109 protein-coding genes, 3 tRNA genes and 1 other RNA gene (1 of these 113 running past the window's edge) are annotated in these 114,170 nt (G+C 60.2%); 64 read left to right on the top strand and 49 right to left on the bottom strand.

Features of this window, described 5'->3' with window-relative positions; genetic code table 11:
- Positions 1-70 precede the first annotated feature (70 nt).
- Genes LB453_RS13535 through cobA form a run of 6 tightly spaced genes read left to right on the top strand, consistent with a single transcriptional unit; the run spans position 71 to position 10,475 of the window.
- Positions 71-1,321, top strand: coding sequence for a CmpA/NrtA family ABC transporter substrate-binding protein (locus tag LB453_RS13535; protein WP_103797533.1), 1,251 nt, complete (start codon positions 71-73; stop codon positions 1,319-1,321).
- A gap of 11 nt (positions 1,322-1,332) precedes the next feature.
- Positions 1,333-2,199: a nitrate ABC transporter permease gene (gene ntrB, locus LB453_RS13530; protein ID WP_103797534.1), complete on the top strand. Its 867-nt coding sequence runs from the start codon at positions 1,333-1,335 to the stop codon at positions 2,197-2,199.
- 9 nt (positions 2,200-2,208) lie between these two features.
- Entirely contained in the window at positions 2,209-2,994 is a 786-nt protein-coding gene (locus LB453_RS13525) for an ABC transporter ATP-binding protein (RefSeq protein ID WP_103797535.1), read from the top strand.
- A gap of 10 nt (positions 2,995-3,004) precedes the next feature.
- On the top strand, positions 3,005-7,069 hold the full coding sequence (nirB, locus tag LB453_RS13520) for a nitrite reductase large subunit NirB (RefSeq protein WP_103797536.1): 4,065 nt from the start codon (positions 3,005-3,007) through the stop codon (positions 7,067-7,069).
- Positions 7,066-9,666, top strand: coding sequence for a nitrate reductase (locus LB453_RS13515; RefSeq protein ID WP_224481438.1), 2,601 nt, complete (start codon positions 7,066-7,068; stop codon positions 9,664-9,666). The genes nirB and LB453_RS13515 overlap by 4 nt, the downstream gene beginning before the upstream one ends.
- An 11-nt stretch (positions 9,667-9,677) precedes the next feature.
- Positions 9,678-10,475 (top strand): uroporphyrinogen-III C-methyltransferase, encoded by a 798-nt coding sequence (cobA, locus tag LB453_RS13510; protein ID WP_103797538.1) that lies wholly within the window; start codon positions 9,678-9,680, stop codon positions 10,473-10,475.
- Here cobA and LB453_RS13505 read toward each other — a convergent pair.
- Complete coding sequence (locus LB453_RS13505) at positions 10,472-11,290, bottom strand: DeoR/GlpR family DNA-binding transcription regulator (protein WP_103797539.1); 819 nt, start codon at positions 11,288-11,290, stop codon at positions 10,472-10,474. The two genes, cobA and LB453_RS13505, sit on opposite strands and share 4 nt — an antisense overlap.
- Before the next feature lie 381 nt (positions 11,291-11,671).
- Here LB453_RS13505 and LB453_RS13500 point away from each other — a divergent pair, with 381 nt between their 5' ends.
- The 8 genes from LB453_RS13500 to LB453_RS13465 all read left to right on the top strand — a co-directional run bounded on the left by LB453_RS13500 (position 11,672) and on the right by LB453_RS13465 (position 20,214).
- Complete coding sequence (locus LB453_RS13500) at positions 11,672-12,469, top strand: GolD/DthD family dehydrogenase (protein ID WP_103797540.1); 798 nt, start codon at positions 11,672-11,674, stop codon at positions 12,467-12,469.
- Positions 12,470-12,523: 54 nt separating this feature from the next.
- On the top strand, positions 12,524-13,459 hold the full coding sequence (locus LB453_RS13495) for a D-ribose ABC transporter substrate-binding protein (RefSeq protein ID WP_103797541.1): 936 nt from the start codon (positions 12,524-12,526) through the stop codon (positions 13,457-13,459).
- 45 nt (positions 13,460-13,504) lie between these two features.
- Positions 13,505-14,116, top strand: coding sequence for a DUF2291 family protein (locus tag LB453_RS13490; protein ID WP_103797542.1), 612 nt, complete (start codon positions 13,505-13,507; stop codon positions 14,114-14,116).
- 9 nt (positions 14,117-14,125) lie between these two features.
- Positions 14,126-15,658: a sugar ABC transporter ATP-binding protein gene (locus LB453_RS13485; protein ID WP_103797543.1), complete on the top strand. Its 1,533-nt coding sequence runs from the start codon at positions 14,126-14,128 to the stop codon at positions 15,656-15,658.
- Between the two features lie 53 nt (positions 15,659-15,711).
- On the top strand, positions 15,712-16,779 hold the full coding sequence (locus LB453_RS13480) for an ABC transporter permease (protein ID WP_103797544.1): 1,068 nt from the start codon (positions 15,712-15,714) through the stop codon (positions 16,777-16,779).
- 12 nt (positions 16,780-16,791) lie between these two features.
- Positions 16,792-17,589 (top strand): glucose 1-dehydrogenase, encoded by a 798-nt coding sequence (locus LB453_RS13475; protein ID WP_103797545.1) that lies wholly within the window; start codon positions 16,792-16,794, stop codon positions 17,587-17,589.
- Positions 17,590-17,752: 163 nt separating this feature from the next.
- The gene (locus LB453_RS13470; protein ID WP_103797546.1) at positions 17,753-19,195 is read left to right on the top strand and encodes a YchO/YchP family invasin; all 1,443 of its coding nucleotides are present in this window, start codon (positions 17,753-17,755) and stop codon (positions 19,193-19,195) included.
- A 110-nt stretch (positions 19,196-19,305) separates the two neighbouring features.
- Entirely contained in the window at positions 19,306-20,214 is a 909-nt protein-coding gene (locus LB453_RS13465; protein WP_224481437.1) for a bestrophin family protein, read from the top strand.
- A 105-nt stretch (positions 20,215-20,319) separates the two neighbouring features.
- Here the strand turns inward: LB453_RS13465 and LB453_RS13460 are convergent, their stop codons facing one another.
- On the bottom strand, positions 20,320-21,393 hold the full coding sequence (locus LB453_RS13460) for a porin (protein ID WP_103795582.1): 1,074 nt from the start codon (positions 21,391-21,393) through the stop codon (positions 20,320-20,322).
- 924 nt (positions 21,394-22,317) lie between these two features.
- Here LB453_RS13460 and LB453_RS13455 point away from each other — a divergent pair.
- From LB453_RS13455 to spy, 6 genes are all read left to right on the top strand, one after another.
- Positions 22,318-23,538 carry an aspartate aminotransferase family protein gene (locus LB453_RS13455; protein WP_103795583.1) on the top strand — a complete coding sequence of 407 codons (1,221 nt, stop codon included), beginning with the start codon at positions 22,318-22,320 and terminating at the stop codon, positions 23,536-23,538.
- The gene (gene astA / locus LB453_RS13450; RefSeq protein ID WP_103795584.1) at positions 23,535-24,566 is read left to right on the top strand and encodes an arginine N-succinyltransferase; all 1,032 of its coding nucleotides are present in this window, start codon (positions 23,535-23,537) and stop codon (positions 24,564-24,566) included. The genes LB453_RS13455 and astA overlap by 4 nt, the downstream gene beginning before the upstream one ends.
- Positions 24,563-26,032 (top strand): succinylglutamate-semialdehyde dehydrogenase, encoded by a 1,470-nt coding sequence (gene astD / locus LB453_RS13445; RefSeq protein WP_103795585.1) that lies wholly within the window; start codon positions 24,563-24,565, stop codon positions 26,030-26,032. Before astA ends, astD begins: the two co-directional genes overlap by 4 nt.
- A complete protein-coding gene (gene astB, locus LB453_RS13440) occupies positions 26,029-27,354 on the top strand; it encodes an N-succinylarginine dihydrolase (RefSeq protein WP_103795586.1) in 1,326 nt (441 codons plus the stop codon). Before astD ends, astB begins: the two co-directional genes overlap by 4 nt.
- A 35-nt stretch (positions 27,355-27,389) precedes the next feature.
- Complete coding sequence (astE, locus tag LB453_RS13435) at positions 27,390-28,373, top strand: succinylglutamate desuccinylase (RefSeq protein WP_103795587.1); 984 nt, start codon at positions 27,390-27,392, stop codon at positions 28,371-28,373.
- Positions 28,374-28,650: 277 nt separating this feature from the next.
- On the top strand, positions 28,651-29,220 hold the full coding sequence (gene spy / locus LB453_RS13430) for an ATP-independent periplasmic protein-refolding chaperone Spy (protein WP_224481436.1): 570 nt from the start codon (positions 28,651-28,653) through the stop codon (positions 29,218-29,220).
- Positions 29,221-29,295: 75 nt separating this feature from the next.
- On the opposite strand, the gene cho is transcribed toward spy, so the two are convergent.
- The 4 genes from cho to LB453_RS13410 all read right to left on the bottom strand — a co-directional run bounded on the left by cho (position 29,296) and on the right by LB453_RS13410 (position 33,009).
- On the bottom strand, positions 29,296-30,156 hold the full coding sequence (cho, locus tag LB453_RS13425) for an excinuclease Cho (protein WP_103795589.1): 861 nt from the start codon (positions 30,154-30,156) through the stop codon (positions 29,296-29,298).
- Positions 30,157-30,280: 124 nt separating this feature from the next.
- Entirely contained in the window at positions 30,281-31,105 is an 825-nt protein-coding gene (gene nadE / locus LB453_RS13420) for an ammonia-dependent NAD(+) synthetase (RefSeq protein ID WP_103795590.1), read from the bottom strand.
- Between the two features lie 126 nt (positions 31,106-31,231).
- Positions 31,232-32,425: a multidrug effflux MFS transporter gene (locus LB453_RS13415; RefSeq protein ID WP_103795591.1), complete on the bottom strand. Its 1,194-nt coding sequence runs from the start codon at positions 32,423-32,425 to the stop codon at positions 31,232-31,234.
- Positions 32,422-33,009: a TetR/AcrR family transcriptional regulator gene (locus LB453_RS13410; RefSeq protein ID WP_103795592.1), complete on the bottom strand. Its 588-nt coding sequence runs from the start codon at positions 33,007-33,009 to the stop codon at positions 32,422-32,424. Before LB453_RS13410 ends, LB453_RS13415 begins: the two co-directional genes overlap by 4 nt.
- Positions 33,010-33,201: 192 nt before the next feature.
- Here LB453_RS13410 and osmE point away from each other — a divergent pair, with 192 nt between their 5' ends.
- Complete coding sequence (osmE, locus tag LB453_RS13405) at positions 33,202-33,537, top strand: osmotically-inducible lipoprotein OsmE (protein WP_103795593.1); 336 nt, start codon at positions 33,202-33,204, stop codon at positions 33,535-33,537.
- 66 nt (positions 33,538-33,603) lie between these two features.
- Here the strand turns inward: osmE and LB453_RS13400 are convergent, their stop codons facing one another.
- The 6 genes from LB453_RS13400 to hxpB all read right to left on the bottom strand — a co-directional run bounded on the left by LB453_RS13400 (position 33,604) and on the right by hxpB (position 38,988).
- Complete coding sequence (locus LB453_RS13400) at positions 33,604-33,981, bottom strand: DUF6515 family protein (RefSeq protein ID WP_103795594.1); 378 nt, start codon at positions 33,979-33,981, stop codon at positions 33,604-33,606.
- 195 nt (positions 33,982-34,176) lie between these two features.
- Entirely contained in the window at positions 34,177-35,568 is a 1,392-nt protein-coding gene (locus LB453_RS13395) for an L-cystine transporter (protein WP_103795595.1), read from the bottom strand.
- A gap of 154 nt (positions 35,569-35,722) precedes the next feature.
- A complete protein-coding gene (locus LB453_RS13390) occupies positions 35,723-36,313 on the bottom strand; it encodes a metal-dependent hydrolase (protein ID WP_103795596.1) in 591 nt (196 codons plus the stop codon).
- Positions 36,314-36,499: 186 nt separating this feature from the next.
- Complete coding sequence (gene kduD / locus LB453_RS13385) at positions 36,500-37,261, bottom strand: 2-dehydro-3-deoxy-D-gluconate 5-dehydrogenase KduD (RefSeq protein ID WP_103795597.1); 762 nt, start codon at positions 37,259-37,261, stop codon at positions 36,500-36,502.
- Between the two features lie 16 nt (positions 37,262-37,277).
- Positions 37,278-38,114, bottom strand: a complete 837-nt coding sequence (kduI, locus tag LB453_RS13380; RefSeq protein ID WP_103795598.1) for a 5-dehydro-4-deoxy-D-glucuronate isomerase — start codon at positions 38,112-38,114, stop codon at positions 37,278-37,280.
- A gap of 193 nt (positions 38,115-38,307) precedes the next feature.
- Positions 38,308-38,988, bottom strand: a complete 681-nt coding sequence (hxpB, locus tag LB453_RS13375) for a hexitol phosphatase HxpB (RefSeq protein WP_103795599.1) — start codon at positions 38,986-38,988, stop codon at positions 38,308-38,310.
- A 143-nt stretch (positions 38,989-39,131) separates the two neighbouring features.
- Here hxpB and LB453_RS13370 point away from each other — a divergent pair, with 143 nt between their 5' ends.
- A complete protein-coding gene (locus LB453_RS13370; RefSeq protein ID WP_103795600.1) occupies positions 39,132-39,668 on the top strand; it encodes a YniB family protein in 537 nt (178 codons plus the stop codon).
- Between the two features lie 4 nt (positions 39,669-39,672).
- On the opposite strand, the gene LB453_RS13365 is transcribed toward LB453_RS13370, so the two are convergent.
- Together LB453_RS13365 and ghoS are read right to left on the bottom strand one after the other, a co-directional pair.
- Positions 39,673-40,566 (bottom strand): fructosamine kinase family protein, encoded by an 894-nt coding sequence (locus LB453_RS13365; RefSeq protein WP_103795601.1) that lies wholly within the window; start codon positions 40,564-40,566, stop codon positions 39,673-39,675.
- A gap of 135 nt (positions 40,567-40,701) precedes the next feature.
- Complete coding sequence (ghoS, locus tag LB453_RS13360; protein WP_103795602.1) at positions 40,702-40,992, bottom strand: type V toxin-antitoxin system endoribonuclease antitoxin GhoS; 291 nt, start codon at positions 40,990-40,992, stop codon at positions 40,702-40,704.
- 354 nt (positions 40,993-41,346) lie between these two features.
- On the opposite strand from ghoS, the gene LB453_RS13355 reads away from it, so the two are divergent.
- From LB453_RS13355 to LB453_RS13280, 16 genes are all read left to right on the top strand, one after another.
- Positions 41,347-42,108 carry a YdiY family protein gene (locus LB453_RS13355; RefSeq protein WP_103795603.1) on the top strand — a complete coding sequence of 254 codons (762 nt, stop codon included), beginning with the start codon at positions 41,347-41,349 and terminating at the stop codon, positions 42,106-42,108.
- Between the two features lie 238 nt (positions 42,109-42,346).
- Positions 42,347-44,275 carry a threonine--tRNA ligase gene (thrS, locus tag LB453_RS13350; RefSeq protein ID WP_103795604.1) on the top strand — a complete coding sequence of 643 codons (1,929 nt, stop codon included), beginning with the start codon at positions 42,347-42,349 and terminating at the stop codon, positions 44,273-44,275.
- 4 nt (positions 44,276-44,279) lie between these two features.
- On the top strand, positions 44,280-44,822 hold the full coding sequence (gene infC, locus LB453_RS13345) for a translation initiation factor IF-3 (protein WP_033747527.1): 543 nt from the start codon (positions 44,280-44,282) through the stop codon (positions 44,820-44,822).
- A 99-nt stretch (positions 44,823-44,921) separates the two neighbouring features.
- Positions 44,922-45,119 carry a 50S ribosomal protein L35 gene (gene rpmI / locus LB453_RS13340; RefSeq protein ID WP_006118955.1) on the top strand — a complete coding sequence of 66 codons (198 nt, stop codon included), beginning with the start codon at positions 44,922-44,924 and terminating at the stop codon, positions 45,117-45,119.
- A gap of 98 nt (positions 45,120-45,217) precedes the next feature.
- A complete protein-coding gene (rplT, locus tag LB453_RS13335; protein WP_010616241.1) occupies positions 45,218-45,574 on the top strand; it encodes a 50S ribosomal protein L20 in 357 nt (118 codons plus the stop codon).
- 120 nt (positions 45,575-45,694) lie between these two features.
- Entirely contained in the window at positions 45,695-45,739 is a 45-nt protein-coding gene (gene pheM / locus LB453_RS13330; protein ID WP_001386830.1) for a pheST operon leader peptide PheM, read from the top strand.
- A 141-nt stretch (positions 45,740-45,880) separates the two neighbouring features.
- Positions 45,881-46,864: a phenylalanine--tRNA ligase subunit alpha gene (gene pheS / locus LB453_RS13325; protein WP_103795605.1), complete on the top strand. Its 984-nt coding sequence runs from the start codon at positions 45,881-45,883 to the stop codon at positions 46,862-46,864.
- Between the two features lie 14 nt (positions 46,865-46,878).
- Positions 46,879-49,266 carry a phenylalanine--tRNA ligase subunit beta gene (pheT, locus tag LB453_RS13320; RefSeq protein WP_103795606.1) on the top strand — a complete coding sequence of 796 codons (2,388 nt, stop codon included), beginning with the start codon at positions 46,879-46,881 and terminating at the stop codon, positions 49,264-49,266.
- A gap of 4 nt (positions 49,267-49,270) precedes the next feature.
- On the top strand, positions 49,271-49,573 hold the full coding sequence (ihfA, locus tag LB453_RS13315; RefSeq protein WP_033747517.1) for an integration host factor subunit alpha: 303 nt from the start codon (positions 49,271-49,273) through the stop codon (positions 49,571-49,573).
- 214 nt (positions 49,574-49,787) lie between these two features.
- Positions 49,788-50,132 (top strand): DUF2502 domain-containing protein, encoded by a 345-nt coding sequence (locus LB453_RS13310; protein WP_103795607.1) that lies wholly within the window; start codon positions 49,788-49,790, stop codon positions 50,130-50,132.
- Between the two features lie 100 nt (positions 50,133-50,232).
- A complete protein-coding gene (btuC, locus tag LB453_RS13305) occupies positions 50,233-51,216 on the top strand; it encodes a vitamin B12 ABC transporter permease BtuC (RefSeq protein WP_103795608.1) in 984 nt (327 codons plus the stop codon).
- 38 nt (positions 51,217-51,254) lie between these two features.
- The gene (locus tag LB453_RS13300; protein ID WP_103795609.1) at positions 51,255-51,800 is read left to right on the top strand and encodes a glutathione peroxidase; all 546 of its coding nucleotides are present in this window, start codon (positions 51,255-51,257) and stop codon (positions 51,798-51,800) included.
- The gene (gene btuD, locus LB453_RS13295; RefSeq protein WP_103795610.1) at positions 51,801-52,541 is read left to right on the top strand and encodes a vitamin B12 ABC transporter ATP-binding protein BtuD; all 741 of its coding nucleotides are present in this window, start codon (positions 51,801-51,803) and stop codon (positions 52,539-52,541) included.
- Between the two features lie 71 nt (positions 52,542-52,612).
- The gene (locus tag LB453_RS13290) at positions 52,613-53,074 is read left to right on the top strand and encodes a C40 family peptidase (protein ID WP_103795611.1); all 462 of its coding nucleotides are present in this window, start codon (positions 52,613-52,615) and stop codon (positions 53,072-53,074) included.
- Positions 53,075-53,388: 314 nt separating this feature from the next.
- Positions 53,389-54,120 carry an EAL domain-containing protein gene (locus LB453_RS13285; RefSeq protein ID WP_103795612.1) on the top strand — a complete coding sequence of 244 codons (732 nt, stop codon included), beginning with the start codon at positions 53,389-53,391 and terminating at the stop codon, positions 54,118-54,120.
- A gap of 139 nt (positions 54,121-54,259) precedes the next feature.
- Positions 54,260-55,696, top strand: a complete 1,437-nt coding sequence (locus LB453_RS13280) for a protein adenylyltransferase SelO (RefSeq protein ID WP_103795613.1) — start codon at positions 54,260-54,262, stop codon at positions 55,694-55,696.
- A 4-nt stretch (positions 55,697-55,700) separates the two neighbouring features.
- On the opposite strand, the gene LB453_RS13275 is transcribed toward LB453_RS13280, so the two are convergent.
- Complete coding sequence (locus LB453_RS13275) at positions 55,701-56,744, bottom strand: 3-deoxy-7-phosphoheptulonate synthase (RefSeq protein ID WP_103795614.1); 1,044 nt, start codon at positions 56,742-56,744, stop codon at positions 55,701-55,703.
- A gap of 152 nt (positions 56,745-56,896) precedes the next feature.
- Complete coding sequence (locus LB453_RS13270) at positions 56,897-57,724, bottom strand: pyruvate, water dikinase regulatory protein (protein ID WP_033747499.1); 828 nt, start codon at positions 57,722-57,724, stop codon at positions 56,897-56,899.
- A 454-nt stretch (positions 57,725-58,178) separates the two neighbouring features.
- Here LB453_RS13270 and ppsA point away from each other — a divergent pair, with 454 nt between their 5' ends.
- On the top strand, positions 58,179-60,563 hold the full coding sequence (gene ppsA, locus LB453_RS13265) for a phosphoenolpyruvate synthase (protein WP_103795615.1): 2,385 nt from the start codon (positions 58,179-58,181) through the stop codon (positions 60,561-60,563).
- Between the two features lie 60 nt (positions 60,564-60,623).
- Here ppsA and rprA read toward each other — a convergent pair.
- Positions 60,624-60,732: antisense sRNA RprA (rprA, locus tag LB453_RS13260), an RNA gene on the bottom strand.
- Between the two features lie 244 nt (positions 60,733-60,976).
- Positions 60,977-62,098 (bottom strand): AI-2E family transporter YdiK, encoded by a 1,122-nt coding sequence (gene ydiK / locus LB453_RS13255; RefSeq protein WP_103795616.1) that lies wholly within the window; start codon positions 62,096-62,098, stop codon positions 60,977-60,979.
- A gap of 205 nt (positions 62,099-62,303) precedes the next feature.
- On the opposite strand from ydiK, the gene LB453_RS13250 reads away from it, so the two are divergent.
- Complete coding sequence (locus tag LB453_RS13250) at positions 62,304-65,357, top strand: FAD-binding and (Fe-S)-binding domain-containing protein (protein ID WP_103795617.1); 3,054 nt, start codon at positions 62,304-62,306, stop codon at positions 65,355-65,357.
- A 33-nt stretch (positions 65,358-65,390) separates the two neighbouring features.
- Here the strand turns inward: LB453_RS13250 and LB453_RS13245 are convergent, their stop codons facing one another.
- Entirely contained in the window at positions 65,391-65,795 is a 405-nt protein-coding gene (locus LB453_RS13245; protein WP_103795618.1) for a hypothetical protein, read from the bottom strand.
- 390 nt (positions 65,796-66,185) lie between these two features.
- Between LB453_RS13245 and sufA the strand changes: the two genes are divergently transcribed.
- The 7 genes from sufA to LB453_RS13210 are packed head-to-tail and all read left to right on the top strand — an operon-like array spanning position 66,186 to position 72,802.
- Positions 66,186-66,560, top strand: coding sequence for a Fe-S cluster assembly scaffold SufA (gene sufA, locus LB453_RS13240; RefSeq protein ID WP_033789823.1), 375 nt, complete (start codon positions 66,186-66,188; stop codon positions 66,558-66,560).
- A gap of 7 nt (positions 66,561-66,567) precedes the next feature.
- Positions 66,568-68,061, top strand: a complete 1,494-nt coding sequence (gene sufB / locus LB453_RS13235) for a Fe-S cluster assembly protein SufB (RefSeq protein WP_081137338.1) — start codon at positions 66,568-66,570, stop codon at positions 68,059-68,061.
- 42 nt (positions 68,062-68,103) lie between these two features.
- Positions 68,104-68,850 carry a Fe-S cluster assembly ATPase SufC gene (sufC, locus tag LB453_RS13230; protein WP_033789824.1) on the top strand — a complete coding sequence of 249 codons (747 nt, stop codon included), beginning with the start codon at positions 68,104-68,106 and terminating at the stop codon, positions 68,848-68,850.
- Positions 68,825-70,102 (top strand): Fe-S cluster assembly protein SufD, encoded by a 1,278-nt coding sequence (gene sufD / locus LB453_RS13225; protein WP_103795620.1) that lies wholly within the window; start codon positions 68,825-68,827, stop codon positions 70,100-70,102. Before sufC ends, sufD begins: the two co-directional genes overlap by 26 nt.
- The gene (sufS, locus tag LB453_RS13220) at positions 70,102-71,325 is read left to right on the top strand and encodes a cysteine desulfurase SufS (protein ID WP_103795892.1); all 1,224 of its coding nucleotides are present in this window, start codon (positions 70,102-70,104) and stop codon (positions 71,323-71,325) included. Before sufD ends, sufS begins: the two co-directional genes overlap by 1 nt.
- A 20-nt stretch (positions 71,326-71,345) precedes the next feature.
- A complete protein-coding gene (sufE, locus tag LB453_RS13215; RefSeq protein ID WP_103795621.1) occupies positions 71,346-71,762 on the top strand; it encodes a cysteine desulfuration protein SufE in 417 nt (138 codons plus the stop codon).
- A 56-nt stretch (positions 71,763-71,818) separates the two neighbouring features.
- Positions 71,819-72,802, top strand: coding sequence for a L,D-transpeptidase family protein (locus LB453_RS13210; protein WP_103795622.1), 984 nt, complete (start codon positions 71,819-71,821; stop codon positions 72,800-72,802).
- Positions 72,803-72,888: 86 nt separating this feature from the next.
- Here LB453_RS13210 and LB453_RS13205 read toward each other — a convergent pair whose 3' ends face one another.
- The 6 genes from LB453_RS13205 to LB453_RS13180 form a co-directional block, all read right to left on the bottom strand.
- Positions 72,889-73,125, bottom strand: a complete 237-nt coding sequence (locus LB453_RS13205; RefSeq protein WP_007374746.1) for a major outer membrane lipoprotein — start codon at positions 73,123-73,125, stop codon at positions 72,889-72,891.
- 301 nt (positions 73,126-73,426) lie between these two features.
- Positions 73,427-74,839: a pyruvate kinase PykF gene (gene pykF, locus LB453_RS13200; protein ID WP_103795623.1), complete on the bottom strand. Its 1,413-nt coding sequence runs from the start codon at positions 74,837-74,839 to the stop codon at positions 73,427-73,429.
- Between the two features lie 344 nt (positions 74,840-75,183).
- A tRNA-Val gene (locus LB453_RS13195) sits at positions 75,184-75,260 on the bottom strand.
- Positions 75,261-75,272: 12 nt separating this feature from the next.
- Positions 75,273-75,349 (bottom strand) — tRNA-Val (locus LB453_RS13190).
- A gap of 3 nt (positions 75,350-75,352) precedes the next feature.
- Positions 75,353-75,429: transfer RNA gene (locus LB453_RS13185), tRNA-Val, on the bottom strand.
- A 212-nt stretch (positions 75,430-75,641) separates the two neighbouring features.
- Positions 75,642-77,015 (bottom strand): MATE family efflux transporter, encoded by a 1,374-nt coding sequence (locus tag LB453_RS13180; RefSeq protein WP_103795624.1) that lies wholly within the window; start codon positions 77,013-77,015, stop codon positions 75,642-75,644.
- Between the two features lie 193 nt (positions 77,016-77,208).
- On the opposite strand from LB453_RS13180, the gene LB453_RS13175 reads away from it, so the two are divergent.
- On the top strand, positions 77,209-77,847 hold the full coding sequence (locus tag LB453_RS13175) for a riboflavin synthase subunit alpha (RefSeq protein ID WP_103795625.1): 639 nt from the start codon (positions 77,209-77,211) through the stop codon (positions 77,845-77,847).
- A 42-nt stretch (positions 77,848-77,889) separates the two neighbouring features.
- On the opposite strand, the gene cfa is transcribed toward LB453_RS13175, so the two are convergent.
- Positions 77,890-79,038 (bottom strand): cyclopropane fatty acyl phospholipid synthase, encoded by a 1,149-nt coding sequence (gene cfa / locus LB453_RS13170; RefSeq protein ID WP_103795626.1) that lies wholly within the window; start codon positions 79,036-79,038, stop codon positions 77,890-77,892.
- A gap of 308 nt (positions 79,039-79,346) precedes the next feature.
- The gene (punC, locus tag LB453_RS13165; protein ID WP_103795893.1) at positions 79,347-80,549 is read right to left on the bottom strand and encodes a purine nucleoside transporter PunC; all 1,203 of its coding nucleotides are present in this window, start codon (positions 80,547-80,549) and stop codon (positions 79,347-79,349) included.
- A 119-nt stretch (positions 80,550-80,668) separates the two neighbouring features.
- On the opposite strand from punC, the gene punR reads away from it, so the two are divergent.
- Complete coding sequence (punR, locus tag LB453_RS13160) at positions 80,669-81,574, top strand: DNA-binding transcriptional activator PunR (protein WP_103795627.1); 906 nt, start codon at positions 80,669-80,671, stop codon at positions 81,572-81,574.
- Here punR and purR read toward each other — a convergent pair.
- Complete coding sequence (gene purR, locus LB453_RS13155) at positions 81,571-82,596, bottom strand: HTH-type transcriptional repressor PurR (protein ID WP_103795628.1); 1,026 nt, start codon at positions 82,594-82,596, stop codon at positions 81,571-81,573. The genes punR and purR overlap by 4 nt on opposite strands.
- A 284-nt stretch (positions 82,597-82,880) precedes the next feature.
- Between purR and LB453_RS13150 the strand changes: the two genes are divergently transcribed.
- Positions 82,881-82,970 carry a YnhF family membrane protein gene (locus LB453_RS13150; protein ID WP_103795629.1) on the top strand — a complete coding sequence of 30 codons (90 nt, stop codon included), beginning with the start codon at positions 82,881-82,883 and terminating at the stop codon, positions 82,968-82,970.
- 46 nt (positions 82,971-83,016) lie between these two features.
- Here LB453_RS13150 and LB453_RS13145 read toward each other — a convergent pair whose 3' ends face one another.
- On the bottom strand, positions 83,017-83,820 hold the full coding sequence (locus LB453_RS13145; RefSeq protein WP_103795630.1) for a C40 family peptidase: 804 nt from the start codon (positions 83,818-83,820) through the stop codon (positions 83,017-83,019).
- A 362-nt stretch (positions 83,821-84,182) separates the two neighbouring features.
- Between LB453_RS13145 and LB453_RS13140 the strand changes: the two genes are divergently transcribed.
- Entirely contained in the window at positions 84,183-84,518 is a 336-nt protein-coding gene (locus LB453_RS13140; protein WP_179256429.1) for a Grx4 family monothiol glutaredoxin, read from the top strand.
- A 42-nt stretch (positions 84,519-84,560) separates the two neighbouring features.
- On the opposite strand, the gene rnt is transcribed toward LB453_RS13140, so the two are convergent.
- From rnt to eptA, 5 genes are all read right to left on the bottom strand, one after another.
- Positions 84,561-85,235 (bottom strand): ribonuclease T, encoded by a 675-nt coding sequence (gene rnt / locus LB453_RS13135; RefSeq protein ID WP_103795894.1) that lies wholly within the window; start codon positions 85,233-85,235, stop codon positions 84,561-84,563.
- Positions 85,236-85,346: 111 nt separating this feature from the next.
- Positions 85,347-85,754: a lactoylglutathione lyase gene (gene gloA, locus LB453_RS13130; RefSeq protein ID WP_103795631.1), complete on the bottom strand. Its 408-nt coding sequence runs from the start codon at positions 85,752-85,754 to the stop codon at positions 85,347-85,349.
- A gap of 111 nt (positions 85,755-85,865) precedes the next feature.
- Positions 85,866-86,963 (bottom strand): alkene reductase, encoded by a 1,098-nt coding sequence (locus LB453_RS13125; RefSeq protein WP_103795632.1) that lies wholly within the window; start codon positions 86,961-86,963, stop codon positions 85,866-85,868.
- 48 nt (positions 86,964-87,011) lie between these two features.
- Positions 87,012-87,608, bottom strand: coding sequence for a TetR/AcrR family transcriptional regulator (locus tag LB453_RS13120; RefSeq protein WP_103795633.1), 597 nt, complete (start codon positions 87,606-87,608; stop codon positions 87,012-87,014).
- 39 nt (positions 87,609-87,647) lie between these two features.
- Positions 87,648-89,276 (bottom strand): phosphoethanolamine transferase EptA, encoded by a 1,629-nt coding sequence (gene eptA, locus LB453_RS13115; RefSeq protein WP_411970173.1) that lies wholly within the window; start codon positions 89,274-89,276, stop codon positions 87,648-87,650.
- Positions 89,277-89,490: 214 nt separating this feature from the next.
- On the opposite strand from eptA, the gene LB453_RS13110 reads away from it, so the two are divergent.
- From LB453_RS13110 to LB453_RS13095, 4 genes are all read left to right on the top strand, one after another.
- Positions 89,491-89,730 (top strand): DUF1289 domain-containing protein, encoded by a 240-nt coding sequence (locus LB453_RS13110; protein WP_103795635.1) that lies wholly within the window; start codon positions 89,491-89,493, stop codon positions 89,728-89,730.
- A 56-nt stretch (positions 89,731-89,786) separates the two neighbouring features.
- Positions 89,787-90,683, top strand: a complete 897-nt coding sequence (locus tag LB453_RS13105; protein ID WP_103795636.1) for an aldo/keto reductase family oxidoreductase — start codon at positions 89,787-89,789, stop codon at positions 90,681-90,683.
- 86 nt (positions 90,684-90,769) lie between these two features.
- A complete protein-coding gene (gene sodC, locus LB453_RS13100) occupies positions 90,770-91,291 on the top strand; it encodes a superoxide dismutase family protein (protein WP_103795637.1) in 522 nt (173 codons plus the stop codon).
- 140 nt (positions 91,292-91,431) lie between these two features.
- Complete coding sequence (locus LB453_RS13095; RefSeq protein ID WP_103795638.1) at positions 91,432-91,899, top strand: hypothetical protein; 468 nt, start codon at positions 91,432-91,434, stop codon at positions 91,897-91,899.
- Here LB453_RS13095 and LB453_RS13090 read toward each other — a convergent pair whose 3' ends face one another.
- The 3 genes from LB453_RS13090 to LB453_RS13080 are packed head-to-tail and all read right to left on the bottom strand — an operon-like array spanning position 91,900 to position 95,006.
- The gene (locus tag LB453_RS13090) at positions 91,900-93,900 is read right to left on the bottom strand and encodes an FUSC family protein (RefSeq protein WP_224481435.1); all 2,001 of its coding nucleotides are present in this window, start codon (positions 93,898-93,900) and stop codon (positions 91,900-91,902) included.
- Positions 93,901-93,907: 7 nt separating this feature from the next.
- A complete protein-coding gene (locus tag LB453_RS13085) occupies positions 93,908-94,765 on the bottom strand; it encodes an HlyD family secretion protein (protein WP_103795640.1) in 858 nt (285 codons plus the stop codon).
- 4 nt (positions 94,766-94,769) lie between these two features.
- A complete protein-coding gene (locus tag LB453_RS13080; protein ID WP_103795641.1) occupies positions 94,770-95,006 on the bottom strand; it encodes a DUF1656 domain-containing protein in 237 nt (78 codons plus the stop codon).
- 152 nt (positions 95,007-95,158) lie between these two features.
- Between LB453_RS13080 and slyA the strand changes: the two genes are divergently transcribed.
- Positions 95,159-95,596: a transcriptional regulator SlyA gene (slyA, locus tag LB453_RS13075; RefSeq protein WP_103795642.1), complete on the top strand. Its 438-nt coding sequence runs from the start codon at positions 95,159-95,161 to the stop codon at positions 95,594-95,596.
- A gap of 42 nt (positions 95,597-95,638) precedes the next feature.
- On the opposite strand, the gene slyB is transcribed toward slyA, so the two are convergent.
- The gene (gene slyB, locus LB453_RS13070) at positions 95,639-96,106 is read right to left on the bottom strand and encodes an outer membrane lipoprotein SlyB (RefSeq protein ID WP_103795643.1); all 468 of its coding nucleotides are present in this window, start codon (positions 96,104-96,106) and stop codon (positions 95,639-95,641) included.
- Between the two features lie 280 nt (positions 96,107-96,386).
- Between slyB and anmK the strand changes: the two genes are divergently transcribed.
- The 5 genes from anmK (at position 96,387) to pdxY (ending at position 100,851) form a co-directional block, all read left to right on the top strand.
- Entirely contained in the window at positions 96,387-97,502 is a 1,116-nt protein-coding gene (anmK, locus tag LB453_RS13065) for an anhydro-N-acetylmuramic acid kinase (protein WP_103795644.1), read from the top strand.
- A 17-nt stretch (positions 97,503-97,519) separates the two neighbouring features.
- Entirely contained in the window at positions 97,520-97,852 is a 333-nt protein-coding gene (locus tag LB453_RS13060; protein WP_103795645.1) for an MliC family protein, read from the top strand.
- 5 nt (positions 97,853-97,857) lie between these two features.
- Positions 97,858-98,514, top strand: coding sequence for a pyridoxamine 5'-phosphate oxidase (pdxH, locus tag LB453_RS13055; RefSeq protein WP_103795646.1), 657 nt, complete (start codon positions 97,858-97,860; stop codon positions 98,512-98,514).
- 137 nt (positions 98,515-98,651) lie between these two features.
- Positions 98,652-99,926, top strand: coding sequence for a tyrosine--tRNA ligase (gene tyrS, locus LB453_RS13050; protein WP_103795647.1), 1,275 nt, complete (start codon positions 98,652-98,654; stop codon positions 99,924-99,926).
- Between the two features lie 64 nt (positions 99,927-99,990).
- The gene (gene pdxY / locus LB453_RS13045) at positions 99,991-100,851 is read left to right on the top strand and encodes a pyridoxal kinase PdxY (RefSeq protein ID WP_103795648.1); all 861 of its coding nucleotides are present in this window, start codon (positions 99,991-99,993) and stop codon (positions 100,849-100,851) included.
- Positions 100,852-100,885: 34 nt separating this feature from the next.
- Here pdxY and gstA read toward each other — a convergent pair whose 3' ends face one another.
- Together gstA and dtpA are read right to left on the bottom strand one after the other, a co-directional pair.
- Positions 100,886-101,491: a glutathione transferase GstA gene (gene gstA, locus LB453_RS13040; RefSeq protein WP_103795649.1), complete on the bottom strand. Its 606-nt coding sequence runs from the start codon at positions 101,489-101,491 to the stop codon at positions 100,886-100,888.
- Positions 101,492-101,636: 145 nt separating this feature from the next.
- Positions 101,637-103,133, bottom strand: a complete 1,497-nt coding sequence (gene dtpA / locus LB453_RS13035; RefSeq protein ID WP_103795650.1) for a dipeptide/tripeptide permease DtpA — start codon at positions 103,131-103,133, stop codon at positions 101,637-101,639.
- 580 nt (positions 103,134-103,713) lie between these two features.
- Between dtpA and LB453_RS13030 the strand changes: the two genes are divergently transcribed.
- Entirely contained in the window at positions 103,714-104,412 is a 699-nt protein-coding gene (locus tag LB453_RS13030; RefSeq protein WP_103795651.1) for a CTP synthase, read from the top strand.
- Positions 104,413-104,552: 140 nt separating this feature from the next.
- Here the strand turns inward: LB453_RS13030 and nth are convergent, their stop codons facing one another.
- The 9 genes from nth to ydgT all read right to left on the bottom strand — a co-directional run bounded on the left by nth (position 104,553) and on the right by ydgT (position 112,093).
- Positions 104,553-105,188 carry an endonuclease III gene (gene nth / locus LB453_RS13025; protein ID WP_103795652.1) on the bottom strand — a complete coding sequence of 212 codons (636 nt, stop codon included), beginning with the start codon at positions 105,186-105,188 and terminating at the stop codon, positions 104,553-104,555.
- Complete coding sequence (locus tag LB453_RS13020; RefSeq protein ID WP_103795653.1) at positions 105,185-105,889, bottom strand: electron transport complex subunit E; 705 nt, start codon at positions 105,887-105,889, stop codon at positions 105,185-105,187. Before LB453_RS13020 ends, nth begins: the two co-directional genes overlap by 4 nt.
- Entirely contained in the window at positions 105,882-106,514 is a 633-nt protein-coding gene (rsxG, locus tag LB453_RS13015) for an electron transport complex subunit RsxG (RefSeq protein ID WP_103795654.1), read from the bottom strand. The genes LB453_RS13020 and rsxG overlap by 8 nt, the downstream gene beginning before the upstream one ends.
- Positions 106,515-106,517: 3 nt before the next feature.
- Positions 106,518-107,576, bottom strand: coding sequence for an electron transport complex subunit RsxD (rsxD, locus tag LB453_RS13010; protein ID WP_103795655.1), 1,059 nt, complete (start codon positions 107,574-107,576; stop codon positions 106,518-106,520).
- Complete coding sequence (gene rsxC / locus LB453_RS13005; protein ID WP_224481434.1) at positions 107,577-110,054, bottom strand: electron transport complex subunit RsxC; 2,478 nt, start codon at positions 110,052-110,054, stop codon at positions 107,577-107,579. It abuts the gene before it with no gap.
- Positions 110,047-110,625, bottom strand: a complete 579-nt coding sequence (gene rsxB, locus LB453_RS13000) for an electron transport complex subunit RsxB (RefSeq protein ID WP_103795657.1) — start codon at positions 110,623-110,625, stop codon at positions 110,047-110,049. Before rsxB ends, rsxC begins: the two co-directional genes overlap by 8 nt.
- Positions 110,625-111,206 (bottom strand): electron transport complex subunit RsxA, encoded by a 582-nt coding sequence (gene rsxA / locus LB453_RS12995; protein ID WP_033747388.1) that lies wholly within the window; start codon positions 111,204-111,206, stop codon positions 110,625-110,627. The genes rsxB and rsxA overlap by 1 nt, the downstream gene beginning before the upstream one ends.
- A 123-nt stretch (positions 111,207-111,329) precedes the next feature.
- Positions 111,330-111,773: a DUF2569 domain-containing protein gene (locus LB453_RS12990; RefSeq protein WP_103795658.1), complete on the bottom strand. Its 444-nt coding sequence runs from the start codon at positions 111,771-111,773 to the stop codon at positions 111,330-111,332.
- Between the two features lie 104 nt (positions 111,774-111,877).
- The gene (gene ydgT, locus LB453_RS12985; protein WP_103795659.1) at positions 111,878-112,093 is read right to left on the bottom strand and encodes a transcription modulator YdgT; all 216 of its coding nucleotides are present in this window, start codon (positions 112,091-112,093) and stop codon (positions 111,878-111,880) included.
- A 714-nt stretch (positions 112,094-112,807) separates the two neighbouring features.
- Between ydgT and ytfQ the strand changes: the two genes are divergently transcribed.
- Together ytfQ and ytfR are read left to right on the top strand one after the other, a co-directional pair.
- On the top strand, positions 112,808-113,764 hold the full coding sequence (ytfQ, locus tag LB453_RS12980) for a galactofuranose ABC transporter, galactofuranose-binding protein YtfQ (protein ID WP_103795660.1): 957 nt from the start codon (positions 112,808-112,810) through the stop codon (positions 113,762-113,764).
- Between the two features lie 54 nt (positions 113,765-113,818).
- Positions 113,819-114,170, top strand: partial view of a galactofuranose ABC transporter, ATP-binding protein YtfR gene (gene ytfR / locus LB453_RS12975; RefSeq protein WP_103795661.1) — the 5' end (the start) only. Its footprint extends 1,169 nt past the window's final position; 352 of the gene's 1,521 nt are visible here — the first part of the coding sequence; it begins with the start codon at positions 113,819-113,821; the stop codon falls past the right edge of the window.

Here is a 114,170-nt window from a genome sequence, read left to right as displayed (position 1 = left end):
GCGTCCATCCGCATGCGCAGGCATGTCGGTCGGACGCCTTTTTTTATTCCCTTTTTTCAGGAAGCGAGCGATGAGCCACTCCTCTTTTTCCGCCTCACGGCGCAAGTTGTTACTCGCCGGCGCCGCTGTCGGCGGCGCATATCTGCTGCCGGGGCTGCGTAACGCCGTCTGGGCCGCCGGTTCCGACGCGCCGGAGAAGGCGAGCCTGCGCGTCGGGTTTATTCCGCTGACCGACTGCGCGCCGGTGGTGATGGCGGCGGTCAAGGGCTTCGATAAAAAGTACGGCCTGACGCTGCAGCCGAGCAAAGAGGCGAGCTGGGCGGCAGTACGCGACAAGCTCACCGCCGGGGAGCTGGACGCCGCCCATGCGCTCTACGGCATGATCTACGGCCTGCAGCTGGGCGTGGCGGGGCCGCAGCACGACATGGCCAACCTGATGACCCTTAACAACAACGGCCAGGCGATTACGCTCTCCAGCCAGCTGAAAGCGCAGGGCGTCACCGACGCCGCCAGCCTGAAGCAGGCGGTCGCGGCGCAGCCAAAAGGCACCTTTAGCTTCGCCCACACCTTTCCAACCAGCACCCACGCGATGTGGCTCTACTACTGGCTCGCCGAGGCGGGCATTCATCCGTTTAACGACGTTCGCACCCTTGTCGTGCCGCCGCCGCAGATGGTGATGAATATGAAGATCGGCAATATGAGCGGCTTCTGCGTCGGCGAGCCGTGGAACCAGCGCGCCATCAGCGACAACATCGGCTTTACCGCCGCGACCTCGCAGCAGATCTGGCCCGATCACCCGGAGAAGATCCTCGCCACCCGCGCCGAGTGGGTGAAAAGCAATCCCAACAGCGCCCGCGCGCTTACCGCCGCGGTGCTGGAGGCGGCGCGCTGGATCGACGCCTCTGACGATAACCGCCGTGAAACCGCGGCGGTGCTGGCGCAGCGCGCCTGGATTAATACCAGAGTCGAGACGCTGGAAGGGCGCATGCTCGGTCAGTACCAGAACGGCCTCGGCAAAAGCTGGCAGGACGCGCATCCGATGCGCTTTTTCCGCGACGGCGCGGTGAGCTTTCCCTGGCTCTCCGACGGCATGTGGTTCCTGACGCAGCTGAAGCGCTGGGGCATGCTCAGCGCCGATCCCGACTATCTGGCGGTGGCGCGCCAGGTTAACCGCATCGATATCTACAAACAGGCGGCCAGCGCCGTCGGCAACGTTGCGCTGCCGCAAAGCGAGCTGCGCAGCAGCACCCTGATGGACGGCAAGGTATGGGACGGCACGCATCCCGCCGCTTACGCCGCCAGCTTCGCCCTGAAACGTTAAGAGAGGCAGAAATGAAAAAAGTCGCGCAGATCAGCGCCCCGGCGGCGGTCGAACCCGGCACCGTTATCACCCTGAATCTGAAACCGAAAAGCGCGGCCCGCCCGGCGCGCCTGCGTCCGCTGATGCAGCGCCTTATTCCGGCGCTGTGCGGCCTGCTGCTGATGCTGCTGGTGTGGCAGATCGCCGCGCTGTGGAGCAGCGGCTTTCCCACGCCCTACGCCACCTGGCAGGCGGCGCTGACGCTGTTCGCCGATCCCTTCTATAACGCCGGACCAAACGATCAGGGCATCGGCTGGAACGTGCTCGCCTCGCTGCAGCGCGTCGCCGTCGGCTTCGGCCTGGCGGCGCTGGTGGGCATTCCCGCTGGCTTTCTGATCGGGCGCTTTACCTTTGTGTCGCGCATGTTCAGCCCGATTATCGCGCTGCTGCGCCCGGTCAGCCCGCTCGCCTGGCTGCCTATCGGCCTGCTGCTGTTTCAGCGCGCCGAACCCGCCTCCAGCTGGACCATTTTTATCTGCTCTGTCTGGCCGATGGTAATCAACACCGCCGAAGGGGTGCAGCGCATCCCACAGGACTACCTCAACGTGGCGCGCGTGCTGCAGCTTTCCGAGTGGACGATCCTGCGCCGCATCCTGTTTCCCGCCGTGCTGCCGGCGGTGCTTACCGGCGTGCGGCTCTCTATCGGCATCGCCTGGCTGGTGATTGTCGCCGCCGAAATGCTTACCGGCGGGCTCGGCATCGGCTTCTGGATCTGGAACGAGTGGAACAACCTTAACGTCGAGAACATCCTCATCGCCATTCTGCTTATCGGCGTGGTGGGCCTGCTGCTGGAGCAGGGGCTGATGCTGCTGGCGCGCCGTTTTAGCTGGGATAAATAAGGAGTCGCTATGTCACCGATTATTCGCGTTCAGCAGGTCAGCCAGCGTTTCACCACGGCGGGCGGCGACTTTCTCGCCCTGGACAACGTCTCGTTCGATATTCACGAAGGGGAAACCCTTAGCCTGATTGGCCACTCCGGCTGCGGCAAATCGACGCTGCTCAACCTGATCGCCGGGCTGAGCGCGCCGAGCAGCGGCGTGCTGCTGTGCGACAACCGCGAAATCGCCGGGCCAGGCCCGGAACGCGCGGTGGTGTTTCAGAACCACTCGCTGCTGCCCTGGCTGACCGCCTGGCAGAACGTCGAGCTGGCGGTGCGCCAGGTCTTTAAGGGACGCATGAGCAAGGCGGAGATGGGCGAGTGGGTGGAGCACAACCTCAATCGCGTGCAGATGAGCCATGCGATGCACAAGCGTCCCGGCGAGATATCGGGCGGCATGAAGCAGCGCGTCGGCATTGCGCGCGCGCTGGCGATGAAGCCGCGCGTGCTGCTGCTCGACGAGCCGTTCGGCGCGCTCGATGCGCTGACGCGCGCCCACTTGCAGGATAGCGTGATGCGCATCCAGCAGGAGCTGAACACCACCATCGTGCTGATCACCCACGACGTCGACGAGGCGGTGCTGCTCTCCGACCGGGTGCTGATGATGACCAACGGCCCGGCGGCGAAAGTGGGCGAGATCCTCGCCGTCGATCTCCCCAGGCCGCGATCGCGGGTGGCGCTGGCGGACGACGCGCGCTATCACCAGCTACGCCAGCAGATCCTGCACTTTCTGTATGAAAAACAGACCGCAGCCTGAGGAGCGGCATATGAAGCAACGGCTGCTGGTGGTGGGCAACGGTATGGCGGGGATGCGCATGGTTGAGTGCCTGCTGCGGCTCGCCCCGGATCGCTACGCCATTACGGTGATCGGGCGTGAGCCGCACGGCAATTATAACCGCGTGCTGCTGTCGCCGGTGCTGGCGGGCGAGACATCCTTTGAAGAAACGCTGATCCACACGCCGGCGTGGTATCAGCAACAGGGCGTCACGCTGCTGGCGGGCGAAACGGTGCAGCGCGTCGACCTTGCGGCGCGGCGGCTGGAAACCGACCGCCGCGTGCTGCAGTGGGATCGGCTGGTGTTCGCCACCGGATCGCGCCCGCGGCTGCCCGCTATACCCGGCGTTGACCGGCCGCAGGTCTGTGGCTTTCGCACCAGGGCGGACGTCGACGCGCTGCTGGCCGGGAAGGGGCCGGTGGTGGTGCTGGGCGGCGGCTTCCTCGGCATTGAGGCCGCCGCCGCGCTGTGCGCCAGGGGGCGCGAGGTCACGCTGCTGCACCCTAAGCGCTGGCTGCTGGATCGCCAGCTGGATGCCCAGGCGGGCGCGCTGCTGGAGGCGCAGCTGCGTTCACGCGGGCTACGGGTAGCGCTTAACAGCGGGCTGGCGGCAGTGACGGAAAGCGGCGTACTGCTCGCCGACGGCCGTGCGCTGCCGGCCGCGCAGGTGGTGATCGCCATCGGTATTGAGCCGGAGATCGCCGTTGCGGCGGCGGCGGGCGTCCCCTGTGGGCGCGGCATCCTGGTGAATCGCCAGCTGCGTAGCGCAGTGCCCGGCGTCTACGCGCTCGGCGAGTGCTGCGAAATCGACGGCGAAACCTTCGGCCTGGCGGCGCCAGGTCAGGCGCAGGCGGCGGTGCTGGCGGCGCAGCTGGCCGGGCAGCCGGCTGCGGATTTTCACCATCAGGAAAGCGGCACCCGCCTCAAGGTCAGCGGCATTTCGCTGTTCAGCTGCGGGGATATTCGCGAGGCGGAGAGCTGCATCAGCTTCGACCCGCTCTCTGGCGACTACCGCCGTCTGTTTTTGCGCGACGGCCGCCTGACAGGGGTGCTGCTCTACGGCGACTGTCGGCAGGCCGCGCCGCTACTGGCAAAGCTGCAGGCGGGCGAACCCGCCGCGCTGCACACCCTTTTTGACACTCCACCCGAATCGCAGCCGCAGGCTGCAGGAAGCCCGATGATGAGTAAACCGGTATTAGCCGTGGTCGGTCACGGCATGGTTAGCCACTATTTCCTCGAACAGCTGGTGGCGCGCGCGCTGCACCAGCGCTATCACATCGTGGTCTACGGCGAAGAGCGGCTGCCCGCCTATGATCGCGTCCATCTCTCATCCTGGTTCGAGGGCAAAAGCGCCGCCGATCTGTCGCTGGTCGGCGAGGATTTCTTTGCGGCGCACGGCATCGAGCTGCGCAGCAGCTGTCGGGTGGTCGCCATCGATCGCCAGCAGCGCAGCCTGCGCGACAGCCGCGGCGACGAGCTGGCGTGGGATAAGCTGGTGCTCGCCACCGGCTCGCGTCCTTTTGTGCCGCCCATTCCCGGCCATGACGACGCCCGCTGCTTCGTCTACCGCACGCTGGACGATCTCGACGCCATCGCCGCCTGCGCGCGCCGCAGCCAGCGCGGGGTGGTGATCGGCGGCGGCCTGCTGGGGCTGGAGGCGGCCAATGCGCTGCGTCAGCTCGGGCTGGAGACCCATGTGGTTGAGTTCGCGCCGCGCCTGATGGGGGTACAGCTCGACGAGGGCGGCGCGCAGATGCTGCGGCGTAAAATCGAGGCGCTCGGCGTGCAGGTACATACTGCGAAGGAGACGCAAACCCTCGCGCGCGAAGCGGACGGCAGCCTGACGCTGCAGTTTGCCGACGGCGAGAGGCTCAACACCGATATGGTGCTCTTTTCGGTGGGCATTCGTCCGCGCGACGAGCTGGCACGGGAGGCGGGGCTGAGCCTGGGGGCGCGCGGCGGCATCGCTATTAACGATCGCTGCCAGACCAGCGACGAGGCGGTGTTTGCCATCGGCGAATGCGCGCTGTGGAACGGGCAGATCTTCGGCCTGGTGGCGCCCGGCTATCAGATGGCGCGGGTGCTGGCCGGGCAGCTCGCCGGCGAGGCCAGCACCTTCAGCGGCGCGGATATGAGCACGAAACTCAAGCTGCTCGGCGTTGAGGTCGCCTCGTTCGGCGACGCGCACGGCCGCACGCCGGGCAGCCAGAGCCTCTACTGGACCGACGAGCCGAAGGGGATTTACAGAAAGATCGTGGTGTGCGGCGAGGGCAAAACCCTGCTGGGGGGCGTGCTGGTGGGAGACAGCAGCGACTACAGCACGCTGCTGCAGATGATGCTTAACCAGATGGCGCTGCCCGCCGCGCCGGAGAGCCTGATCCTGCCCGCACTGGCGGCATCGCCGGGCCGGGCATCGGGCGTGGCGGCCCTGCCGGAAAGCGCGCAGGTCTGCTCCTGCCACAGCGTCAGCAAGGGCGATATCTGCGCCGCGGTGCAGGCGGGCTGCGGCGATATGGCGGCGGTGAAGCAGTGTACCCGCGCGGCCACCGGCTGCGGCGGCTGTTCGGCGCTGGTAAAGCAGGTGATGGAGCACCAGCTGGCGAATCTGGGCGTCGTGGTAAAAAAAGATATCTGCGAGCACTTCCCCTGGTCACGCCAGGAGCTTTATCACCTGATGCGCGTCGGCGAGCTGAAAAGCTGGGAGGCGCTGCTGGCGGCGCACGGGCGCGGCCACGGCTGCGAGGTGTGCAAACCGCTGGCGGCGTCGCTGCTCGCCTCCTGCTGGAACGACTACCTGCTGAAGCCGGCGCACCTGCCGCTGCAGGAGACCAACGATCGCTATTTCGCCAATATCCAGAAAGATGGCAGCTACTCGGTGGTGCCGCGCGTGGCGGGCGGTGAGATCACCCCGCAGGGGCTGATCGCCATCGGCGAGGTGGCGGCGCGCTACGATCTCTACACCAAAATTACGGGCGGCCAGCGTATCGATCTTTTCGGCGCGCGGCTCGATCAGCTGCCCGCTATCTGGGAGGCGCTGCTGGCAGCAGGCTTTGAGACCGGCCACGCCTACGGCAAATCGCTGCGCACGGTGAAGTCCTGCGTCGGCTCCAGCTGGTGCCGCTACGGCGTGCAGGATTCGACCGCCTTCGCCATCGCGCTGGAGCACCGCTACAAAGGGCTGCGCGCGCCGCACAAGATCAAAATGGCGGTGTCGGGCTGCACCCGCGAGTGCGCCGAGGCGCAGAGCAAAGATATCGGCGTTATCGCCACCGAGAAAGGCTGGAATCTCTACGTCTGCGGCAACGGCGGCATGAAGCCGCGCCACGCCGATCTCTTCGCCAGCGACCTCGACGACGAAACGCTGATCCGCTACGTCGACCGCATCCTGATGTTCTACGTGCGCACCGCCGACCGGCTGCAGCGCACCAGCGTCTGGATGGATAACCTTGAAGGGGGGCTTGACTACCTGCGCCAGGTGGTAATCGAGGATAGCCTCGACATTGCGGCGACGCTGGAGGCGGAGATGCAGCGCGTGGTCGACAGCTACCAGTGCGAATGGCGAACCACGCTGGCGGATCCCTCGCGGCGCGCGCTCTTTACCACCGCCGTTAACGGCGACGGGCCGGACGAGGCGCCGCCTTACCATCGGGTGCGCGACCAGCGTCAGCCCGCAACGCAGGCGCGCATCCCGCTGCGCGAGCTGCCCGCCGAGCCCTGGAGCGCGCTGTGCGATCTTGCGGCGGTGCCGCCGCAGGCGGGCATCGGCGCGCGTCTCGGCAGCGAGCGCATTGCGCTGTTCCGCTTCGGCGACGCCCTCTATGCGCTGGAGGATCGCGAGCCGGGCAGCGAGGTCAGCGTGCTGTCGCGCGGCATCCTCGGCGACGTGGCGGGGGAGCCGGTGGTGATCTCGCCGCTCTATAAACAGCGCGTGCGGCTGCGCGACGGGCAGAGCCTCGACGATCCACAGCAGCGGCTGCGCTGCTGGCCGGTGAAGCTGGAAGCGGGGCAGATCTGGGTGGCGAACCGGCCGCTGAACCTGATGGCGGAAGCCTCATGAAGAGCACCTGTCCCTACTGCGGCGTCGGCTGCGGCGTCAGCGTGAGCGCCAGCAGCGTCGTCACCGGCGACCCCAGCCATCCGGCCAGCCACGGTCGCCTGTGCGTGAAAGGCGCGGCGCTGGGCGACACCCTGCATGCCAGCGGGCGGCTGTTGCGGGCGCGGGTCGACGGCGAACCGGTGGCGCTGGAGAGGGCGCTGGAGAGTGCCGCCGCGCGACTGCGCGCCATTATTGACCGGCACGGCCCGGAGGCGGTGGCGATCTACGCCTCCGGCCAGCTGCTCACCGAGGACTATTACGTCGCCAATAAGCTGATGAAGGGATATATCGGCGCGGCCAATATCGATACCAATTCGCGGCTCTGCATGGCCTCGGCGGTGGTGGGCTACAAGCGCGCCTTTGGCGCCGACGCGGTGCCCTGCTGCTATGCCGATTTCGCCGAGGCGGATCTGGTAGTGCTGGTGGGGTCCAACGCCGCCTGGACGCATCCGGTGGCTTATCAGCAGCTGGTGCAGGCGAAGCAGCAGCGCCCGGCGATGCGGGTGGTGGTGATCGATCCGCGCCGCACCGCGAGCACCGATCTGGCGGATCTGCATCTGCCGCTGCGGCCGGGCAGCGACGGCGCGCTGTACGCTGGCCTGCTCAACTGGCTGGCGCAGCATAGCGGCATCGACAGCAGCATGCTGCCCCACCTGAACGGCGTAGAGGAGACGCTGGCGGCGGCGCAGCCCTGGACGCTGGCGCGCACGGCGGCGGCCTGCGAGCTGGATAGCGATCTGCTGACGCAGTTCTACCAGCTCTTTAGCGGCAGCGATCGCGTACTGACGCTCTGGTGCATGGGCATTAACCAGTCGGTCGCCGGCAGCGACCATAATAACGCCATTCTTAACGTCCATCTGCTGAGCGGCAAGCTGGGCCGCGCGGGCTGCGGCCCCTTTTCGCTGACCGGGCAGCCTAACGCCATGGGCGGACGCGAAGTGGGCGGACTGGCGAACCAGCTGGCGGCGCATATGGGCTTCAGCGACGCCGAGTGCGACCGGCTGCAGCGCTTCTGGCGCAGCCCGACGGTGGCGCGGCGGCCCGGCCTTACCGCCGTGGCGCTGTTCGAGGCGGTGGCGCGCGGCGAGGTAAAGGCGGTGTGGATCCTCGGCACCAATCCGGCGGCGTCAATGCCGGAAGGCAACCGCGTGGCGCAGGCGCTGGCGAGCTGTCCGCTGGTGATCGTCTCCGACGTGATGGCGCAGACCGACACCACGGCGTTCGCCGATATTCTGCTGCCCGCGCTCGGCTGGGGCGAAAAAAACGGCACCGTTACCAACTCCGAGCGGCGCATCTCGCGCCAGCGCGCCTTTGTGCCGCCGCCCGGCGAGGCGAAGCCAGACTGGTGGCTGCTGGCGCAGGTGGCGCAGCGGCTCGGCTTTGGCGACGCCTTCGCCTGGCAGCATCCGGCGGAGATTTTTCGCGAGCACGCTGCGCTCTCCGGCTTTGAAAACCAGGGCCAGCGCGCTTTCGACATCAGCGCCCTGGCGCAGCTCAGCGATGAGAGCTGGGATCGGCTGAAGCCGGTACAGTGGCCGGTCAACGCGCGCTTTCCCCACGGCTGTGCCCGGCTGTTTGGCGATCGCCGCTTTTTCCATGCCGACGGCAAGGCGCGGCTGCTGCCCTGCGCCGCGCCGCTGGCGCTGGCGGCTGACGAAGCCTGTCCGCTGCTGATGAACAGCGGACGCATCCGCGATCAGTGGCACACCATGACGCGCACTGGCGCGGTGCCGCGTCTGATGCAGCATATCGACGAGCCCTATATCGCGCTGCATCCGGTGACGGCGCAGCGCTGGGGCCTCGCCGACGGCGACCTGGCGCGGGTGCAGTCGATGCGCGGCTGGATGGTGGCGCGGGTGCGGATCGACAGCGGCATGCGGCCTGACGAGCTGTTTGCGCCGATGCACTGGAACCGCCAGTTCGCCCTGCAGAGCAGCGTCGGCGCGCTGGTGACGGCCCGCTGCTGTCCCGCGTCGGGCCAGCCGGCGCTGAAGCAGACGGCGGTGCGTCTCCAGCCGCTGCGCACCGACTGGCAGGGCTGGCTGTGGCAGCGCGATATCCACCCACCTGCCGGGCTGCGCTACTGGGCACGCGCGCCGCAGGCAGGCGCGCAGCGGCTGACGCTGGCGGGCGATGGTGCCGCCAGCGACTGGGCGCAGGCGCAGCTGGCGACGCAGAACATGCAGCTGCAGCAGGCGACGGGTGCTGCGGGTGAGTACCGGCTGCTGGCGTGGCGCGAAGGCGAGCTGCAGCTGGCGTTCTACGCCGCGCCGCGTCTGCCGACGCTTGACCAGGGGCTGATTAGCGCTGCTTTCTGCGCGCCGCCCGCCGACGCCGCCGGACGCTTTGCGCTGCTGGCGGGCTGCAGCGCACAGGGCAACGACGCGGGGCGCATCATCTGCAGCTGTTTCGGCGTCGGCGAAACGGCGATCCGCCGGGCGATAGAGGAGGGCAGCGACTCGCCTGCGGCGCTGGGGGCCGCGCTGAAGTGCGGCACCAACTGCGGCTCCTGCATTCCTGAACTTAAACAACTGCTACTCACGCCTGCAACGGCGTAACGGAGAGGCCTGTGACCCACGCAATTGATTCACTGAACAAACTGCTGTCCACCGGCGACCGGGAGGGCCGCGTCTGGCTGGTTGGCGCAGGCCCGGGCGACGTTGAGCTACTGACGGTCAAAGCGCTGCGGCTGCTGCATCAGGCGGAGGTGGTGGTGTATGACCGGCTGGTGAGCGAAGCGGTCATGGCGGAGGTGCCGGCCTCGGCGCTCTGCATCGACGTTGGCAAGCAGCCCGGCCGCCACGGCCTGAAGCAGGGCGAGATCAACCAGCTGCTGGCGGATCTGGCGCGCGGCGGCCGCGAGGTGGTGCGGCTGAAGGGTGGCGATCCCTTTATTTTCGGGCGCGGCGGCGAAGAGCTGGCGTTTCTGCAGCAGGCGCAGGTGCGCTGCGAGGTGGTGCCAGGGATAACCGCCGCCGTGGGCTGCGCCGCCGCCAGCAACATTCCGCTGACGCACCGCGACTGCGCGCAGTCGCTGCGCCTTATCACCGGCCACGGCAGGCTGGGCGAGCCGCAGCTGGCGGATCGCAGCTATGGCGACCCGCGCGAAACCCTGGTGTTCTATATGGGGCTGCGCTGGAGCGCCTCGATCGCCGCCCAGCTGCAGGCGCAGGGCCGCGCAGGGGAGACGCCGGTGGCGATCGTCGAGAACGGCACGCGCGCGGATCAGCGGGTGCTGATCACGTCGCTGGCCGGGCTGGCGCAGACGGTGGCGCAGCAGCAGCCGGTTTCACCCTCGCTGCTGATCGTTGGTGAGGTGGTGCGCTACGCGACGGCGGCGCAGCAGGCCGCCGCCGCGCAGGCTTAAACCGCACGCCGCTGCGCCTGCGGCAGCGAGGCTACCAGCACGTTAACGCCGAGCGCCTCAAAGGCGGCAATCTGCGCCGCGCTGATGCCGTCATCGGTGATCAGATAGTGAATATGGCTCCAGTCGCAGGGCAGCGCGAACATCGACACCTTGTCGATTTTGCTTGAGTCCGCCACCACATAAACCGTGCTGGCGGAGTTGATCATCGCCATCTTCACCTTGATATCGGTTTCGCTGGGAAAGCTGAGGCCGAGGCGCGGTGAGATGCAGGCGGTGGCGAGAAACAGCTTCTGCGCCAGCACGTTTTCAAAGAAGCTCGCCGCCTTTTCGCCGGAGGTAGAGAGCGTCGGGAATTTAAAGGTGCCTCCGGTAAGCAGAATGTTGATGCCCGGCTCGCCGCCCAGCTTGAGGGCGATATTCACTGCCGTGGTCACCACCGACAGGCGGCGGATATGACCGATCGCCTCGGCGATGGCGGTGGTGGTGGTGCCCGAATCGAAAATCACCGTGTCGCCGTTTTCGATATGCTGCGCCGCCAGCCGGCCAATCGCCTCTTTTTCCTCCAGATGGGTCTGCCGCTCCAGCAGCAGCGCGCCGGTGTTCTGCTTGCCGGTCATCAGGGTCGCGCCGCCGTGATAGCGCTGCACAAGGCCCTGCTTTTGCAGCATTCTCAGGTCGGTGCGGATGGTCGCCTCCGTCAGGCCGAACGCCTCCGTCAGCGCCTTTACCGTCACCGTGCCGTCTTCGCGGATCATCTCCAGAATCTTTTCGCGGCGCTGCTGCATATCGGCAAGCTGCTCACTTTTGCTTTTCAATCGAAACGCTCCCTCTTCTCAATCACGGTTATATCCGGCGAACTGATGCCTGTCGCTGAGTTTACCCCGCACTTTTGGCGAATGCGAGGTAGCCTGCTGCGCCATTTGTTTTCGAACGAAAATGTATTTCGCCCATCTCTTTGAAAGTGCAGGGTTCGCTTAGCGCCTTTATCCATGCCTGTTAGCGGCTGTTTACGCTATATCACGGGAAAACAAGGGGATAAAAATAATTTCTGTCAGGTGTATGAAATTTGATCTCACCCACATACCATTGCGTTTCGATAGCTTATATTTTTGTTCGAAAATCAATTATCCCGTAAGCCCGGAAAAAATCCGTTTTTAACTGGAGCGGCCGCCGGCAACGATACAAGTGAGGAACAGATGAGCAGCGAATATGACGTAAATCTGCGCTACGGCGTCGACAGCACGATGGATCTTGGCGGCAAGGTGGCGGTGGTGACCGGCGGGCTTGGCGGCATCGCCATGGCGAGCAACGAGATGCTGCTGGCGAAAGGGGCGCGGCTGGCGCTGCTCTATCCTCCTTTCGAAGCGGACAAGGTCGCCAGCCTGCGCGACGCCTTCGACGCCGACAGCGTGCAGTTTGTGCAGTGCGACGTCACCGATCCTGGCTCGGTGGAGAGGGCGTTTAACGAGGTGGCGCAGCACTATGGCCAGATCGATATTCTGGTTAACTGCGCTGGCTACGTGATGCTGCAGCCGGTGCTGGAAACCGATTTTGCCGAATGGCAGAAGCAGATTGCCGTCAACCTGACCGGGCCGTTTCTCTGCGCCCAGGCGGCGGGACGGCGGATGATCGCCGCAGGCAACGGCGGCAAGATTATCAATATCGCCTCGCAGGCCGCCTCCATCGCCATCGACAACCACGTCGCCTACACCTCCGCGAAGGCGGGGCTGCTCGGCATGACCAAAGTGATGGCGAAGGAGTTCGCACCGCACCGCATCAACGTCAATACCCTGTCGCCCACCGTGGTGCTGACGCCGATGGGCGAAAAGGCCTGGCGCGGCGAAAAGGGCGAACAGATGAAAAAGCTGATCCCCTTAGGCCGCTTCGCCTATACCGACGAAATCGCCGCCGCCGTGCTCTTTTTCGCCAGCAACGGCAGCGACATGATTACCGGCGCCGATCTGATGATCGATGGCGGTTTCACTATCTGGTAATGCAGCACCAGCCTGACGCCTCACCACCCTATAAACAGAAGAGAGAATATCGCCATGAAAATCCGCTCCCTGCTGTGCAGCGCTATCGCCGCCGGCCTCTTCTCCAGCGCCGGCTTCGCGGCAGAGAAAGGCACCATTATGATCCTCGTTAACTCGCTGGATAACCCCTATTACGCCTCGGAAGCCAAAGGCGCCAACCTCAAGGCGCAAGCGCTGGGCTACAAAACCTCGGTGCTGTCGCACGGCGAAGATGTGAAGAAGCAGAGCGAGCTGATCGACGCTGCCATCGGCAAAAAAGTGCAGGGCATCATTCTCGATAACGCCGACTCCACCGCCAGCGTCGCGGCGATTAAAAAGGCCAAAGACGCCGGTATTCCGGTGGTGCTGATCAACCGTGAAATCCCGGTGGACGACGTGGCGCTGGAGCAGATCACCCATAACAACTTCCAGGCCGGTTCCGACGTGGCCACCGTGTTCGTCGAGAAGATGGGCGAGAAGGGCAAATATGCCGAGCTGACCTGTAACCTGGCTGACAACAACTGCGTAACGCGATCGAAATCCTTCCATCAGGTGCTGGACCAGTATCCCGATATGCAGAGCGTGGCGCGCCAGGATGCGAAAGGTACCCTGATCGACGGCAAGCGCATTATGGACAGCATTCTGCAGGCGCATCCCGATGTGAAAGGGGTGATCTGCGGCAACGGGCCGGTGGCGCTGGGCGCCATCGCCGCCCTGAAGGCGGCGGGCCGCGACGACGTGACCGTGGTGGGCATCGACGGCAGCAACGACGAGCGCGATGCGGTGAAGGCGGGCACGCTGAAAGCCACGGTGATGCTGCAGGCGCAGGCGATCGCCGCGCAGGGCGTCACCGATCTGGATAACTTTATTCAGAAGGGCGTTAAGCCGGCGAAGCAGCGCGTGATGTTCCGCGGCATCCTGATTACGCCGGACAACGCCAGCGGCGTGCAGGACTTCAACTTTAAGTCGTAACCCCTCGCAGCGGCGCCCGTTGCAGACGGGCGTCAGGAGAACCCCATGGAAAGACGACTCTGGCTTCTGCTTCCTCTGGTTGTGCTCAGCGGGTGCCGCATTGTGTCGCAGCAGGAGCTGGCGGATCTGAAAAATCCGCCTAATCCGAAGATGGCCAATATCGACCGGACCTGGCGCGAACAGCTGGTGCCACAGGTGCAGCGCGACGCGAAACCGGCAGACGAACTGCTGAAGGCGCTGCAGGCGGCGAAAGATTTCGACAGCGCCTGCAGCACGCTGGGCTACCGCAGCCAGGCGGAGAACCCCTGCGTGTTCAGCGTCAGCCTCAGCGGCGAGGTAACGGCGGTCAATACCACCTCGCGCAGCGGCCGTATGACGGTGAAACAGGCTTCTGGCACCACCGTCACGGTGCAAACCGGGCCGATTATTCCCGGCACCGCGCTGCGCGACGCCTATAAAGGGGCGAGCTATCAGGACTTTAACGACCAGGTGCTGTTTGGCGACTACGGCCGCGCCATCAATCAGCAGGCCTCCAGCATGATGACCGCCTTTAAGCCGAAAGTGGGCGACAAGGTGCAGCTGACGGGCGTATTCAGCAGCTGGGATGTACCGCAGCAGATCCCGAACGTGACGCCTGTCGCCATCGCGCGGCAGTAAGGAGCGGCTATGCAGCATTCACAAGCAGAGGCGGCCAGCGAGGTGATTATCGAGACGCGCGGCCTGTCGCGCATCTATCCCGGCGTCACCGCCCTCGATCAGGTCAACTACCGCGTCTATCGCAATAAGGTCAACGTGCTGATCGGCGAAAACGGCGCGGGCAAATCCACCATGATGAAGATGCTGGCGGGGGTTGAGACCCCCTCCAGCGGCGAAATCCTGCTCGACGGCCAGCCGGTATCGCTCTCCTCGACGCAGCAGGCGGAAAAACAGGGCATCAGCATTATCTTTCAGGAGCTGAACCTTTTTCCCAATATGAACGTGATGGACAACATCTTTATCGCCAACGAGTTCTTTCAGCGCGGGGTGATTAACGAAAAGTATCAGTATGCGCTGGCGAAGTCGCTGCTGGAGCGGCTGGAGCTGGATGTGGATCCCTGGGCGCCGCTGGGCGAGCTGGGTATTGGCCATCAGCAGCTGGTGGAGATTGCGCGGGCGCTTTCCAAAGATACGCGGGTGCTGATTATGGATGAGCCGACCAGCGCGCTCAGCCAGTCAGAGGTCAGGGTGCTGTTCAACGTCATCGAGCAGCTGAAGCGGCGCGGCGTCACCATTATCTATATCTCGCACCGGCTGGAGGAGCTGATGGAGATTGGCGATCACATCACCATTTTCCGCGACGGCCGCTTTATCAGCGAGCGCGAGGTGCGCGATGCCAGCGTGCCCTGGATTATCGAACAGATGGTCGGCGACAAGAAAAAGCATTTTGACTATCAGGCGGCGCCGCAGGGCGAAACCGTGCTGGAGGTGGAGGGGCTGACCGCCCTGCATCAGAACGGCGGCTACCGGCTTAACGACGTCAGCTTCTCGCTGCGCAAAGGGGAAGTGATCGGCATCTACGGCCTGCTGGGGGCCGGGCGCACCGAGCTGTTCAAGGGGCTGATCGGCCTGATGGCGTGCCAGTCGGGCAGGGTGCGGCTGGCGGGCAGCGCGCTGGAGCGCAGCAGCTTTCAGCAGCGGCTAAAGCGCGGCATTACGCTGGTGCCGGAGGATCGCCAGGGCGAAGGCGTGGTGCAGCTGATGTCGATCGCCGCCAATATGACGCTCACCGACCTCAGCCTGCGCGGCTTCCGCCGCGCGCTGCGTCTGCTGCACCCGGCAAAAGAGAAGCGGCGCGTCGACGAGATGATCCAGCATCTGGCGATTAAGGTCAGCGATCCCGAGCTGCCGATCACCTCGCTGAGCGGCGGCAACCAGCAGAAGGTGGTGCTGGGCAAGGCGCTGATGACCGGGCCGCAGGTGGTGCTGCTGGATGAGCCGACGCGCGGCATCGACGTCGGCGCGAAAACTGACGTCTATCACCTGATCGGCACGCTGGCGCAGCAGGGACTGGCGGTGATGTTCTCCTCATCCGAACTGGACGAGGTAATGGCGCTGGCGGACCGCGTGCTGGTGATGGCCGACGGGCGTATCACCGCCGATTTACCCCGCGCCGACGCGACGCGCGAGAAACTGATTACGGCCTCGACGCCGCATGACTAAGCCGCCGGTTTACCGGGCATGACGGGCGAGTCCGATCGCCCGCAGGAGAGATGATGAACCAAAAATACCTGCTCTATATGTACCTGCTGAAGGCGCGCACCTTTATCGCGCTGCTGATCGTTATCGGCTTTTTCAGCGTGATGGTGCCCAACTTTCTCACGCCGTCAAACCTGCTGATTATGACCCAGCACGTCGCCATTACCGGGCTGCTGGCGATCGGCATGACGCTGGTGATCCTTACCGGCGGCATCGATCTCTCGGTGGGCGCGGTGGCGGGCATCTGCGGCATGGTGGCGGGGGCGCTGCTCACCAGCGGCGTGCCGCTGTGGCACGGCAATACCCTGTTCCTTAACGTGCCGGAGGTGATCCTCACTGTGGCGCTGTTTGGCGTGCTGATCGGGCTGATCAACGGCGCGGTAATTACCCGGCTGGGCGTCGCGCCCTTTATCTGCACTCTCGGCATGATGTACGTGGCGCGTGGCGCGGCGCTGCTGTTTAACGACGGCAGCACCTACGCCAACCTGGTGGGCCTGCCGGCGCTCGGCAATACCGGCTTCGCCTTTCTCGGCTCCGGCACCCTGCTTGGCGTCTATCTGCCAATCTGGCTGATGGTGGGCTTTCTGCTGCTCGGCCTCTATCTGACGCGCAAAACGCCGCTGGGACGCTATATCTACGCCACCGGCGGCAATGAGTCGGCCGCGCGGCTGGCGGGGGTGCCGATCGTAAAGGTGAAGATTTTCGTCTACGCCTTCTCTGGCCTCTGCGCCGGGCTGGTGGGGCTGGTGGTAGCGTCGCAGCTGCAAACCGCTCATCCCATGACCGGCAATATGTTTGAGATGGACGCCATCGGCGCCACGGTGCTGGGCGGTACGGCGCTGGCAGGCGGTCGCGGGCGCGTATCCGGCTCGATTATCGGCGCGTTCGTGATCGTCTTCCTCGCCGACGGCATGGTGATGATGGGCGTCAGCGACTTCTGGCAGATGGTGATCAAGGGGCTGGTGATCGTTACCGCCGTGGTGATCGACCAGTTCCAGCAGCGGTTGCAAAGCAAAGTGGTGCTGCTGCGTCGCCATGAAAAAAAGCAGCAGTCGACATCGGTATCTGAAGTCAGTCATGGATAAGGGGAGGGCAATATGACGCGTAATTTCCAGGGACAAACCGTGGTGATCACCGGCGCCTGCCGCGGCATTGGGGAAGGCATCGCGGCGCGCTTCGCGCGCGACGGCGCAAATCTGGTGATGGTTTCCAACGCCGAGCGGGTGTTTAGCACCGCCGAGGCGCTGAAGCAGGCGTACGGCAGCGATATTCTGGCGCTGCAGGTGGACGTTACCGACGAAGCCGCGGTTCAGCAGCTCTATCAGCAGGCGTCCGACCGCTTTGGCCGCATCGACGTGTCGATCCAGAATGCGGGCGTCATCACCATCGACCGCTTCGACGCCATGCCGAAAGCGGATTTTGACAAGGTGCTGGCGGTGAACACCACCGGCGTCTGGCTCTGCTGCCGCGAGGCGGCGAAGTATATGGTGCGGCAGAACGGCGGCAGCCTGATCAATACCTCATCGGGTCAGGGGCGGCAGGGGTTTATCTACACGCCGCACTACGCGGCGAGCAAGATGGGGGTGATCGGCATTACCCAGAGCCTGGCGCTGGAGCTTGCGCCCTGGCATATCACCGTCAACGCCTTCTGTCCCGGCATTATCGAAAGCGAGATGTGGGACTACAACGATCGCGTCTGGGGCGAGATCCTCAGCAGCGAGCAGAAAACCTATGGCAAGGGCGAGCTGATGGCGGAGTGGGTAGAGAATATTCCGCTGAAGCGCGCTGGCCAGCCGGAAGATGTCGCCGGGCTGGTGGCCTTTCTCGCCTCTGACGACGCGCGCTACATTACCGGCCAGACCATCAACGTCGATGGCGGGCTAATCTTCTCCTGACGGCGATTACAGGCTGGATAAATCTGAGTTTATCCAGCTTTTCCCCTGGTTTACCCGCTTTTCCCCGCCTTTCTCTGCAAATTCATCATGATGTGTTAAAGTAGACTTAGTCCATTTTGTGAGACAGGTCTCGTTAATTAGCCGAAAAATCCGATAAGACGCTATGTTTTTTCATCGCTTTGCCCGCTTGTTTTTTGCCTCTTCGCCTCTCGCCGTGGCGATCCTTTCCGCTGTGCCTGCTGCTCAGGCTTTCACCTCTTCCGCCTCGGTAGCGGAGACGCCCTTCGAGGACCCGGCGCGCTTTAACCAGCAGCTGGCGGCGCTGCCGTCGCTGGGCAACGCGCAGAACGACGACGAGTGGAATAAGCGGCTCGCCGCTATCGCCAAAGATATCGGCGAAGCGAGCCAGAACGGCGACAGCGATACCAGTTTCGGCCAGCAGGCGGGCGTCTGGGCCTTTAACCATTTCCGCGACGAGGTGGCGAGCCGCGTTGAGAGCGAAGGGCAGTCGCTGCTCTCGCCCTACGGCAACGCCCAGCTCGATCTGATGGTGGATATGCAGGGCAACTTTACCGGCACCGGCGGCGATCTCTTCAGCGCGCTGGCGGACGAGCGCAGCTATCTTACCTTTAGCCAGGTCGGGGTGCGCGATACCAGCGACGGGCTGGTGGGCAACGTCGGGCTGGGCCAGCGCTGGGTGACGCCGAACTGGCTGCTAGGCTATAACGCCTTTCTCGATCGCAGCTTTGATATCGGCCAGCAGCGCGCCTCGCTCGGCACCGAAGCCTGGAATGAGAATCTGCGCTTCTCCGCCAACTACTATCACCCGCTGGACGGCTGGAAGAACAGCGGCGAAACCCAGCAGCAGCGCATGGCGCGCGGCTATGACATCACCACCCAGAGCTATCTGCCATTCTATCGCCAGCTCGGCGTTTCCCTGAGCTGGGAGCAATATTTTGGTGACAACGTCGATCTGTTTCACAGCGGCAACCGCTATCATAATCCCTACGCGCTGTCGCTTGGTCTCTCCTATACGCCGGTGCCGCTGGTAACCCTTTCAGCCAGCCACAAAACAAGCAGCGCGGGCGAAACGCAGGATCAGCTGGGACTGAAGCTTAACTATCGCTTCGGCGTGGCGCTGAGCAAGCAGCTGGAGCCAGGCAACGTCGCCGAGGCGCGTTCGCTGCGCGGCAGCCGCTACGATCGCGTCACCCGTTCCGACACGCCGGTGCTCAATTTCCGCCAGCGCAAAACCCTGTCGGTGTTTCTCGCCACGCCGCCGTGGCAGCTGACGCCGGGCGAAAGCCTGCCGCTGAAGCTGCAGATCCGCCACAGCAACCCGATCAAGGCGGTGAGCTGGCAGGGCGATACCCAGGCGCTGAGCCTGACGCCGCCGGCGGATAACAGCCAGCCGCAGGGCTGGAGCCTGATTGTGCCCGCCTGGGACGACTCGCCGGGTGCCAGCAACGAGTATCATCTGTCGGTGACGCTGGAGGATGATAAGCAGCAGCGCGTTACCTCGAACTGGATCACCCTGACGGTGCAGCCGCCGATGCAGGCCGATGCCGCGCAGGGGTCAGATCGCTTCGATATTATGGCACCCTGACAGCAGGGGCGGGGTCAGGATTAAATTGTGACAATTGTCACAATTTATCGCTGGTCAGCCGGCCGGGAAAGTCGCAGAATCGCCGCAAAATCCCTTGTCACCTGCTTATCATGATCGTTCGTCCCCATCGCCACTGGTTCGTTCGTTTGTTCGCCTGGCACGGCTCCGTGCTGCCTGATATTTCGTTTCGTTTATTGCTCAATTTGCTGATGTCGCTGCTCGCGCTCGCGCTGCTCAACTGGTATGAGACGCTGGGCATTAAGCTGACGCTGGCGCCATTCAGCCTGCTCGGTGTCTCTATCGCGGTGTTTCTCGGCTTCCGCAACAGCGTCTGCTTTGCCCGCTTCAGCGAGGCGCGCCATTTTTTTGGCGCGCTGCTTATCGCCTGCCGCACCCTGCAGCGTCAGGTGCTGGCGCTCTTTCCTGAGGATGCGCCGCGTATTCAGGCGCTGCTGCTCGCCTTCTGCTACAGCCTGAAGCATCAGCTGCGCCGCAGCGACGCGCGCGCCGATCTGCAGCGGCTGCTGGGCGAAGATGCCGAGTGGGTGCTGTCGCGCCGCTCGCCAACCAATATGCTGCACCTTCAGCTGTCGCACTGGCTGGCAGATCAGCGTCGTCAGGGGAAAATCAGCGACCTGGTGTGGGGCAATATCGACGAAAGCCTGAATCAGCTGGCGGCGGTGCTCGGCGGCTGCGAGCGGCTGGCGAGCATGCCGGTGCCCTTCGCCTATGGGCTGCTGCTGCACCGCACCGTCTATCTCTTCTGCACGCTGCTGCCGTTCGCGCTGGCGCCCGATCTGCACTATATGACGCCGCTGGTATCGATGTTTATCGCCTACACCTTTTTGTCGCTCGATACGCTGGCGGAAGAGCTGGAGATGCCTTTCGGCTATCAAAACAACCATCTGCCGATGGATGCGATTTGCACCAATATCGAGATCAGCCTGCGGGAAATGGCCGGGGAAGAGGAGACGCTGCCGACGCCGCTGCGCCCGGACGCTTACTACCGGTTAACCTAGCACTGGCGGCGCGCAGAGCTCAGCAGACAGCAAAGAAAAAGGCCGCCTGCGCGGCCCTGCGCGCCCGGCTGACACAGACCGGGCGCAGCCTGAGGGTAAAGCCGATCAGAACTGGTAGATCAGGCCAACGGCGGTGATATCGTCGGTCTTCAGACCGAGCGGGTTATTGTCGTCGAGCAGGTTGATCTTGTACTCCACGTAGGTGGACATGTTCTTGTTGAAGTAGTAGGTGGTGCCCACTGAAACATATTTGACGATGTCGGCGTCGCCAATGTTCTCGATCTCTTTGCCCTTCGAGGAGACGTAGCCAATCGACGGACGCAGGCCGTTCAGGAACTGATACTGCGCCACCGCTTCGAAGTTCTGCGCTTTGTTGGCAAAGCCGCCGCTGATCGGCGTGGCGTTCAGGGTTTCGCCATACATCGCCGCCAGATAGATCTGGTTGGCGTCATATTTCACCGCCGTCGCCCAGTTTTGCGCCTTGTCGCCGTCGCCGCGCGCCGCCGCGTTTTGCGTCTCGGTGCGGTCGAGGCTGGCGAATGCGCCGGTGAAGCTCAGGCCGAAATCGAAGGCGTAGCTGGCGGAAAGAGCGTAGCCGTCGCCGTTGGAGCGGCGCACGCCGTCGGTGTTGCCGGCGCGATCGTTTTTGCCTTCATACTGCGCCGCCAGGTTCAGCCCCTTGACCAGGCCGAAGAAATCTTTATTGCGCCAGGTGAGCAGGCCGGTAGAGCGTCCCGCCAGGAAGGCGTCGGTATAGCCTGAATCACCGCCGAAGAAGGGCAGCATATCGGTATAGGCGAGCGCGTCGTAAACCAGACCGTAATTGCGGCCGTAGTCCAGCGAACCGGCGTTGCCAAACTTCAGACCGGCATAGCCGAGACGGGTGCGGTTGCCGTTCTGCGCATCGCTGCCTTCCGAATTGCGCAGGCTGTACTGATACTGCCAGAAGCCATAGCCGGTAAGCTGGTCGGTGATTTTGGTTTCGCCCTTAAAGCCCAGGCGGGTGTAGGAAGAGGTATCGCCGTCGTTACTGCTGTCGCTGGAAAAGAGGTGCGAGACGTTAATTTTTCCCACTAAGTCGAGTTTATTGCCATCTTTATTATAAATTTCCGCTGCCTGACCGGCAGATATTCCGAGCAGAGACGACACCACTGCCGCCGCTAAAGCGCGCTTCATCATTTATATTTACCCTGTCTTTGTAAGTTATTATTCCCCCGTTATCTGGGGTGAAAGGAAAATGACACAAAAGGATAAATTGACCTAGTGTAATAAGTGTAACTAAATTTTTCTGATGCGATTTTGATATTTTGACTGTCTGTTTTTTGTTCTTTTCAGGCTGGCAGGAATTAATTTCTGGTCGAATTACAAAAGGAGAGTTCTTTTGTTATTTATATGATTTTAAACTGTTTTTATTCATTTTTCGACGACCTGCTTACGTACACCTACGGCGCGCTGATTAGCCAGCTAATCCCAAATAAAAATTAAGCTTCGCCGGAAAAGTGCAAATAGAGGGTTGAAGGTAAATCTCTAATAATTAGCTTGCTTACATATTTCCCTGCTATCATTTATTCTTATTTCTGCATTAATAATAACGTCAGCAATAATTATTGTATCTCTCATGATTTAATTATCAGCAGCAGCCTAATAAATAACCGTTGTTATTTGCGCTCACTACTATTTCCTTAGTCTCCCCAGGCTTATTCTCCATGGCGGCCCCTTGCAGCGGCCTGTTTTCCTCTGCCGATCTGCCCTGAAACGGGGCGCGAAGCACCGATAAGGTGCGCGTTTTGCCTGAATTTGAACATAAAAGTCAGGAGGGATCACAAAAGCAACATTTACTCCGGTAACTGCATAAATCCGCTACCGATTATGCGGCGCAGGCGCGGCGCGTTCAAAATTATTCACTATATATGCAATTTAAGTGAATAGCGGCATTGCTTAAGTTATTGATATTTCGTTGTCATGCTGATTTTATGCATTTATTCCTCTGGCTGGCACGCAAGCTGCACTTTACAGTAGGGCTGTGTTTACCCGAATTTCACAAATTTAAAACATTCGCTTTACTGACCGGCGCGCCGGGCAGGGGAAGCAGGAGAAACAGTTATGTCACTGCAGGTTTCGCGTCACGATTTCGATCAATGGATGGTGCCGGTTTATGCGCCAGCGAACTTTGTACCGGTACGCGCATCGGGTTCGACCCTCTGGGATCAAAACGGCAAAGAGTATATCGACTTTGCCGGCGGCATTGCGGTCAACGCGCTGGGACATGCGCATCCGGCGCTGCAGCAGGCGCTGACTGAGCAGGCGTCACGCCTGTGGCATACCGGCAACGGCTATACCAACGAGCCGATTTTGCGCCTGGCGAAGCAGCTGATCGACGCCACCTTCGCTGACCGCGTCTTCTTCTGCAACTCCGGCGCTGAAGCCAACGAGGCGGCGCTGAAGCTGGCGCGTAAAGTGGCGCACGATCGCTTCGGCAGCCATAAAAGCGGCATTGTCGCCTTTAATAACGCCTTTCACGGCCGCACGCTGTTTACCGTTTCTGCAGGCGGTCAGCCCGCCTATTCAAAAGATTTCGCGCCGCTGCCGCCTGATATCCGCCATACGCCGTTTAACGATCTGGAAGCGGCAGCGCAGCTGATCGATGACAACACCTGCGCGGTAATCGTCGAGCCCATTCAGGGCGAAGGCGGCGTGCTGCCCGCCGATCCCGCCTTTTTGCGCGGCCTGCGCGCGCTGTGCGACCAGCATCAGGCGCTGCTGATTTTTGACGAAGTGCAGAGCGGCGTGGGCCGCACCGGTTCGCTCTACGCCTATATGCACTACGGCGTGACGCCGGACGTGCTCACCACCGCCAAGGCGCTGGGCGGCGGTTTCCCTATCGGCGCGATGCTGACGCGCGAAGATCTGGCGCAGGTGATGAATGTTGGCACCCACGGCACCACCTACGGCGGCAATCCGCTGGCGGGCGCGGTGGCGGGCAAGGTGCTGGAGCTGATCAACCAGCCTGAAACCATGGCGGGCGTCGCGGCGCGTCATCAATGGATTGTCGAAGCGCTGGAGGCGATTAACCAGCGGCTGCATCTGTTTAAAGAGGTGCGCGGCCTGGGCCTGCTCATCGGCGCGGTGCTGAACGAAGACTATGCCGGAAAAGCGAAGCAGTTTAACCTGGCGGCCGCCGAGCAGGGCGTTATGGTGCTGATCGCTGGCGCTAACGTGGTGCGCTTCGCGCCGGCGCTCAATATCAGCGAAGAGGAAGTGAAAACCGGCATGGCACGCTTCGCCGTCGCTTGCGAACATCTGGCGCGAGGATCGACATCATGATGGTGATTCGCCCTGTTGAACATGACGACCTGCCGCAGCTGCTGGCGCTGGCGGGCAAAACCGGCGGCGGGCTGACCTCGCTGCCGGTTGACAGCCCCACCTTGCAGGCGCGCATCGAGCGCTCGCTGCAAACCTGGCAGGGCGCGCTGCCGCGCGCCGAACAGGGCTACGTATTTGTGCTGGCGGACAGCGACGATAATCGCGCCGTGGGCATCTGCGCCATTGAGGTGGCGGTGGGGCTGCAGGAGCCCTGGTATAACTTTCGCGTCGGCACCCAGGTGCACGCCTCGAAAGAGCTGAATGTCTATGCGGCGCTGCCGACGCTCTCGCTGAGCAATGACCACACCGGCAGCAGCGAACTCTGCACGCTGTTTCTCGACCCTGACTACCGCGACGGTAAAAACGGCTATCTGCTCTCGAAGTCGCGCTTTCTGTTTATGGCCAACTTTCGCCATCAGTTTATGGATCGCGTGGTGGCGGAGATGCGCGGCGTCAGCGATGACGCGGGCCATTCCCCCTTCTGGGAGAGCGTCGGCAGCCGCTTTTTCTCTATGGAGTTTCGCAAGGCTGACTTCCTCAGCGGCACCGGCCAGAAGGCGTTTATCGCCGAGCTGATGCCGAAGCATCCGCTCTATATCGACTACCTGTCGCCAGAGGCGCGGGCGGTGATCGGCCAGGTGCATGAGAAGACCGCCCCCGCGCGTGCGGTGCTGGAGGCGGAAGGGTTCCGCTACCGCAACTATATCGACATCTTTGACGGCGGCCCGACGCTGGAGTGCGAAATCGACGACATTCGCGCCATCCGCAAAAGCCATGTGCGCAGCGCCGCGCTCGGCGAGCCGGACGAGCATGCGCCGCTCTGCCTGGTGGCAAATCTGGACTATCACCGTTTCCGCGTCGCGCTGCTGCCTGCGCGCATCGAGCAGCACGACGTGGTACTTAACGAAAATCAGCTCAGGGCGTTGCACGTTGAGCCAGGCGACAGCCTGCGCGTGGTAACGCTGGGCGGTGAGGAGAAAAAAGCATGACGCAGATGATTAACGGCGAGTGGCAGCCGGGCCGCGGCGACGCCTTGCGTAAAGTCGACCCGGTGTTCGGCGAGACGCTGTGGCAGGGCGAGGCCGCCACGGCGGAGCAGATCGCCCAGGCCGCCGCCGCCGCCCGCGCGGCGTTTCCCGGCTGGGCGCGTCGGCCATTTGCCGAGCGTCAGGCGCTGGCCGAACGTTTCGCCGCGCTGCTGGAAAGCCATAAAATCGAGCTGGCGGAAACCATCGCCGCCGAAACCGGCAAGCCGCGCTGGGAGGCGCTGACCGAAGTGCAGGCGATGATCAATAAAATCGCTATCTCGGTAAAAGCCTTTCACGCGCGCACCGGCGAACAGCATGAGGGCGAAAGCTCGCTGCGCCATCGGCCGCACGGCGTGCTGGCGGTGTTTGGCCCCTATAACTTTCCCGGCCATCTGCCTAACGGCCATATCGTGCCGGCGCTGCTGGCGGGCAACTGCGTGCTGTTCAAGCCGAGCGAGCTGACGCCGCTGACGGCGGAAAAAACCGTGCGCCTCTGGCTGGAGGCGGGGCTGCCGCGCGGCGTGCTGGCGCTGCTGCAGGGGGCGCGCGCCACCGGGCAGGCGCTGGCGGCGGAGGCGCAGATCGACGGCGTACTCTTTACCGGCAGCGCGGGAACCGGCTACCAGCTGCACCGCCAGTTCGCCGGCCAGCCGGAGAAAATGCTGGCGCTGGAGATGGGCGGCAACAATGCGCTGATCGTTGAGGATCCAGCCGATATCGACGCGGCGGTGCATATCGCTATTCAGTCCGCCTTTATTACCGCCGGACAGCGCTGCACCTGCGCGCGCCGTCTGCTGGTGAAGCGCGGCGCGGCGGGAGACGCCTTCCTGCAGCGGCTGCTGGCGGTGAGTGCGCGGCTGCAGCCGGGCGCGTGGAACGCCGAGCCGCAGCCCTTTATGGGCAGCGTTATCTCCATCGACGCGGCGGAAAAGATCTATCAGGCGTGGCAGCAGCGCGTCGCGCTCGGCGGCACGCCGCTGCTGGAGATGCGCTGGCCGCAGCGCAGCAGCGCGCTGCTGACGCCAGGCATTATCGACGTCACGCAGGTGAGCGGGCTGCCGGACGAAGAGGTGTTCGGCCCGCTGCTTAACGTTATTCGCTATGAGAGCTTCGATGAGGCGATCCGCCTCGCCAACGACACGCGCTACGGCCTGTCGTGCGGCTTGATCTCGCCGTCGCGCGCGCAGTTTGACCAGCTGCTGCTGGAGGCACGCGCCGGGATCGTTAACTGGAACAAGCCGCTGACCGGGGCGGCGAGCAGCGCGCCGTTTGGCGGTATCGGTGCGTCGGGTAACCACCGCGCCAGCGCCTGGTATGCGGCGGACTACTGCGCCTGGCCGATGGCGTCGCTGGAGACGCCCGACCTGACGCTGCCCGCCGCGCTCTCGCCGGGACTCGATTTCTCCGCCCAGGAGGAGCAGGCATGAAAGCAACAGAAGCGAACTTTGACGGGCTGGTCGGCCTGACGCACCACTATGCCGGACTCTCCTTCGGCAACGAAGCCTCGACGCGCCACCAGCATCAGCCGTCGAATCCGCGCCTGGCGGCGAAGCAGGGGCTGCTGAAGATGAAGGTGCTGGCGGACAGGGGCTTTGTGCAGGGCGTGATCCCGCCGCACGAGCGGCCGAACCTGCCGCTGCTGCGACAGCTCGGCTTTCGCGGCAGCGACGAACAGGTGCTGGCGCAGGCGGCGAAGGCCTCGCCGGGGCTGCTGTCGGCGGTCAGCTCCGCCTCGGCGATGTGGGTCGCCAACGCGGCAACGGTGTCGCCCTCGGCCGACAGCGCCGACGGGCGCGTACACTTCACCGTCGCCAACCTGAACAATAAATTCCATCGCGCCATGGAGGCGCCGCAGACCACCCGGCTGCTGCGCGCCATTTTCCGCGATCCGCAGCACTTCGAGGTGCACGACGCGCTGCCGCAGGTGGCGCTGTTCGGTGACGAAGGGGCCGCGAACCATAACCGCCTCGGCGCGCAGTATGGCGAACGCAGCCTGCAGCTCTTCGTTTACGGACGCGACGACAACGGCGGTATCGCGCCGGGACGCTATCCCGCACGCCAGACGCTACAGGCGAGCCAGGCGGTGGCCAGACTGCATCAGCTCGACGAGCACCACAGGATCTTTGTCCAGCAGAACCCGCAGGTGATCGATCAGGGGGTGTTTCATAACGACGTCATCGCGGTAAGCAACCGTGAAGTGCTGTTCTGCCACCAGCGGGCGTTTGTCGATCAGCCGGCGCTGCTGGAGACGCTGCAGCGCCGCGTGCCTGGCTTCACCGCCATCGAGGTGCCCGACACCCGCGTTTCGGTGGCGGACGCGGTCAGCACCTATCTGTTCAACAGCCAGCTACTGAGCCGCGAAGATGGCACGATGCTGCTGGTGCTGCCGGAAGAGTCGCGCCAGCATCCCGGGGTCTGGGGCTACCTGAGCGAGCTGGTGGAGCAGGGCGGCCCGGTGCGCGAGCTGGTGAGCTTCGACCTGCGTGAAAGCATGCAAAACGGCGGCGGCCCCGCCTGCCTGCGGCTGCGCGTCGTGCTGACGCCGCAGGAGCGGCAGGCGTTGAATCCGGCGGTGATAATGAACGATCGGCTGTTCGTCACCCTTAACGCCTGGGTGGATCGCCACTATCGCGATCGCCTGACGCAGGCGGATCTGGCCGATCCGCAGCTGTTAAGAGAGGGACGCGACGCGCTGGACGAGCTGACCCGGCTGCTGGACTTAGGCAACGTCTACGCGTTTCAGCAGTAGCGGGAAGGGCTTTTCTGTTTCAGAAAGGAGTAAGCATGCACGATTTTCTTCAGCAGACGCTGTCAGGCGAGGCGCCGCAGAGGCTGTGCGGCGAAACGCTCTGGCTGCGCTGGCGCTGGATCGATCAGGGTATTTTACAGCTCGACCCGCTCGGCGAACCGCAGCAGGCGCTGGTGATCTCCGCCGGTATTCATGGTAATGAAACCGCGCCGGTAGAGATGATGAATACGCTTATCAGCGCGCTGCTGCGCGGCGAGATGCCGCTGCGGCATCGCGTGCTGGCAATTCTTGGTAACCCGGCGGCCCTGCGCGCCGGAAAGCGCTATCTGCGCCATGACCTCAATCGCCTGTTCGGTGGCCGCTGGCAGCAGATCGACGACTGCGACGAGGCGCGGCGCGCGCTGCGGCTGGAGCAGGCAACAGAGGCTTTCTGGCTACAGGCGTGTAAAGCGGATCGGCCGCGCTGGCATCTTGATTTACATACGGCGATCCGCGGCTCCTGGCATACCCGCTTTGGCGTGCTGCCGCTCAACCCGCAGCCTTGGCCAGCGCCGTTCCTCGACTGGCTGGCGGCGGCGGGCCTAGAGGCGCTGGTGTTCCACACCGCGCCGGGGGGCACCTTTACCCACTTCAGCTGCGCGAACTTTCACGCCGCCAGCTGCACGCTGGAGCTGGGCAAGGCTCTGCCGTTCGGCGACAACGACCTGACGCAGTTCGCCGCCGCGCAACAGGCGCTGGCGGCGCTGCTGAGCGGTGAGCCGCTGCCGGTGGCGCGCGACACGCCGCGTCGCTTCCGGGTCACCCAGCAGATAACCCGCCTTAGCGAGCAGTTCCGGCTGCATATGGACGACGGAACCCTTAACTTCACCCCCTTTCCGCAGGGGGCGCTGCTGGCCGAGGATGGCGCAACGCGCTACGTGGTGCAGCAGGCGCGCGAATATGTGCTGTTCCCTAATCCCGCCGTGGCGCTGGGGCTGCGCGCCGGTCTGATGCTGGTAGAGGAGGAGGTGCCCGCCTGACAGCCTGTCCGGCGGCTGAGCGGATAATTTTCCTTCCGCTTTGCTGCCGGAACCCTTACACTCCTCCATGATTCCTGCTAAATCCGCTTTGAATTCATATTCTTTTGCAATTTCTCACCTGCTTCTTCTTATTCTCTTCATGATCGCTTGATTTTCGTCTTTTATGCTTGCAGGGCTTTACTCACGCTCTGAGAGCTTGACATTCAGCAGCGTAATCTTGTTCTCGAAGACGCGACAGGTTGCTGTCGTTATTAACTGAATGATAAGGACAACCATTATGCGTAAACTGACTTCTCTGTTTCTGGCTTCTTCCCTGGCATTTGGTGCAGCTAGCGTGGTCCATGCAGCGGCTGACAACCTGACGCCGCCGCCGGCCGGTGGTGAAAAAGCGATGCCTAAGCCGCCAATGCCCCACGGCATGCACATGATGTTCAGAGGCCTGGATCTGACCGAGGCGCAGAAAACTCAGATTCGCGACATCATGAAAGAGAGCCATAAAGACTTTAAACGTCCGTCGCTGGAAGAGCGTCGCGCCGGCCACGACATTATCGCCTCTGACACATTCGACCGTGCAAAAGCAGAAGCGCAGGCGGAGAAAATGGCCGCCGATGCGAAAGCGCGTGCGCTGACGATGCTGGAAACGGAGAACAAACTTTATAACGTACTGACTCCAGAGCAGAAAAAGCAGTACAACGCTAACTTTGAAAAACGTCTGACCGAGAAAGGTCCGCGCGAAGAGAGAATGGCGCCGCCAGCGCCGCCGGCACCAGCCGCAGCCCCGGCCCCGGCAGCAGCTCCGGCCCCGGAAGCAGCGCCCGCTCCGGCACCCGCCCCAGACGCTGAATAATCGGCTGAGATAAGGCAGTAAGACCGCCGACGTTGTCCAGATAAGCAGAAAGTCTGGGCAGCGTCGGCGGTTTTTTTATAGCGGTTCGATGGGGTAGTGTCCAGAGAGCAGCGGCCGACACAAAATTTTATAGCCGTCATGGTCGAAGCCGCTCGGCGCGCGCTTCAGCCGACGCGCCTCGTCCATATCGTTGACCGATCCCAGATAGAACCAGTGGTCAATCACGTGGATCTGCGTCATCAGCTTCCCTTCCTCGATCAGCGCCACCGGGCCCTGCCACGGCCAGCAGATCACCCGCACGCTCTCCAGCGCTTCCAGCAGCCGCGCCTGATGGTCATCCAGCGTCTCGCGGCCGCAGCAGGCACCGGCGCAGCGGCGCAGGGCGGCGCGGAAACAGGCGCGGTTAGCGCTCAGCTTCTCCAGCCCCAGCAGCCCGTGACAGAGCTGATGCTCGTCGGCGAGATACTTCAGCGTCTCCAGCGCCTTATGGCGGCTGCGATAGAGGCCGAACAGGTTGGGCGAGTGCGAAAAGTCAACGTCGCGCGCGTAGACCACCTCAGGCTTGCCTTCGGCGATCCGAATCGAGCAGAGCTGACGATTTTTGCGCAGGCGCTTGTTAAACAGCGGCTGCTGGGTCTTAATCATCTGCGCCTCGAGCAGCAGCGCGCCGAGATCGCCCGCGGTGGGGATCCAGCTGACGCGGCGCGCCTGGCGCAGCATGCGCGCCTCTTCCGGCGTGCGGAAATGGGACATTACGCGCGAGCGCAGATTGATGCTTTTCCCGATATAGAGCGGCAGCGTCTCGCTCTCACCGTGAAAGGTATAGACGCCCGGCTGATTGGGCAATCCTTCCAGCCATTCGCGCAGGTGTTCGGGATATTCGTAGATGGCAGCCGCGTCGAACTCGAGGCGGTGCGTGGCGGCACGTCGAACCAAGACAGACTCCTGTAACTGTGTATTCATACAGCATATCAGTCTGTACAGGCTTTCGCCAGCGGGTTAATCGGTGAACATCGGGGCGGGAAAAATTTCCCCTGCCGGGCAGCAGGGGAAAAGGGCGTTATTTCCAGAAGTCGTCAAACACCGTAATCGGCGGACGACGCTTGTGCTCGGTCTTCAGATACCAGTTTTCGATAATCTTCGCCGTTTCCGGGGCGACGCTTTTGCCTTCCAGATAGTCGTCGATCATCTCGTAGGTAACGCCAAGCGCCACTTCATCCTCCAGGCCGGGACGATCGTCTTCCAGATCCGCCGTCGGGCGTTTCAGGTAGAGGTGCTCTGGACAGCCCAGGGTTTTCAGCAGCAGTTTGCCCTGACGCTTGTTCAGGCGGAACAGCGGGTTGATGTCGGTGCCGCCGTCGCCATATTTGGTGAAGAAGCCGGTAACCGCCTCTGCCGCGTGGTCGGTGCCCACCACCAGGCCTTTTGTCATGCCGGCGATGCTGTACTGCGCCTTCATGCGTTCGCGCGCCTTCTCGTTGCCGCGCACGAAGTCAGAAAGCTCGACGCCCGCCTCTCTCAGGGCGCGTTCGCTGGCCAGCACCGACTCTTTGATATTGACCACCAGCGAGCGATCGGGCTGGATAAACGCCAGCGCGTCCTGACAATCCTGCTCGTCCGCCTGCACGCCGTAGGGCAGGCGCACGGCGATAAAGGCATAGGCGCTGTCGCCGCTCTCTTCGCGCAGTTCGCTGATGGCCAGCTGCGACAGTTTGCCCGCCAGCGTCGAGTCCTGACCGCCGCTAATGCCCAGCACCAGCGTCTTCAGAAACGGATTGCGCTTCAGGTAGCTTTTGAGGAAATCGACGCTGCGGCGGATTTCCTGCTGTGGGTCGATAACCGGGCTAACGCCAAGTGCTGTGATGATTTCCTGCTGCAGTGACATGAATCTCTCCTCAAGACAGTGGCCTGTCGGCCCGTGCGAACCATCTATTAAAGCTAACGCGCATCGGCGAAAACAACAAGCCAAAGCGCCAGTTGTTTCCGGTTAACTGTTGCGATATCAGGCAGTTTACCCTCGCGGCGCCGGTTTCTGCGCCAGGAATATAAACATCAGAATCGCCAGCATAAAGCAGCCGAAGATGGTGCCGGTCATGCTGAGCAGCGAGGTGCCGCCCAGCCCGGTGATCGGCACCGACACCGCGCCGAAGGAGAACATGCAGACGCCGATCACCGCCGAAGCGCTGCCGGCGCGATGGCCCTGGCTCTGCATCGCCAGCGACGAGGCGGTGGTGGCGATCACCCCGTTGCTCGCAATGGTGAAAAAGAGCGCGACCAGCACCAGCGGCAGCGGCGCGGCGGTGAGACCCGCCAGCAGCAGCAGGCTGGAGGCGACAAACGCCAGCGTCAGGCCGCCCTTCAGCACCCGGTATTCGCCCCAGAGCGGACAGAGACGCGCGCTGGTCTGGGAGGCGATCACCAGCCCGATGCCGTTAGCGGCGAAGCAGAAGCTGAACGCCTGCGGCGACAGGCCGTAAATCTGCTGCAGCACGAAAGGCGACGCGCCGATATAGGCGAACATGCCGGACATCATAAACGCCTGCGTCAGGCAGAAGCCCATAAAGGGACGATGAGTGACCACCTGGCCCAGCGCCGCCCAGGCGGAGAAGACCGAGCCCTGGCTGCGGCGCTCGGGCGGCAGGGTTTCGTGCAGCTTCCAGCGCGCCAGCAGGATCAGCAGCAGCGCCGTCGCGCCCAGCACCAGGAAGATGCCGCGCCAGTTAAGCAGCGTCATTAGCGCGCCCCCCAGCACCGGCGCGCCAATCGGCGCCAGGCCGTTTACCAGCATCAGCAGCGCAAAGAAGCGCGTCAGCTCATGCCCGCTGTACATATCGCGCGCCACCGCACGCGACAGCACCGCGCCGCCCGCGCCCGCCAGCCCTTCGAACAGGCGGGCCAGCAGCAGCTGGTGGATATCCTGCGCCAGCGCGCAGCCGACAGAGGCGATAAACAGCAGCACCAGCGACAGGGTAAGCGGGCGCAGGCGGCCGAACTTATCGCTCATCGGCCCAAACAGCAGCTGTCCGGCACCCAGGCCGAGCAGGCCGGCGGTGAGGCTGAGCTGCGCCGTCGCGGTTGAAGTTTGCAGATCGCGCGCCAGTTCAGGCAGCGCAGGCAGGTAGAGATCGATACAGAGCGGGCCGAGCGCCGCCAGCAGGCCCAGCGTGATGGCGTAGACCAGTCGGTTATTGCGTGCAGGTGTCATTTGTCCTCTGAGGGGTTGACTAAGTTATGGATCATTTGCGTATAGAGGGTATAGAGCAGTTCCGCCGACGCTTTCTGCGTCGTCAGGCGGCGAAAAGCGGTGCCTTCTATCAGCACCGCCAGCACCTCGACGCAGGCGGCGCGCTGCGGCTCGGTAAGGTGAGGGTAGTTCGCGCGCATTTTTTCACAGGCGTTGTGAAACAGGCGCGCCTCGGCGTTTTGCAGGATATCGCTGACGCGCGCATTGCGGCTCGCCTCGGCGGCGACCTCCAGCATCAGCATCTCATCCTCGTCGTTCAGGCTGTCGCGGCGGGCGATCATATCGGCGATATGGCTGGCGTCGCTCTGCGCGCTCATCGCCGCCACGCGGCCATCGACGATGCGCTTCACCATCTCTTCAATCAGCGCATCTTTGCTGGGAAAGTAGCGATAGATTTGCCCGACGCTCAGGCTGGCGGCGCTGGCGATCTGCGCCATGCTGGCGCCGTGGAAGCCTGACGAGCGAAAACAGCGGCGCGCCGCCGCGATGATCTCATCCTGGCGCGTGCGATGTCGCGCGTCGCGCGCTTCTCGCTGTTTGTTCATCCTGCCTCCGCAAAGTAGTTTTGAGAGTGCTTATTCTCGCGGCGGATTATACGGGGGGATCGCCTTAAGAACAGTTTTTTTACGCTAACCTGACGATTCAGACTCAACTTAAAAACGCGCCATAAAGTTGATTAATCTGCATTTCTGTTCCAGGCTTAAGCTTACATGGACAATACAACGAGGAACAACAAGATGAATAAAGCAATGGGATGTATCGCTGCGGCGCTGACGCTGGCCGCACTGTCTGGTTGTACGGCTTACGATCGTGCTGAGAGCTACGTAAGCAAGCCCGTAGTTAAGGATGTGAAAAAAGGGATGACGCGCGATCAGGTACGCCAGATTGCGGGTCCGGCCTCTACTGAGATCACCATGGTCCACGCGCGCGGCACCTGTCAGACCTATGTGCTGGGCGAGCGTAACGGCAAGCCGCAGACCTACTTTGTGAGCTACAGCGATACCGGCCGCGTGATGAACTACGGCTTCCAGAGCTGTGAAGAGTACGATACCGATCCGCAGGCTGCTAAATAAGCCGCGCACAACAGATTAGCAAAGCAAACGGCCCGTCAGTGACGGGCCGTTTTTCGTTTGGTCGGATTAAAGTCCCGCAGGGCGCGGCACCTCAATATAGTCGCCGTTGATCTCGCGCTGGTAGTAGTGACCCGCCTGCACGTAAAAACGACGGCCGTTAAAGTCGAGCACGCGCATCCCACCGTCTGGTTCGGCTGGCGGCTGCACCACCACGTAATTTTCGCCCTGACGCTGATAGTATGCGCCGTTGAGCATGTAGTAGGTCAGGCCGCCGATCAGCACGGCGGTTGCCGCTTCAGGCAGAAAGCGCAGCGGGCCTGGACCGCCCCAGCCGCGACCGTGGCCGTCCCAGTGCGGGCCGGGGCCCCAGCCGCCGGGGTGAGCAGAGACGAGCGCTGGCGATAACAGCGTTAACGCCAGCAGTGAGGCGATAACTTTTTTCATGGATTTTCTCCTGCGATAATTGCCTGAAGCATTCTCCTTTTCCGCTGCGAAAACAAGCGCCGGGGCGTGACTTTTGCCTCTCTTTACTACGCTTAACGCTTTCTTAACGACGTCGCCATAAAGGCGGCGGATTGTGAAGCGCAGGCATAAAAAAACCGGGCGCGATGGCCCGGTTTTATGCCGCAGAATCTGCGCTTAGCGGTGCGCCAGCTCTGCCTGTTCGTCGCTCTCCAGCACCGCTTTATCGGTCATACCGAGCCAGCGGCTGGTAAGGGAGCCCGCAGTCATTGAGCCGTTAACGTTTAGCGCGGTGCGGCCCATATCGATCAGCGGTTCGATCGAAATCAGCAGGGCGACCAGCGTGACCGGCAGGCCCATCGCCGGCAGCACGATCAGCGCGGCGAAAGTGGCGCCGCCGCCTACGCCCGCCACGCCAGCCGAGCTCAGCGTGACGATACCGACCAGCGTGGCGATCCAGACCGGATCGAACGGGTTGATGCCCACGGTCGGCGCAACCATTACCGCCAGCATGGTCGGATAGAGGCCTGCGCAGCCATTCTGGCCGATAGTCGCGCCGAAAGAGGCGGAGAAGCTGGCGATCGACTCCGGCACGCCCAGGCGACGAGTCTGGGTTTCCACGTTAAGCGGAATACTCGCGGCGCTGGAGCGGCTGGTAAAGGCGAAGGTGATGACCGGCCAGACCTTGCGGAAGAAGCGCATTGGGTTGATGCCGTTGATCGACAGCAGCAGCGCGTGCACGCCGAACATAATCGCCAGGCCCAGGTAGGAGGCGACGACGAAGCCGCCCAGCTTAAGAATATCCTGCAGGTTGGAGCCGGCGACCACTTTGGTCATCAGCGCCAGCACGCCGTAGGGCGTCAGCTTCATGATCAGACGAACCAGCTTCATCACCCAGGACTGCAGGGTATCGATCGCCACCAGCACGCGCTGGCCTTTGGCCTGGTCATCTTTCAGCAGCTGCAGTGCCGCTACGCCGAGGAAGGCGGCGAAGATAACGACGCTGATGATTGAGGTCGGGCTGGCGCCGGTCAGATCGGCGAACGGATTTTTCGGCACAAAAGAGAGCAGCAGCTGCGGCACGGTGAGGTCCGCTACTTTGCCCGCGTAGTTGCTCTGAATCGCGGCAAGACGCGCGCTCTCCTGCGCGCCCTGAACCAGACCCTCGGCGCTGAGGTGGAACAGGCCGGTGACCAGCACGCCGACCAGCGCGGAGATCGCGGTGGTAAACAGCAGCACGCCGATGGTCAGCAGGCTGATTTTGCCCAGCGAAGAGGCGTTGTGCAGGCGCGCGACGGCGCTGAGGATCGAGGCGAACACCAGCGGCATCACAATCATTTGCAGCAGCTGCACGTAGCCGTTGCCCACGATATTGAACCAGCTGATTGAGGTTTTCAGCACCTCGCTCTGCGCGCCGTAAATGGTCTGCAGCGCCAGGCCGAACAGCACGCCGATCACCAGACCGACCAGTACCTTTTTCGACAGGCTCCAGCTATCACGGCCGAGGCGCGACAGCAGCAGCAGCAGCGCGACGAAGGCTGCAAGATTAAGAATCAGAGGTAGATCCATGTTGGCTCCCGAAAGACACATCCGGCGTCAGCATGACGCCGGCGCGCCAGATAATGTGACGCACGAATTAAGTGGCGGTATGTTACCAGCTGACCTGAGCGTCGACTTATATCCAAATGGAATGCCTTATAACCAGACAGCGTTTTCTGCTGCTTTAATGCGCTTTTTGCGTAGAAATCAGGCGAGAGACGCCATTTTGTAGCGTATCAAACAGCTGAGTTGGCCAGCCGTTCGCACCAAAAGAGGGCGATCCGGGGGGGAACCAGAGCGCGTAGCCTACCAGCACCAGGCAAAGGGTGCGCTCCAGCTGATTGCCTTTCTGGCTTCTGAGGATCGGCAGACGAAAGCGCCAGCGGCACGGCCACAGCAGCGGCACGCCGGCGGGGGTCAGCATATCCGCGACGATATGGCTGAGATAGCCCAGCGTCATGCCCTGCAGCACGTCGGCGGGCAGCAGCCAGTCGTCAGGTACGTTTATCTGAAACAGCCAGAGGCTGGCGGCCACCGCCAGCAGGCTATGGGTGAAGCCGCGGTGGCCAAAGGCGCGGGCGATCGGGTAGGAGAGCCATTTCAGCCGCTGGCCGAGCAATGATTTTGGGTGATCGATATCGGGCAGCAGACAGGTGAGCAGCGAGGCGGAAATAAGGTGCCACCAGTCGGCCTGCGCCAGCACGGGCGTCAGCTCCGCGCGCTTGGCAAAAATAGCGGTGGCAATAGCAAAAATTACGTGGCCTTCGCCCGTCATGATAAAACCTGGCTGCAAACTGTCGATGCATCCAGTATAGGGATTTATCCAGTGAATGAGAAGTTGTGACGCTGTAACGAAGCGTGAATTTTTTAGCGAGACGGCGGCTTCGCGCCGCCGTTTCGTCGGTTTTCTCCCCGACAGGGGGAGATCGCTCCTGGTTAACCTCTTCTGCGCCAGCCGGAACTAGCGCGCCAGCCAGCCGCCGTCGACCGCCAGCGTATAGCCGTTAACATAGTCAGAAGCTGAAGAGGCGAGGAAAACCACCGGGCCCATCATATCGTCCGGCACGCCCCAGCGCGCGGCAGGGATACGCCCGAGGATCTCGGCGCTGCGGCCTTCGTCGCTGCGCAGCTGCTCGGTATTGTTGGTCGCCATATAGCCCGGCGCAATAGCGTTAACGTTGATGCCGTGTTTCGCCCACTCGTTCGCCAGCAGCCGCGTCAGCCCCATCACCGCGCTTTTCGATGCCGTGTAGGAGGGAACGCGAATGCCGCCCTGGAACGAGAGCATTGAGGCGATATTAATAATCTTGCCGCCCTGGCCCTGCGCGATAAACTGGCGCGCCACCTGCTGCGACAGAAAAAAGACGCTTTTGCTGTTGATGTTCATAACGTCGTCCCAGTCCTGCTCGCTAAAGTTCAGCGCATCTTCGCGCCGGATAATGCCGGCGTTATTGACCAGAATGTCGATTCTACCCGCGGCGGCGACCGCTTTTTCCACCACGCCTGCCACCTGCTCGCTGCGGATAAGATCCGCCTGCAGCGACCAGAAGCGGCGGCCAAGCGCTTCAACGCGCTGCTGGGTGTCCATCGGGTCTTCGCGGTTGACGCCAATGATGTCGCAGCCGGCCTGCGCCAGCCCCAGCGCCATGCCCTGGCCGAGCCCGGTGTTGCAGCCGGTAACCAGCGCGATTTTACCTTCCAGATTAAATGCGTTGAGTATCATATGAGCGCCTCCTTTATCAGCGCAGATCGCGGATGTTGACATGATCCATGTCGTCGAATACCTGGTTCTCGCCGACCATGCCCCAGATAAAGGTGTAGCGTTCGGTGCCGACGCCGGCGTGAATCGACCAGCTGGGAGAGATAACCGCCTGTTCGTTATGCACCAGCAGATGACGCGTCTCCTGCGGCTGGCCCATCATATGAAACACCGCGCTGTCCGGGTTCATATCGAAGTAGAAATAGACCTCCATCCGGCGTTCGTGAGTGTGGCACGGCATGGTGTTCCACAGGTTGCCTTCGTCCAGGCGGGTCAGCCCCATGGTGAGCTGGCAGGTCGGCAGCACGTCCGGCACCAGATATTTATTGATGGTGCGGCGGTTTGAGGTGGCCGCATCGCCCAGCGTGGTGCGAACCGCCTCCTCTTTGCCGACTTTTTTATCGGGAAAGCGGCTGTGGGCGGGCGCGCTGTTGAAATAAAATTTGGCCGGTCGGGAGGCGTCGCTGCTGCAAAAGCGCAGCGTCTGGGCGCCTTTGCCGACGTAAAGCGCCTCTTCCGGGCCAATCTCCCAGAGTTTGCCGTCTACCTCGATGGTGCCCGGCCCGCCGATATTGATGACGCCCAGCTCGCGGCGCTCCAGAAAATAGCTGACGCCGAGCTGCTTGCCCATCTCGTTGCCGAAGGTAACGCCGTCGGCGACCGGCATCACGCCGCCGATAATAATGCGGTCGATATGGCTGTAGGTGAGCGTATAGCGGTCGGCTTCAAAAATTTTCTCAATTAAAAATTCGCGGCGCAGCGCGGCGGTGTCGAGCTGGCGGGCATGCTCGCTATGAATACTTTGACGAACGTCCATTCTGGTCCCCTCTGGCGAAACAGGTCGATGTGCCCCGCAGGGCGTCTCAGGGCATCTTATGAGGAGTGGGCAAGCAATTCAATAAAAATGAAACGCTGTTTTATTTATTGCGATGGGGATCATGCCGTCAGAAAAAACCCGCCGAAGGCGGGTCAGAGTAGAGAGGGGGCATCGGCCTGTCGGCGCGCGTCCGCTAGTGGGCAACGTCGCCCAGCAGGTGCGCGGCGGTTAACTGGGTCAGGTCGTCCAGCTTGACGTCTGCCAGCGACCAGCGCGCATCCTCACGCAGCGCAGCGGGCGGCACCACTACGGAGCGCATCCGCGCCGCTTTGGTGGCGATCATACCGTTAACCGAATCCTCCAGCGTGACGCAGTTAAGGGGATCGATGCCTAGCTGTGCGGCAGCGTCGAGATAGACCTGCGGATGGGGCTTGCTGTAGGGCAGCGCTTCAGCGGAGACCAGCACGTCAAAATAGTCGCGCAGGTCAAACAGCGCCAGCACGCGCTCCAGCATCATCAGCGGCGAGGCGGAGACCAGACCGGTTTTCAGGCCGCGCTCCCGACAGAGCTGCAGCGCCTGCTTCACCCCGGGCAGCAGCGGCCGCTGCTCCTCAATCAGCGCCAGCGCGCGGGCGATAATGCGCGCCGTGACCGTCTGCCGATCCGGGCCTGACCAGGGCAGAATTTCATACCACATGCGCACCACCTGATCGATGCGCAGGCCCAGCGTGTCAGGCAGCTCGCTGCGGCGCGACAGGTCGACGTTCAGTGTGGCGAAAATATCCAGTTCTGCCCGATCCCACAGCGGTTCGGAGTCGATTATCAGGCCATCCATATCGAACAGGGCGGCATAAACGGGGCGGGTATAACTCATCGGCTGGCTCCTTAGCGAATTTGCGCTACCTTATCATGGGGCGGCGCCCGCCGCGAAAGTGGTGCAGGCGGCGCTTTTTACGGGAAATAAAAACCACAGGCAGGTAGACTGGCTGCAAACTGGATTCAGGTACAGGAGATACCATGACTTATCAACAGGCTGGCCGCATCGCCATCCTTAAGCGAGTGGCTGGCTGGGCGATTTTTTTGCTCGCGCTGTTGTCGACCGTGATTTCAGTGCTGGGCTTTATGTTCAGGCACAGTGAAAAACAGCCGGGCATCGACGCCGTTATGCTCGACTTTGTCCATGTGATTGTCGATATGATCCGCTTTAATACGCCGTTCCTCGGCTTCTTCTGGCGTAACTCGCCGGTGCCGGAGTTTAACGGCCAGATGAATATCGGCTTCTGGATTATCTATATTCTGATATTCGTTGGTCTGGCGCTGGAAGCGTCCGGTTCGCGCATGGCGCGTCAGGTGCGTCATATTAAAGAAGGAATCGAAGATCAGCTGATTCTGGAGCAGGCGCGCGGCGACGCCGCCCGTACGCGCCAGCAGCTGGAAGAGAAAATCCGCGTGCCGCACCACACGATTTTCCTGCAGATTTTTCCGCTCTATATCCTGCCGGTGGTGATCGCCGTCGCCGGCTATTTCGCGCTGTCGCTGCTCGGCTTTCTGTAACGGGTCAGGCCGGTCTGGCCTGACGCTGCGCCAGCGCGTCCTCTTCCAGCAGGCGCGCAACCGCAAACCGCGCCTCGCTGAGCCAGCTGCCGCCAAAAACGTTGGCGCGGTTAAGCAGGTAGTAGAGCTGATAGACCGGCTGGCGCTGTGAGAAGCCGTCGGGCAGCGGCCAGACCGACTGATAGCCTTCATAAATTTGACGCGGCAGATCGGGAAACCAGCCGAGCATCGCCAGATCGCATTCGCGGTCGCCCCAGTAACAGGCGGGATCGAACAGCCACGGGCCGCTGGCGCTGCCGGCGCAGTTGGCCGGCCAGAGATCGCCATGCAGCAGGGAAGGCTGCGGCTGGTGCGTGGCCAGCGCGCGCTGCACGCAGTTAACAATCTCTTCCGTATTGCCGTAGGCGATGCCTTTCTCTTCTGCCAGCTGAAGCTGCCAGCCGATGCGCTGTTCCGCAAAGAAAAACGACCAGCGGCGCAGCCAGCTGTTGGGCTGCGGCGTGGTGGTAATATTGTTATCGAAGTCGAGGCCGAACTGCGCCTGTTCGCTCCACTGGTGCAGCCGCGCCAGCTGCTGGCCCAGCTGGAAGGCGTTCTCCGCATCCAGCGGCTGCGGCGCAATATATTCCAGTAGCAGAAAGCTCTGATCGCGATGGTGCCCGACGCCGTAAACCGCCGGCACGCGGACGCTTTGGGTGCGCGCCAGCAGCGCCAGCTGATCGGCTTCCCAGGTGAAAAGGGTGAGCATGTCACGGCTGTTGCACTTCATAAAGACGTCATGCTCGCCATAGCGAAGACGCCAGGCGGGATGCACATCTCCGCCGGGGAGTTCATGGCGTTCGGTAATTTCGGCATGGCCAAACTGTTCGCTTAACAAACGACTAATAGCGTTCCACATTGGGCGATCCTCTTTTAACCTGTCAGGCTGCGATGTCAGTCAGAGTGGTCTGCGACATAAAAACGATTGTACCGTCTCTTTATCGCTGAAAACCCGCGCTTGCGCACAGCTTACCGGAACGGATGGCGAGCGCGGTCAGGGCGTTGCGTCGCCTAAAAACGCCTCCAGCGTCGTGACAGCGACCTCGGGCTGCTGGTGCAGCACGCTTTCGCCTGCGGCGACGGCCTGACGCTGCAGATCCTCTGGCGACAGGGCGCTGACCAGGCCAAAGCTGTTGGTGCCCAGCTCGTGCGGGTGGCCCTGGTCATCGTTAAGCGTGGTGCTAAAGCCCGCGGCGATCATGGCGCTGTTAAGCGCCTGAATATCGCCCAGGCCCGATTCCTGATAGTGAAATGTGACAATGTAACGCTTGAGATCGTCGCTCATGTTTCACCTCTGTGCGGCATGACTGTGCACAGCGTAGACCATAGTGAAAAATTGCGCGAATAATGAACAGGATAAAGCCGTTATTCAGGACAGACATAAAAGTAAACCTGGGTAAAGCCGCAGACGCGCCGTTCAGAAAAATCTTGTAGTATCTCCGCTGCGTTTTGTTCGATCCCGATCTGTAATGCGCCTCGTTAATCGGAAAAGTCCCAATAATCAGGCGGGATCGCGCGGAAAATGCATGTTTCGGGCTGGTTAATACTTTTTTACAATACTTACCGTAAATTGCATTGATTGGCCGGCAAAACGCTTCACACTCACTCTTTTTTAAACTGTCGTACGGGTCACATATAAATGAAAGTGCTTCATAAGCTCTCAGCTGTTCTTTTGCTTTCAGCCGGCGCGTTTTGCCATCAGGCATTGGCTGACAACACCGTTTTTACCGCGATGGACGATCCTTCAACGGCGAAAAAGCCGTTCGACGGCAGCGCCTCCGCAGGCTATCTGGCGCAGACTGGTAACACCACCAGCTCCTCGCTGACGGCGCAAACCAATATGACGTGGTATCAGAGCGCCATGGCTTACAGCCTGTGGGGCAACGCGGCGAACACCTCCTCTAACGACGAGCGCTCATCTGAAACCTACAGCATCGGCGGCCGTTCGCGCTACAACCTCAACAGCTTCGACTACCTGTTTGGTCAGGCGAGCTGGCTGAGCGACCGCTTTAACGGCTACGATTCGCGCGATGTGCTTACCGCCGGTTACGGTCGTCAGATCCTGAGCGGGCCGATCCATTCGCTGCGTGCGGAATTTGGTCCGGGCGTGCGCTATGACGATTTCCACGACGGCGGCAGCGAAACCAAAGCGCTGGGCTACGGCGCGCTGAGCTACCAGTGGCAGCTCACCGACAACACCAAATTTATTCAGGGCGTGTCGGTGCTGAGCAGCTTCGGCGAAGACACCACCGTCAACTCGGAAACCGGCCTGCAGGTTGGCATCAACGATCACTTCGCGCTGAAGCTGGCGTACAACGTGACCTGGAATAACAACCCGCCAGAGTCCGCGCCCGATCGCACCGATACCAAAACCAGCATTATGCTGACCTACGCGATGTAATTCGCGGCGTCATCGCTTCCTGACCGCAGCCTGGCTGCGGTTTTTTTTCGTCTGTTCCTCAACTTAGCCGCAGGGGGACGGGTTTTGCTCACCGCGCAAAGCTGTTATCATCTGCGGCGCACTACAATTCCCGGCGTCATTCCGACAATGTGGGTCTGACATCGCGCCGGGCAATCACTTCTACTCAATGTTGTATGTAAGCTTTCGTGTGGCTTACCACTGCAATTAAGGATATTAAATGCCTGTAATTACTCTTCCTGATGGCAGCCAGCGCAGCTATGACCGCGCGGTAAGCGTGATGGATATTGCGCTGGACATCGGTCCTGGCCTGGCGAAAGCCTGCATTGCCGGACGCGTCAACGGGCAGCTGGTGGATGCGGTCGATCCCATCACCGAAGATGCCTCCGTCGCCATCATTACCGCTAAAGATGAAGCGGGTCTGGAAATTATTCGCCACTCCTGCGCGCATCTGCTGGGGCACGCTATCAAACAGCTGTGGCCCAATACGAAAATGGCGATCGGTCCGGTTATCGACAACGGCTTCTACTATGACGTTGATCTCGATCATACCCTGACGCAGGAAGATATCGACGCGCTGGAAAAACGCATGCACCAGCTGGCTGAAACCAACTACGACGTGGTGAAAAAGGTCGTTAGCTGGCAGCAGGCGCGCGACGTGTTCGCCGAGCGCGGCGAGAGCTATAAGATGGCTATTCTGGATGAGAACATCAGCCACGACGACCAGCCGGGCCTCTATCATCACGAAGAATATATCGACATGTGCCGCGGTCCGCACGTGCCGAATATGCGTTTTTGCCACCACTTCAAGCTGCAGAAAATTGCGGGTGCCTACTGGCGCGGCGACAGCAACAATAAAATGCTGCAGCGCATCTACGGCACCGCCTGGGCAGACAAGAAGCAGCTCAACGCCTACCTGCAGCGTCTGGAAGAGGCGGCGAAGCGCGACCACCGTAAGATCGGCAAGCAGCTCGACCTCTACCATATGCAGGAAGAGGCGCCGGGTATGGTTTTCTGGCATAATGACGGCTGGACCATCTTCCGCGAGCTGGAAGTGTTCGTGCGCAGCAAGCTGAAAGAGTACCAGTACCAGGAAGTGAAAGGTCCCTTTATGATGGACCGCGTGCTGTGGGAAAAAACCGGGCACTGGGAAAACTACAAAGAGGCGATGTTTACGACCTCTTCAGAAAACCGTGAATACTGCATCAAACCGATGAACTGTCCGGGGCACGTGCAGATCTTTAATCAGGGTCTGAAGTCCTACCGCGATTTGCCGCTGCGCATGGCGGAGTTCGGCAGCTGTCACCGCAACGAGCCGTCTGGCGCGCTGCATGGCCTGATGCGCGTTCGCGGCTTCACTCAGGATGACGCCCACGTCTTCTGTACTGAAGATCAGGTGCGCGACGAAGTGAACAGCTGTATTCGCATGGTCTATGACATGTACAGCACCTTCGGCTTTGAAAAGATCGTGGTGAAGCTCTCCACGCGTCCTGAGAAGCGTATCGGCACTGATGAAATGTGGGACCGCGCGGAAGAAGATTTAGCCGCTGCGCTGAATGAAAACGACATTCCGTTTGAATTCCAGCCCGGAGAAGGGGCATTCTACGGTCCGAAAATCGAATTTACGTTGTATGACTGTCTCGATCGCGCCTGGCAGTGCGGCACAGTTCAGCTAGACTTTTCCCTGCCAAAACGTCTGGACGCCACCTATGTGGGCGAAAACAACGACCGTCAGACGCCGGTAATGATTCATCGCGCCATTCTTGGCTCGATGGAGCGCTTTATCGGTATTCTGACCGAAGAGTTCGCTGGGTTCTTCCCGACCTGGCTGGCGCCAATGCAGGCGGTGGTAATGAATATCACCGATGCGCAGGCAGAATATGTCGACATGTTGACACGCAAATTGCAGAATGCTGGCATTCGTGTGAAAGCAGACTTGAGAAACGAGAAGATAGGCTTTAAAATCCGCGAGCACACATTACGTCGCGTCCCTTATATGCTGGTTTGCGGTGACAAAGAGGTGGAAGCAGGCAAAGTAGCCGTTCGCACCCGCCGCGGTAAAGACCTCGGGACGATGGATGTCGATGTGTTTGTTGAGAAGCTGCAACAAGAGATTCGCAGCCGCAATCTTCACCAATTAGAGGAATAAGGTTATTAAAGGCGGAAAACGAGTACAACCGACGCGTCCGAATCGAATCAACGGTGAAATCCGTGCCACTGAAGTACGCTTGACTGGCGTGGATGGCGAACAGATTGGTATTGTCAGCCTTCGCGAAGCTATTGAAAAAGCTGAAGAAGCGGGCGTTGATTTAGTAGAAATCAGCCCCAACGCCGAACCGCCGGTGTGCCGTATTATGGATTACGGCAAGTTCCTTTATGAAAAAAGCAAATCTTCTAAGGAACAGAAGAAGAAGCAGAAAGTTATCCAGGTTAAGGAAATCAAATTCCGTCCTGGCACAGATGAAGGCGACTATCAGGTAAAACTCCGCAGCCTGATTCGTTTTCTGGAAGAAGGCGATAAAGCCAAAATCACGCTGCGTTTCCGCGGTCGTGAGATGGCGCACCAACAGATCGGTATTGAAGTGCTTAACCGCGTGAAAGAAGATCTGACAGAACTGGCAGTAGTCGAATCCTTCCCATCGAAGATCGAAGGCCGCCAGATGATTATGGTGCTCGCTCCCAAGAAGAAACAGTAGGCTTTCAAGTAACATTGACCGCGCAGCGTTCGCGCTGTGCGGATCTTTGTTCGCCTGTCTGATTCGTTTTATTAACAATGCGAAGTGGATATTTTTAAAATGCCAAAGATTAAAACTGTACGTGGCGCGGCTAAGCGCTTCAAGAAGACCGCTTCTGGCGGCTTCAAGCGTAAGCACGCAAACCTGCGTCATATTCTGACTAAAAAATCAACTAAGCGTAAACGTCACCTGCGCCCGAAAGGCATGGTGTCTAAAGGCGATCTGGGTCTGGTTGTTGCCTGCCTGCCGTACGCATAAGTTAACTTTTTTATAAATCTGCCTCGACGTTTCTGCATTACGGCCCCAGGCCGGCAGGAAATACAGGCATCACAGAATATTGATACAGGAGAGCTCACATGGCTCGCGTAAAACGTGGTGTAATTGCTCGCGCACGTCACAAAAAAATCTTAAAACAAGCTAAAGGCTACTATGGTGCACGTTCACGTGTTTACCGCGTTGCCTTCCAGGCTGTTATCAAAGCTGGTCAGTATGCTTACCGCGACCGTCGTCAACGTAAGCGTCAGTTCCGTCAACTGTGGATTGCGCGTATCAACGCTGCAGCGCGTCAGAACGGCATCTCTTACAGCCGTTTCATCAATGGCCTGAAAAAAGCGTCCATTGAAATTGACCGTAAAATCCTGGCTGACATCGCTGTATTCGACAAAGTGGCGTTCACCGCACTGGTCGAAAAAGCAAAATCAGCTCTGGCGTAAGTCAGATGAAAAAGGGAGCTTGCTCCCTTTTTTATTGCCTGTAACTCAAGCAAAAGATTGACATTTTCACCGCAGGGCTTTTCAATAGTGCCCTCAGAGTCACAGCAAGGTAACGCAAGCATGAACGCTGCTATTTTCCGTTTCTTTTTTTACTTTAGCACCTGAAACTCAGGGGCTTTTGCGCATAGAAAAGAAACGAAAAATCGCGCCGAAAGCCTCCCTCGTGGAGGCTTTCGTGTTTCTGGCGAAGCATGACGGCAACGTCCCAACGAGAACAGACCAGCCCGCCTGGAAGAAGAGGAAACCATGTCCCAACTCGCAGAACTGGTGGCTCGCGCCACAGCCGCTATCGACGAGGCGACAGATATCGCCACCCTTGACGCGGTGCGCGTCGAATATACCGGTAAAAAAGGCCACCTGACGCAGCTGATGACGACGCTGCGCGAGCTGCCGCCGGAAGAGCGTCCGGCTGCGGGCGCAGTGATCAATGAGGCCAAGCAGCAGGTGCAGGAGCGCCTTAACGCGCGCAAAGAGTCGCTGGAGTCCGCCGCGCTCAACGCCCGCCTGGCCGCTGAGACTATCGACGTTTCGCTACCGGGACGCCGCATGGAAAACGGTGGGCTGCATCCGGTCACGCGCACCATCGATCGCATCGAAACCTTCTTCGGCGAACTGGGCTTTGCGGTGGTGACCGGCCCGGAGATCGAGGATGACTATCACAACTTCGACGCGCTGAATATTCCGGGCCACCACCCGGCGCGCGCCGATCACGACACCTTCTGGTTCGACGCCACGCGCCTGCTGCGCACTCAGACCTCTGGCGTGCAGATCCGCACCATGAAAAACCAGCAGCCGCCGATTCGCATCATTGCGCCGGGCCGCGTCTATCGCAACGACTACGACCAGACGCATACCCCGATGTTCCATCAGATGGAAGGGCTGATCGTCGACAAGAACATCAGCTTCACCAACCTGAAGGGCACGCTGCACGACTTCCTGCGCAACTTCTTTGAGGAAGATTTGCAGATCCGTTTCCGTCCTTCCTACTTCCCGTTCACCGAACCTTCGGCGGAAGTGGACGTGATGGGTAAAAACGGCAAATGGCTGGAAGTGCTGGGCTGCGGCATGGTGCATCCGAACGTATTACGCAACGTCGGCATCGATCCGGAAATCTACTCTGGCTTCGCCTTCGGCATGGGCATGGAGCGTCTCACCATGCTGCGCTACGGCGTCACCGACTTGCGCGCCTTCTTCGAAAATGACTTACGTTTCCTCAAACAATTTAAATAAGGGCAGGTTATCCAATGAAATTCAGTGAACTCTGGTTACGCGAATGGGTAAACCCGGCTCTGGACAGCGCTGCCCTTTCTGAACAGATCACCATGGCCGGTCTGGAAGTGGACGGCGTTGAGCCGGTTGCCGGCGCGTTTCACGGCGTAGTGGTCGGCGAAGTTGTGGAGTGCGGTCAGCACCCTAACGCCGACAAGCTGCGCGTCACCAAGGTCAACGTCGGCGGCGATCGCCTGCTGGATATCGTCTGCGGCGCGCCGAACTGCCGTCAGGGTCTCAAGGTGGCGGTCGCCACCGTGGGCGCGGTGCTGCCGGGCGACTTTAAGATCAAAGCGGCTAAGCTGCGCGGCGAGCCGTCGGAGGGCATGCTCTGCTCTTTCTCCGAGCTGGGCATTTCCGACGATCACAACGGCATTATCGAGCTGCCGGGCGATGCGCCGGTAGGCAGCGATATCCGCGACTACCTGAAGCTGAACGACAACACCATTGAGATCAGCGTCACGCCGAACCGCGCCGACTGCCTGGGCATTATCGGCATCGCGCGTGATGTAGCGGTGCTGAACAGCCTGCCGCTCACCGCGCCGACGATCGACCCGGTAGCCGCCACCATTGGCGACACCTTCCCGATCCGCGTTGACGCGACCAACGCCTGCCCGCGCTACCTGGGCCGCGTGGTGAAAGGCATCAACGTCAAAGCCGCTACGCCGCTCTGGATGCGTGAAAAGCTGCGCCGCTGCGGCATTCGCTCTATCGATCCGGTGGTGGATATCACCAACTACGTGCTGCTTGAGCTGGGCCAGCCGATGCACGCCTTCGACCTCGACCGCATCGACGGCGGCATCGTGGTGCGCATGGCGGAAGAGGGTGAAACCCTGACGCTGCTCGACGGTAGCGAAGCAAAACTCAGCAGCGACACGCTGGTGATCGCCGATCACCATAAAGCGCTGGCGATGGGCGGTATCTTCGGCGGCGAGCATTCCGGCGTGAACGAAGAGACGCAGAACATTCTGTTTGAGTGCGCCTGGTTCGATCCGCTGGCGATTGTCGGCCGCGCGCGCCGTCACGGCCTGCACACCGACGCCTCACACCGCTACGAGCGCGGCGTTGATCCGACGATGCAGTATCAGGCTATCGAGCGCGCGACCCAGCTGCTGCTGGAAATTTGTGGCGGTGAGGCTGGCCCGGTTATCGACCAGACGCACGAGGCCGCGCTGCCGCAGCGTGCCACCATCACGCTGCGCCGCGAGAAGCTGGATCGCCTGATTGGCCACGCCGTTGCCGATGAGCAGGTCACCGACATCCTGACGCGTCTTGGCTGTGACGTGACGGCAGGTCAGGGGGAGTGGAAAGCGGTGGCACCAGGCTGGCGCTTCGACATGGCGATCGAAGAGGATCTGATTGAAGAGGTCGCGCGCGTCTACGGCTATAACAATATCCCGGACGTGCCGGTGCAGGCAGCTCTGGTGATGACGCAGCACCGCGAGGCGGATCTGTCGCTGAAGCGTGCCAAAACCCTGCTGGTGGATAAAGGCTACCAGGAAGCGATCACCTACAGCTTTGTCGACCCGAAAATCCAGCAGCTGCTGCATCCGGGCGAAGAGGCGCTGATCCTGCCAAGCCCGATCTCCAGCGATATGTCGGCGATGCGCCTGTCGCTGTGGACCGGCCTGCTGAGCGCGGTGGTCTACAACCAGAACCGCCAGCAGGGCCGCGTGCGCCTGTTTGAGAGCGGTTTACGCTTTGTGCCTGATACCCAGGCGAATTTAGGTATCCGTCAGGATCTTATGCTGGCGGGCGTGCTGAGCGGTAACCGCAATGAAGAACACTGGGATCTGGCGCGTCAGGCGGTTGACTTCTATGATTTGAAAGGCGATTTAGAATCGCTGCTCGATTTAACCGGCAAGCTGGACGAGATTCGCTTCCGTGCCGAAGCGAATCCGGCGCTGCATCCGGGGCAGAGCGCGGCGATTTATTTGCATGATGAACGAATCGGATTTATCGGAGTAGTTCATCCCGAGCTGGAACGTAAGCTGGATCTCAACGGCCGCACCTTAGTCTTTGAACTGCTTTGGAATAAGGTCGCAGACCGCGTCCTGCCTGAAGCGCGCGAGATTTCACGCTTCCCGGCGAACCGTCGCGATATCGCTGTGGTCGTGGCTGAAAACGTCCCTGCAGCAGATATCATCGCCGAGTGTAAGAAAGTTGGCGTAAATCAGGTAGTTGGCGTAAACTTGTTTGACGTGTACCGCGGTAAGGGCGTTGAAGAGGGTTTCAAGAGCCTCGCCATCAGCCTGATTTTGCAGGATACCAGCCGGACACTCGAAGAAGAGGAGATTGCCGCGACCGTTGGCAAATGCGTTGCGGCATTAAAAGAGCGATTCCAGGCAACCTTGAGGGATTGAACCTATGGCGCTTACAAAAGCTGAAATGTCAGAGTACCTGTTTGAGAAGCTTGGGCTGAGCAAACGCGACGCAAAAGAGCTAGTGGAGCTGTTTTTTGAAGAGGTTCGCCGCGCTCTGGAGAATGGTGAACAGGTAAAACTGTCTGGGTTTGGTAATTTCGACCTGCGCGATAAAAATCAGCGTCCAGGCAGGAATCCAAAAACGGGGGAAGATATTCCAATTACCGCGCGCCGCGTGGTAACGTTCCGCCCGGGTCAGAAGCTGAAAAGCCGCGTCGAAAACGCTTCTCCGAAAGATAACGACTGACCGATTTCAGTGTTCTAAAAAGGCCGCTTATGCGGCCTTTTTCATTGCCTTTCACCGCTGCGCCGCGCGTCTTCTCCTCTTTCTGCCGAATCCCTTCACTGTGTCAGCATTCTGTAAGCTTATGGGAAATAAGCTGAAAATCCGCCTGCGCCGATAGTGACACCCAGGACGCTTTTGCTATAACTGCGGCGACAGACAACAAGAGAGTCCCGTAATGAAAAAAACCGCACTGCTTTTAAGCCTCCTGCTGGGGATGCCGCTGCTGGCGAGCGCGAATGCGCCGCACCCTGATACTGCGCCGGGCGTCAGCGCCCATATTGGCGAGCGCGACCATCGTGGCAACTACTGGGACGGCTACAGCTGGCGTACCGCGAAATGGTGGCAGGCGCACCACGGCCGCAGCGTCGGACTAAAAGGGCCGCACGGCTACTGGAACGGTAACGGCTGGCAGGCGCAGCGCCCCGGGCACGGCAGGGCGACGGCAAAGCGCGATAATGCGTCGCACAACAGCCGTCAGCCGCACGGCGAGCCGCTGCCGCCGCGTCCGGACCACAGCTAACCCTCTCTGCGGCGCCCGTGGGCGCCGCCTACGTCAGCCTTTCTTTTTCCGCCAATCTCTCTACAATCAAATCTCTGTTTTCTCAGCGAATCCCCAAATTATGTCCCTGCTGGATCAGCTTGCTTATCAGGCGGATCGCCGCAGTCGTCGCGTGCTTACGGCGCTCGGTCTGGTTCTTCTGGCGTTAATGGTGCTTAGCCTCTGTGCGGGCGACAGCTGGATCGCGCCAGCCCAGTGGTCAGGCGACAGCGGCCGGCTGTTCGTCTGGCAGCTGCGCCTGCCGCGCACCCTGGCGGTGGTGCTGGTCGGCGCGGCGCTGGCGGTCTGCGGCGTAGTGATGCAGGCGCTGTTTACCAATCCGCTGGCGGAGCCGGGCCTGCTCGGCGTCTCTAACGGCGCCGGCATCGGGCTGGTGCTGGGCGTGCTGTTCGGCAGCGGCTCACTCTGGAGCCTGAGCCTGGCGGCGATGGCGGGCGCGCTGCTTATTACCCTGATCCTGCTGCATTTCGCGCACCGACAGCTCTCCGTCACCCGGCTGCTGCTTACCGGCGTGGCGCTCGGCATTATCTGCAGCGCCATTATGACCTGGGCGGTCTACTTCAGCACCAGCCTCGATCTGCGTCAGCTGATGTACTGGATGATGGGCGGCTTTAGCGGCATCGACTGGCGCTACGGCTGGATGATGCTGGCGCTGCTGCCGGTTACCGCTGGGCTGCTCGCCACGGCGCGCGTGCTTAATTTGCTGGCGCTTGGCGAAACCTCGGCGCAGCAGCTGGGCCTGTCGCTCTTTTTCTGGCGCAATGCGCTGGTGCTGGCGATGGGGTGGCTGGTGGGCGTCAGCGTCGCGATGGCGGGCGCTATCGGCTTTGTCGGCCTGGTGATCCCGCACCTGCTGCGCCTTAGCGGCATCAGCGACCATCGCTATCTGCTGCCTGCGTCAGCGCTGGCGGGCGCGGCGGTGCTGCTCGCCGCCGACATTATTGCGCGCCTGGCGCTTACCGCGGCGGAGCTGCCGATAGGGGTCGTGACCGCCACGCTCGGCGCGCCGCTGTTTATCGCGCTGTTAGTCAAATCTTCGCGCTAGCTTCGGCTGGCTTTCTGCTTCCTCTACAGGAGACTTTTATGAGCCTTTATCAAACTGAACTGATGACCATCGACGGTGAGAAAACCACGCTGGAAAAGTGGCAGGGCAAGGTGCTGCTGGTGGTTAACGTGGCGTCGAAGTGCGGCCTTACGCCGCAGTATGAGCAGCTGGAAGCGCTGCAGCAGCAGTATCAGGCGCAGGGCTTCAGCGTGCTCGGCTTTCCCTGCAACCAGTTTCTTGAGCAGGAGCCGGGCAGCAACGAAGAGATCAAAACGTTTTGCAGCACCACCTACGGCGTCACCTTTCCCATGCTGGCCAAAGGGGAGGTCAACGGTCCGGCGCGCCATCCGCTCTATACACAGCTGATCGCGGCGCAGCCGGAGGCGGTGCGCCCGGAAGGCAGCGGCTTCTACGAGCGCATGGCGAGCAAAGGCCGTGCGCCCAAAGCGCCTGGCGATATTCTGTGGAACTTCGAAAAATTCCTGATTAACCGTCAGGGCGAGGTAGTGAAGCGTTTCGCGCCGGATATGACGCCGGACGACGCCGTTATCCAGCAGAGCATTCAGCAGGCGCTGGCGCAGTAAATGGTTCTGAGCCTGAAAGGTGCCGCCGTGCCTGGCCGGCTGGCGCCTTTTTCCGCCGAGGTGGAAAAAGGCACGCTGCTGCACCTGGTCGGGCCTAACGGCGCGGGCAAAAGCAGCCTGCTGGCGCTGATGGCGGGCATGCTGTCGGGCGAAGGGGAGATCCAGCTTCTGCAGCGCCCGCTGCGCGAATGGCGCGCGCCGGCGCTGGCGCGGGTGCGCGCCTGGCTGCCGCAGCAGACAGCGCCGGGCCTGATGCCGGTCTATCACTATTTGCGCCTGCACCTGAGCGACGCGCGGTCGCCAGCGGCCCTGAGCGGCCTGCTGGAGACGCTGCGGCTGCAGGATAAGCTGGCGCGGCCGCTGACGCAGCTGTCGGGCGGCGAGTGGCAGCGCGTCAGGCTGGCGGCCGCCTTCGCTCAGATCGATCCCGCGCTTAATCCACAGGGGCGCCTGCTGCTGCTGGACGAGCCGATGACCGGGCTGGATATCGCCCAGCAAAATGCCGTACATAACCTGATTGTCGGGCTGCAGCGCGCCGGGGTCTGCGTTATCGCCAGCAGCCACGATCTTAACCATACGCTGCGCCATGCCGACCGCGTCTGGCTGATGACGCAGGGCAGCGTGGTGGCACAGGGTGCGGCTGCGGCAATCCTCACTCCTGAGCGCCTCAGCGAGCTCTATGCGATTCCGTTTCGCCAGCTGGAGCTGGACGGGCTGCCCCTGCTGACCGTTCAGCCCTGAGCGCCGCATCTTGCCACGCTGCGCGCCTGACGCTAGAGTGAGGCCGTTGCGATTAAAGGAGATGCGCGCGAATGCGGATGGGGGTGATTTTACTGGTGCTGATACTGGCGGGATGCAGCAGCCATCGCGCGCCGCCGGTGAACGGCCGGCTGGCGGATTCAATTATGGTAGTGGCGCAGCTCAACGAGCAGCTGGGAGAGTGGCGCGGCACGCCCTATCGCTACGGCGGCATGAGCCGCGGCGGCGTCGACTGCTCGGGCTTCGTCTATCTCACCATGCGCGACCGGTTCGATCTGCAGCTGCCGCGCAGCACGCGGGCGCAGAGCGATATCGGCACGCGCATCAGCAAGGATGAGCTGCAGCCGGGCGACCTGGTATTTTTCAAAACCGGCCGCGGTGAAAACGGCCTGCACGTCGGCATCTACGACAGCGACAACGCCTTTATTCACGCCTCTACCAGCCAGGGGGTGATCCGCTCCTCGCTCGACAACGTCTACTGGCGCAAAGCCTTCTGGCAGGCGCGCCGCATTTAAGGCAAATTAATAATCGCGCCAATCGGCGCGCGCGCGAATTGCAGAAAAAATAGCGCCGGGGAAACGGTCATTTTATAACTCTTATTTTAAATGGCACTTTACGCTGCCGGGAAATAATTATATCAATAAGGCAGAGAGTTAATTTTCTGGTAAAGGGTATTAAACGCTACCGTTATTTGGCTTAGGGATCTGGCGCAGCGGGCAAAGCGAAATTTAACGGCAAAGATGTCCATCTCTTCCCACGTTTGGTACTATTGCCTGCCCGATTTCGATGATATACGATGCGCCAGTCGCCACTTTATCTGGCTGTAAAAATGAAAGTTCATTTATCTGCCGACTATCAGTCGGAAATTTGGTTTTATCCTGCCTGCACAATTAGCGGGCAGCTGGCGGCCGTCGAGCTGGTAAGTCAGTTCGTCCACAGCAGTGCGCCTGTTACTCTGCCGCAGGATCTGCTGTTGCCGCAGCTCGATGAGATGCAGAGGCTGCGCCTGCTGCAGCGGCAGGTAGCCGTGCTGGAACAGTACCGCGACTTCTTCGTTAAAAATCATGTACTGGCATTAATGCGTATTGATGAAAACATGGCGCGCACGCTGCTGGCGAGTGAATTGCTGATCCGTAAAATTAAACAGCTTCCGTTTTTATTACTCGACATCAGCGAAACGTTTCAGCAGCTTTTAAACGGAATTAATGACCCTCTTATTTTTGCGCTAAAACAACAGTTCCGTTTATCATTATCCCATTTCGGTGCGGGTAAATCTTCGACCCGCGCGGTCTATGATAATCTGTTCGACTGCATCAAACTGGATAAACAATTTATTCAGTCGCTGGCGAAACGCGCCTCATTCCTGCCGTTTATTCAGAGCATTATCGATAACTTCCGCAGCCACGCGCAGATGATGATTATTTGCGGCATCGATGACAGAACGCTGCTCGACAAAACCGCCACGCTGCAGGACGCCGTGCTGCAGGGCGCGCTGTTCCCGCCGGTTAAAGCGGAGGCGCTGCCGCGGCTTATTACCAGTCAGTACTGCGCGCCTGATTAAGCCCGCCTGTTGTATTTGATTTCCCGCCACTATACTTGCGGTGTCTCGCGCGGCCGCGTCCACGGCGAGACGGCCCGATATCCGGTTATTCACAGCGACGGCGGCTCTGGCTCTGCCGGGCTGCCGCTCGGGAGAGTCTATGTTGTTTGATAACAGCTGGCAGCGCGAGCTGCCGGGTTTCTATACCGCTCAGGCACCGACGCCGCTCAGGGGCGGACGCCTGTTTTATCACAATGCGCCGCTGGCGCAGGAGCTGGGCGTGGATGCCGCGCTTTTCGCTGGCGAAGGCCATGGCGTCTGGCACGGCGCCGCGCTGCTGCCGGGCATGCAGCCGCTGGCGCAGGTCTACAGCGGACATCAGTTCGGCGTCTGGGCTGGACAGCTTGGCGACGGGCGCGGCATTCTGCTGGGCGAGCAGCGCCTCGACGCGGGCGGCAAGGTTGACTGGCACCTGAAAGGGGCCGGGCTTACTCCTTATTCGCGTATGGGCGACGGACGCGCGGTGGTCCGCTCCACGGTGCGTGAATTTCTCGCCTCGGAAGCGCTGCACCATCTGGGCATTCCCACCACGCGCGCGCTCGCTATCGCCATCAGCGACGAGCCGGTCTATCGCGAATCCCCCGAGCGCGGCGCGACCCTGATGCGCATTGCGGAAAGCCATCTGCGCTTCGGCCACTTTGAGCACTTCTTCTACAGCCAGCAGCAGGACAAGGTCGAGCAGCTGGCGGACTATGCGCTGCGCCACCACTGGCCGCAGCTGGTCGACGAAGCGGATAAATACCTGCTGTGGTTTACCGACGTCGTCGAGCGCACCGCGCGCCTGATCGCCCAGTGGCAAAGCGTAGGTTTTGCGCACGGCGTGATGAACACCGATAACATGTCGCTGCTGGGGCTGACCATCGACTATGGCCCTTACGGTTTCCTTGATGACTATCAGCCCGGCTTTATCTGCAACCACAGCGATTACCAGGGGCGCTACAGCTTTGAAAATCAGCCGACGATCGGCCTGTGGAATCTTAACCGGCTGGCGCATGCGCTTTCCGGGCTGCTGAGCGTCGAGCAGCTTAAGCAGGCGCTGAGCCGCTACGAGCCGGAGCTGATGCGCGTCTGGGGCGAACGGATGCGGGCGAAACTGGGCTTTACCCAGGCTGACGACGGCGATAACGCGCTGCTGGTGGAGCTGCTGTCGCTAATGGCGCAGGAGCGCAGCGATTACACCCTGACGTTCCGCCTGCTGAGCGAAACGCAGCAGCAGGAGGCGCGCTCGCCGCTGCGCGACGAATTTATGGATCGCGACGCTTTTGACCGCTGGTATCAGCGCTATCGCGCACGTCTGCTGCAGGAAGGGGTAGACGATGCGACGCGCCAGCAGCAGATGAAGGCCGCGAATCCGGCGCTGGTTTTACGCAACTACCTGGCGCAGCAGGCGATCGACGGAGCAGAGAAGGGCGAGAGCGAGGCGCTGGTGCGGCTGCATCAGGCGCTGCAGCAGCCCTTTAGTGACGCAACGGCCGCTGAATATCGTCAGCGGCCGCCGGACTGGGGAAAATCGCTGGAGGTAAGCTGCTCCAGCTAACGGCTCAGAAGCGGCTGTTCACCGCCTCGGCCAGCAGCGACAGCACCGCTTCGCTGTCCTGCCAGCCGAGGCAGGGATCGGTAATCGACTGGCCGTAAACCAGCGGTTCGCCCGTGACTTTCTGATTTCCCTCTTCGATAAAGCTTTCAATCATTACGCCGGCAACCGCGCGCGAGCCGGCGCGGATCTGCTGCGCCACCTCGGCCGCCACCTCTTTCTGACGGCGATGCTGCTTCAGGCAGTTGCCGTGGCTGAAATCGATCACCAGCTGCTCCGGCAGGCTGAACTCGCGCAGGCTAGCGGCCGCGGCGGCCACGTCGTCGGCGTGATAGTTCGGCACTTTACCGCCGCGCAAAATTACGTGGCCGTGCGGATTGCCGCTGGTCTGGTAAATCGTCATCTGCCCATCTTTATCGGGCGACAGAAACATATGGCTGGCGCGCGAGGCGCGGATGGCGTCCACCGCGATGCGCACGTTGCCGTCGGTGCCGTTCTTGAAGCCTACCGGACAGGAGAGCGCGGAGGCCATTTCGCGGTGGATTTGACTCTCGGTGGTGCGCGCGCCAATGGCGCCCCAGCTAATCAGGTCGGCGATAAACTGGCCCGTGACCATATCGAGAAATTCCGTCGCGGTAGGCAGCCCCAGGCGATTAATGTCGAGCAGGATCTGACGCGCCAGGCCGATGCCGCGGTTGACGTTGAAGCTGCCGTCGAGATCGGGATCGGAGATCAACCCTTTCCAGCCCACCACGGTGCGCGGTTTTTCAAAGTAGGTGCGCATCACGATTTCCAGGCGGTCGGCATAGCGGTCACGCAGCGCATTCAGCCGCTGGGCGTAGTCGAGCGCCGCACGCGGGTCGTGCAGCGAGCAGGGCCCGATAATCACCAGCAGGCGGGGATCCTCGCCGGTCAGAATGCGGGCGATGCGCTGGCGCGCGCGCGTGACGCTATCCGCCACGTCGGCGGAAAGAGGGTGTTGAGCGGCTAACGCGGCAGGCGTGATCAGGCTGCCGATGCGTGCCGTACGCAGTTCATCAGTTTTATTCATGAGTATCTCGAAAGCTTTTTCTTCGCAGCGGTGACATACCGGGAAGTGATGATGATCACAATAAATTATTAGTTTGCGAATGCAAGCCTATAAACTGAAATGATTTTTTACAGGACGGCAGCGGCGCTTTACAAGGCGTCGCCGCTGGCGTCTCAGTACATGCGGCGCGTCAGACCCATAATGTCGAGGATTTTGGTCGCGATCTCTTCTACCGAATAGTTGGTGCTGTTGAGGTAGCGGATCTGGTGGGTGCGAAACAGCGCCTCCACCTCGCCGACTTCAAGCCGGCACTGGCGCATCGAGGCGTAGCGGGTATTTTCTGCCCGCTCCTGGCGAATGGCGGCGAGCCGCTCGGGATCGATAGTCAGACCAAACAGCTTGTTCTGAAACGGACGCAGGGCGGCCGGCAGCTTAAGGTTGTCCATATCGTCGGCGATAAAGGGGTAGTTGGCGGCACGGATGCCGAACTGCATCGCCAGATAGAGGCTGGTGGGCGTTTTGCCGCAGCGCGACACGCCCAGCAGGATCACCTGCGCATCTTCCAGGCCGCGCAGCGAGATGCCGTCGTCGTGCGCCAGGGTGTAGTCGATCGCGGCGATGCGCGCGTCGTACTTGCCGAGGTTGCTGGCGTCAAGGCCGTGGGTGCGATGTGCCACCGGCGCGGGAGCCATGCCCAGCTCTTCCTGCAGCGGCGCCACCAGCGCCTGCACGATATCCTGGCAGAAGCCTTCGCTCTGCGTGATGATGTCGCGCACTTCCGGCGTGACGATAGAGAAAAACACCAGCGGGCGCACGCCGCTTTTCTGATAGAGCGCGTTGATCTGCGCCTTCACCGCCTGGGCGCGCTGCACGTTTTCAACAAAGGGCAGCGTCAGGCTGTTAAAGCCCACCGGAAACTGCGACAGCACCGCGTGGCCCAGCACCTCTGCGGTAATCGCGGTGCCGTCGGAAATATAGAAAACGCTTCTTTCGCTGCTCATGGCCTTTACCTTATGCGTAGAGAGATAGGGTCAGGTTAGCAGCTTTAAATAGCGGTCAGAACAAAATAAAAAATCCATGTTTAAAATTTGTGAACTTTTCGTTTTTTCTCGCCTGAGCGCGTCGAAGCGGACGGGGCTAAATATTGAAATGATGTTTTAACTTTCCCGATCTCGCCATAAAAGCGGGCTACCGGGAAATAAAGCGGGACGCGGTTGCGCAACGGAAAGCGGCGCTAAGCCGATGAAAAATAGCGAAAACCATTAACATCATAGCCTTAGCGAAAAATAACCGGTTTGCGCAACGTGACGCAATTATCGGAATAATTCCTAAATTACTTAATCTTGCGCGCTTTAACGATTCAACACTTAGTCATTAATTGCGCATTGTGCCAGGCTAATTTTGCGAATAGCTAAATTTTCCATGTGCCCATTCATTCTTAAAAGGATAATCTCGATGTCCATTACAGGCGAACAGCCGTTAGTGCTCTGGTATAACCAGCTTGGCATGCATGATGTCGATCGCGTGGGAGGCAAAAACGCCTCTCTGGGTGAAATGATTACGAACCTGTCGTCGCTGGGCGTCTCCGTGCCCAACGGATATGCGACCACATCTTACGCGTTTAATCAGTTCCTCGATCAGAGTGGCCTCAACCAGCGCATTTACGATTTACTGGACAAGACCGATATCGACGATATCGACGAGCTGGCGAAAGCCGGTAAGCAGATCCGTCAGTGGGTCGTGGATACCCCGTTTCAGCCTGAACTGGAAACGGCTATTCGCGAGGCATACGAGCAGCTCTCCGCAGACGATGCCGAGGCGTCGTTCGCCGTGCGCTCTTCCGCTACGGCAGAAGATATGCCGGACGCCTCCTTCGCCGGCCAGCAGGAGACTTTCCTTAACGTGCAGGGCTATGACGCGGTAATCATCGCCGTGAAGCACGTTTACGCCTCGCTGTTTAACGATCGCGCCATCTCCTATCGCGTGCATCAGGGCTACGACCATCGCGGCGTGGCGCTGTCGGCGGGCGTGCAGCGTATGGTGCGCTCCGATCTCGCCTCATCGGGCGTGATGTTTACCATCGATACCGAATCGGGCTTCGATCAGGTGGTGTTTATTACCTCCGCTTTCGGCCTGGGCGAGATGGTGGTGCAGGGCGCGGTCAATCCAGATGAGTTCTATGTGCACAAGCCGACGCTGGCCGCCAACCGTCCCGCCATCGTGCGCCGCAATATGGGCTCGAAAAAGGTGCGTATGGTCTATGCCGATTCGCAGTCGCACGGCGAGCAGGTGCGCATCGAAGAGGTGCCGGAAAGCGAGCGCGACCGCTTCTCCCTTACCGATGAAGAGGTGCAGGCGCTGGCGCGTCAGGCGGTGCAGATCGAGCAGCACTACAAGCGTCCGATGGATATCGAGTGGGCGAAAGATGGCCATACCGGCAAGCTCTTTATCGTGCAGGCGCGCCCGGAAACCGTGCGCTCCAACGGTCAGGTGATGGAGCGCTATAACCTGCAGGGCACCGGCAGCGTGGTGGTGGAAGGCCGCGCCATCGGCCATCGCATCGGCGCTGGCGAAGTTAAAGTGATCCACGACATCAGCGAGATGAACCGCATAGAAAAAGGCGATGTGCTGGTCACCGATATGACCGACCCGGACTGGGAGCCGATCATGAAGAAAGCCTCAGCGATCGTCACCAACCGCGGCGGGCGCACCTGTCACGCGGCGATTATCGCGCGCGAGCTGGGCATCCCGGCGGTAGTGGGCTGCGGCGACGCCACCGACCGCCTGCAGGACGGCAACAAAGTCACCGTCTCCTGCGCTGAAGGTGACACCGGCTATGTCTATAGCGATCTGATCGATTTCGAAGTCACCAGTTCGCAGGTAGACGAGATGCCGGCGCTGCCGCTGAAGATCATGATGAACGTCGGTAACCCCGATCGCGCCTTTGACTTTGCCTGCCTGCCGAATGAAGGGGTAGGTCTTGCGCGTCTGGAGTTCATTATCAACCGCATGATTGGCGTGCACCCGAAAGCGCTGCTGGAGTTTGACCAGCAGACGCCGGAACTCCAGCAGCAGATTCGCGGCATGATGAAAGGTTTCGACAGCCCGGTTGAGTTCTATATTGCTCGCCTGACCGAAGGGATCGCCACGCTGGGAGCCGCGTTTGCGCCGAAGCGGGTGATTGTGCGCCTGTCGGACTTTAAATCGAATGAGTACGCCAACCTGGTGGGCGGCGAGCGCTACGAGCCGGAAGAGGAGAATCCGATGCTGGGCTTCCGCGGCGCCGGACGCTACGTGGCGGACAGCTTCCGCGACTGTTTCGCGCTGGAGTGCGAGGCGGTGAAGCGCGTGCGTAATGAGATGGGCCTGACCAACGTCGAAATCATGGTGCCCTTTGTGCGCACCGTCGCGCAGGCGCAGGCGGTGGTGGAGGAGCTGGGCCGTCAGGGCCTGAAGCGCGGCGAGAACGGCCTGAAAATCATTATGATGTGCGAAATCCCCTCCAACGCCCTGCTGGCCGAGCAGTTCCTTGAGCACTTCGACGGCTTCTCTATCGGCTCGAACGATATGACGCAGCTGGCGCTGGGGCTGGATCGCGATTCGGGCGTGGTGTCGGCGCTGTTTGACGAGCGCAATGAGGCGGTGAAAGCGCTGCTGTCGATGGCGATTCAGGCGGCGAAAAAGCAGGGCAAATATGTCGGCATCTGCGGGCAGGGGCCGTCCGACCATCAGGACTTTGCGGCCTGGCTAATGGAAGAGGGTATCGACAGCCTGTCGCTCAATCCAGACACTGTGGTGGAAACCTGGCTGTCGCTGGCTGAGTTAGGCAAAAGTACATGATTAGATAGGCTAATTTGCCGTAAAAAGGCCAGCTTTGCTGGCCTTTTTGCTTTCTTTGGGCCAAAAAAAAGCCCATCACAGGGGATGGGCAAAGACTACACACAGCAATTCTTCACTTTACTCAGGGGAAAAAGGTTGTTTAAAAATCAGTAGGTTGATTTCAAACTTAGGAATCATGTTATTCATCGCGCGCTTCTGAGTCTTTAAGAATCCTCTTATTAGTTTAAAGCCAATAAACTTTTGTCACCTGTTTAGGGGCGAAATTGGGGTGAACCAGTGCGAAAAATAAACTATTCAACGCTGATATGCGGCCTCATGGCCGAAAACTGCGTTTTTTCTTAAAAACCGCTAATGGAAAAAAATGTTAACGTGACGCAAATGAGTCAGGGCGGTTAACCGCCCTGAGCCCGGTCTCAGGAGGGCAGATGCTCTTCTTCATGATCGGACAGGATCTCGACCACGCTGGCGAGGTCGCCCTCTGGCGGCGGCGGTGCCTCATGCATCCATACGGACACCAGCCGGTAGGAGACCGCCAGCACCACCGGACCGATAAACAGACCAATCAGGCCGAAGGCCACCAGCCCGCCGATAACGCCGGAGAGGATAAGGATCATCGGTAAATCGGCGCCCATACGGATCAGCACCGGGCGCAGCACGTTATCCAGCGTGCCGACTACGCAGCTCCAGATCAGCAGCACCGTGCCCCAGGTGGTGTCGCCGCTCCAGTAAAGCCAGATAATGGCGGGCACCAGCACCAGCAGCGGGCCGATCTGCACCAGACAGCAGAGGATCATCAGCACGGTAAGCAGCGTGGCGTAGGGGATGCCGGAGAGCGCGAGGCCGATGCCGCCCAGCACGCCCTGCACCAGCGCGGTCACCACCACGCCGAGCGCCACGGCGCGGATCGCCTGACCCGCCAGCAGCACCGTGGCGTCGCCGCGACGGCCTGCCATACGAAACGCGAAGTGACGAATGCCCTGCGCCGCCTGTTCGCCGCGCCAGAACAGCAGGGCGCTGAACAGCAGCATCACGCCGAGATGGATCATCAGCCGGCCAAAATGACCCGCCTGAGCGACAAAGAAGCCGGTGGTGCGACCGACGTAGGGCTGCAGTTTCGCCATAATGGCCGAGCCGCCGCCCGCCACCAGCTTGTGGTAGCTGGAAAAGAGTTTTTCGCCGATGGCCGGGATATCATTCAGCCACAGCAGCGACGGCATCTCCATATGACCCTGCGTCGCCCAGGCGATAACGGGCGCGCTGTTGTCGATCAGGCTGTTGACCAGCAGCGCAATGGGAATAATAAACAGCAGCAGCAAGAGCAGCGTCATCACGATGACCGCCAGCGAACGCCGGTTCCACAGCAGCCGCTGCACGCGCAGCATCAGCGGCCAGGTGGCGATCACCACCATGCTTGCCCAGGCGAAACCCAGTATAAAAGGCTGAACTATCCAGATACAGGCGACGATCATCAGCAGGATAAAGAGCAGCGTAAAGAGCCTCTGCGGCATATCCGTGGTGCGGTGCAGGTTTTTCATAAGAGACAACGACCTCAAATAATCCTTCATTAGGGGGCAATCAGGCCCGGCTTAATGATGAGCTATTTTGGCGGCTTTAAACAGAGGCGAAAGCGCGGCTTTTACCCGCGCCGGAAAAAAAGGCGAGCGCGAAAAAAATGTGTTAAAACGGAGCGTTCAGACAAAACAAGCAACACACACGATTACAACATCTGGTCTCTCAATAATGATCCCACAGATTTCTCAGGCGCCCGGCCTCGTTCAACGGGTGCTGACATTCCTCGACGCGCTGAAGGCGCAGGGCTTCACCGGCGATACCGCCACCAGCTACGCCGATCGTCTGTTAATGTCCACCGACAACAGCATCTACCAGCTGCTGCCGGACGCGGTGCTTTTTCCGCGCTCTACCGCCGACGTGGCTCTGATTGCGCGCGTGGCGGGCGAGGCGCGCTTTAACGATCTCACCTTTACGCCGCGCGGTGGCGGCACCGGTACCAACGGGCAGTCGCTGAATCAGGGCATCGTGGTCGACATGTCGCGCCATATGAACCGCATTCTGGAGATCAATCCTGAGCAGGGCTGGGTGCGCGTCGAAGCGGGCGTGGTCAAGGATCAGCTTAACGCCTGGCTTAAGCCCTACGGCTTTTTCTTCTCGCCGGAGCTCTCTACCAGCAACCGCGCGACGCTGGGCGGCATGATCAATACTGACGCCTCAGGCCAGGGATCGCTGGTCTACGGTAAAACCTCCGATCATGTGCTGGGGCTGCGCGCGGTGCTGCTCGGCGGCGATATTCTCGATACCCGGCCGATGGCCGCCGCGCTGGCGGAGACGCTGGCGCAGACCGCGACGCCAGAAGGGCGCATCTATCAGCAGGTGCTGACGCGATGCCGCGAACAGCGCGCGCTGATTCTGGAGAAGTTTCCGAAGCTGAACCGCTTCCTCACCGGCTACGATCTGCGCCACGTCTTTAGCGACGACATGCAGACCTTCGACCTGACGCGCATTCTGTGCGGCGCCGAGGGCACGCTGGCCTTTATCACCGAGGCGCGGCTCGATATTACGCCGATTCCCAAAGTGCGTCGGCTGGTGAATATTAAATATGACTCTTTCGACTCCGCGCTGCGCAACGCCCCCTTTATGGTTGAGGCGAAGGCGCTGTCGGTGGAGACCGTGGACTCCAAAGTGCTTAACCTGGCGCGAGAAGATATCGTCTGGCATTCGGTGCGCGAGCTGATTACCGACGTGCCGGACAAAGAGATGCTTGGCCTCAATATCGTCGAGTTCGCCGGCGACGACGGCGCGCTGATCGATCAGCAGGTCTCTTCGCTCTGCGCCCGGCTGGATCGCCTGATGGCGCAGCGCGAGGGCGGCGTTATCGGCTATCAGCTCTGCGAGGATCTTGAGGGTATCGAGCGTATCTATAACATGCGCAAAAAGGCGGTGGGGCTGCTGGGCAATGCCAAAGGGCGCGCCAAGCCTATCCCCTTTGTGGAAGATACCGCCGTGCCGCCGGAGCACCTCGCTGACTATATCGTTGAGTTCCGCGCGCTGCTCGACAGCCACGGCCTGAGCTACGGCATGTTCGGCCACGTCGACGCAGGCGTGCTGCACGTGCGTCCGGCGCTGGACATGTGCGACCCGCAGCAGGAGATGCTGATGAAAACCCTGTCGGACGAGGTGGTGGCGCTGACCGCGCGCTACGGCGGACTGCTGTGGGGCGAGCACGGCAAAGGGTTCCGCGCGCAGTACAGCCCGGCGTTTTTCGGCGAAACGCTGTTTAACGAGCTGCGCCGCATCAAGGCGGCGTTCGATCCCGATAACCGCATGAACCCCGGCAAGATCTGTACCCCCATCGACAGCAACGAGCCGATGATGCAGGTCGACGCGATCAAGCGCGGCAGCTATGACCGCCAGATCCCGCTGACGGTGCGCAGCGACTGGCGCGGCGCGATGGAGTGCAACGGCAACGGCCTCTGCTTTAACTTTGATGCGCGCAGCCCGATGTGCCCCTCGATGAAGATCACCCGCAACCGCATCCACTCGCCGAAAGGGCGCGCCACCCTGACGCGCGAATGGCTGCGCCTGCTGGCGGAGCAGGGGGTCGATCCGCAGCAGCTCGAGAAGCAGCTGCCGGAAAGCAGCCTGTCGCTTCGCGCCCTGATTGGCCGCGTGCGCAACAGCTGGCACGCCAGCAAGGGCGAGTATGACTTCTCCCATGAGGTTCATGAGGCGATGTCGGGCTGCCTCGCCTGTAAAGCCTGCTCGACTCAGTGTCCGATCAAAATCGACGTGCCCGATTTCCGCGCCCGCTTTTTGCAGCTCTACCATACGCGCTACCTGCGTCCGGTAAGCGACCATCTGGTGTCGGCGGTCGAGAGCTATGCGCCGCTAATGGCGAAAGCGCCGAAGGCGTTTAACTTCTTTCTGCGTCAGCCCTGGATGCGCGAGCTGAGCAAAAACCATATCGGCATGGTGGATCTGCCGCTGCTCTCGTCCCCTTCGCTGAAGCAGGAGCTGAGCGGCCATCCAGCGATGAGCATGACGCTGGAGAAGCTGGAGGCGCTAAGCCCCGAGCAGCGTGCCGAGACGGTGCTGGTGGTGCAAGACCCCTTTACCAGCTTCTACGAGGCGCAGCTGATTGCCGACTTTATTCGCCTGATCGAGAAGCTGGGTCTGCGGCCGGTGCTGCTGCCCTTTATGCCGAACGGCAAGGCGCAGCACGTTAAGGGCTTTCTGCAGCGCTTTGCGCGCACTGCCAGCAAAACCGCTGACTTCCTGAATCGGGTAGCGATGCTCGGCATGCCGATGGTTGGCGTCGATCCGGCGACGGTGCTCTGCTATCGCGATGAATATAAGCAGACGCTGGGCGAAAAGCGCGGCGACTTTCATGTCCAGCTGGTGCATGAGTGGCTGAGTGAGGTGGTCAGCACGCGCGAAGCGGTGCCGGGCAGCGGCGAAAGCTGGTACCTGTTTGCGCACTGCACCGAAGTCACGGCGCTGCCCAATACGCCGAATCAGTGGCGGGAGATCTTCTCGCGCTTCGGCGCGCGGCTGGAGAATATCAACGTCGGCTGCTGCGGCATGGCGGGCACCTACGGTCACGAAACCAAAAACCTCGACAACTCGCTGGGGATCTATGGCCTGTCATGGCATCCGCAGTTGCAGAAGCTGCCGCGCCAGCGCTGCCTGGCGACCGGCTTCTCCTGCCGCAGCCAGGTGAAAAGGCTGGAAGGCAACGGCATGCGCCATCCGCTGCAGGCACTTCTGGCATTGATGTAACGAAATTGTGCGCGACGTCACGACGCGGCTGGATTAGAATATCCAGCCCGCGTGACGCACGAAGTCGCTCTGCAGCGCAGTGGCTTTCTCCCATTCACCGACCAGCGCCAGCTGATGGCACAGCCGGGTAAGGGAGAAGCGCGCCAGCTGCCAGGCCTGGATGCGGAACAGCCTGTCGCGCTCGCTGTTGCCCATCTCCTGCACCAGCCGATGGTGCAGTTTGCCCAGAGCGTGCAGATAGCTTTGATCGTCTCCGTTGATTTGGCAGATTTCGGCCATATCGAGACAGGTATCGTTGAACTGACGAAGCTGATGAATGGTACAGTCGGCCCGGTTAAGCTTTGCCTGTGCCAGGTAGAAGTCAACGGTAATATCGCGCATGGCGAACTGATAATCGTCGATTTTGCCCTGCAGCCAGGCAGAGACGGAAGGCGTCATGGCACCACCTCAAAGGTTGAATGATAATAATTATCATATTCAACTCGGGGCAGATTGCAATTGCGCAGCGCGAAAATTTTCACGATTTACTTAGCCTGTTAATAAAATCGGCAAGAACAATTTTTGTGTAAGCGATAAAGGCGTAACCTATCAATAAGAAATTATTAATAACTAGCTGAAAAAAATTTTACGTAATTTTAACAGGTTAGGCCGCTGATTTAGGCGCGTGGGCTCTCGCCGCAAAGACCTGCGAAGCAGCTATGCTTAATAAAGCAGCGATTAAAAAGAGCACAAGATGATTATCCCTGCAAAACAAGAGGTTGAAGTGATCGTCCAGATCCTTACCATAGGGGGATAGCCTGAAAAGGTCCGGACTTACGAGGTAACAACATGGCATCTGTAAATGCAGCAACGTTCTCTCCTGATGATTTCGTCTGGAAAGGGGTCACGCTGACTGATTCCGCGGCAAAGCAAATTCTTAGCCTGGTGGCACAAGATCCTGAGGTTAAAGGTCTCCATCTGGGCGTGAAACAATCCGGCTGCGCCGGTTTCGGCTACGTCATGGATCTGGTGAAAGAGCCTGCCGATGACGATCTGCAGTTTACCCATAACGGCGCAACGCTCTACGTGCCGCTTCAGGCGATGCCGTTTATCGACGGCACGGAAGTGGATTATGTCCGCGAAGGCCTGAATCAGATTTTTAAATTCAATAACCCTAAAGCTCAACACGCCTGCGGGTGCGGTGAAAGCTTTGGCGTCGAGTAAGTGAAATATGTCACGACACAGCGAAACATCTGACGATGTACAAATGTGGGAAGGCAAGCTCAACTACAAAGAGGGCTTCTTTACCCAGTTGCAAACCGACGAAATGGCGCACGGCATCAACGAAGATGTGGTGCGCGCGATCTCGGCTAAACGTAACGAGCCAGAGTGGATGCTGGAGTTTCGTCTTAAAGCCTTTCGCGCCTGGCTTGAAATGGAAGAGCCGCACTGGCTGAAAGCGCATTACGATAAACTGGATTATCAGGATTACAGCTACTACTCGGCACCCTCATGCGGCAACTGCGACGACAGCTGCGCTTCTGAGCCGGGCGCGCTGCAGTCTTCGGGTATCGAAGAGACCAACAACTACCTGACGCAGGAAGTTGAGAAGGCGTTCGATCAGCTTGGCGTGCCGGTGCGTGAAGGCCGCGAAGTGGCGGTCGATGCGATTTTCGACTCGGTCTCCGTCGCCACAACCTACCGCGGCAAGCTGGCGGAGCAGGGCATTATCTTCTGCTCGTTCGGCGAAGCGATTCAGGAACACCCTGAGCTGGTGCAGAAGTATCTCGGCACCGTGGTGCCGGCCAACGATAACTTCTTTGCGGCGCTGAACTCGGCGGTCGCCTCTGACGGCACCTTCGTTTATATCCCGAAAGGGGTGCGCTGCCCGATGGAGCTGTCGACCTATTTCCGTATTAACGCGGCGAAAACCGGTCAGTTTGAACGCACCATCCTGATTGCGGACGAAGACAGCTACGTCAGCTACATCGAAGGCTGTTCCGCGCCGGTGCGCGATACCTATCAGCTGCACGCCGCGGTTGTGGAAGTTATCATCCACAAAAACGCGGAAGTGAAGTACTCCACCGTACAGAACTGGTTCCCGGGCGGTGAAGGCGAAGGCGGCATTCTGAACTTCGTTACCAAGCGTGCGCTGTGCGAAGGCGAGAACAGCAAAATGTCCTGGACCCAGTCCGAGACCGGCTCCGCTATTACCTGGAAATACCCGAGCTGCATTCTGCGCGGCGACAACTCCATCGGTGAGTTCTACTCGGTGGCGCTGACCAGCGGTCGCCAGCAGGCAGATACCGGCACCAAGATGATCCACATTGGTAAAAACACCAAATCGACCATCATCTCTAAAGGTATCTCCGCCGGTAAGAGCCAGAATACCTATCGCGGCCTGGTAAAAATCATGCCGACCGCGACTAACGCGCGTAACTTTACCCAGTGCGACTCGATGCTGATCGGCCCCGATTGCGGCGCGCATACCTTCCCGTATGTGGAAACCCGCAACAATACCGCTCAGCTGGAGCATGAGGCGACCACCTCGCGCATCGGCGAAGACCAGCTGTTCTACTGCCTGCAGCGCGGTATCAGCGAAGAAGATGCGATCTCAATGATCGTCAACGGCTTCTGTAAAGACGTGTTCTCTGAGCTGCCACTGGAATTCGCCGTGGAAGCGCAAAAACTGTTAGCCATCAGCCTTGAGCACAGTGTGGGCTGATGCCGTCACACGCGTTGCCGGAAGCAATGTGAAGGAATAAGTATGTTAAGCATTAAAGATTTACAGGTTAGCGTTGAAGACAAAGAGATTCTGCGCGGTCTTAACCTCGAAGTGAAACCGGGCGAAGTACACGCCATTATGGGCCCGAACGGCTCAGGCAAAAGTACGCTCTCTGCAACGCTGGCTGGCCGCGAAGATTACGAAATCACCGGCGGTTCCGTGAGCTTCAAAGGCAAAGATCTGCTGGAGCTTGACCCGGAAGATCGCGCGGGCGAAGGCATCTTTATGGCGTTTCAGTATCCGGTTGAGATCCCGGGCGTCAGCAACCAGTTCTTCCTGCAGACCGCGGTTAACGCGGTGCGCAAGTATCGCGGCAAAGAAGAGCTGGACCGTTTTGACTTCCAGGACTTTATCGAAGACAAAATCCATCTGCTGAAGATGCCGGAAGATCTGCTGACCCGTTCGGTCAACGTCGGCTTCTCCGGCGGCGAAAAGAAACGCAACGACATCCTGCAGATGGCGGCGCTGGAGCCTGAGCTGTGCATCCTTGATGAAACCGATTCCGGCCTCGATATCGATGCGCTGAAAATCGTTGCGGAAGGCGTCAACAGCCTGCGCGACGAGAAGCGCGCCTTTATCATCGTCACCCACTATCAGCGTATTCTGGACTACATCAAGCCAGACTTCGTGCACGTGCTGTACAAAGGTAAGATCGTCAAATCGGGCGACTTTACGCTGGTGAAACAGCTGGAGGAGCAAGGCTATGGCTGGCTTACCGACGAAGAGTGATAACGCCCTGCAGCAGTGGCATCATCTGTTCGAATCGCGCGGCGAGTCACGCTCGCTGCAGGCTCAGCAGCACTGGCAACAGCTGATGCGCGTCGGTCTGCCGACGCGTAAGCATGAAAACTGGAAATATACCGCGCTGGACGGGCTGTTTGCCCACCAGTTCGCGCTGCCGCAGGCGAAGAGCCTGGATCAGGCGCAGGTCGACGCGCTGGCGCTGCCGCTGGATGCGATTCGGCTGGTATTCGTTGATGGTCAGTTTCAGCCAGCGCTGAGCGCGGCCGATACCGAACTCTATACCGTTCAGCACAGCCGCGCCGCCGAGCGCCGCCCGCTGCCGGCACCGGTTCAGCCAGAAGTGTTTCTGCACCTGACCGAAAGCCTGGCGGAAGAGGTGACTTCGATTCGCCTGGCGCGCGGCAAGGCGGCGGCGCGTCCGCTCTACCTGCTGCATATCACCAGCGGCCAGGCGGATGCGCTCAACACCGTGCATCATCGCCACCATCTTGAGCTGGAAGAGAGCGCGCAGGCGCAGGTTATCGAGCACTACGTCACGCTGGACGGGGCTCAGCACTTTACCGGCGCGCGCTTTACCTTTGCAGTCGGCGACAATGCCCAACTGAACCATATCAAGCTGGCGTTTGAAGAGAGCAGCAGCTACCACTTCGCCCATAACGACATCGTTATTGGTCGCGATGCGCAGGTGAGCAGCACCAGCTTCCTGCTGGGCGCAGGCCTCTCTCGTCACAACACCAGCGTGCAGCTCAACGGCGAAAACACCCAGCTGTCGCTGAACAGCCTGGTGCTGCCGATGAATTCAGAGGTCGCGGATACCCGTAGCTATCTGGAGCATAACAAAGGCTACTGCCTGAGCCGTCAGCTGCATAAGACTATCTCGCGTGACAAAGGGCGCGCGGTGTTTAACGGCCACATCAAAGTGGCGCAGCACGCGCTGAAAACCGACGGGCAGATGACCAACAACAACCTGTTGCTCGGTCGTCTGGCGGAAGTGGACACCAAGCCGCAGCTGGAAATCTACGCTGACGACGTGAAGTGCAGCCACGGCGCCACCATCGGTCGCATTGATGATGAGCAGATGTTCTACCTGCGCTCGCGCGGCATCGCAGAAGAGGCGGCGCAGCAGATGATTATTCACGCCTTCGCGGCCGAACTGACCGAAGCGCTGGATGATGAGACGCTGCGTCAGGCGGTTCTGCAACGCATCGCGGCGCGTTTCCCTGGAGATGCCTCATGATGAACTTCGATCTCGAACGTATCAGGGCCGACTTCCCGATCCTGAAGCGTGAGGTCAACGGTCATCCGCTGGCCTACCTTGACAGCGCGGCCAGCGCCCAGCGTCCGCTGGCGGTGATTAACGCCGAAAGCCATTTCTATCAGCACGGCTACGCGGCCGTGCATCGCGGCATTCACAGCCTGAGCGCGCAGGCCACCACCGATATGGAAAGCGTCCGCCTGCAGGCGGCGCGTTTTCTTAACGCCTCCTCGCCGGAAGAGATCGTATTTGTTAAAGGCACCACCGAGGGGATTAACCTGGTGGCGAACAGCTGGGGCGCAAGCCAGCTGCAGGCCGGCGATAACCTGATCGTGACCGAGATGGAGCACCACGCCAATATCGTGCCCTGGCAGATGGTGGCGCAGCGCACCGGCGCGGAGATCCGCGTACTGCCGCTTAACAGCAGCGGTGAGCTGGCGATCGACGCGCTGGCGGGGCTGATTGACAGCCGTACGCGGCTGCTGGCGGTTACGCACGTCTCCAACGTGCTCGGCACCGTTAACCCGGTCAAAGCGCTGGTGGCGCAGGCGAAAGCCGCCGGGCTGGTGACGCTGGTGGATGGCGCCCAGGCGGTGATGCATGGCAAGGTCGACGTGCAGGATATCGACTGCGATTTCTACGTCTTCTCCAGCCATAAAATCTACGGCCCTAACGGCGTCGGCATTCTCTACGGGCGCAAAGCGCTGCTCGACGAGATGCCGCCCTGGGAAGGCGGTGGCTCAATGATCGATCAGGTAGTGCTGCCCGTCGGCACCACCTGGAACAAAGCGCCCTGGCGTTTCGAAGCGGGCACGCCCAACACCGGCGGCATTATCGGCTTCGGCGCGGCGCTGCGCTATGTAGAAGAGATCGGTCTTGACGCTATCCAGCAGCGCGAGCAGGCGCTGATGCGCTACGCCCTCGACAAGCTCGCCTCGGTGCCCGATCTGGTCATTTATGGCCCGCAGGCGCGCGCAGGGGTAATCGCCTTTAACCTCGGCAAGCATCACGCCTACGACGTCGGCAGCTTCCTCGATCAATACGGTATCGCTATTCGCACCGGCCATCACTGCGCTATGCCGCTGATGCGCCATTACGCCGTACCGGCCATGTGCCGCGCCTCCTTCGCCTTCTATAACAGCGAAGAAGAGGCGGATCGTCTGGCGGCTGGTTTGACCCGTATTCATCGTCTGCTGGGCGGTTGAGCAGAGTTCAGGAGTAAGTGATGGCTACGTTGCCAGATAAAGAGAAACTGGTGCGCAACTTTAACCGTTGCGCCAACTGGGAAGAGAAGTACCTCTACATCATTGAGCTGGGCGGGAAACTTCCAGAATCATCTGAAAGCCTGCATCAGCCGGAAAACGTCATCTCCGGCTGTCAGAGCCAGGTGTGGATCAAGATGACGCCGCAGCCCGACGGCACCCTGGCGTTTGAAGGGGACAGCGACGCGGCTATCGTTAAGGGCTTGATTGCAGTGGTGTTTAGCCTCTATCAAAACCTGACGGCGGCCGATATCGTCGCGCTGGACGTGCGCCACTGGTTCGCCGAGCTGGCGCTGACCCAGCATCTGACGCCTTCGCGGTCGCAGGGCCTTGAGGCGATGATTCGGGCAATTCGCCATAACGCTCAAAATCTCCTCTGAGTTAAACTAGCAGACGCCAACAGGCGTCTGTTTTTTTATCTGAAAGAGAAGATTGCATGAAATCAGCCTTACGTTTTGCCGGTGCGCTGCTGCTAAGCGTTGGACTCGCTGCCCCGGCTTTCTCCACGGAATATCCGCTTCCTTCCGCCGACAGCCGCCTTATCGGCGAAAACCAGTTAACCACCGTTCCCGACGATAAGCGTCCCCTTGAAGCGATTGCGGCAAAGTACCAGATTGGGCTGCTGAGCATGCTGGAGGCCAATCCCGGCACCGATCCCTGGCTGCCAAAGGCTGGCACGCAGCTGGTGGTGCCGCAGCAGATGCTGCTGCCAGATACGCCACGCGAGGGGATTGTGGTGAATCTCGCCGAGCTGCGCCTCTATTACTACCCCAAAGGCGAGGATAAGGTCATTGTCTACCCCATCGGCATCGGCCAGCTGGGCGCGGCGACGCCGGTAATGGTGACCAGTATCAGCCAGAAGATCCCTAATCCCACCTGGACACCCACCCCTAATATTCGCAAGCGCTACGCCAAAGAGGGCGTGACGCTGCCGGCAGTGGTGCCAGCCGGCCCGGAAAACCCCATGGGGCTGTTTGCGCTGCGTCTGGCGCGCGGTAGCGGCAATTATCTGATCCACGGCACCAACGCCGATTTCGGCATCGGGATGCGCGTCAGCTCCGGCTGCATTCGTCTGCGTCCGCAGGATATCGAGGCGCTGTTTAACAGCGTGCCGAAGGGGACGCGCGTGCAGGTAATCAATCAGCCGGTGAAGTATGCCGTCGAGCCGGACGGAAAGCGCTACATCGAGGTACACCAGCCGCTGTCGCACAGCGATAAAGACGACCCGCAGACGATGCCGATAGCGCTTAGCCCTGCGCTGAAGAAGTTTATAAAGAGTCCGCAGAGCGACAGCGCGCTGATTAAAGCGGCCCTGGAGCGTCGTTCTGGTATGCCGGTGCTGGTATCGAGCGGTGAGGCGGTAACGCAGCCGTCTGAGGCAGCGTCAGAGCAGACGCAGAGCGCGCAGGCGAATCCCTGAATCAGACAGACGCCGCCACGCTGTGGCGGCAAAATCAGAGCAAAAAAAATGGCGCCACATGGGCGCCATTTTTAATACCAGAACTCTTACTTACGGTAAGAGTGAGCCTGGTTGTCCAGACGCTGGTTAGCGCGAGCTGCGTCATCTTTAGCAGCCTGCACGTCAGAACGGATTGCGTTCACGTCGTTGCTCAGCTGGTCAACTTTAGCGTTCAGAGTCTGAACGTCTGAAGACAGCTGGTCGATTTTAGCGTTGCTTGAGCAGCCAGCCAGCAGAGTTGAACCCAGGATTACCGCGCCCAGTACCAGTTTAGTACGATTCATTCTTTATACCCTCTAGATTGAGTTAATCTCCATGTAGCGTTACAAGTATTACACAAAGCTTTTTAAGTTGAGAATAAATTTTTGATGAGAACATGCTTAAACTTGATCGTTCGCTCAAAGAAGCAGCGCCTGACCGCACATGATAAAAATATTTAGCGAAAACAGAGAGATTTAATCGGATTAACCTTAATTTCGGAGGATATTGAATAGTTATTATCGATTGGAAATTTCCCGGTTTTGTATTAGTGACGGAATAAAAAAAGCGCCCCTAAAGGCGCTTTAAAATAAATGCTCACGAACATTAAATGACGTGTACAGATGCCGTATTTGTGGTACCGCTTGGTACTAATGCGCCGGAAACCATTACCACGACGTCGCCTTTCTGCGCGTAGCCGCTTTCCAGAGCGGCTTCTTTGCCGATGCGGTAGAAATCATCGGTAGAAGCGATCTCGGTCACCAGACGCGTTTCAACGCCTTTGCTCAGGATCAGCTGGCGCGCGGTGGTCTCGTTGGTGGTCAGCGCAAGGATAGTGGCGTCCGGGAAGTATTTGCGCACTGACTTGGCCGATTTGCCGCCTTCGGTCGCCACGACAATCAGCGGCGCTTCCAGTTTCTCAGCGGTTTCTACCGCACCGCGACACACCGCTTCCGTGATGCGCAGCTTGCGTGAGTCTTCCAGCGAGTCGATGCGCGATTTCATCACGCGGTCGGTACGTTCGCAGATGGTGGCCATGATGGTCACTGACTCCAGCGGGTATTTCCCTTTGGCGCTCTCGCCGGAGAGCATAACCGCATCGGTGCCGTCGAGGATGGCGTTCGCCACGTCGCCCGCTTCCGCACGGGTAGGGCGCGGGTTTTTGATCATAGAGTCGAGCATCTGGGTTGCAGTGATAACGACCTTGCGCGCCTTGTTGCACTTTTTGATCATCATCTTCTGCGCGAAGATAACTTCTTCTACCGGGATCTCTACGCCCAGGTCGCCACGCGCCACCATGATGCCGTCAGAGGCGTCCAGGATTTCGTCGAAGTTGTTCAGGCCTTCCTGGTTTTCGATCTTGGAGATGATCTGAATGTGTTCGCCGCCGTGGGCTTTCAGATGCTCGCGGATCTCCAGCACGTCGGAACGCTTACGGATAAAGGAGGCGGCAACGAAGTCAACGCCTTGCTCGCAGCCGAAAATCAGGTCGCGCTTGTCTTTTTCCGCCAGCGCAGGCAGCTGGATAGAGACGCCCGGCAGGTTAACGCCTTTGTTCTCACCCAGGTCGCCGTTGTTCAGCACGGTGCACACCACGGTGTTTTCCGTCACTTCTTTTACTTCCATGCCGATCAAACCATCGTCTACCAGCACGGTGTTGCCGATTTTCAGATCTTCAGTGAAACCAGCGTAGGTGACGGCGACGCGCTCGCTGTTACCGATCACGCTCTGGTCGGTGGTAAAGGTAAAGGTCTGTCCCGCTTTCAGCGAGACGTCGTTACCGCCTTCCAGTTTCATGGTGCGGATTTCCGGCCCTTTGGTGTCGAGCAGGATAGCGGCCTTGCGGCCGGTTTTCTGCATAACCGCGCGCATGTTGGCGATGCGCTGACCGTGCTCGGCGTAATCGCCGTGGGAGAAGTTGAGGCGCATAACGTTCATGCCGGCTTCAAGCAGCTGGGTCAGCATCTCTTCTGATTCGGTTTTCGGGCCGATAGTACAAACGATCTTGGTCTTTTTCATGACAGGTTATCTGTAAGTTGTGATGGATAATGAAGGTTGGGATTCGATGACGACGCATCGAAATGAGAATTCTGGTTGATAACGAAACGGACAGTACAACGTAAGAATAGGTGACGAAGGCTGAGCGTGCAGGGAAGTTGTGCGGTTACGTCAGGAAACCGACAAGAGCGTGTTGCGCAAAGAGTAAGAGTTATCGCCATAGGCACGCCGCGCTGAAACCTTTCAAGTGGAACAACGCGGGATAGTATAGTCGCTAAGTATACGAAAACCAATTAAAAAGCAGAGAAGGAAACGATGGAGATCAAGAAAAAGTGAAGTTGCGCAAGGGAGGAAAAAAGCAAGAGTGGTGCGTTCTAATGGACTCGAACCATCGACCCCCACCATGTCAAGGTGGTGCTCTAACCAACTGAGCTAAGAACGCATTAAGAAAAACTGGTGCGTCCGAGTGGACTCGAACCACCGACCCCCACCATGTCAAGGTGGTGCTCTAACCAACTGAGCTACGGACGCACTTGGTGCGCTCTAATGGACTCGAACCATCGACCCCCACCATGTCAAGGTGGTGCTCTAACCAACTGAGCTAAGAGCGCAACACGCTGTCAGGGCGACAGCGGGGACGAATATTAACGACACGCCGCAACGCTGGCAAGGGGAAAAACGCTTTTTTCGTGCTGACTGACCAGCAACTGCGCTATGCGTCGTTTTTTTAGGCGCGGCGGGACGTTACAGGCGCTTTCCAGGGCCAGGTACCCCGCAGAAGAGCGACGGGCCGCAGCCCGCTCGTCTCTCCTGGCGACACGCCTCAGCGCGCCGCGCGCGCAAGGATGACCTGCGCAGGCAGCTGTTGCAGACGGCGAATGCGCCACAGCATCATGACCGCCGCCGAGGTCAGGCCGATAATAAACCCGCACCAGAAGCCTGCCGGGCCCATGCGCGGCACCACCCAGTCGGTCATCGCCAGCGTATAGCCGCTGGGCAGCCCCAGCAGCCAGTAGGCGATAAAGGTAATAAAGAAGATAGAACGCGTATCTTTATAGCCGCGCAGAATGCCGCTGCCGATCACCTGAATCGAATCGGAGAACTGATAGATCGCCGCCAGCAGCATCAGCTGCGCCGCCAGTGCGACCACTTCCGGATTGTCGTTATAGAGCAGGGCGATCTGATGGCGGAAGATCACGGTGAACAGCGCGGTTATCGCCACCATGCAAACGCCGACGCCCTGCGCGGTCCAGGCCGCGACGCGCGCCTGCTCCGCCGAGCCCTGGCCCAGCCGGTAGCCGACGCGGATCGTGGTGGCGACCCCCAGCGACAGCGGCAGCACGAACATCAGCGAGCTAAAGTTCAGCGCGATCTGGTGGCCCGCCACGTCCACAATGCCCAGCGGCGACACCATCAGCGCGACCACCGCGAACAGCGTGACCTCAAAAAAGAGCGCCAGCGCCACCGGCAGGCCGAGCGAAAAGAGGCGCTGCAGCACGGCGCGCGACGGCGGCGACCAGCGAGAGGCCATGCGAATATCGCGCATGGCGCCCATGCGGCGCACCCACAGGCGCATCACCAGGAACATCACCCAGTAAACCGACCCGGTCGCCACGCCGCAGCCGACGCCGCCCAGCGCCGGCATACCGAAGTGGCCGTAGATAAAGATCCAGTTCAGCGGGATATTGACCAGCAGGCCGATAAAGCCCATCACCATGCCGGGTTTGGTTTTCGACAGGCCTTCGCACTGGTTGCGCATCACCTGGAAGAAGAGATAGCCGGGCGCCCCCCACAGCAGGGCGTGGAGATAGCCTTCCGCCTTTAGCGCCAGCTGTTCGTCAATATCCTGCATGGCGCGAATCAGGTAACCGGCGTTCCACAGCAACACCATAATCAGAATGGCGACGAAAAAGGCCAGCCAGTAGGCCTGACGCACCTGTTCAGCAATACGTTCGCGGCGGCCGGAGCCGTTGAGTTGCGCAACGGTTGGCGTCAATGCAAGCAGAAGACCATGGCCGAATAAAATGGCGGGAAGCCAGATAGAGGTGCCGACTGCAACGGCGGCCATATCCGTGGCGCTAACCGCGCCGGCCATGATGGTATCTACAAATCCCATTGCGGTCTGCGCCACCTGAGCAAGGATGACCGGAATCGCAAGGGCAAGCAATTGACGCGCTTCTGTTAAATACTTCTGCACGTTAACACCTGTTTAATAAGAAAAGGGGAGTGATCCCAGAGAAATGCGCGGTTAGTGTAGCGGCATTAACAAGATTCACCAAGTTTTGTCACGCTGTGCGTTATATTGCGGCTGTAAAGCGGACGCGACGCGGAAATAATATCCGCGCGCTAAGCTGTGATAAGCTAGGGCAAACTTCGCAGAGGCCAAAACTATGTTTACCGGAATTGTGCAGGGCACCGCAAAGATTGTGTCCATTGAAGAAAAAGATCTGTTTCGCACCCATATCGCAGAGCTGCCGGAAGAGCTGCTGCCGGGGCTGGCGCTGGGCGCATCGGTGGCGCACAATGGCTGCTGCCTGACCGTTACCGCGATTGAGGGTAACCGCGTCAGTTTCGATCTGATTAAAGAAACGCTGCGCGTTACCAATTTAGGCGATCTGCAGGAAGGCGACGTGGTCAATATTGAGCGCGCGGCGAAATTCAGCGATGAGATCGGCGGCCACCTGATGTCTGGCCATATTATGACCACTGCGGAAATCTGCAAAATTATCCAGTCAGAAAATAACCGCGAAGTCTGGTTTAAAATTCAGGACCCGGCGCAGATGAAATATATTCTGCATAAAGGTTTTGTCGGTATTGACGGCATTAGCCTGACCGTGGGCGAAGTGACCAAAAGCAAATTTTGCGTCTATTTAATCCCGGAAACCCTCGAGCGCACCACGCTTGGCGCGAAGAAGCTGGGACACCGCGTCAATATTGAGATCGATCCGCACACCCAGGCGATCGTCGATACCGTCGAGCGCGTACTGGCGCAGCGCGAAGCCGCCGCCCTGCGGCCCGACGTCGAATAAGCATAAAAAAGGCGCTTCATGCGCCTTATTCATTTTTGCGGTTTAGCGCGCGACGCGCAGGCCGCCCTCTACGCCACGGCTAAAGACCACCTGCCACAGCTGAATATCGCGGGCGCGAAAGGCGCCGGCGCAGGCGTTAAGGTAGTAGCTAAACATGCGCTTAAAGCGTTCGCCGTACTTCTCGGCCAGCTGCGGCCAGGCCTCAAGAAAACGCGCATACCAGGCCATCAGCGTGGTGTCGTAATCTGCGCCGAAATTATGCCAGTCTTCGAGGATAAAGTGAGACTCGCTGGCGTCGGCGATATGGCGCACCGACGGCAGGCAGCCGTTGGGGAAAATATACTTATCAATCCAGGGATCGACATTCATATCGGTGCGGATTGCGCCGATGGTATGCAGCAGGAACAGGCCGTCCGGCTTGAGGTTGCGGTCCACCACGTCGAAGTAGGTGGCGTAGTTTTTCGGGCCAACGTGTTCAAACATACCCACCGAAACGATGCGGTCAAACTGCTGGTTAAGATCGCGATAATCCTGCAGCAGGATAGTGACGTCGAGTCCTTCGCAGCGCTGCTGCGCCAGCTTCTGCTGCTCTGCCGAGATGGTCACGCCGTGCACCACCGCGCCGTAGTGGCGGGCAGCATACTCGGCCAGCCCGCCCCAGCCGCAGCCGATATCCAGCAGCGTCATACCGGGTTCCAGCTGCAGTTTGCGGCAGATCATATCCAGCTTCGCTTCCTGCGCCTGCTCCAGGGTCGCGGCCTCTTTCCAGTAGGCGCAGGAGTATTGCATATAGGGATCGAGCATCAGCGAGAAGAGGTCGTTCCCCAGATCGTAGTGCTCTTTACCGACGATCCATGCGCGTTTTTTTGACTGCAGGTTGGTGAGGCGCGCGGCGGCGACGCGCAGCGTATCTTTGAAGTGGTGCGGCAACTGCTGGTCCAGCTTGTGCTTTAGCACGCGGTGAAAAAACATATCCAGCCGTTCGCACTCCCACCAGCCATCCATATAAGCTTCGCCAAGACCAAGTGAGCCTTCCTGAATCACCCGCTTAAAAAAGTCAGGATGCTTAACCTGAATATCCCAGGAGCGACTGCCGTTGATTTCGATGTCCGCCTTTTCCAGCATTTCATGGACAATGCGATACCAGTGGTTTTCTTCAAGGCTCACTTCTTCTATTAACGATGAACTCATAGCTACTCCATCACCTGTCCGCGTTGAACCTGAGAAAAAGAATAGTCAATTTCTCAAGGCCTGTGAGAAATGTCACGGATTGCTCCGTGCGCCTGATATCCGACGTTTTACAGAGGATTGGATCTGAAAACCGTTGTCTGACGCAGCAGAAAGCGCGCGCGCAGACACCATCCGGGCGATAAGCTTCGCCTAATAATAGAACAATTATGTTATTGATTTGTTGCAGATTTATTGACCTGATCGAGTATATGCTCAACCAGGTCAGTATTCAACGACTTATTGTTAGGGCGCTAACTATAAAAGTTGTCTTAGTGATTATCCTGGCAGGGAGTCGTCGCGTGGACAATATCCGTTTGTGCGCTGGCGCGTCGCTGCCAGACGTAGCCCGCTAGCGCCAGAGCAATAGTGGTCACCATAATGAGCGTAGTCATCAGCAGCGGCTGTTGTAAACCTGCAGAGACCGCCAGGCTGGCGAGGAAGCAGAGGCCGAGCTGCAGCGTATTTTGCAGCGCGGCGGCTTTACCGGTGGCGTGGGGGAAAGGCAGCAGCGCGTTTGACACCACCACCGGGTAGATCGCGCCGTTCGCCAGCGCCATGCCGCAGAAGGGCAGCAGCAGGGCGATCAGGTTATGGCTGCCGCTGAGCGCCACGCCGAACAGTGACGCCACGCTCAGGCTGTAGAGGGCCAGCAGCCAGGGGAGCAGTTGCGCACCGGCATAGCGGTTAAGCAGCGCGCGGCAGCCGAATCCGCCCAGCAGGAAGGCGATAGTTTGCGGAATATAGCTCAGGCCGATGTCCGCCGGCGTCAGGCCCGCATCGGCGAGAATAAAGGGCGATCCGGTCAGCCAGGCGAAAAAGCTGGCGGAGCAGGCGGCGTAGATCAATACGTTGCCGCTATAGACGCCGGAGCGCAGCAGCGAGAAAAAGCCCGGCTGATCCCCCGTCGCCTTCGCCGTCGGACGGGTGGTGGGCAGACGCAGCGTCACCAGCATCAGCGCGACGCCGGTCAGCGTCAGCACCAGAAAAATTGAACGCCAGTGAAAATGGCTAACCAGCCAGGCGCCCAGCAGCGGTGCCAGCGCCGGGGAAAGCGCTACCAGCGGCATAATGGTGGCGAACACCTTATTGGCGCGCGCGCGCGGATAGCGATCCACCACCAGCGCCTGCCAGCTCACCGCCGCGGCGCAGACGCCGATCGCCTGAATAAAGCGCAGCGCCAGCATCAGCGCCGCGTTTTCCACCAACAGCATGCCGGCGCAGCCGAGCGCGAACAGCCCCAGCCCCATCAGCAGCACCGGTTTTCGACCGATGCGGTCAGAGAGCGGGCCCCAGAAGAGCTGGCCGATGGCAAAGCCTGCCAGGAACAGGCTCATACTGGCGCTGATGATGCCGGGCGAGGTATTGAAGCTCATCTGCATCGCGCCAAAGGCGGGCAGGTACATATCGGTCGCCAGAAAGCCCAGCATACTGAGCAGGGCGAGGTAGGGCATAAATCCTTTTGAGGACAGCATGGTGTTTATCTCATCTTTCGTCAGGCAGGTTGAACGCGGCAAAGTGTAAAAGGGTGCGCCCGCCGCTGTGAAACGTTAATATTTGCAGAGTGCTGTGAAAATTTTTGAAAGGAAAAAGCATGTGGTCTGAATATGCGCTTGAAGTTGTTGATGCCGTCGCGCGCACCGGCAGTTTCAGCGCCGCCGCGCAGGAGCTGCACCGCGTGCCCTCTGCCGTCAGCTATACGGTGCGCCAGCTGGAAAGCTGGCTGGCGGTGCCGCTGTTCGAACGGCAGCATCGCGACGTGGCCCTCACCCCTGCAGGCGAGCATTTCGTGCGTGAAGGACGCGAGGTTATCAAAAAAATGCTCGCCACCCGCAGGCAGTGTCAGCAGCTGGCGAACGGCTGGCGCGGCAAGCTCAGCATCGCGGTTGATTGTATCGTGAAGCTGCCGCGCAGCCGCCAGCTGGTTACTGACTTCTATCGCCACTTTCCCGATATGGAGCTGCATATCAGCTATGAGGTATTTAACGGCGTCTGGGACGCGCTGGCGGACGGGCGCGTCGATGTGGCGATCGGTGCCACCCAGGCGATCCCGGTGGGCGGGCGCTTTTCCTTTCGCGATATGGGCGCGCTGAACTGGCGCTGCGTGGTGGCGCGCCAGCATCCGCTGACGCAGCAGCCGCAGCTCGACGATGACGCACTGCGCGCCTGGCCCTCGCTGGTGCTGGAGGATACCTCGCGCGCGCTGCCGCGCCGCATGACCTGGACGCTGGATAACCAGCGGCGTCTGGTGGTGCCGGACTGGCAGGCGGGGCTGGCCTGCGTGCTGGATGGGTTATGCGTGGCGATGATGCCGGGCCATGTGGCGCGCCCGCTGCTGGATAAGGGGGAGCTGGTTGAGCTGACGCTGCCAACCGCCTTTCCGGAAAGTCCCTGCTGCGTGAGCTGGTCGGAAGCGGGCGCATCGCCGGCGCTCAGCTGGCTGCTCAGCTATCTCGGCGATGCGCAAACGCTCAATCAGGAGTGGTTAAGCGAAGATTAACGGCGGTAGTCGCGGAACGGACCGTCGCCGACTGAACGACGCTCAATCAGCGTGGGATGCACTTCAATGGTCTGCGACACTTCGCGTTTGCTGGTGATGCGATCCAGCAGCATCTCCAGCGCTTTTTCGCCGAGCTGGGCTTTCGGCTGATGCACGGTGGTGAGCGCCGGGGTAAAGTAGCGCGCGTTGCGCACGTTGTCATAGCCGATCACCGAAATATCCTGCGGCACGCGCAGCCCCATCTCGTCGGCAGCGCAGATCGCGCCCATCGCCATAATATCGCCGCCGCAGAAGATCGCCGTCGGGCGCTGCTTCTGCTGCAGGATTTGCTGCATCGCCTGATAGCCCGATTCCGGCTCGAAATCGCCCTGCACGATCCACTCGGGACGCACCGAGATGCCCGCTTCCTCCAGCGCTTTCAAAAATCCCGCATGGCGGCCGCCGCCGGTGTTACGCTCCAGCTGGCCGGGGATCGCGCCGATATCACGATGGCCGCGTTCGATCAGATAGCGGCCCGCCAGATAGCCGCCCTGGAAGGCGTTATCGAGCACGGTATCGGTAAAGTCGCCGCGCGATTCGCCCCAGTCCATCACCACCATCGGAATATTGCGGTTCTCTTCCAGCATCTTCAGCAGATCGTCCGGATACTCGGAGCACATCACCAGCAGGCCGTCGACGCGCTTCTGCGCCATCATTGACAGGTAGGCGCGCTGCTTCTGCAGATCGTTATGGGCGTTACCGAGGATCAGGGTGTAGCCGCGTTCGAAGCAGTGATGCTCGACCGCTTCGATGATTTCCGCAAAATAGGGCGCTTCGCTGGAGGTGGCGAGCAGCCCCAGCGTTTTAGTGTGATTGACCTTCAGGCTGCGCGCCACGGCGCTGGGCGAATAGTGTAATTCCTGAATCGCCTGCCAGACGGCGTTGCGCGTCTCTTCCGCAACGAAGCGCGTTTTGTTGATCACGTGGGAAACGGTGGTGGTGGAGACACCCGCGCGCTTCGCGACATCTTTAATTGTTGCCATTAAAAAGAGACTCCAGGCTTACCAATAACTCACTGATAAGCATAATGTTAAACGTTTGCGTCCGCTAAGCGAGATTTCTGTTAATTCGCTACAGTTTTTGTCGGTGAAATACTCACTGGGCAGGACAAAACAGGGGCTGTTGCGTGCGAACGGCATCAGCGTTGCGTCAGTTGCGCAACAAAGCCGGGGATTCTAACAAGGCTTGCGGGATAAAACGAGATTTTTACCGGTAACTATGGGAAAATCCCTGAAGACCCTGAAAACTGTGTGGATAAGGAGAGGTAATGAGCACTGATTTGAAACTGGCATTGGTGACCACGGGCGCGGCGCTGCTGATGATTGTGGCCTTTAGCTTTACCGCCGTCATGCACTAACGACAGCGATAAAAAAACCGGGAAAATCCCGGTTTTTTTATGGCGTTTAGCGAATGGTTTTCGGCGTCATCATGCGGCGCGCGCCGATATAGTGACGCTGCCAGTAATCGTCTGAAAGCCCGCTGATCTGGATATCTTTTCCGGTGCGCGGCGACTGAATAAATTTACCGTTGCCGAGGTAGACCCCCACGTGATCGGCGGTGCCGCGACCGTTGATACGGAAAAAGACCAGATCGCCTTTCTCCAGCGACTCGCGCTTCACCGGCGCGGCGTCACGCAGGTGATACATTTCGTTGGCAGTGCGCGGAATTCTGAACTTCACCAGATCTTTATAGGCGTACCAGACAAGGCCGCTGCAGTCGAAACCGGTGTGCGGCGACGTGCCGCCCCATTGATAAGGCTTGCCCAGCTGACCCATCAGCTTGGTCATCGCCGTTTCGCGCGCTTTCTGGTAGCGCAGGCGGTGGGACTTGCTCATTTTGATGGTGCCGCCGTCATCGGCGTCCAGCAGCGAAGAAGTTGCAACTTTGGCGCTGCTCAGCGTGCGCTGGTGGCCATAGCGCTGCTTACGGGAAGACTTCAGGGATTTTTTCGTTTCGCCGGCGGAATGAGAAAGGGCGGCCGTTTCGATTTTCTTCTGCTTTTTCAGTTTGAGTTTTTGCGCAGTAGAAGGGCGCGTTTTTTTCGCGCTGGTTTTAACCGGTCGCCGTTTGCGTCGCTCATCTTCGCGCGCGCTTTTTTTCTCTGCCTTATGCAGGCTGGCTTTAACCGGCGCTTGCGGCGAGGCCGAAGCGATGTTCATGAAAAGCTGCGCGAAAGCTAATATCAAGAGCGTAATCAGTAATCGCATAGTCCGGTTACAGGGTTAGCGGTTACGACAACAGGCCGTAACGAGGTTAGAAAAATCTGATCGGAGATCAGCGCCGGGGCCATTCTAAGCCAGGTTTTTTTCAAAAGTTAAGCCATTTTTCTATTAAACTGTTACAGGGTTGCATCTGACTCATAAATGAGCGATTTCAGCAGGTTATAGCAGCAAAGTTATTACCAGTTATGAATGGCTTAAGTTTTGATTATCGTCAGAAAAAGTCAGAACTTTACGCAAGAACTTAACAAACATGGCGGTTTCGTCCGGCAAGCGAGAAAATGTCGTTTTCAGGGATGGGGCGAAGTCGCTACAATAAACAAACACGAAGTAAGGAATTAAGGAAGGCAATTATGAGTACTGTAGAAAAAATTCAGCGCCAGATCGCAGAAAACCCGGTCCTGCTGTATATGAAAGGCTCGCCGAAACTGCCAAGCTGCGGTTTCTCTGCGCAGGCGGTGCAGGCGCTTTCTGCCTGCGGTGAGCGCTTTGCTTACGTGGATATTCTGCAGAACCCAGATATTCGCGCCGAGCTGCCGAAATACGCCAACTGGCCGACCTTCCCGCAGCTGTGGGTTGACGGCGAGCTGGTCGGCGGCTGCGATATTATCGTGGAGATGTTCCAGCGCGGCGAACTGCAGTCCCTGATCAAAGAGACGGCAGAGAAGCACAAAGAAGCGGAATAACAGCAGCAGAATAGAAAAGGCCGACGCAAGTCGGCCTTTTTTTTACGCCTGTTCCGGCGTTGCGTCAGCGTCGTCGCTCGCCGCCATCGGCAGCGGCCAGCCCCCCAGCCGTTTCCAGCGGTTTACCAGCTCGCAAAACAGCGTGGCCGTCTGTTCGGTATCGTAGAGGGCGGAGTGCGCCTGCGTGCTGTCAAAATCCATGCCCGCCGCTTTACAGGCTTTCGCCAGCACCGTCTGCCCCAGCACCAGCCCGCTCAGCGCGGCGGTGTCGAAGGTGGCGAACGGATGGAACGGGTTGCGCTTCAGCCCGGCGCGTCCCGCGGCGGCCATCATAAAATTGAGATCGAAGGTTGCGTTGTGCGCCACCATAATGGCGCGATTGCAGTGGTGATCCTTGATGCCTTTGCGCACCATCTTGAAGATGGCGTGCAGCGCCTCATATTCGCTAATTGCGCCGCGCAGCGGGTTGCTGGGGTCGATGCCGGTAAAGGCCAGCGCCTCTGGATGCAGCAGCGCACCTTCAAAAGGCTCGACGTGGAAATGCAGCGTCTGGTCGCGGTGCAGCCAGCCATCTTCGTCCATTTTCAGCGTGGTGGCGGCGATCTCCAGCAGCGCATCGGTCTGCGCGTTAAAGCCTGCGGTTTCGACATCGATCACCACAGGATAGAAACCTCGGAAACGTTGATTTAGCGCGTTCAGGGAGTTCGTTTCAGACATCAGCATCTCATAGCAGAAAATAGGCAGCGCGCATTATGGCAAAAAAAAGAGGAGGGTGCAGCAGAAGGGAAAGCTTCAGCCCGCCGCACTGCGCAGGCTGAAGCGGCAAACTTAGTTGCCCAGGCCGTTACCGGCGTGTTTATTTTCGATCAGCTCAATTTTGTAGCCGTCTGGATCTTCGACGAAAGCGATAATGGTGGAGCCGCCTTTTACCGGGCCCGCTTCGCGCGTCACCTTGCCGCCCGCGTTGCGGATGCGGTCGCAGGTCGCTGCCACATCATCCACGCCCAGCGCGATATGGCCGTAGGCGTTGCCGAGATCGTAGCTCTCTACGCCCCAGTTGTAGGTCAGTTCGATAACCGCGCCTTCGCTCTCTTCGGTATAGCCAACGAATGCCAGCGTATATTTATATTCCGTGTTCTCACTCTGACGCAGCACGCGCATGCCGAGAACGCGGGTGTAGAAGTCGATAGAACGTTGCAGATCGCCAACGCGCAGCATGGTGTGAAGTAAACGCATAACATCCTCTTTTATTAAATCGTCATCTTCTGATGACTCAAACGCTAAGTATAGCGGTGAAAATAGCAAAAAACGGCCGCTGGCATAACCGCCGTCACGCCAGCGGCGCGCTTATAGCGTCGGGTAGTCGGTATAGCCTTCCGCGCCGCCGCCGTAGAAGCTCTCCGGGCGCTGCGGGTTGAGCGGAGCGTCCTGCTGCAGACGTGCCACCAGATCGGGGTTAGCGATAAAGTCGCGGCCAAAGGCCACGGCATCGATCAGGCCGCGGGCGATCAGATCGTCCGCTTTCTCCACGGTATAGGCGCCCGCGCCGATGATGACGCCGGGGAAGCGCGCGCGCACTTTTTCGCGGAAGGCGTCGCTGTAGGGTTTGCCGCCTGCCCAGTCCGGCTCGGAAAGGTGCAGGTAGGCGATATTGCGCTTCGCCAGCTCGCCGATATACCACAGCGCCGCTTTCTCTTCTTCAGGGCCATTGTCCAGATTCTGGAAGCTGCCGATCGGCGAAATGCGAATGCCGATGCGGTCGGCGGACCAGTTAGCGATGGCGGCGTCGACCACTTCCAGCGCGAAGCGGCCGCGTTTTTCAATGCTGCCGCCATATTCGTCGGTGCGACGGTTGGAGTCGGGCGCAAGGAACTGATGCATCAGGTAGCCGTGCGCCGAGTGCAGCTCCAGCAGATCGAAATCCGCCTCGCGCGCGTTGGCGGCCGCCTGGCCGAAATCCGCCACAATCTGCCTGATTTCGGCAACGGTGAGCTCGCGCGGCGTCGAGGTCTCTTCGCGATAGACGCTGCCATCTTCTGCGCGCAGCGAGGTGCGCGTGCCGGCGGCGATAGCGGAGGGCGCCACAGGCGCTTTGCCATCAGGCTGCACGCTGTTGTGAGAAATACGGCCGGTGTGCCACAGCTGAACGGCGCTGTGGCCGCCCGCCTGGTGAATGCCTGCGTTAATCGCTTTCCAGGCGGCAATCTGCGGCTGGGTGTGCAGCCCCGGCGCGCCGGCGTAGCCTTTCGCCTGGAAAGAGACCTGCGTCGCCTCGGTGATGATCAGGCCGGCGCTGGCGCGCTGACGATAATATTCGCCCATCAGCGGCGTAGGAATATCGCCGGGTTCAATACTGCGCAGGCGCGTCAACGGGGCCATAAATACGCGGTTCGGTACGGTAATCGCACCCACTTTAAGCGGGCTAAACAGCTGGGTACTTGCCATAACAACTCCTGTAGTAGACCGGTCTGCTATAAAACGGCGTTTTTAAAATCAGTGGGTTTGCAGCCACTGTTCAAGGGTGCTTAACGCCAGGCGTAGCGGCTGCGGCTCGCGTGAAAGCTTGCTTTGCAGGCTGGCGCCCAGCCAGAGAATATAGATCACTTCCGCCATCTCTTGCGGCTTGTGGGGCAGCTTCATTGTCTCCTGCTGCAGCGCTGCTTCCAGCGTTTGCGCATAAGCCGCAATAATGCGGCTGGCGCCGTGCTGCAGGGCGTTGCGCATCGGCTCAGAGAGATCGCAGACTTCAGCAGAGAGCTTTACCGCCAGGCAGCCGACGATATGCCCCTGTTGGCTGAAGAGCTGCTCAGCTTGACGGAAATGTGCCAGCAGCCGCTCGCGCGGCGTACCTTCGCCGTGCTGCAGCTGCGCCTCCACCTGCTGATGCAGCTGGATAAAGTAGCGCTCCAGCAGCGCCACGCCAAACGCCTCTTTCGAGCGGAAATAGTAGTAGAAAGAGCCTTTCGGCACCTCCGCCAGCGTCAGCAGCTCGCTGAGTCCCATTCCGGTGAAACCGCGCTGCAGACAGAGCTGCTCGCCGGTAGCGAGCAGATGTTCACGGGTTTCATTGCGTTGCAGCGTCTTGTTCATGGCGCTTAAGGTAGTAGACCAGTCGGTCAGATGCAACGCTTAAGCCGCGTTTCGGCACGTTCTGATCATGTCGAGCTGCGGCTGATATTCGCGGGTCTGCACGTCGAACATCCCCAGCAGCGTATGAAACAGGTTGTCCTGCGACACCGCCGCCGTCGGCGCCTGCTGGCGCAAACAGGCCTGATTAATGCGGTAGGTTTTGGCGTAATCGTCCGACATCCACAGCAGCAGAGGAATATGCGTCTGCTGAGAGGGCGCAAACAGATAGGGCGCACCGTGCAGATACATGCCGTGCTCGCCGAGCGATTCGCCGTGATCGGAGAGATAGACCAGCGCCACGTTAAAGCGGTCGCTCAGCCCCTTCAGCATATCGATGGTGCGGCTGAGCATATCGTCGCTGTAGAGCAGGGAGTTATCGTAGGTATTTATCAGCGCCTGAGGGTCGCAGTCCTGAATCTGTTTGCTGTCGCAGGTCGGGGTAAACTGGCGGAACTGCGGCGGATAGCGACGATAGTAGGCGGGGCCGTGGCTGCCCATCTGATGCAGCACGATGATACCGTCGTTATTCAGGCCGTGGGCGTAGTTATCCAGCCGGTGCAGCAGCACCTCGTCCAGGCAGGCGTTGTCCTGACACCAGGCGTTCAGCTTCCACAGCGTCATATCGCTGTGCGGCACGCGATCGCAGGCGCCTTTGCAGCCGCCGTCATTTTCGCGCCACAGCACGCTGACGCCCGCGTGACCCAGGATATCCAGCACGCCATCCTGGTGGTGCGCCAGATTCGCGTCGTAGTGGGCGCGCGGCATATTAGAGAACATGCAGGGCACGGAGATAGCCGTTTCCGTGCCGCAGGAGGTCGCCTGCGGATAGTAAATGACCTTCTGCTTTTTCAGCTGCGGGTTGGTTTCGCGCGCGTAGCCGCCGAGCGAAAAGTTCTCGGCGCGGGCGGTTTCGCCCACCACCAGCACCACCAGCGTTTTTTTCTGCCCGGCCGAGATGGTCGGCCCTTTATGCGCGTCCTGCCCGATATGCACCCAGGCCTGACTCCCTTTCATCCAGCGATTATTAACGTAGTGACCGGTGCCGCTGACGATATTGGCTGGCGTCACCATTTTGATCAGCCCTTTGTTGTTGCGGATCAGCGAGGCGTAATCTTTATAAAAAAGCAGCGCCATCAGCAAGATGATCCCGAGCGACATCGCCATAAACAGCGCGCGCCAGGCGAGATTCATCCACCAGCAGTCGCGGCGCTTGAAACGCGTCATAAGCATGATGATGGTCGGCACGACGCCCATCAGCAGCACCCAGATAACGGCGTTGCGGCTGAGCAGCGCGGTGGACTCCTGCAGATCGGTTTCGAAAACGTTCTGTACCATATTGGTATCGATAACGGTGCCGAAGCTAAACATAAAATAGTTAGCCGCCGCGCTCGTCAGGATCAGCAGGGCGAGCAGCGGCTTGCGCATATAGGGCCAGGCGATCAGGTTAAAGATCAGGCCGAACGCTGCCGTCAGCACCACAGGCAGGCTGGCGGCAAAAAAGTAATCGTGAAGAGATGTATAAGGAATACGTTCCCAGGCGCGGAACAGAAATAAGCCGTTCAGGACCAGTGCAAAGAAAAGGGAAATAGCCAGATTAAAGGTGCTTTCGTGACAGCGTAACTTTTTCAACCGTATGAGCTTCCAGTAAAAAACAAATGATCGCTAACACAGGTTAAAGGTAATAACCTGGGGAAACCTTAACAAAGGCTCAACACTATGCGCGGTATTTCAATATTAACCAAACTAATTAGTTACATTTAGTGACCTGCGGCGCTGACGACAGTGAGAAACGCCGGCGTCTTGAGCTATCTTTAACAGAGAGATTGAGCGATGCGGAGATCCTGTGGCGGAGCAACTTGAGTTTTTCCCGGTACCCAGTCCCTGTCGCGGCATCTGCCAGGTGGATGCGCGCGGCTACTGCATCGGCTGCCTGCGCAGCCGCGATGAACGTTTTAACTGGATGAAATTTAGCGACGCCCAGAAGCGCGACGTGCTGCGCCTCTGCTATCAGCGTCGCCTGCGTCTGCTGCGCCAGCAGAAGCCGGAGGATGATGCCGAACCGCAGCAGCCATCCCTGTTCTGACCGCTTTTCGTTATACTCCCTGACACTGACTGAAAGGGTAAACACAGGGATTCACTATGCTACAAGCGCAACAGATTTCGCCGCAGGGGCCCGCTTTCTCTCCGCTGATAATGGGCTACTGGCGCCTGATGGAGTGGGGAATGAGCCCGCAGCAGCGCGTCAGCTTTATCGAACATCACCTCTCGCTAGGCATTACCACGGTGGATCACGCCGATATCTATGGCGATTACCGCTGCGAAGCCGCCTTTGGCGAGGCGCTGCGGCTATCGCCCGGCTTGCGCGATCGCCTGCAGATCGTCACTAAATGCGGCATCGCCACGCGCGCGAAGCCAGAGCATCAGATCGGACACTACATCACCGACAAAGCCCATATCGTGCAGAGCACGGAGAACTCGCTGCGCCATTTCGCCACCGACCGGCTCGATCTGCTGCTGATCCATCGCCCCGATCCGCTGATGAACGCCGACGCGGTGGCCGAGGCGTTTCTGGCGCTGCACCAGAGCGGCAAGGTGCTGCACTTTGGCGTCTCAAACTTTACGCCATCGCAGTTCGCGCTGCTGCAGTCGCGGCTGCCCTTTACGCTGGTCACCAATCAGGTGGAGATTTCGCCGATTCAGCAAAACGTTCTGCTGGACGGTACGCTCGATCAGTGTCAGCAGCTGCGCCTGCGGCCGATGGCGTGGTCCTGTCTGGGCGGTGGCGAGCTGTTTCAGGATCCGCACTATCAGCCGCTGCGCGACGAACTGGAACAGGTGCGCCGCGAAACCGGTGCCGCCAGCCTGGCGCAGGTGGTTTACGCCTGGGTGCTGGCGCTGCCGAGCCAGCCGCTGCCGATTATCGGCTCCGGCAACCCTGAACGCGTCAGCGAAGCGGTGGCGGCGCTCGGCGTCACGCTGGATCGCCAGCAGTGGTTCCGCATCCGCAAAGCGGCGCTGGGTTACGATGTGCCCTGAAGCGTAAAGCTGTGTCAAACAGAAGCGGGAATGGAGAATTGCGGCCAGGCTTATCACACCCTGTGGGAGATAAGAGGCAAGCGATAATGAAAAAATCGGTCTTAGCGTGGCTGTTAGCGATAAGCGGCGGCCTGGCCGGCAGTGCGCTGGCGCAAGAGGTCACCCTGCATAAAGTGAGCGCCGAGGGCATCGGCGAGGCGATCGGCACGGTCGATATTGAGCAGACGAAATATGGCCTGCTGTTTACGCCGAAGCTGAGCGGCCTGGCACCCGGCGTGCACGGCTTTCACGTACACGCCAACGGTAGCTGCGAGCCGGGCGAATCTGAAGGCAAAAAGGTCGCGGCGGGCGCGGCGGGCGGCCATCTCGATCCGCAAAAAACCGGCAAGCATCTCGGTCCCTACGGCGAGGGCCATCTCGGCGATCTGCCGGCGATCTACGTCGATGAGAAAGGCAGCGCCGCCTGGCCAGTGCTGGCGCCGCGGCTGAAATCTCTGGATGAGATCAAGGGCAAGGCGTTAATGGTGCATGTCGGCGGCGACAACCACAGCGACCATCCACAGCCGCTTGGCGGCGGCGGCGGGCGCTACGCCTGCGGCGTGATCTGATCGCCCGTTCACCCACGGCTCCTGACGGGAGCCGTTTTATTATCATTTAGTTTAGTTCCCGGCTATGTTCTCCTGATGATTTACCGCCTATGATACTGATTCTGGACACTTTCATCTGGCGCGATCAAAGGAGAAAAGGAATGAAGAAAACGGGCGCACTGCTGCTCTGTCTGCTGCTGGGGGGCTGCGATCAACCCAATGAAACCCAGCTCAGGACTGAAGCAGGACGTCAGCTTCAGCGCACCATCGACGCCAGTCCGGCGCGCGCCGAGTGCGAAGATATCGCGAAAGGACGCGAGTGGCTGAGCCGCAGCACGCGGAAACGGCTTGAAGAGAAGGGCTGTGAGTATATCTTGCGCAGCGCCACCGAAACCAACTTCGAGCAAACGGCGGTCTACCGCACCAGCATGACCATGGTGTGCGGCAGCATTATCGGCAAAAGCTTTACCGGCAGCGAAATCCGGCGGCGTTTTATCTACTCGCCGGAAGAGCGCGAGCTGGTCATTGAGCCGATGTCTGCCAACGATAAAACCCGCTTTGAGCAGCGTAAGACTCTGGCGCAGCTGCAGGCTGATTTCGAACGCCAGCAGCTGCAGTACTGCAAATAGCTATTCCGGCACCGCCTGTTGCAGCTGCGCCAGCGAACAGCGCAGGCGCCATAATATCCCCGCCAGCGTACTGGCCTCCACGTCGCCCTCCGCCACCAGCTGGCGGATCATCTCCTCCAGCGTCGTCAGCGTTTGATCGAGCGAGCTGTGCCGCACGCCGCGCGCGCTCATAATGCGCTGCAAATCCTGCAGGCTCGCCTCACGCATCTGCGCCAGCGTGGCCGAGGCGGGCTGCCAGTCGCGCAGCTGCCAGACGATATGCGAACAGTTCAGCAGCACCACGCCCCAGCGCAGCAGCCAGACGCGCGCCTGCTCGTCGCGGCTGCTGCTCAGCTGGCTGATGCGGTGATAGATTTGCGATTCAAAACGGCTTTCGCTCAGGCGGGGACGGCGGCGCAGCTGGTCGAGAAAGGCCATGCGCAGCGCCCGGATATGGCGGCGGCTGCGGCGCGCGTCGGAGCTGGGACGCAGGAGCTGAAACGCCAGCCAGGCGAGTATCACGCCGCATACCCTGGCGATATTGTCGTTAAGGAAGTCGGCGTAGTCCCAGACCGGCGGATTGGTCACCGCGATAAATGAGCCCATAAAAACGATAAACTGGCCCCAGAGCGCGGCACGCTGCTTTTGCTGCAGCTTAAACAGCTGCAGCGTCAGCAGCAGCGGGAACAGAAACAGCAGAAACTGCCACAGCTGGGAGATCTGCACCATCAGCCCGAACTTCATCACAAAGCTGAACAGCGACAGCCAGAGCAGCGTCTTCAGCAGCAGCGTGACGCTACCGCTGGGCGACGGCGCAGAGGAGTAGAGCACGCAGGCGATGGCGGTCAGCGTCAGCGCCGCCGCGCCGGCTGACCACTGGGTAGCGATCCAGAAAGCGCAGCCCGTCACGATGGCGCAAAAGGTGCGCAGCGCGCTCCAGCCCGCTTCGGCGCTGTCGCTCTCCCGCGCCAGCGAGGGCACGCGCGGCGGCTGAAAGCGGGTATCGGCGTCGGCGCGAGCGAGCAGGCGGATCCAGCGGCTGACGTCGAGATAGATCCAGCAGAAGCCGCGCAGGCGCTGGCAAAAGGCACGCTGGCGGTAATCGCCGTCGGCAGCGGGCGTGATACTGCGCAGAATCTGCGCCAGCCGGTACTTATCGCACTGTGCGCTGGCCAGCTCCTGCATCAGCGCCTCGATGGCGTCGTAAAGCGGCTGCGGCGCGTCAGGCCAGTTAAGCAGCATGCGCCGCAGGCTGGAGAGCACGCTGGTCAGGCGCAGCTGCTGGTGCAGCACGTAGTTCAACACATTGTTCTGGCGACGAAAGCGGTAGTGGCTCCAGAACGCCTGAATGCGCAGCAGGTTCATGGTGAGAATCTGGCTGATAACCGCTTCATGGGCGGCGCGCACGTTGTCCATTTCGGCAGGCTGCAGCAGCAGGCCGGCGTGCTCCAGCAGGCGCGTATGCATTTTTTGCAGCGAGTCGATCAGCGCCTCGCCGTCTGAGGTGCTCGGCAGCACCATCATCATAAAGCCAGCGCACAGAATGCCTGAAATCACCTCGCAGACGCGCGCCTGCGTCAGGTTCCAGAGATCCGTCGCATCGGTAAGGTTGACGCTGCTGAAGACAATAATCGCCGCGGTGTAGCCCGCCAGCGAAAAGGCGTAGGCCACGTTGTTCTGATAGTGGTTGGCGATGCCGGTGCAGAACGCCAGCCAGCCGGCGATAAAAAAGGTGAACAGCCAGGGGTCGTTAAGGGTATGGCCGGCGATCAGCAGCGCGGCGCCGGCGCCCATCAGGCTGCCGACGATGCGACCCAGGCTCTTGCTTATCGCGCTGCCGACGGTGGGGAAGCCGACCACCGCCGCCGAGGTCATCGCCCAGTAAGGCTCATCCAGATCGAGCGCGTAGGCGATGCTGAGCGCCAGGCACATCGCGATGGCGTTACGCAGCGCGTAGCGCCACTGGTTGGCGTTCGCCCTGAGCCAGGGCAGCTGGTCCCACGCCAGCCAGTGCAGATTCATGACGCGCTCACGGCTGAATGGAGACCGAGCAGGTGGTGCCCGCCACCAGCGGCAGGTTATCCGGTATCTGCGCCAGGCGGATGCGCACCGGCACGCGCTGCGCCAGCCGCACCCAGGGCACATTTGGTTTGATATCGGGCACCAGCCCGCTGTCGCTGTCGATACTCTGGTCGTAAATAGCGCGGCCGATGCTTTCTACCTCGCCCTGCAGCCGCGCGCCGTTGCTGTAGAGCACGATCTGCACCGGCGCGCCGGGACGAATATGGCGCAGCTTGGTCTCTTCGAAATAGCCCATCACGTAGTAGGAGTGGCTGTCCACCAGCGCGAAGAGCGGCGTTCCTGCGGTGGCGTAGTCGCCGACGCGCAGCGTCAGGTTGCTGACCCAGCCGTCGGTCGGCGCCGTTACGGTGGTCTGCTGCAGGTTCCAGCGCGCCTGATCCAGCGCCGCCTGCGCCGCTTTGGCGCTGGCCGCCATCGCGGTGGCGTTCAGCTGCGCGGCGTCGAGATCTTCGGCCGAAATAATATTGCGCGGCAGGCTGGCGCGGCGGCGGGCCTCGTGCTGCGCCTTCGCCAGATCGGCCTGGGCTTTCGCCAGCTGCGCCTCGGCGTTGTCCAGCGCGATCTGCCAGGGCACGGTATCCAGCGTCAGTAGCGTCTGCCCCTGATGCACAAACTGATTATCTTTTACCGCCAGCGAGACGATGCGCGCCGATATCTGCGGGGTGACCTGCGCCAGCTCGGCGCGAACTTTGCCGTCTCGCGTCCAGGGCGACTGCATGTAGTAGTTCCACATCCACCAGCCCGCCAGCAGGGCGGCCGCGAAGACGAACAGCGTGGAAAAGTATTTCAATGCATTGAATTTCATAGGATTATCCCTGTCCCAGCAGAAAAAGCGCGGCGGCGACGCACAGCACGAAAAGCGAGAGATCCAGCAGCGTCGGGTGCCAGATTTCGCCCGAGTAAATCCAGCCGCGCAGCAGCGGATGAAGAATCAGCCAGAAGAAGAAGCCGAGCAGGACCGCTTTAAACAGCGGCGGAAAAAACAGCGAGGCGCCGAACACCAGATCGGTCAGGGGGCCAGCCGCATGAAAGAGAGAAATAGCCACGCATCGTCCTTCTGATATCACCCAGATACCGGTCTCAAAAAACGGCGATGAAGCGCTGCCGCTTCGCCTGGGGTTTGTAATTTGTCCTTTAAACTCGCAGAATAGTGTAAAATCAGGCTTGATAGCTAGCAAGCTAATTATAAGGAGATGAAATGGATACGACCCTTGGAACGGATTTGTCTCGCCTGGTGCGCATCTGGCGCGCGTTGATCGATCAGCGCCTGAAGCCGCTTGAACTGACGCAGACGCACTGGGTCACGCTACATAACATTCATCAGCTGCCCCCGGAACAGTCGCAGATTCAGCTGGCGAAGGCGATCGGCATTGAGCAGCCGTCGCTGGTGCGTACGCTGGATCAGCTGGAAGAGAAAGGATTGATTACCCGTTCGACCTGCGCAAACGACCGTCGCGCGAAGCGCATCAAGCTGACGCGTCAGGCGGAGCCGATTATCGAACAGGTAGAGAGCGTTATCGACGCGACGCGCGATGATATTCTTGCCGGCATCAGCCGCGAAGAGATTAACCAGGTGGTGACGCTTATCGCCCGCCTGGAGAAAAACATTCTCGAGCTGCAGCATCGGGAAAAATAAAAAAACCGACGCCGCGGCGTCGGTTTTTTTTGGCTGCAGCGATCAGCGCGGCGAAACGGTGATCTGGCTGCCGTTGGACGCCAGCGCCACGCGCTGACCAACAGAGTAGCGGCTGGCCGCCTGCTTCTGCACCACCATGATGGTATTGCCATCGTCCTTACGAATTTCCAGCTCGACGCCGTCGGTTTTATTCACTGCACCCTGAACGCCCTGGCCCGCCAGGCCGCCGGCGATAGCGCCGCCTGCGGTGGCCAGGCTGCGTCCGGTGCCGCCGCCAATGGTATTGCCAAGAAAGCCGCCCAGCACCGCGCCGCCGATAGCGCCGATCACGTTGTTGTCATCGCCGCCCTGAATCTTGACCGGACGGACCGACACCAGCGTGCCGTAAGACACGCTCTGAACCTGTTTGGCCTCACTGGCACTGTAGGTATCGCCTGACAGAGAACTGGTATTTGTGCAGCCAGCCAGCGTAATGCCAGCCAGTGCGACCGCAACGAAACGCTTGATCATTTGTAACTCCTTTCTTAAGCAATGCGCCATGTGTATCGCGAAATCCTGCAAACAGTATAAGACACAAAGCAAATTAATCTTAGTCTGAGTAAAACCTGGTGAAGCCAAGCATAGACTATTGGCGATCAACAAAAATTCAACCTGACGGCAAAAAAAGTTGCGCAATGTTATTTGTTGCCTAAAGTCGGTGGAAATAGCAGGTAGTCGTCGAATCAGACGCGAGAATTTGCCAGACTGAAGGGCGTAGAATCGCACTTCCGCCACTCAGTAAGGACCAGGAATGAAATCAGGACGTTATATCGGCGTTATGTCAGGTACCAGCCTTGACGGCGTAGACGTGGTGCTGGCCGCCATCGACGAGCACATGGTGGCGCAGCAGGCGAGCTACTGCCATCCGATGCCGGGCGAGCTGCGTCAGCAGATCCTGGCGATCTGCCAGGGGCAGTCGCTGACGCTGTCGCAGCTCGGCCAGCTCGATACGCGCCTTGGCCGGCTGTTCGCCGACGCGGTCAATACCCTGATGCGGCGCGAAGCGCTGGAGCCGAGCGATATCGTCGCCATCGGCTGTCACGGGCAGACCGTCTGGCATGAACCGCAAAGCGAGGCGCCGAACACGCTGCAAATCGGCGATAATAATCAGATAGTCGCAGCGACCGGCATTACCGTGGTCGGCGATTTCCGCCGCCGCGATATGGCGCTGGGCGGGCAGGGCGCGCCGCTGGTACCCGCGTTTCATCAGGCGCTGCTGATGGATGCGGTCGAGCGTCGCATGGTGCTCAATATCGGCGGCATCGCTAATCTGTCGCTGCTGATCCCCGGACAGCCGGTGCGCGGCTTCGATACCGGTCCCGGCAACATGCTGATCGACGCCTGGATCTGGCGCCATCAGGGCAAGCCGTTCGACCAGGATGCGTGCTGGGCGCGCAGTGGCAAAGTGGTGCCCGCGCTGCTGGAGCAGATGCTGCGCGATCCCTGGTTTGCGCTGCCGCCGCCGAAAAGCACCGGCCGTGAATATTTCAATCTCGGCTGGGTTGAGCGTCAGCTACAAAGGTTCCCCGGCCTGGCGCCGCAGGATGTGCAGGCGACCCTGACCGAGCTGAGCGCCGTGACCATCGCCCATCAGGTGCAGCTCAACGACGGCTGCGACCGGCTGCTGGTGTGCGGCGGCGGCGGCCGCAATCCGCTGCTGATGGCACGCCTCGCCGCGCTGCTGGCGGGAACCGAAGTGACCACCACCGACGCCGCGGGCATTCGCGGCGACGATATGGAGGCGCTGGCATTCGCCTGGCTTGCCAGCCGCACGCTCTCCGGCCTGCCCGGTAATCTGCCCGCCGTAACCGGCGCGGCTGAAAAAAGCGTGCTCGGCGCTATCTATCCGGCTAATCCGTTTTACTGACAGTAAGGAGAATTACGATGAAACAGGGGTTAACGCTGGCCGCCGCGCTGCTGCTGAGCGGCTGCGGCCTGCTGCACAAACAGGCAGAAGCGCCGCAAACGCTGCACTACCGCTGCGGCACCCTGCCGCTGACCGTCACGCTCGACAACGCCAGCGAGCAGGTCAGCTTTATCATGGACGGGCAGCCTTTAACGCTGAAGCAGGCAAGCTCCGCCTCGGGCGCGCGCTATAGCGACGGAAAATATGTATTCTGGAGCAAAGGCGACACCGCCTTTATCGAACGCGACGATAAAATCGTCGTTAACGACTGTGAATTGCAGCCTGCCAGCCAGCCTGTACATGTTGAGTAACCGCTATGAGCACTCCTTTTACTCTGCAAGATATCGCCAGCCTGCGCCGCGAATATACGCGCGGTGGGCTGCGTCGCAAAGATCTGCCAGACCAGCCGCTGGCGCTGTTTGAAACCTGGCTGCGCCAGGCGTGTGAGGCGCAGCTGCCCGATCCCACCGCCATGACGGTGGCGACGGTGGACGAGCAGGGGCAGCCTTACCAGCGCATTGTGCTGCTCAAACACTACGACAGCAGCGGCCTGGTGTTCTATACCAATCTCGGCAGCCGCAAGGCGCAGCAGCTGGCCAACAACCCGCGCATTTCGCTGCACTTCCCGTGGCACTTCCTTGAGCGTCAGGTGATGGTGCTGGGCGAAGTTGAAAAGCTGTCGTCGCTGGAGGTACTGAAATATTTTCACAGCCGTCCGCGCGACAGCCAGATTGGCGCCTGGGTTTCGCGCCAGTCGAGCCGGATTTCGGCGCGCGGCGTGCTGGAGGGGAAATTCCTCGAGCTGAAGCAGAAGTTCCAGCAGGGCGAGGTGCCGCTGCCGAGCTTCTGGGGCGGCTACCGGGTAAAATTTGACACCATGGAGTTCTGGCAGGGCGGCGAGCATCGCCTGCACGACCGTTTCCTCTACCAGCGCGACGACAACGGCTGGAAAATCGACCGCTTAGCCCCGTAAAACAGCGTTTTTCTCCTCTCTCAGCGCTGGCACAGAAGTCGCCAGCGCTTTATGCTATAGCCCTCTTTTTTTTCTTCCGCACTCAGCGGAAAGCTGTGTACCAGCATAGGTGCAGTCTGATCAATTTGGAGTCAGTGATGACCAGCAGTAACCTGATACAACAATTGCAGGAACGGGGCTTAATCGCCCAGGTAACGGATGAGGAAGCGTTAGCAGAGCGACTGGCGCAAGGGCCTGTCTCCCTCTATTGCGGCTTCGATCCGACCGCGGACAGCTTGCATTTGGGCCATCTGGTGCCGCTGCTCTGCCTGAAACGTTTTCAGGATGCCGGACACAAGCCGGTCGCGCTGGTGGGTGGTGCCACCGGTCTGATCGGCGATCCCAGCTTTAAAGCAGCAGAACGTAAACTCAACACCAGCGAAACCGTGGGCGAGTGGGTGGAGAAGATCCGCAGGCAGGTCGCGCCCTTCCTGGATTTTGACTGCGGTGACAACAGCGCTATCGCCGCAAACAACTACGACTGGTTCGGCGGCATGAACGTGCTGACCTTCCTGCGCGATATCGGCAAGCACTTCTCTGTCAATCAGATGATTAACAAAGAAGCGGTCAAACAGCGCCTGAACCGCGACGACCAGGGGATCTCCTTTACCGAGTTCTCCTACAACCTGCTGCAGGGCTACGACTTCGCCGAGCTGAACAAGCGTTACGGCGTGTCGCTGCAGATTGGCGGGTCCGATCAGTGGGGCAATATCACCTCCGGTATCGACCTGACGCGTCGTCTCTATCAGAACCAGGTCTTCGGCCTGACGGTGCCGCTGATCACCAAATCGGACGGCACCAAGTTTGGTAAAACCGAAGGCGGCGCGGTGTGGCTCGATGCTAAGAAAACCAGCCCTTACAAGTTCTACCAGTTCTGGATCAATACGGCGGACGCCGACGTCTACCGCTTCCTGAAGTTCTTCACCTTCCTCAGCCTTGACGAGATCAACGCGCTGGAAGAAGAAGACAAAAACAGCGGTAAAGCGCCGCGTGCGCAGTATGTGCTTGCGGAAAACGTCACCCGTATGGTGCATGGCGAAGCGGGTCTGGCGGCAGCGAAGCGCATTACCGAAAGCCTCTTCTCGGGCGCGCTGAGCGATATGACCGAAGCGGACTTTGAGCAGCTGGCGCAGGACGGCATGCCGACCGTGCAGCTGAGCGCAGAAGATGACCTGCAGCAGGCGCTGGTGAATGCCGAGCTGGTGCCGTCACGCGGTCAGGCACGCACCATGATCGGCTCCAACGCCGTGACCATTAACGGCGAGAAGCAGTCAAACGCGGAATACCGCTTCAGCGACAGCGACAAGCTGTTTGGCCGCTATACGCTGCTGCGTCGCGGGAAAAAACACTACTGCCTGATCGTCTGGCAGTAAGCGCTTCAGGGCCGGTCTCCGGCCCTTTTTTATGGCAGGCAAGGGCAAGGCAGTTCAGAACATAATGAAAAACATTCTCGCAATTCAGTCGCATGTGGTATTCGGCCACGCCGGCAACGCCGCCGCCGAATTTCCGATGCGGCGCATGGGGGCCAACGTCTGGCCGCTCAACACCGTACAGTTCTCTAACCACACCCAGTATGGTCACTGGACGGGCACGGTAATGCCCGCGACGCACCTGACGGAGATCGTCAAAGGCATCAGCGATATTGACCGGCTAAAAACCTGCGACGCGGTGCTGAGCGGCTATCTGGGCTCGGCTGAGCAGGGCGAACAGATCCTGGAGATCGTGCGCATGGTGAAAGCGGCCAACCCGGACGCCTGGTTCTTTTGCGATCCGGTGATGGGACATCCTGAGAAAGGGTGCATCGTCGCGCCCGGCGTGGCGGAGTATCACTGTAAATACGCCATGCCCGCCAGCGACATTATCGCGCCGAATCTGCTGGAGCTGGAGATGCTCAGCGAGCGCAGCGTGACCAGCGTAGAAGAGGCGATTGCGGCGGCGCGCGCGCTGATTGCGCAGGGCCCGCGCGTGGTGCTGGTGAAACATCTGGCGCGCGCCGGACGCCGCAGCGACCGCTTTGAAATGCTGCTGGTCACCGCGGAAGAGGCCTGGCATATCAGCCGTCCGCTGGTGGACTTCGGCGTGCGTCAGCCGGTCGGCGTCGGCGACCTGACCAGCGGCCTGCTGCTGGTCAATCTGCTGCACGGCAAGGATCTGAAGCAGGCGCTGGAGCACGTGACCGCCGCGGTGTATGAGGTGATGCTGACCACGCACGCGATGGGCGAATATGAGCTGCAGCTGGTGGCGGCGCAGGACGCTATCGCCCAGCCGACCCACCATTTCGCCGCCGAGGCGCTCTAAACGCGCGGGGCCGATATCGCATCGGCCCCGACAGTTACGCCAGGCCTTCCGCCTTCAGTGCCGCCTGCACCGCAGGCCGCTGAGACGCCCGCTCAAACCAGGCTTCCAGCGCCGACAGCCCATCCAGCTCCAGCTTCAGCGCGCGCGCCCAGCGCACCATCACATACAGATAAGCGTCCGCCACGCTGAAGCGCAGCCCCATCAGCCACTGCTTGTCCTGCAGCGCCTTGTCGACGAAGCGAAACTGCTGCTCCAGCCGGGCGCGCAGCAAGGGCTTGTAGCCGTCGGGCGTATCGGGCTTAAACAGCGGCGTAAAGGTTTTATGCAGCTCGCTGCTGATAAAGCTGAGCCACCCCAGCGTGTGATAGCGCGTCAGGCTGCCGACCGGGGCCAGCAGCTGGCGATCGGGCTTCAGGTCCGCCAGGTATTGCACAATCGCCACGCCTTCGGTCAGCAGGGTGCCGTCATCCAGCTCCAGCGCCGGTACCTGGCCTTTGGGATTGATTTGCCAGTAATCTTCGCTGCATTCGGTGACTTTTTTTACCAGATCGACATTAACCTGCGTGAAGTCGAGCCCGCACTCGCGCAGCACGATATGCGGCGAGAGCGAGCAGGCGCCAGCCTTACAGAACAGTTTCATCTCGGACCTCCGGATTGCGACAGGATCATTGCAGCTTAATGCCTCGTCACCGAATTGCCAGTGACCGCGATCAAGCGTTGCGCCCGGCCCGAACAGGGATAAAAAAAAGCCGGGCGCATGGCCCGGCTGCAAATCACCTGAACGATCAGGCCTGCGCTTTTTTCAGCTCCGCCTGCGGCGTCTGCACCATACGGTTCAGCAGTGGTGCGGTCAGCAGCATCAGCACGGCGATGACGCCGGTGACGATGCCGATCTGCTGGAAGACGCTGCTGTAGATATCCAGCGAGGCGAGCGGATTGGTGACATCTTTCGGCACCGCCATCATGCCCGCCACTTTACCGGCGATCATCGCCGCGCCGGCGGTGGTAAGGAACCAGGAGCCCATGATAAAGCCCATCAGACGCTGCGGCACCAGCTGCGCCACCATCGCCAGGCCGAGACCCGAGATCATCAGCTCGCCGATGCTCTGCAGCGCATAGCTGAGGATCAGCCAGTTAACCGAGACGATACCGGCGTCTGAGGCGAATTTCGCGCCCAGCGGCAGCACCAGGAAGGCGGCCGAGCAGAGCACCATACCGATAGCGAACTTAAACGGCATTGGCAGTCGGTCGCCCAGTTTGTTGTAGACCGCCGCCAGCAGCGGACTCGCCAGCATAATCCAGAACGGGTTAAGCGCCTGGAACTGCTCTGGTTCGAAGGTGATGCCCAGAATGGTGTGCTCAACGTTACGGATCGCAAAGAAGTTAAGCGAGGTCGGCATCTGCATATAGAGCACAAAGAAGACGATCGCCTCGACCATCAGCAGAAACGCCACGATCATTTTGCGACGCGCCGCACCCTGCAGCGAGAAGGCTTCTTTGGCGAAGATCAGGATAATGCCCAGTGCGACCACGCCCAGGGTGATGCGCGCGATTGTCTGGTGGTGCAGCAGCCAGGTAGCGATGGCGACCAGCACCACGACGCCCACCAGCGTCATCAGCAGCTTGCTGACGTTAAGGGGCGCGAAGTCCGGCTTTGAGCCGTAGTTTTTAACCAGGCCTTTGCAGAACAGGAAGTTAAGCAGGGTGATCACCAGGCCGATAACCGACAGGGAAAACGCCACGCTCCAGCCATATTTCGCCGCCAGCCAGGGGGTCAGCATCATGGAGAAAAGCGAGCCGACGTTGATTGACATGTAAAACATGGTGAAGGCGCCGTCGAGGCGCGGGTCATCTTTCTCATAGCAGGTAGAGAGCAGCGAAGACGGGTTCGCTTTAAACAGCCCGCTGCCCACCGCGATGGTAGCCATGCCGACATAGACCATGCCGACGTGATGGCCGGAGAAGGCCACCAGCGCGTAGCCCAGCGCCAGCACAATAACCCCCAGCACGATAACGCGCTTGGTGCCCAGCACCTTGTCCCCCAGCCAGCCGCCGATAGCCACCAGGCCATAAACCAGCGCGCTAAACGAGGCGAAGAGGGTAATGGAATCCGCTTCCGTCATGCCCAGCTGTTTAACCAGATAAACAGCCATGATGGCCTGCAGGCCGTAGAAACCGAAGCGCTCCCATAACTCAATCGAGAAGATCAGGTAGAAGGCCTTCGGCTGTTTGAACGCATTGAGGCTAACGGCCTCATCGGTGTGTTTGTTTGCAGTTGACACGTGTACCTCAGTTTTTCGCGTACCCTGTTTTACGACAGGAAATAAGTCCGCGTCATGTCAGGATTCCATGCGCGACATTGTTATTAGTAGGGAAAAGCGGCGCCTAATGTGGCTGATAACGCGCATCAGGGCAAGAATTTTTTGAATGCTGAAAAGCCCGGGCTATGTGAGCTTTAAAAACCGATTGACCGTGGTTAGTTGGGTTTTAATTTCAGCTGCGTTAATTCTACCAGAATAAACGTTTGTTATTCACCGGCAGGGGACCACAATAACCGTATAAGCTGCTTGCGGATGATTTCACAGGCTAAGGTGCCGCAGTTCGATAATCAACCAGCTTATTATGTTGGATACGGTCTATTTATCAGCTAACTGGAGCAACAAACCACCACCAGGGCTTACATTAATGAAAGTGGACGGGCAAAAGTTGATCCTCCGCACAGAATCGCCAATTAATTCATAAGGTAAAAGAAGAAAGGGTTTTTGCCGGCGGCAACGGCGAAGATAAAAATGCGAATTTTACCGTCTCGACATCAATTTAACGATCCGCTAACCTCGAAATTTCCATCTACAGGACGTAAATATGGCAGCTTCTTTACAGCTGGCGCTGGTGGGTGACTATCGCGCCAGCGCCGTAGCGCATCAGGCCATTCCTCTGGCTATTGAACGCGCCGCCGCCCGTCTGGGCACTGAGGTCAGCTTTCGCTGGCTTGCTACCGATCGGCTCGGCGATCTGAGCGCCGTGCGCCGCTGCGACGCCGTCTGGGTCGTACCGGGAAGCCCCTATCAAAACGATGAGAAGGTCTTTGAAACCATTCGCTGGGCGCGGGAGCAGCGTCAGCCGTTTCTCGGATCCTGTGGGGGATTTCAGTATGCGGTGATCGAGTATGCCCGCAACGTGCTGGGCTGGCAGGATGCGAACCACGCCGAGACCGACGAGGGCGGCCGCATGGTGATCGCGCCGCTTAGCTGTTCGCTGGTAGAGCAGCGGGGCGAAGTCAGGTTTGCGCCGGGATCGCGCATCGCCGAAGCCTATGGCGCGCAGTCAAGCGATGAGGGCTACCACTGTAATTTCGGCGTCAATCCGGCATTTAGCGAGGCGCTGGAAGGGCAGAATTTGCGTATTACCTCATGGGATGCTGCAGGGGATGTGCGCGGCATAGAGCTGATCGATCATCCTTTCTTTGTCGCAACCCTGTTTCAGTCGGAGCGAGCCGCGCTGCAGAAAAAAGAATCGCCGCTGGCGATCGCCTGGCTGCAGGCGGCGCTGGCAGGGCGCTAAGGCATTACGGGCGCGTTCGCGCCCGTTACACCGTCGGCAGAGCGTTCGCCTTCTGACAGATTTATCACGGGCGCGCCCGTTAAATCACCGGCAAAGCGTTCGTCTTCTGGCAGCTTTATCATGGGACGCGCCCGCGCCCGCTAAATTTCCGTCTTCTCAGGAAACTCGCACAGATCTTCAATCAGGCAGGCACCGCAGCGCGGCTTGCGCGCAACGCAGGTGTAGCGGCCATGCAGGATCAGCCAGTGATGGCAATCCACCTTAAATTCGGCGGGCACCACCTTCAGCAGCTTCGCCTCGACCTCTTCCACGTTTTTCCCTGGCGCGAAGCGGGTGCGGTTGCTGACGCGGAAAATATGGGTGTCCACGGCGATGGTCGGCCAGCCGAAGGCGGTGTTCAGCACCACGTTGGCGGTCTTACGCCCGACACCGGGCAGCGCCTCCAGCGCGGCGCGATCTTCTGGCACCTCGCCGCCGTGCTGCTCCAGCAGAATGCGGCAGGTCTTAATCACATTCTCAGCTTTACTGTTATAGAGGCCGATGGTTTTGATATGTTCCTTCACCCCCTCTACGCCCAGCGCCAGCATCGCGGCGGGCGTACTGGCGACCGGATAGAGCTTCGCGGTCGCCTTGTTGACGCTGACGTCAGTCGCCTGCGCCGACAGCAGCACGGCGATCAGCAGCTCAAACGGCGAGGTGAAATTGAGCTCGGTGGTGGGGTGCGGGTTATTGTCCCGCAGCCGGCTGAGGATCTCTCTGCGCTTCGCCTGATTCACACTGCTTTCCCGGCTGGCGCGTGCGGCTCGGCGGCCGCGGCTTCAGCGGCGCGGCGCGCGGCGCGCTGTTTCATTTTCTGATCGATCAGGTATTTTGCGGCCAGCAGCATACCGAGTCCGATAAAGGCGCCCGGCGGCAGCATCGCCAGCAGCATCGGCGAGTCGAAGTGTACCACCTCAATGCGCAGCGCCCTGGCCCAGGGGCCGAGCAGCTGATCCGCGCCGTTAAACAGCGTGCCGCTGCCGATCAGCTCGCGAATCGAGCCGAGCGTGACCATGGCGCAGGTGGCACCCATGCCAATCGCGAAGCCATCCAGCGCGGCAAGGGGAATGCTGCTCTTCGAGGCGACCGCCTCGGCGCGGCCGACCACGATACAGTTGGTGACGATCAGCGGAATAAAGATGCCGAGCGACTCATAAAGGCCATAGGCGTAGGCGTTGATCAGCATCTGCACGCAGCTCACCACCGAGGCGATAATCATGACGTAGATTGGGATGCGGATTTCTGACGGCACCCAGCGGCGCGAGGCGGAAATGGCGCTGTTGGTAATGGTCAGCACCAGCGTGGTCGCCAGACCGAGGCCCAGCGCGTTGGTCGCCGTCGAGGTGACGGCCAGTAGTGGACAGAGCCCCAGCAGCTGCACCAGCGCCGAGTTGTTTTTCCACAGGCCGCCTACCAGCAGGTTTTTGGCTTCACTCATTTGCGTCTCCACATTCGGGCAGCGACGAGACCTTGCCGCTCAGCGTTTCAATCAGTAGCGCGGTGCGCTTAGTGGCGTTGACCACCGCGCGTGGCGTAATGGTGGCGCCGGTAAACTGGTCGAACTCGCCGCCATCTTTCTTCACCGCAAAGGCTTTGTCATCGGCGCCGTGCACCACTTTGCCGTTAAAGCTGTTGATCCAGTCTGAAATCCGCAGCTCGATCTTGTCGCCCAGGCCGGGGGTTTCGTGATGTTCAATAACGCGCACGCCCAGCACCTTGCCGTGAAAATCGGCGCCGACCAGCATCTGTATCGCGCCAGAATAGCCGTCCGGCGCGGTGGTCTCAAGCGCAGCCGCCACCGGCGTATCGCCTTTGCGCGCCAGATAGAGATGGTGCGGGGCGGTGCTGCCCAGTGCGGGGTCGGTGACAAGGTAACATTCGCGCTGGATCTGATTATCGTACAAATCCACCGGCACCACCTGATCCAGCAGGTTTTTCTGGTTCAGCGCCGTCTGATGGCTAATGGTCGGTTTGGTAACGTAGTTCACCACGGCGGTCAGGCCGGTAGTAAACACCGCGAAGAGTGCCAGGGTGACGGCGTTTTTACGGATAGTCTCAAGCATCGATCACTCCTTGCGATGGCCGTAAACGCGCGGCTGCGTGTAGTAATCGATCAGCGGCACGCAGATATTCGCCAGCAGCACGGCAAAGGCGACGCCGTCGGGATAGCCGCCAAAGCTGCGGATCAGCCACACCAGCAGACCAATCAGCGCGCCGTAGAGCAGGCGCCCGCGGTTGGTGGTGGAGGCGGTAACCGGGTCGGTGGCGATAAAAAACGCCCCGAGCATGGTCGCGCCGGAAAAGAGGTGAATCAGCGGCGTGTTCAGGCTCTCAGGCGAGATGAGCCAGCCCAGGGTGGCGCAGAACGCCAGCGACAGCAGCATCGCCGCCGGAATATGCCAGCGAATGGCGTTCTTCCACAGCAGAAACAGGCCGCCAGCCAGATAGCCGAGGTTAATCCACTGCCAGCCGAGACCCGCCAGCACGCCGCTATAGATCGGCTGCGCCAGCAGCTGCTCTGCGCTGTGCCCGGCGCGCAGGCCAGTTTTAAAGTTATCCAGCGGCGTCGCCTGGCTGACGCCGTCGACGCCGAGCTGCAGCTGCTGCATGGTATCGCCCGCCAGGGTATGGCCGGTAAAGATCATGCTCAGGGAATCGAGCAGGCCGGGTTTCACCACCTGAAGCGCGTCGGGCGGCAGCCAGCTGGTCATCTGCACCGGGAAGGAGATCAGCAGCACCACATAGCCGACCATCGCCGGATTAAAGGGGTTCTGTCCCAAACCGCCGTAAAGCTGCTTGGCGATCACAATAGCGAACAGGGTGCCGATTACCACCAGCCACCAGGGGGCGAGCGGCGGCAGGCTGATGCCGATCAGCACGGCGGTAAGCAGCGCAGAGTTATCCGCGAGGCTGGGAACGACTGGCGCCTTGCGCAGGCGCAGAATGGCCGCTTCCGCCAGCCATGCGGTCAGCACCGCCAGCAGCACCTGCAGTACGCTGCCGTAGCCGAAGAAATACCACTGCGCGGCGAAGCCGGGTACGGCCGCCAGCACCACCAGCAACATAATATTGCCGGTGCTGCGGTGGTTATGGGTATAAGGAGAACTTGCGATACGAAAAGCCATTTATTCCTCAAACGTCGACGGCGGCTGCGCTTTACGCGCTTTTGCCCGGGCGATAGCGGCAGCGACGGCTGCCTTGCGCGCGTCTTCCGACGGACGCGCATCACTGTTTGCAACGTCGAGGGTCACGACGTCCTTTTCTGATGCCTGCGCCGCAGCGGCTTTCTTCGCTTTGGCGCGGGCGATAGCGGCCTCTACCGCCGCCTTGCGCGGATCAGCCGGCGGTGCATCGTCGACCGGCTGAACCTCTTCGGTGGGCGTGCCGGCTGCCGCCTGTGCTGCCTCAGCTTTCTTCGCTTTGGCGCGGGCGATGGCAGCTTCTACAGCCGCCTTGCGCGGGTCGACTGAGGGTGTATCTTCGACCGACTTAGTTTCCTCAGTCGGCGTGCCCGCTGATGCCTGCGCCGCGGCAGCTTTCTTCGCTTTGGCACGGGCGATGGCGGCTTCGACCGCCGCCTTGCGCGGGTCGACTGAGGGTGCATCGTCGACCGACTTAGATTCCTCAGTCGGCGTGCCCGCTGATGCCTGTGCCGCAGCGGCTTTCTTCGCTTTAGCGCGGGCGATAGCGGCTTCGACCGCCGCCTTGCGCGGGTCGACTGAGGGTGCATCGTCGACCGACTTAGTTTCCTCAGTCGGCGTGCCCGCTGATGCCTGTGCCGCAGCGGCTTTCTTCGCTTTGGCGCGGGCGATAGCGGCCTCTACCGCCGCCTTGCGCGGGTCAGCCGAGGGTGCATCGTCGACCGACTTAGTTTCCTCGGTTGGCGTGCCCGCTGATACCTGCGCCTCGGCAGCTTTCTTCGCTTTGGCGCGGGCGATAGCGGCTTCCACCACCGCCTTGCGCGGGTCGTCGGTCTGACGCGTCACCGGCTGGGTTTCCGCCTGTGCTTCTGCCTGGCGCAGACGCGCCTGTGCATGACGCGCCTGACGCTGCGCTTCTTCTACCGCCGGATCGACTTCGCCTGCCGCCTGCCGCTTAGCCATAACGCGTTCGCGGGCAGCGGCCAGTTCGCCTTCGTCGCTGCGCGCAACGCGCTGCTTCGCCTGTTCATGCTTCGCTTCGCGCGCCAGCTTCTCACGTTCCAGTCGCGCCTGGCGCGCCTCGAAGCGCGCTTTCGCCTCGGCGGTGCGCTTCGCCTCAAGATCGATGGCGCGCAGTTCCGCCTTCTCCTGGCGATAGTACTGCACCAGCGGAATATTGCTCGGGCAGACCCAGGCGCAGGCGCCGCACTCAATGCAGTCGTCAATATGGTGGGCGCGCGCTTTATCGTGATCGCCGCCCTGGCTGTACCAGTAGAGCTGCTGCGGCAGCAGATTGGCCGGGCAGGCGTCGGCGCACGCGGAGCAGCGAATACAGGACTGCTCCTCGTCGTTGTTGCCCATTTCGCTGGCGGATGGGGCGAGAATGCAGTTGGTGATCTTCACCACCGGCACGCCAAGGGACGGCAGGGTAAAGCCCATCAGCGGACCACCCATAATCACCATCTGACGCGGCGCGGGGGTAAAGCCGACCTGGTGCAGCAGATGGCTGATCGGGGTGCCGATGCGGCTCCAGACGTTGCGCGGCTGCGCAATCGCCTCGCCGGTCAGGGTTACAACGCGCTCGGTCAGCGGCTCGCCGTCAATCACCGCGCGCTTCACCGCCCAGGCGGTGCCGACGTTCTGCATCAGCACGCCGATATCGGTAGAGCGTCCGCCGTGCGGCACTTCCATCCCGGTAAGAATTTTGGTCAGCTGCTTCGCACCACCGGAGGGATATTTGGTGGGGATCACGCGGATGTGCAGATCGCGCTCGCCGCCCAGCGCCTGTTTGAGTGCGGCGATCGCTTCCGGCTTGTTATCTTCAATGCCGATCAGCACGCGCTCGGCCTGCAACACCCAGGCGAGGATACGGCAGCCTTCCAGCACCTCGGCGGCGTAGTCCTGCATCAGGCGATCGTCGGCGGTGATATAGGGCTCGCACTCGGCGGCGTTGATAATCAGGGTCTTTACGCCGCGCAGCCCGCCGCGCAGTTTAGTGCCGGTGGGGAAGCCCGCGCCGCCAAGACCGGCGACGCCCGCGTCATGAATGCGCTGCACAATAGCGGCGCGTTCGCGCTGGCGGTAGTCCGCCATCGGCTCCAGACGTGCCCAACGATCCTCGCCGTCCGGCGACATAAAAATGCACAGCTCCGACAGCCCAGAGGGATGCGCGGTCATATGCTCGCCAATAGCGTCGATGGTGCCGGAGGTCGGCGCATGCACCGGCAGCATGCGGCCGGTGCCGAAGGTCAGCGGCTGGCCACGCAGCACGCGATCGCCCGGCGCAACGCAAATCTCGCCTTCATGACCGATATGCTGCTTCAGCGGAATAATAAAATGGTTCGGCAGCGGCAGCTGGCTCAGCGGCGTGCCGTTCGACTGGGTTTTCATCTCCGGCGGATGAATGCCGCCCTCGAAATCCCAGAGCTTCTCTTTACGAAAAATATTCAACAGATTAAGCATGACTTTCTACCGGGATCACCCGTACAGGAATGGTTTCAAGATCCCACTTCCAGTTGGCGGTGGTCGTGGCCACTGGACGCATCTCGATGCAGTCGGTAGGACAGGGCGCGACGCAGAGATCGCAGCCGGTGCAGACGTCGCTCAGCACGGTGTGCATGGCGCGCGTCGCGCCGACAATGGCGTCGACCGGACAGGCCTGGATACATTTGGTGCAGCCGATGCAGTTCGCTTCATCGATCCAGGCGACGGTGCGCACCGGCTCTTTCGCCGTTTCATCGCCGTCGATCGGCTGAGGCTCGACGTTCAGCAGCGCCGCCAGCTTGAGCATCGTCTGCTCGCCGCCTGGCGCGCACTTGTTGATCGCCTCGCCGTTGTTGCCCACCGCGTCCGCATAGGGACGGCAGCCGGGATAGCCGCACTGGCCGCACTGGCTTTGCGGCAGCAGCTCGTCAATCTGCTCGACGATGGGATCTTCTTCAACCTCAAAGCGGCGTGAGGCGTAGCCCAGCAGGGCGCCAAACACCAGGCTCAGCGCGCTCAGAACGATAATGGCAATCCAGATCGCAGTCATCAGAATTTCACCAGACCGGTAAAGCCCATAAACGCCAGCGCCATCAGGCCAGCGGTCACCAGCGCAATAGAGGAGCCTTTAAAAGGCGCGGGCACGTTAGCCAGCACCAGACGCTCGCGCATGCCGGCGAACAGCACCATCACCAGCGAGAAGCCGAGCGAGGCGCTAAAGCCGTAAAGCGCCGCCTGCAGAAAGGTATGGTTCAGGTTGACGCTGAGCAGCGGCACGCCGAGCACCGCGCAGTTAGTGGTGATCAGCGGCAGGAAGATGCCGAGCAGCCGATAGAGCGACGGGCTGGTTTTGCGCACCACCATTTCGGTGAACTGCACCACAACGGCGATCACCAGGATATAGGCCATGGTACGCAGATAAACGAGATCGAGCGGCACCAGAATCAGGTGGTTCACCAGCCAGGCGCAAATCGACGCCAGGGTGATGACGAAGGTGGTCGCCAGGCCCATGCCAATCGCCGTTTCCAGTTTTTTGGAAACGCCCATAAAGGGGCAGAGGCCAAGAAATTTCACCAGAACGAAGTTGTTCACCAGCACAGTGCCTACAAACAGCAGCAGATAATCGGTCATTTTTTCGCCATTGATTCGGAAAGCGGCCCATTATCTGTGATCTGTGCCGCTATCTCAACCACTGCACGAATGGCAGCGCGCTGTTTCGCACTCAGAATTAAATTGTTGACGAAACTCACGGCGTTACGGCTGAATAAAGGTCGATTTTACCCGCTGCGAGCGTTTGAAATAGGGCACGAAAACCGCCGCGGCGAGCAGGGCGAGCAGCAGCGTCTGAGCAGCCTTGCCGTCGGAGACCGGCGTAAAGGCGAAGGTCTTCAGCGCCAGCAGCAGCGTCACCAGCAGCCAGATAATGTAGTGGCGCGGCAGGCGGCGCGAGCGTTTGCAGAAGATCCAGCAGACCCACAGGCTGTAAAGCCAGACGGCGAGCGCGGTGAGCAGCGAGACCGCCCAGTTAGTCACCAGCATGCCGCCGTGCGAAAAGAGCGTCGCGCGCCAGGCTGGATTAAACAGCGGACTAAGGTACATCGCCAGCACCATGGCGCTGGTAAGCATCATCATAATCAGCCAGGCGAGCGGCACAAGCAGCCAGCCGCCGAGACGCGGCGCGGTTACCAGTTGATTCATTGAGGTGATCCTGTTGCGGCAAGGAAAGCAGGAGAGGATAACACGTCTAAACAGGGCCTGCCCGCGCAGAAGCGATGCGGCGTCGGCAGGCCTGACTCCCTTTATCAGACTACGTAGCGCCACACCGTTTTCGGCACGCGGCCCAGGTCAAACAGCCGACCGCCCGATGCCAGCTCCGCGCGCCGGTGATCCGCCGCCCGGTACATGCTGATAATCTCGCTGTCATCGGTGAGCGAGTAGTTAAGGTGATCGTAGAGTTTTTCCAGACTTTCCAGATTATTTACTTTGCGGAATTTGAGCAGGTAATCTTGCGCAGTCATGATTGCCATAGATGAAGAGAACAGAGAAGAGGCCAGTATAGGGAGCAGGCGCAGGCTGTCCAGCGCCTTATGCTGAAAAAGAGACAAATTATTTACTTTAGTTAATCAATGCGCCAAAAACAGCACTTTCTGTCAGCCGCGCGTCAGGAAAGCGAAACGGCTAAAGCATAGCCGGTCAGCCTTACAGGTCCACCATCGCCTAGACCGCGACGCATTCGATCGCGCGCTTTATTTCCGCTTTTGCAGGGAAGATCCGCTTCGTTTACAGCAAGAAAGCATAATGAATTACGCGCCCGCACTGACGATGAAACAGAGGCGGGTAATAGCCTCTTTTTTCCTGAGCAGGACGCGCTTTCTGCGCTGACGCTAGCGAGGCGGCGTCGAGCCAATTTCCCCCCGCGACTGTGCGGGAAATCACAAAATCGTTATCTCGCCCGCGCCCCGGTCGGCGACCAAAGTGTACGTATTATTGTAATCGCTTTCAGAGGCAGATTTCATAAGCGATTCTGTTTATTACATTTATTTAACCAGCCTTTTTAAATAACTCAGTTATTTTGTCCATGCACCCGCCTGCGCCAGACTGCCATACCTGCACGTAACCCCTTTAATTTGAACTAATTTGTGAAGCGCGTCGCCCTTATTCAGGCCGATTTACGCCAGGCTAAACGGGCTCTTTACCCTTACTCGCAAAAGCCCTTCAGAGGAATGCAAACTATGTGGAAACGTTTACTTTTGACCAGCCTGGTCAGCGCCGCGTTAGCCGCGCCGGTAATGGCGGCCGACCTGACCGTCGGCTTCTCGCAGGTCGGCTCCGAATCGGGGTGGCGCTCAGCAGAAACCAACGTGGCGAAAAGTGAAGCGGCGAAGCGCGGCATCACGCTGAAAATCGCCGACGGCCAGCAGAAACAAGAGAACCAGATCAAGGCGGTGCGCTCGTTTATCGCTCAGGGCGTGGATGCGATTTTCATCGCGCCGGTTGTGCAGACCGGCTGGGAGCCGGTGCTGGAAGAAGCCAAAGACGCCAAAATCCCGGTATTCCTGCTGGACCGCGCCATCGTCGTGAAAGATAAGTCGCTCTATATGACGGTGGTGACCGCCGACAACGTGCTGGAAGGCAAGCTGATTGGTGACTGGCTGGTGAAGACCGTCGGCGATAAGCCGTGCAACGTGGTTGAGCTGCAGGGCACCGTCGGCGCCAGCGTCGCCATTGACCGTAAAAAAGGCTTTGCCGAGGCGATCGCCGGACACCCTAATATCAAGCTGACGCGTTCGCAGTCGGGCGACTTTACCCGCAGCAAGGGTAAAGAGGTGATGGAGAGCTTTATTAAGGCGGAGAACAACGGCAAAAACATCTGCATGGTTTACGCCCACAATGATGATATGGCGATCGGTGCGATTCAGGCGATCAAAGAGGCGGGGCTGAAGCCCGGCAAAGATATCCTCACCGGCTCTATCGACGGCGTGCCCGATATCTATAAGGCGATGCTGGCAGGCGAGGCTAACGCCAACGTTGAGCTGACGCCGAATATGGCTGGCCCGGCGTTCGACGCGCTGGAGAAGTTTAAAAAAGATGGCACGCTGCCGCCGAAGATCACCAAAACCGAATCCCGGCTCTATCTGCCTGCCGACGCGCAGGCGCAGCTGGATCGGAAAAAAGGCATGGGTTACTGAGCCGCGAGCCGCTCTACGGAGCGGCTTTTTATCTGTTGAGGCGGAGCTGACAAGATGACTAGGCACAATGACGATACGCTGCTCACCATCAGCGGCGTCAGCAAAGGGTTTCCCGGCGTGAAGGCGCTGGATAACGTGTCGTTTAGCGTGCGCAAAGGCGAGATTATGGCGCTGCTGGGCGAGAACGGCGCGGGCAAGTCGACGCTGATTAAGGTGCTGACCGGGGTTTACAGCCGCGACGCGGGCACGCTGACGCTGAACGGGCAGACCATTGCGCCGCGCAGCACCGCCGATGCGCAAAAGATGGGTATCGGCACCGTTTATCAGGAGGTTAACCTGCTGCCGAATATGACGGTGGCCGACAATCTGTTTATCGGGCGCGAGCCGCGCCGCTTTGGCATGGTTG

The sequence above is a fragment of the Pantoea agglomerans genome, from assembly GCF_020149765.1.
GTDB classification, from domain to species: domain Bacteria; phylum Pseudomonadota; class Gammaproteobacteria; order Enterobacterales; family Enterobacteriaceae; genus Pantoea; species Pantoea alvi.
The sequence above is the reverse complement of the archived record's forward strand: the minus strand, read 5'-3'. Positions and strand labels throughout refer to the sequence as shown.

Coding starts and splice junctions, on each gene's coding strand:
- LB453_RS13245 (WP_103795618.1), bottom strand. CDS start 65,795: ATGACGCCTTCCGTCTCTGCCTGGCTGCAGGGCAAAATCGACGATTAT.
- thrS (WP_103795604.1), top strand. CDS start 42,347: ATGCCTGTAATTACTCTTCCTGATGGCAGCCAGCGCAGCTATGACCGC.
- btuC (WP_103795608.1), top strand. CDS start 50,233: ATGTCCCTGCTGGATCAGCTTGCTTATCAGGCGGATCGCCGCAGTCGT.
- LB453_RS13475 (WP_103797545.1), top strand. CDS start 16,792: ATGACGCGTAATTTCCAGGGACAAACCGTGGTGATCACCGGCGCCTGC.
- punR (WP_103795627.1), top strand. CDS start 80,669: ATGTGGTCTGAATATGCGCTTGAAGTTGTTGATGCCGTCGCGCGCACC.
- LB453_RS13120 (WP_103795633.1), bottom strand. CDS start 87,608: ATGAACAAGACGCTGCAACGCAATGAAACCCGTGAACATCTGCTCGCT.
- gstA (WP_103795649.1), bottom strand. CDS start 101,491: ATGAAACTGTTCTGTAAGGCTGGCGCCTGCTCGCTCTCGCCGCATATC.
- LB453_RS13395 (WP_103795595.1), bottom strand. CDS start 35,568: ATGGATCTACCTCTGATTCTTAATCTTGCAGCCTTCGTCGCGCTGCTG.
- purR (WP_103795628.1), bottom strand. CDS start 82,596: ATGGCAACAATTAAAGATGTCGCGAAGCGCGCGGGTGTCTCCACCACC.
- ydgT (WP_103795659.1), bottom strand. CDS start 112,093: ATGACTGCGCAAGATTACCTGCTCAAATTCCGCAAAGTAAATAATCTG.
- LB453_RS12990 (WP_103795658.1), bottom strand. CDS start 111,773: ATGAATCAACTGGTAACCGCGCCGCGTCTCGGCGGCTGGCTGCTTGTG.
- LB453_RS13020 (WP_103795653.1), bottom strand. CDS start 105,889: ATGAGTGAAGCCAAAAACCTGCTGGTAGGCGGCCTGTGGAAAAACAAC.
- LB453_RS13525 (WP_103797535.1), top strand. CDS start 2,209: ATGTCACCGATTATTCGCGTTCAGCAGGTCAGCCAGCGTTTCACCACG.
- LB453_RS13355 (WP_103795603.1), top strand. CDS start 41,347: ATGAAAGTGCTTCATAAGCTCTCAGCTGTTCTTTTGCTTTCAGCCGGC.
- rpmI (WP_006118955.1), top strand. CDS start 44,922: ATGCCAAAGATTAAAACTGTACGTGGCGCGGCTAAGCGCTTCAAGAAG.
- sufA (WP_033789823.1), top strand. CDS start 66,186: ATGGCATCTGTAAATGCAGCAACGTTCTCTCCTGATGATTTCGTCTGG.
- ppsA (WP_103795615.1), top strand. CDS start 58,179: ATGTCCATTACAGGCGAACAGCCGTTAGTGCTCTGGTATAACCAGCTT.
- LB453_RS13280 (WP_103795613.1), top strand. CDS start 54,260: ATGTTGTTTGATAACAGCTGGCAGCGCGAGCTGCCGGGTTTCTATACC.
- LB453_RS13250 (WP_103795617.1), top strand. CDS start 62,304: ATGATCCCACAGATTTCTCAGGCGCCCGGCCTCGTTCAACGGGTGCTG.
- rplT (WP_010616241.1), top strand. CDS start 45,218: ATGGCTCGCGTAAAACGTGGTGTAATTGCTCGCGCACGTCACAAAAAA.
- ytfQ (WP_103795660.1), top strand. CDS start 112,808: ATGTGGAAACGTTTACTTTTGACCAGCCTGGTCAGCGCCGCGTTAGCC.
- nirB (WP_103797536.1), top strand. CDS start 3,005: ATGAAGCAACGGCTGCTGGTGGTGGGCAACGGTATGGCGGGGATGCGC.
- slyB (WP_103795643.1), bottom strand. CDS start 96,106: ATGATCAAGCGTTTCGTTGCGGTCGCACTGGCTGGCATTACGCTGGCT.
- slyA (WP_103795642.1), top strand. CDS start 95,159: ATGGATACGACCCTTGGAACGGATTTGTCTCGCCTGGTGCGCATCTGG.
- kduI (WP_103795598.1), bottom strand. CDS start 38,114: ATGGACGTTCGTCAAAGTATTCATAGCGAGCATGCCCGCCAGCTCGAC.
- punC (WP_103795893.1), bottom strand. CDS start 80,549: ATGCTGTCCTCAAAAGGATTTATGCCCTACCTCGCCCTGCTCAGTATG.
- sufD (WP_103795620.1), top strand. CDS start 68,825: ATGGCTGGCTTACCGACGAAGAGTGATAACGCCCTGCAGCAGTGGCAT.
- tyrS (WP_103795647.1), top strand. CDS start 98,652: ATGACCAGCAGTAACCTGATACAACAATTGCAGGAACGGGGCTTAATC.
- cfa (WP_103795626.1), bottom strand. CDS start 79,038: ATGAGTTCATCGTTAATAGAAGAAGTGAGCCTTGAAGAAAACCACTGG.
- ydiK (WP_103795616.1), bottom strand. CDS start 62,098: ATGAAAAACCTGCACCGCACCACGGATATGCCGCAGAGGCTCTTTACG.
- ghoS (WP_103795602.1), bottom strand. CDS start 40,992: ATGAGCGACGATCTCAAGCGTTACATTGTCACATTTCACTATCAGGAA.
- LB453_RS13470 (WP_103797546.1), top strand. CDS start 17,753: ATGTTTTTTCATCGCTTTGCCCGCTTGTTTTTTGCCTCTTCGCCTCTC.
- LB453_RS13125 (WP_103795632.1), bottom strand. CDS start 86,963: ATGGCAAGTACCCAGCTGTTTAGCCCGCTTAAAGTGGGTGCGATTACC.
- LB453_RS13285 (WP_103795612.1), top strand. CDS start 53,389: ATGAAAGTTCATTTATCTGCCGACTATCAGTCGGAAATTTGGTTTTAT.
- LB453_RS13310 (WP_103795607.1), top strand. CDS start 49,788: ATGAAAAAAACCGCACTGCTTTTAAGCCTCCTGCTGGGGATGCCGCTG.
- LB453_RS13270 (WP_033747499.1), bottom strand. CDS start 57,724: ATGAGCAGCGAAAGAAGCGTTTTCTATATTTCCGACGGCACCGCGATT.
- nadE (WP_103795590.1), bottom strand. CDS start 31,105: ATGTCACTGCAGCAGGAAATCATCACAGCACTTGGCGTTAGCCCGGTT.
- hxpB (WP_103795599.1), bottom strand. CDS start 38,988: ATGAGTTATACCCGCCCCGTTTATGCCGCCCTGTTCGATATGGATGGC.
- LB453_RS13480 (WP_103797544.1), top strand. CDS start 15,712: ATGAACCAAAAATACCTGCTCTATATGTACCTGCTGAAGGCGCGCACC.
- spy (WP_224481436.1), top strand. CDS start 28,651: ATGCGTAAACTGACTTCTCTGTTTCTGGCTTCTTCCCTGGCATTTGGT.
- LB453_RS13370 (WP_103795600.1), top strand. CDS start 39,132: ATGACTTATCAACAGGCTGGCCGCATCGCCATCCTTAAGCGAGTGGCT.
- LB453_RS13105 (WP_103795636.1), top strand. CDS start 89,787: ATGCTACAAGCGCAACAGATTTCGCCGCAGGGGCCCGCTTTCTCTCCG.
- rsxG (WP_103795654.1), bottom strand. CDS start 106,514: ATGCTTGAGACTATCCGTAAAAACGCCGTCACCCTGGCACTCTTCGCG.
- sufC (WP_033789824.1), top strand. CDS start 68,104: ATGTTAAGCATTAAAGATTTACAGGTTAGCGTTGAAGACAAAGAGATT.
- LB453_RS13060 (WP_103795645.1), top strand. CDS start 97,520: ATGAAACAGGGGTTAACGCTGGCCGCCGCGCTGCTGCTGAGCGGCTGC.
- astE (WP_103795587.1), top strand. CDS start 27,390: ATGCACGATTTTCTTCAGCAGACGCTGTCAGGCGAGGCGCCGCAGAGG.
- LB453_RS13500 (WP_103797540.1), top strand. CDS start 11,672: ATGAGCAGCGAATATGACGTAAATCTGCGCTACGGCGTCGACAGCACG.
- LB453_RS13145 (WP_103795630.1), bottom strand. CDS start 83,820: ATGCGATTACTGATTACGCTCTTGATATTAGCTTTCGCGCAGCTTTTC.
- LB453_RS13485 (WP_103797543.1), top strand. CDS start 14,126: ATGCAGCATTCACAAGCAGAGGCGGCCAGCGAGGTGATTATCGAGACG.
- LB453_RS13460 (WP_103795582.1), bottom strand. CDS start 21,393: ATGATGAAGCGCGCTTTAGCGGCGGCAGTGGTGTCGTCTCTGCTCGGA.
- LB453_RS13465 (WP_224481437.1), top strand. CDS start 19,306: ATGATCGTTCGTCCCCATCGCCACTGGTTCGTTCGTTTGTTCGCCTGG.
- LB453_RS13095 (WP_103795638.1), top strand. CDS start 91,432: ATGAAGAAAACGGGCGCACTGCTGCTCTGTCTGCTGCTGGGGGGCTGC.
- LB453_RS13085 (WP_103795640.1), bottom strand. CDS start 94,765: ATGAAATTCAATGCATTGAAATACTTTTCCACGCTGTTCGTCTTCGCG.
- LB453_RS13400 (WP_103795594.1), bottom strand. CDS start 33,981: ATGAAAAAAGTTATCGCCTCACTGCTGGCGTTAACGCTGTTATCGCCA.
- astD (WP_103795585.1), top strand. CDS start 24,563: ATGACGCAGATGATTAACGGCGAGTGGCAGCCGGGCCGCGGCGACGCC.
- LB453_RS13410 (WP_103795592.1), bottom strand. CDS start 33,009: ATGAACAAACAGCGAGAAGCGCGCGACGCGCGACATCGCACGCGCCAG.
- LB453_RS13365 (WP_103795601.1), bottom strand. CDS start 40,566: ATGTGGAACGCTATTAGTCGTTTGTTAAGCGAACAGTTTGGCCATGCC.
- rsxA (WP_033747388.1), bottom strand. CDS start 111,206: ATGACCGATTATCTGCTGCTGTTTGTAGGCACTGTGCTGGTGAACAAC.
- sodC (WP_103795637.1), top strand. CDS start 90,770: ATGAAAAAATCGGTCTTAGCGTGGCTGTTAGCGATAAGCGGCGGCCTG.
- sufE (WP_103795621.1), top strand. CDS start 71,346: ATGGCTACGTTGCCAGATAAAGAGAAACTGGTGCGCAACTTTAACCGT.
- ntrB (WP_103797534.1), top strand. CDS start 1,333: ATGAAAAAAGTCGCGCAGATCAGCGCCCCGGCGGCGGTCGAACCCGGC.
- pheS (WP_103795605.1), top strand. CDS start 45,881: ATGTCCCAACTCGCAGAACTGGTGGCTCGCGCCACAGCCGCTATCGAC.
- ihfA (WP_033747517.1), top strand. CDS start 49,271: ATGGCGCTTACAAAAGCTGAAATGTCAGAGTACCTGTTTGAGAAGCTT.
- LB453_RS13205 (WP_007374746.1), bottom strand. CDS start 73,125: ATGAATCGTACTAAACTGGTACTGGGCGCGGTAATCCTGGGTTCAACT.
- LB453_RS13090 (WP_224481435.1), bottom strand. CDS start 93,900: ATGAATCTGCACTGGCTGGCGTGGGACCAGCTGCCCTGGCTCAGGGCG.
- kduD (WP_103795597.1), bottom strand. CDS start 37,261: ATGATACTCAACGCATTTAATCTGGAAGGTAAAATCGCGCTGGTTACC.
- LB453_RS13535 (WP_103797533.1), top strand. CDS start 71: ATGAGCCACTCCTCTTTTTCCGCCTCACGGCGCAAGTTGTTACTCGCC.
- LB453_RS13495 (WP_103797541.1), top strand. CDS start 12,524: ATGAAAATCCGCTCCCTGCTGTGCAGCGCTATCGCCGCCGGCCTCTTC.
- LB453_RS13210 (WP_103795622.1), top strand. CDS start 71,819: ATGAAATCAGCCTTACGTTTTGCCGGTGCGCTGCTGCTAAGCGTTGGA.
- rnt (WP_103795894.1), bottom strand. CDS start 85,235: ATGTCTGAAACGAACTCCCTGAACGCGCTAAATCAACGTTTCCGAGGT.
- astB (WP_103795586.1), top strand. CDS start 26,029: ATGAAAGCAACAGAAGCGAACTTTGACGGGCTGGTCGGCCTGACGCAC.
- LB453_RS13150 (WP_103795629.1), top strand. CDS start 82,881: ATGAGCACTGATTTGAAACTGGCATTGGTGACCACGGGCGCGGCGCTG.
- rsxC (WP_224481434.1), bottom strand. CDS start 110,054: ATGCTTAATCTGTTGAATATTTTTCGTAAAGAGAAGCTCTGGGATTTC.
- sufB (WP_081137338.1), top strand. CDS start 66,568: ATGTCACGACACAGCGAAACATCTGACGATGTACAAATGTGGGAAGGC.
- LB453_RS13415 (WP_103795591.1), bottom strand. CDS start 32,425: ATGACACCTGCACGCAATAACCGACTGGTCTACGCCATCACGCTGGGC.
- pdxY (WP_103795648.1), top strand. CDS start 99,991: ATGAAAAACATTCTCGCAATTCAGTCGCATGTGGTATTCGGCCACGCC.
- pheT (WP_103795606.1), top strand. CDS start 46,879: ATGAAATTCAGTGAACTCTGGTTACGCGAATGGGTAAACCCGGCTCTG.
- gloA (WP_103795631.1), bottom strand. CDS start 85,754: ATGCGTTTACTTCACACCATGCTGCGCGTTGGCGATCTGCAACGTTCT.
- osmE (WP_103795593.1), top strand. CDS start 33,202: ATGAATAAAGCAATGGGATGTATCGCTGCGGCGCTGACGCTGGCCGCA.
- LB453_RS13175 (WP_103795625.1), top strand. CDS start 77,209: ATGTTTACCGGAATTGTGCAGGGCACCGCAAAGATTGTGTCCATTGAA.
- btuD (WP_103795610.1), top strand. CDS start 51,801: ATGGTTCTGAGCCTGAAAGGTGCCGCCGTGCCTGGCCGGCTGGCGCCT.
- LB453_RS13030 (WP_103795651.1), top strand. CDS start 103,714: ATGGCAGCTTCTTTACAGCTGGCGCTGGTGGGTGACTATCGCGCCAGC.
- astA (WP_103795584.1), top strand. CDS start 23,535: ATGATGGTGATTCGCCCTGTTGAACATGACGACCTGCCGCAGCTGCTG.
- pdxH (WP_103795646.1), top strand. CDS start 97,858: ATGAGCACTCCTTTTACTCTGCAAGATATCGCCAGCCTGCGCCGCGAA.
- LB453_RS13490 (WP_103797542.1), top strand. CDS start 13,505: ATGGAAAGACGACTCTGGCTTCTGCTTCCTCTGGTTGTGCTCAGCGGG.
- LB453_RS13300 (WP_103795609.1), top strand. CDS start 51,255: ATGAGCCTTTATCAAACTGAACTGATGACCATCGACGGTGAGAAAACC.
- pykF (WP_103795623.1), bottom strand. CDS start 74,839: ATGAAAAAGACCAAGATCGTTTGTACTATCGGCCCGAAAACCGAATCA.
- anmK (WP_103795644.1), top strand. CDS start 96,387: ATGAAATCAGGACGTTATATCGGCGTTATGTCAGGTACCAGCCTTGAC.
- rsxD (WP_103795655.1), bottom strand. CDS start 107,576: ATGGCTTTTCGTATCGCAAGTTCTCCTTATACCCATAACCACCGCAGC.
- LB453_RS13515 (WP_224481438.1), top strand. CDS start 7,066: ATGAAGAGCACCTGTCCCTACTGCGGCGTCGGCTGCGGCGTCAGCGTG.
- LB453_RS13455 (WP_103795583.1), top strand. CDS start 22,318: ATGTCACTGCAGGTTTCGCGTCACGATTTCGATCAATGGATGGTGCCG.
- rsxB (WP_103795657.1), bottom strand. CDS start 110,625: ATGACTGCGATCTGGATTGCCATTATCGTTCTGAGCGCGCTGAGCCTG.
- LB453_RS13390 (WP_103795596.1), bottom strand. CDS start 36,313: ATGACGGGCGAAGGCCACGTAATTTTTGCTATTGCCACCGCTATTTTT.
- sufS (WP_103795892.1), top strand. CDS start 70,102: ATGAACTTCGATCTCGAACGTATCAGGGCCGACTTCCCGATCCTGAAG.
- LB453_RS13290 (WP_103795611.1), top strand. CDS start 52,613: ATGCGGATGGGGGTGATTTTACTGGTGCTGATACTGGCGGGATGCAGC.
- LB453_RS13275 (WP_103795614.1), bottom strand. CDS start 56,744: ATGAATAAAACTGATGAACTGCGTACGGCACGCATCGGCAGCCTGATC.